The organism is Vicinamibacterales bacterium (assembly GCA_041659285.1).
In the GTDB taxonomy this organism is placed as follows: Bacteria; Acidobacteriota; Vicinamibacteria; order Vicinamibacterales; family UBA2999; genus 12-FULL-67-14b.
This window is the reverse complement of sequence record JBAZYO010000002.1, coordinates 115343-229440: the sequence shown is the minus strand read 5'-3', so window position 1 is coordinate 229440 and position 114098 is coordinate 115343. Positions and strand designations below refer to the sequence as shown.

General features: G+C 67.8%; 120 protein-coding genes (2 of these 120 running past the window's edge). 86 read left to right on the top strand and 34 right to left on the bottom strand.

The annotated features are described in order from the left end of the window. The 18 genes from WC815_03685 to WC815_03600 form a co-directional block, all read left to right on the top strand. On the top strand, positions 1 to 206 hold the final stretch of the coding sequence (locus WC815_03685; GenBank protein ID MFA5907860.1) for a TonB-dependent receptor. It extends 2686 nt beyond the left edge of the window; 206 of the gene's 2892 nt are visible here — the last part of the coding sequence; its start codon lies off the left edge, out of view; its stop codon occupies positions 204 to 206. A 10-nt stretch (positions 207 to 216) separates the two neighbouring features. Beyond that, complete coding sequence (locus WC815_03680) at positions 217 to 1149, top strand: tetratricopeptide repeat protein (protein ID MFA5907859.1); 933 nt, start codon at positions 217 to 219, stop codon at positions 1147 to 1149. Further along, a complete protein-coding gene (locus WC815_03675) occupies positions 1149 to 2285 on the top strand; it encodes a peptidyl-alpha-hydroxyglycine alpha-amidating lyase family protein (protein MFA5907858.1) in 1137 nt (378 codons plus the stop codon). Before WC815_03680 ends, WC815_03675 begins: the two co-directional genes overlap by 1 nt. Before the next feature lie 11 nt (positions 2286 to 2296). Further along, entirely contained in the window at positions 2297 to 3469 is a 1173-nt protein-coding gene (locus WC815_03670; GenBank protein MFA5907857.1) for a hypothetical protein, read from the top strand. Between the two features lie 10 nt (positions 3470 to 3479). Further along, entirely contained in the window at positions 3480 to 4691 is a 1212-nt protein-coding gene (locus WC815_03665) for a hypothetical protein (protein MFA5907856.1), read from the top strand. Positions 4692 to 4770: 79 nt separating this feature from the next. After that, complete coding sequence (locus WC815_03660; protein MFA5907855.1) at positions 4771 to 6456, top strand: HAMP domain-containing sensor histidine kinase; 1686 nt, start codon at positions 4771 to 4773, stop codon at positions 6454 to 6456. After that, positions 6453 to 7163 (top strand): response regulator transcription factor, encoded by a 711-nt coding sequence (locus WC815_03655; GenBank protein ID MFA5907854.1) that lies wholly within the window; start codon positions 6453 to 6455, stop codon positions 7161 to 7163. Before WC815_03660 ends, WC815_03655 begins: the two co-directional genes overlap by 4 nt. Positions 7164 to 7217: 54 nt before the next feature. After that, positions 7218 to 8114: a hypothetical protein gene (locus tag WC815_03650; GenBank protein ID MFA5907853.1), complete on the top strand. Its 897-nt coding sequence runs from the start codon at positions 7218 to 7220 to the stop codon at positions 8112 to 8114. Next, positions 8114 to 8794, top strand: coding sequence for a hypothetical protein (locus WC815_03645; protein MFA5907852.1), 681 nt, complete (start codon positions 8114 to 8116; stop codon positions 8792 to 8794). Before WC815_03650 ends, WC815_03645 begins: the two co-directional genes overlap by 1 nt. A gap of 13 nt (positions 8795 to 8807) precedes the next feature. Next, the gene (lpxD, locus tag WC815_03640) at positions 8808 to 9833 is read left to right on the top strand and encodes a UDP-3-O-(3-hydroxymyristoyl)glucosamine N-acyltransferase (protein MFA5907851.1); all 1026 of its coding nucleotides are present in this window, start codon (positions 8808 to 8810) and stop codon (positions 9831 to 9833) included. Then, positions 9830 to 11191 (top strand): pitrilysin family protein, encoded by a 1362-nt coding sequence (locus WC815_03635; GenBank protein MFA5907850.1) that lies wholly within the window; start codon positions 9830 to 9832, stop codon positions 11189 to 11191. The genes lpxD and WC815_03635 overlap by 4 nt, the downstream gene beginning before the upstream one ends. Continuing rightward, complete coding sequence (locus WC815_03630) at positions 11188 to 12708, top strand: pitrilysin family protein (GenBank protein MFA5907849.1); 1521 nt, start codon at positions 11188 to 11190, stop codon at positions 12706 to 12708. The genes WC815_03635 and WC815_03630 overlap by 4 nt, the downstream gene beginning before the upstream one ends. Continuing rightward, the gene (gene lpxB, locus WC815_03625) at positions 12705 to 13847 is read left to right on the top strand and encodes a lipid-A-disaccharide synthase (protein MFA5907848.1); all 1143 of its coding nucleotides are present in this window, start codon (positions 12705 to 12707) and stop codon (positions 13845 to 13847) included. The genes WC815_03630 and lpxB overlap by 4 nt, the downstream gene beginning before the upstream one ends. Further along, entirely contained in the window at positions 13837 to 14376 is a 540-nt protein-coding gene (locus WC815_03620) for a hypothetical protein (protein ID MFA5907847.1), read from the top strand. The genes lpxB and WC815_03620 overlap by 11 nt, the downstream gene beginning before the upstream one ends. Positions 14377 to 14393: 17 nt before the next feature. Continuing rightward, a complete protein-coding gene (locus tag WC815_03615) occupies positions 14394 to 15365 on the top strand; it encodes a carboxypeptidase-like regulatory domain-containing protein (protein MFA5907846.1) in 972 nt (323 codons plus the stop codon). A 95-nt stretch (positions 15366 to 15460) separates the two neighbouring features. Beyond that, positions 15461 to 16117, top strand: a complete 657-nt coding sequence (locus tag WC815_03610; GenBank protein MFA5907845.1) for a hypothetical protein — start codon at positions 15461 to 15463, stop codon at positions 16115 to 16117. A gap of 6 nt (positions 16118 to 16123) precedes the next feature. Next, the gene (locus tag WC815_03605) at positions 16124 to 16915 is read left to right on the top strand and encodes an ATP-binding cassette domain-containing protein (GenBank protein ID MFA5907844.1); all 792 of its coding nucleotides are present in this window, start codon (positions 16124 to 16126) and stop codon (positions 16913 to 16915) included. Next, positions 16912 to 18468, top strand: a complete 1557-nt coding sequence (locus WC815_03600) for an ABC transporter permease/substrate-binding protein (protein MFA5907843.1) — start codon at positions 16912 to 16914, stop codon at positions 18466 to 18468. The genes WC815_03605 and WC815_03600 overlap by 4 nt, the downstream gene beginning before the upstream one ends. Before the next feature lie 32 nt (positions 18469 to 18500). Here the strand turns inward: WC815_03600 and WC815_03595 are convergent, their stop codons facing one another. From WC815_03595 to WC815_03585, 3 genes are all read right to left on the bottom strand, one after another. After that, positions 18501 to 18878, bottom strand: coding sequence for a hypothetical protein (locus WC815_03595; protein ID MFA5907842.1), 378 nt, complete (start codon positions 18876 to 18878; stop codon positions 18501 to 18503). A 35-nt stretch (positions 18879 to 18913) separates the two neighbouring features. Beyond that, a complete protein-coding gene (locus WC815_03590) occupies positions 18914 to 20050 on the bottom strand; it encodes a fumarylacetoacetate hydrolase family protein (protein MFA5907841.1) in 1137 nt (378 codons plus the stop codon). Between the two features lie 92 nt (positions 20051 to 20142). Further along, positions 20143 to 21216, bottom strand: a complete 1074-nt coding sequence (locus WC815_03585; GenBank protein MFA5907840.1) for a hypothetical protein — start codon at positions 21214 to 21216, stop codon at positions 20143 to 20145. 272 nt (positions 21217 to 21488) lie between these two features. On the opposite strand from WC815_03585, the gene WC815_03580 reads away from it, so the two are divergent. The 8 genes from WC815_03580 (at position 21489) to WC815_03545 (ending at position 34130) form a co-directional block, all read left to right on the top strand. Continuing rightward, a complete protein-coding gene (locus WC815_03580) occupies positions 21489 to 24359 on the top strand; it encodes a carboxypeptidase regulatory-like domain-containing protein (GenBank protein ID MFA5907839.1) in 2871 nt (956 codons plus the stop codon). 138 nt (positions 24360 to 24497) lie between these two features. Further along, positions 24498 to 25826, top strand: a complete 1329-nt coding sequence (locus WC815_03575) for a cytochrome c (GenBank protein ID MFA5907838.1) — start codon at positions 24498 to 24500, stop codon at positions 25824 to 25826. A gap of 85 nt (positions 25827 to 25911) precedes the next feature. Next, a complete protein-coding gene (locus tag WC815_03570) occupies positions 25912 to 26865 on the top strand; it encodes a hypothetical protein (GenBank protein MFA5907837.1) in 954 nt (317 codons plus the stop codon). Between the two features lie 98 nt (positions 26866 to 26963). Continuing rightward, the gene (locus WC815_03565; protein ID MFA5907836.1) at positions 26964 to 27908 is read left to right on the top strand and encodes a hypothetical protein; all 945 of its coding nucleotides are present in this window, start codon (positions 26964 to 26966) and stop codon (positions 27906 to 27908) included. An 86-nt stretch (positions 27909 to 27994) separates the two neighbouring features. Further along, on the top strand, positions 27995 to 30706 hold the full coding sequence (gene acnA / locus WC815_03560) for an aconitate hydratase AcnA (GenBank protein MFA5907835.1): 2712 nt from the start codon (positions 27995 to 27997) through the stop codon (positions 30704 to 30706). A gap of 1 nt (position 30707) precedes the next feature. After that, a complete protein-coding gene (gene queG / locus WC815_03555) occupies positions 30708 to 31766 on the top strand; it encodes a tRNA epoxyqueuosine(34) reductase QueG (GenBank protein MFA5907834.1) in 1059 nt (352 codons plus the stop codon). A gap of 13 nt (positions 31767 to 31779) precedes the next feature. Continuing rightward, positions 31780 to 32331, top strand: coding sequence for a YqgE/AlgH family protein (locus tag WC815_03550; GenBank protein MFA5907833.1), 552 nt, complete (start codon positions 31780 to 31782; stop codon positions 32329 to 32331). A gap of 92 nt (positions 32332 to 32423) precedes the next feature. Next, entirely contained in the window at positions 32424 to 34130 is a 1707-nt protein-coding gene (locus WC815_03545; GenBank protein MFA5907832.1) for a hypothetical protein, read from the top strand. 38 nt (positions 34131 to 34168) lie between these two features. On the opposite strand, the gene WC815_03540 is transcribed toward WC815_03545, so the two are convergent. The 6 genes from WC815_03540 to WC815_03515 form a co-directional block, all read right to left on the bottom strand. Beyond that, a complete protein-coding gene (locus WC815_03540) occupies positions 34169 to 34519 on the bottom strand; it encodes a metal-sensitive transcriptional regulator (GenBank protein MFA5907831.1) in 351 nt (116 codons plus the stop codon). After that, a complete protein-coding gene (locus tag WC815_03535) occupies positions 34516 to 36843 on the bottom strand; it encodes a heavy metal translocating P-type ATPase (protein ID MFA5907830.1) in 2328 nt (775 codons plus the stop codon). The genes WC815_03540 and WC815_03535 overlap by 4 nt, the downstream gene beginning before the upstream one ends. Before the next feature lie 2 nt (positions 36844 to 36845). Continuing rightward, entirely contained in the window at positions 36846 to 37061 is a 216-nt protein-coding gene (locus WC815_03530) for a cation transporter (protein MFA5907829.1), read from the bottom strand. 160 nt (positions 37062 to 37221) lie between these two features. Beyond that, positions 37222 to 37881 carry a cytochrome c gene (locus WC815_03525; protein ID MFA5907828.1) on the bottom strand — a complete coding sequence of 220 codons (660 nt, stop codon included), beginning with the start codon at positions 37879 to 37881 and terminating at the stop codon, positions 37222 to 37224. Positions 37882 to 37894: 13 nt separating this feature from the next. After that, complete coding sequence (locus tag WC815_03520; GenBank protein ID MFA5907827.1) at positions 37895 to 39142, bottom strand: sialidase family protein; 1248 nt, start codon at positions 39140 to 39142, stop codon at positions 37895 to 37897. Positions 39143 to 39149: 7 nt separating this feature from the next. Further along, positions 39150 to 39377: a zinc ribbon domain-containing protein gene (locus WC815_03515; protein MFA5907826.1), complete on the bottom strand. Its 228-nt coding sequence runs from the start codon at positions 39375 to 39377 to the stop codon at positions 39150 to 39152. Positions 39378 to 39417: 40 nt separating this feature from the next. Between WC815_03515 and WC815_03510 the strand changes: the two genes are divergently transcribed. Further along, positions 39418 to 40188, top strand: coding sequence for an isoprenylcysteine carboxylmethyltransferase family protein (locus WC815_03510; protein ID MFA5907825.1), 771 nt, complete (start codon positions 39418 to 39420; stop codon positions 40186 to 40188). A 183-nt stretch (positions 40189 to 40371) separates the two neighbouring features. Then, on the top strand, positions 40372 to 42210 hold the full coding sequence (gene typA, locus WC815_03505) for a translational GTPase TypA (GenBank protein ID MFA5907824.1): 1839 nt from the start codon (positions 40372 to 40374) through the stop codon (positions 42208 to 42210). Positions 42211 to 42250: 40 nt separating this feature from the next. Here the strand turns inward: typA and WC815_03500 are convergent, their stop codons facing one another. Together WC815_03500 and WC815_03495 are read right to left on the bottom strand one after the other, a co-directional pair. Continuing rightward, the gene (locus WC815_03500; protein ID MFA5907823.1) at positions 42251 to 42736 is read right to left on the bottom strand and encodes a chemotaxis protein CheX; all 486 of its coding nucleotides are present in this window, start codon (positions 42734 to 42736) and stop codon (positions 42251 to 42253) included. A gap of 25 nt (positions 42737 to 42761) precedes the next feature. After that, a complete protein-coding gene (locus tag WC815_03495; GenBank protein ID MFA5907822.1) occupies positions 42762 to 43127 on the bottom strand; it encodes a response regulator in 366 nt (121 codons plus the stop codon). A gap of 111 nt (positions 43128 to 43238) precedes the next feature. Between WC815_03495 and WC815_03490 the strand changes: the two genes are divergently transcribed. Next, a complete protein-coding gene (locus tag WC815_03490; protein MFA5907821.1) occupies positions 43239 to 43955 on the top strand; it encodes a HAMP domain-containing sensor histidine kinase in 717 nt (238 codons plus the stop codon). Here WC815_03490 and WC815_03485 read toward each other — a convergent pair. Further along, on the bottom strand, positions 43944 to 45347 hold the full coding sequence (locus WC815_03485) for a sigma-54 dependent transcriptional regulator (protein ID MFA5907820.1): 1404 nt from the start codon (positions 45345 to 45347) through the stop codon (positions 43944 to 43946). The two genes, WC815_03490 and WC815_03485, sit on opposite strands and share 12 nt — an antisense overlap. A 127-nt stretch (positions 45348 to 45474) precedes the next feature. On the opposite strand from WC815_03485, the gene WC815_03480 reads away from it, so the two are divergent. The 41 genes from WC815_03480 to WC815_03280 all read left to right on the top strand — a co-directional run bounded on the left by WC815_03480 (position 45475) and on the right by WC815_03280 (position 77196). Further along, entirely contained in the window at positions 45475 to 46068 is a 594-nt protein-coding gene (locus WC815_03480) for a response regulator (GenBank protein ID MFA5907819.1), read from the top strand. Positions 46069 to 46162: 94 nt separating this feature from the next. Then, a complete protein-coding gene (gene flgB / locus WC815_03475) occupies positions 46163 to 46564 on the top strand; it encodes a flagellar basal body rod protein FlgB (protein MFA5907818.1) in 402 nt (133 codons plus the stop codon). Between the two features lie 2 nt (positions 46565 to 46566). After that, positions 46567 to 46995, top strand: coding sequence for a flagellar basal body rod protein FlgC (gene flgC / locus WC815_03470; GenBank protein ID MFA5907817.1), 429 nt, complete (start codon positions 46567 to 46569; stop codon positions 46993 to 46995). 4 nt (positions 46996 to 46999) lie between these two features. Further along, positions 47000 to 47323 carry a flagellar hook-basal body complex protein FliE gene (fliE, locus tag WC815_03465; protein ID MFA5907816.1) on the top strand — a complete coding sequence of 108 codons (324 nt, stop codon included), beginning with the start codon at positions 47000 to 47002 and terminating at the stop codon, positions 47321 to 47323. 12 nt (positions 47324 to 47335) lie between these two features. Beyond that, entirely contained in the window at positions 47336 to 48985 is a 1650-nt protein-coding gene (gene fliF / locus WC815_03460) for a flagellar basal-body MS-ring/collar protein FliF (GenBank protein ID MFA5907815.1), read from the top strand. A gap of 6 nt (positions 48986 to 48991) precedes the next feature. Further along, a complete protein-coding gene (fliG, locus tag WC815_03455) occupies positions 48992 to 50008 on the top strand; it encodes a flagellar motor switch protein FliG (protein ID MFA5907814.1) in 1017 nt (338 codons plus the stop codon). A gap of 10 nt (positions 50009 to 50018) precedes the next feature. Then, positions 50019 to 50675, top strand: coding sequence for a FliH/SctL family protein (locus tag WC815_03450; GenBank protein MFA5907813.1), 657 nt, complete (start codon positions 50019 to 50021; stop codon positions 50673 to 50675). Beyond that, positions 50665 to 51984 carry a FliI/YscN family ATPase gene (locus tag WC815_03445; GenBank protein MFA5907812.1) on the top strand — a complete coding sequence of 440 codons (1320 nt, stop codon included), beginning with the start codon at positions 50665 to 50667 and terminating at the stop codon, positions 51982 to 51984. The genes WC815_03450 and WC815_03445 overlap by 11 nt, the downstream gene beginning before the upstream one ends. Positions 51985 to 51989: 5 nt before the next feature. Next, positions 51990 to 52463, top strand: a complete 474-nt coding sequence (locus tag WC815_03440; protein MFA5907811.1) for a hypothetical protein — start codon at positions 51990 to 51992, stop codon at positions 52461 to 52463. Continuing rightward, positions 52453 to 52740: a flagellar hook capping FlgD N-terminal domain-containing protein gene (locus tag WC815_03435; GenBank protein ID MFA5907810.1), complete on the top strand. Its 288-nt coding sequence runs from the start codon at positions 52453 to 52455 to the stop codon at positions 52738 to 52740. Before WC815_03440 ends, WC815_03435 begins: the two co-directional genes overlap by 11 nt. Then, positions 52741 to 53997 (top strand): flagellar hook protein FlgE, encoded by a 1257-nt coding sequence (locus WC815_03430; GenBank protein ID MFA5907809.1) that lies wholly within the window; start codon positions 52741 to 52743, stop codon positions 53995 to 53997. An 11-nt stretch (positions 53998 to 54008) separates the two neighbouring features. Further along, positions 54009 to 55577, top strand: a complete 1569-nt coding sequence (locus WC815_03425) for a flagellar hook-length control protein FliK (GenBank protein ID MFA5907808.1) — start codon at positions 54009 to 54011, stop codon at positions 55575 to 55577. A 25-nt stretch (positions 55578 to 55602) separates the two neighbouring features. Further along, positions 55603 to 56106 carry a hypothetical protein gene (locus WC815_03420; protein ID MFA5907807.1) on the top strand — a complete coding sequence of 168 codons (504 nt, stop codon included), beginning with the start codon at positions 55603 to 55605 and terminating at the stop codon, positions 56104 to 56106. A 170-nt stretch (positions 56107 to 56276) separates the two neighbouring features. Next, entirely contained in the window at positions 56277 to 56780 is a 504-nt protein-coding gene (locus WC815_03415) for a flagellar basal body-associated FliL family protein (GenBank protein ID MFA5907806.1), read from the top strand. 13 nt (positions 56781 to 56793) lie between these two features. Then, positions 56794 to 57048 (top strand): FliM/FliN family flagellar motor switch protein, encoded by a 255-nt coding sequence (locus WC815_03410; protein MFA5907805.1) that lies wholly within the window; start codon positions 56794 to 56796, stop codon positions 57046 to 57048. Further along, positions 57045 to 57377, top strand: coding sequence for a flagellar biosynthetic protein FliO (locus WC815_03405; GenBank protein ID MFA5907804.1), 333 nt, complete (start codon positions 57045 to 57047; stop codon positions 57375 to 57377). Before WC815_03410 ends, WC815_03405 begins: the two co-directional genes overlap by 4 nt. Then, complete coding sequence (gene fliP, locus WC815_03400) at positions 57374 to 58111, top strand: flagellar type III secretion system pore protein FliP (GenBank protein ID MFA5907803.1); 738 nt, start codon at positions 57374 to 57376, stop codon at positions 58109 to 58111. The genes WC815_03405 and fliP overlap by 4 nt, the downstream gene beginning before the upstream one ends. Positions 58112 to 58139: 28 nt before the next feature. Beyond that, positions 58140 to 58409 carry a flagellar biosynthetic protein FliQ gene (locus tag WC815_03395; protein ID MFA5907802.1) on the top strand — a complete coding sequence of 90 codons (270 nt, stop codon included), beginning with the start codon at positions 58140 to 58142 and terminating at the stop codon, positions 58407 to 58409. Then, on the top strand, positions 58409 to 59164 hold the full coding sequence (locus WC815_03390) for a flagellar biosynthetic protein FliR (protein MFA5907801.1): 756 nt from the start codon (positions 58409 to 58411) through the stop codon (positions 59162 to 59164). The genes WC815_03395 and WC815_03390 overlap by 1 nt, the downstream gene beginning before the upstream one ends. A 7-nt stretch (positions 59165 to 59171) precedes the next feature. Continuing rightward, entirely contained in the window at positions 59172 to 60248 is a 1077-nt protein-coding gene (locus tag WC815_03385; GenBank protein ID MFA5907800.1) for an EscU/YscU/HrcU family type III secretion system export apparatus switch protein, read from the top strand. Between the two features lie 7 nt (positions 60249 to 60255). Continuing rightward, positions 60256 to 62295: a flagellar biosynthesis protein FlhA gene (flhA, locus tag WC815_03380; protein MFA5907799.1), complete on the top strand. Its 2040-nt coding sequence runs from the start codon at positions 60256 to 60258 to the stop codon at positions 62293 to 62295. A gap of 31 nt (positions 62296 to 62326) precedes the next feature. Next, positions 62327 to 63295: a hypothetical protein gene (locus WC815_03375; GenBank protein MFA5907798.1), complete on the top strand. Its 969-nt coding sequence runs from the start codon at positions 62327 to 62329 to the stop codon at positions 63293 to 63295. A gap of 55 nt (positions 63296 to 63350) precedes the next feature. Next, the gene (gene fliA / locus WC815_03370) at positions 63351 to 64085 is read left to right on the top strand and encodes an RNA polymerase sigma factor FliA (GenBank protein MFA5907797.1); all 735 of its coding nucleotides are present in this window, start codon (positions 63351 to 63353) and stop codon (positions 64083 to 64085) included. A 4-nt stretch (positions 64086 to 64089) separates the two neighbouring features. Further along, positions 64090 to 65067: a flagellar motor switch protein FliM gene (fliM, locus tag WC815_03365; GenBank protein MFA5907796.1), complete on the top strand. Its 978-nt coding sequence runs from the start codon at positions 64090 to 64092 to the stop codon at positions 65065 to 65067. A gap of 1 nt (position 65068) precedes the next feature. After that, complete coding sequence (locus tag WC815_03360; GenBank protein MFA5907795.1) at positions 65069 to 65845, top strand: FliM/FliN family flagellar motor switch protein; 777 nt, start codon at positions 65069 to 65071, stop codon at positions 65843 to 65845. A gap of 1 nt (position 65846) precedes the next feature. Next, complete coding sequence (locus WC815_03355) at positions 65847 to 66233, top strand: hypothetical protein (protein ID MFA5907794.1); 387 nt, start codon at positions 65847 to 65849, stop codon at positions 66231 to 66233. 84 nt (positions 66234 to 66317) lie between these two features. Further along, entirely contained in the window at positions 66318 to 67064 is a 747-nt protein-coding gene (locus WC815_03350) for a hypothetical protein (protein ID MFA5907793.1), read from the top strand. Beyond that, positions 67037 to 67759: a flagellar hook basal-body protein gene (locus tag WC815_03345; GenBank protein ID MFA5907792.1), complete on the top strand. Its 723-nt coding sequence runs from the start codon at positions 67037 to 67039 to the stop codon at positions 67757 to 67759. The genes WC815_03350 and WC815_03345 overlap by 28 nt, the downstream gene beginning before the upstream one ends. Positions 67760 to 67776: 17 nt before the next feature. Next, complete coding sequence (flgG, locus tag WC815_03340; GenBank protein MFA5907791.1) at positions 67777 to 68565, top strand: flagellar basal-body rod protein FlgG; 789 nt, start codon at positions 67777 to 67779, stop codon at positions 68563 to 68565. Further along, positions 68565 to 69254, top strand: a complete 690-nt coding sequence (flgA, locus tag WC815_03335) for a flagellar basal body P-ring formation chaperone FlgA (GenBank protein MFA5907790.1) — start codon at positions 68565 to 68567, stop codon at positions 69252 to 69254. Before flgG ends, flgA begins: the two co-directional genes overlap by 1 nt. Continuing rightward, on the top strand, positions 69247 to 69936 hold the full coding sequence (locus WC815_03330; protein ID MFA5907789.1) for a flagellar basal body L-ring protein FlgH: 690 nt from the start codon (positions 69247 to 69249) through the stop codon (positions 69934 to 69936). The genes flgA and WC815_03330 overlap by 8 nt, the downstream gene beginning before the upstream one ends. 11 nt (positions 69937 to 69947) lie before the next feature. Continuing rightward, positions 69948 to 71066 (top strand): flagellar basal body P-ring protein FlgI, encoded by a 1119-nt coding sequence (locus WC815_03325; GenBank protein ID MFA5907788.1) that lies wholly within the window; start codon positions 69948 to 69950, stop codon positions 71064 to 71066. Positions 71067 to 71069: 3 nt separating this feature from the next. Further along, positions 71070 to 71873 (top strand): peptidoglycan DD-metalloendopeptidase family protein, encoded by an 804-nt coding sequence (locus WC815_03320; protein ID MFA5907787.1) that lies wholly within the window; start codon positions 71070 to 71072, stop codon positions 71871 to 71873. An 82-nt stretch (positions 71874 to 71955) separates the two neighbouring features. Then, positions 71956 to 72258: a flagellar biosynthesis anti-sigma factor FlgM gene (flgM, locus tag WC815_03315; GenBank protein MFA5907786.1), complete on the top strand. Its 303-nt coding sequence runs from the start codon at positions 71956 to 71958 to the stop codon at positions 72256 to 72258. 12 nt (positions 72259 to 72270) lie between these two features. Continuing rightward, on the top strand, positions 72271 to 72630 hold the full coding sequence (locus WC815_03310) for a hypothetical protein (protein ID MFA5907785.1): 360 nt from the start codon (positions 72271 to 72273) through the stop codon (positions 72628 to 72630). A gap of 11 nt (positions 72631 to 72641) precedes the next feature. Continuing rightward, entirely contained in the window at positions 72642 to 73991 is a 1350-nt protein-coding gene (gene flgK, locus WC815_03305; protein MFA5907784.1) for a flagellar hook-associated protein FlgK, read from the top strand. Next, positions 73991 to 74878 (top strand): hypothetical protein, encoded by an 888-nt coding sequence (locus tag WC815_03300; GenBank protein MFA5907783.1) that lies wholly within the window; start codon positions 73991 to 73993, stop codon positions 74876 to 74878. The genes flgK and WC815_03300 overlap by 1 nt, the downstream gene beginning before the upstream one ends. Positions 74879 to 74881: 3 nt before the next feature. After that, positions 74882 to 75310: a flagellar assembly protein FliW gene (fliW, locus tag WC815_03295; protein MFA5907782.1), complete on the top strand. Its 429-nt coding sequence runs from the start codon at positions 74882 to 74884 to the stop codon at positions 75308 to 75310. A 4-nt stretch (positions 75311 to 75314) separates the two neighbouring features. Beyond that, positions 75315 to 75572: a carbon storage regulator gene (locus WC815_03290; protein ID MFA5907781.1), complete on the top strand. Its 258-nt coding sequence runs from the start codon at positions 75315 to 75317 to the stop codon at positions 75570 to 75572. Next, positions 75569 to 76489: a GNAT family N-acetyltransferase gene (locus tag WC815_03285; protein MFA5907780.1), complete on the top strand. Its 921-nt coding sequence runs from the start codon at positions 75569 to 75571 to the stop codon at positions 76487 to 76489. Before WC815_03290 ends, WC815_03285 begins: the two co-directional genes overlap by 4 nt. Before the next feature lie 17 nt (positions 76490 to 76506). Next, positions 76507 to 77196, top strand: coding sequence for a response regulator (locus tag WC815_03280; protein MFA5907779.1), 690 nt, complete (start codon positions 76507 to 76509; stop codon positions 77194 to 77196). Here the strand turns inward: WC815_03280 and WC815_03275 are convergent. Further along, a complete protein-coding gene (locus WC815_03275; GenBank protein ID MFA5907778.1) occupies positions 77190 to 77312 on the bottom strand; it encodes a hypothetical protein in 123 nt (40 codons plus the stop codon). The two genes, WC815_03280 and WC815_03275, sit on opposite strands and share 7 nt — an antisense overlap. 115 nt (positions 77313 to 77427) lie before the next feature. On the opposite strand from WC815_03275, the gene WC815_03270 reads away from it, so the two are divergent. Beyond that, entirely contained in the window at positions 77428 to 81357 is a 3930-nt protein-coding gene (locus WC815_03270; protein ID MFA5907777.1) for a response regulator, read from the top strand. Next, entirely contained in the window at positions 81354 to 81905 is a 552-nt protein-coding gene (locus tag WC815_03265; protein MFA5907776.1) for a response regulator, read from the top strand. The genes WC815_03270 and WC815_03265 overlap by 4 nt, the downstream gene beginning before the upstream one ends. 30 nt (positions 81906 to 81935) lie before the next feature. Here the strand turns inward: WC815_03265 and WC815_03260 are convergent, their stop codons facing one another. From WC815_03260 to WC815_03245, 4 genes are all read right to left on the bottom strand, one after another. Continuing rightward, a complete protein-coding gene (locus WC815_03260; protein ID MFA5907775.1) occupies positions 81936 to 82409 on the bottom strand; it encodes a hypothetical protein in 474 nt (157 codons plus the stop codon). Next, entirely contained in the window at positions 82406 to 82825 is a 420-nt protein-coding gene (gene fliS / locus WC815_03255; protein ID MFA5907774.1) for a flagellar export chaperone FliS, read from the bottom strand. The genes WC815_03260 and fliS overlap by 4 nt, the downstream gene beginning before the upstream one ends. A 25-nt stretch (positions 82826 to 82850) precedes the next feature. Continuing rightward, the gene (gene fliD, locus WC815_03250) at positions 82851 to 84218 is read right to left on the bottom strand and encodes a flagellar filament capping protein FliD (GenBank protein ID MFA5907773.1); all 1368 of its coding nucleotides are present in this window, start codon (positions 84216 to 84218) and stop codon (positions 82851 to 82853) included. A gap of 97 nt (positions 84219 to 84315) precedes the next feature. Next, on the bottom strand, positions 84316 to 85122 hold the full coding sequence (locus WC815_03245) for a flagellin (GenBank protein ID MFA5907772.1): 807 nt from the start codon (positions 85120 to 85122) through the stop codon (positions 84316 to 84318). A 249-nt stretch (positions 85123 to 85371) separates the two neighbouring features. Here WC815_03245 and WC815_03240 point away from each other — a divergent pair, with 249 nt between their 5' ends. Beyond that, positions 85372 to 86235 carry an HDOD domain-containing protein gene (locus WC815_03240; protein MFA5907771.1) on the top strand — a complete coding sequence of 288 codons (864 nt, stop codon included), beginning with the start codon at positions 85372 to 85374 and terminating at the stop codon, positions 86233 to 86235. Here the strand turns inward: WC815_03240 and WC815_03235 are convergent. The 11 genes from WC815_03235 to WC815_03185 are packed head-to-tail and all read right to left on the bottom strand — an operon-like array spanning position 86209 to position 96794. Continuing rightward, complete coding sequence (locus WC815_03235) at positions 86209 to 86598, bottom strand: YbaN family protein (GenBank protein ID MFA5907770.1); 390 nt, start codon at positions 86596 to 86598, stop codon at positions 86209 to 86211. The genes WC815_03240 and WC815_03235 overlap by 27 nt on opposite strands. A 19-nt stretch (positions 86599 to 86617) precedes the next feature. Next, the gene (locus WC815_03230; protein MFA5907769.1) at positions 86618 to 88168 is read right to left on the bottom strand and encodes an AarF/ABC1/UbiB kinase family protein; all 1551 of its coding nucleotides are present in this window, start codon (positions 88166 to 88168) and stop codon (positions 86618 to 86620) included. Positions 88169 to 88215: 47 nt separating this feature from the next. Continuing rightward, entirely contained in the window at positions 88216 to 88533 is a 318-nt protein-coding gene (locus tag WC815_03225; GenBank protein MFA5907768.1) for a hypothetical protein, read from the bottom strand. A 3-nt stretch (positions 88534 to 88536) separates the two neighbouring features. Beyond that, complete coding sequence (locus WC815_03220; protein ID MFA5907767.1) at positions 88537 to 89001, bottom strand: chemotaxis protein CheX; 465 nt, start codon at positions 88999 to 89001, stop codon at positions 88537 to 88539. Further along, entirely contained in the window at positions 89001 to 89855 is an 855-nt protein-coding gene (locus WC815_03215; GenBank protein MFA5907766.1) for a protein-glutamate O-methyltransferase CheR, read from the bottom strand. The genes WC815_03220 and WC815_03215 overlap by 1 nt, the downstream gene beginning before the upstream one ends. Beyond that, positions 89852 to 90979: a chemotaxis response regulator protein-glutamate methylesterase gene (locus WC815_03210; GenBank protein ID MFA5907765.1), complete on the bottom strand. Its 1128-nt coding sequence runs from the start codon at positions 90977 to 90979 to the stop codon at positions 89852 to 89854. Before WC815_03210 ends, WC815_03215 begins: the two co-directional genes overlap by 4 nt. After that, positions 90976 to 91362 (bottom strand): response regulator, encoded by a 387-nt coding sequence (locus tag WC815_03205; protein ID MFA5907764.1) that lies wholly within the window; start codon positions 91360 to 91362, stop codon positions 90976 to 90978. Before WC815_03205 ends, WC815_03210 begins: the two co-directional genes overlap by 4 nt. Before the next feature lie 60 nt (positions 91363 to 91422). Then, entirely contained in the window at positions 91423 to 93528 is a 2106-nt protein-coding gene (locus WC815_03200) for a methyl-accepting chemotaxis protein (GenBank protein ID MFA5907763.1), read from the bottom strand. A 5-nt stretch (positions 93529 to 93533) separates the two neighbouring features. Further along, positions 93534 to 93992 carry a hypothetical protein gene (locus tag WC815_03195; protein ID MFA5907762.1) on the bottom strand — a complete coding sequence of 153 codons (459 nt, stop codon included), beginning with the start codon at positions 93990 to 93992 and terminating at the stop codon, positions 93534 to 93536. 4 nt (positions 93993 to 93996) lie between these two features. Next, the gene (locus WC815_03190) at positions 93997 to 94506 is read right to left on the bottom strand and encodes a chemotaxis protein CheW (GenBank protein ID MFA5907761.1); all 510 of its coding nucleotides are present in this window, start codon (positions 94504 to 94506) and stop codon (positions 93997 to 93999) included. Between the two features lie 17 nt (positions 94507 to 94523). Continuing rightward, positions 94524 to 96794 (bottom strand): chemotaxis protein CheW, encoded by a 2271-nt coding sequence (locus WC815_03185; protein MFA5907760.1) that lies wholly within the window; start codon positions 96792 to 96794, stop codon positions 94524 to 94526. Between the two features lie 392 nt (positions 96795 to 97186). On the opposite strand from WC815_03185, the gene WC815_03180 reads away from it, so the two are divergent. The 11 genes from WC815_03180 to WC815_03130 are packed head-to-tail and all read left to right on the top strand — an operon-like array spanning position 97187 to position 106629. Beyond that, on the top strand, positions 97187 to 97801 hold the full coding sequence (locus WC815_03180) for a hypothetical protein (GenBank protein MFA5907759.1): 615 nt from the start codon (positions 97187 to 97189) through the stop codon (positions 97799 to 97801). Beyond that, positions 97798 to 98319 (top strand): hypothetical protein, encoded by a 522-nt coding sequence (locus tag WC815_03175; GenBank protein ID MFA5907758.1) that lies wholly within the window; start codon positions 97798 to 97800, stop codon positions 98317 to 98319. Before WC815_03180 ends, WC815_03175 begins: the two co-directional genes overlap by 4 nt. Continuing rightward, positions 98319 to 99491: a DegT/DnrJ/EryC1/StrS aminotransferase family protein gene (locus WC815_03170; GenBank protein ID MFA5907757.1), complete on the top strand. Its 1173-nt coding sequence runs from the start codon at positions 98319 to 98321 to the stop codon at positions 99489 to 99491. The genes WC815_03175 and WC815_03170 overlap by 1 nt, the downstream gene beginning before the upstream one ends. Next, positions 99488 to 100504, top strand: coding sequence for a hypothetical protein (locus WC815_03165; GenBank protein ID MFA5907756.1), 1017 nt, complete (start codon positions 99488 to 99490; stop codon positions 100502 to 100504). The genes WC815_03170 and WC815_03165 overlap by 4 nt, the downstream gene beginning before the upstream one ends. A gap of 10 nt (positions 100505 to 100514) precedes the next feature. Beyond that, positions 100515 to 101195, top strand: coding sequence for an HAD family hydrolase (locus WC815_03160; GenBank protein ID MFA5907755.1), 681 nt, complete (start codon positions 100515 to 100517; stop codon positions 101193 to 101195). After that, entirely contained in the window at positions 101185 to 102261 is a 1077-nt protein-coding gene (locus WC815_03155) for an N-acetylneuraminate synthase family protein (GenBank protein MFA5907754.1), read from the top strand. The genes WC815_03160 and WC815_03155 overlap by 11 nt, the downstream gene beginning before the upstream one ends. Next, the gene (locus WC815_03150; protein ID MFA5907753.1) at positions 102251 to 103261 is read left to right on the top strand and encodes an ATP-grasp domain-containing protein; all 1011 of its coding nucleotides are present in this window, start codon (positions 102251 to 102253) and stop codon (positions 103259 to 103261) included. Before WC815_03155 ends, WC815_03150 begins: the two co-directional genes overlap by 11 nt. Further along, on the top strand, positions 103258 to 103977 hold the full coding sequence (locus tag WC815_03145; protein ID MFA5907752.1) for an NTP transferase domain-containing protein: 720 nt from the start codon (positions 103258 to 103260) through the stop codon (positions 103975 to 103977). The genes WC815_03150 and WC815_03145 overlap by 4 nt, the downstream gene beginning before the upstream one ends. Continuing rightward, on the top strand, positions 103974 to 104768 hold the full coding sequence (locus tag WC815_03140; protein MFA5907751.1) for a MotA/TolQ/ExbB proton channel family protein: 795 nt from the start codon (positions 103974 to 103976) through the stop codon (positions 104766 to 104768). Before WC815_03145 ends, WC815_03140 begins: the two co-directional genes overlap by 4 nt. Then, a complete protein-coding gene (locus WC815_03135) occupies positions 104765 to 105493 on the top strand; it encodes an OmpA family protein (protein ID MFA5907750.1) in 729 nt (242 codons plus the stop codon). The genes WC815_03140 and WC815_03135 overlap by 4 nt, the downstream gene beginning before the upstream one ends. Next, positions 105490 to 106629 carry a polysaccharide biosynthesis protein gene (locus WC815_03130; protein ID MFA5907749.1) on the top strand — a complete coding sequence of 380 codons (1140 nt, stop codon included), beginning with the start codon at positions 105490 to 105492 and terminating at the stop codon, positions 106627 to 106629. Before WC815_03135 ends, WC815_03130 begins: the two co-directional genes overlap by 4 nt. A gap of 18 nt (positions 106630 to 106647) precedes the next feature. Here the strand turns inward: WC815_03130 and WC815_03125 are convergent, their stop codons facing one another. From WC815_03125 to asnB, 6 genes are read right to left on the bottom strand one after another with little or no spacing between them, the layout of a single operon-like run. After that, positions 106648 to 107817, bottom strand: a complete 1170-nt coding sequence (locus tag WC815_03125) for a glycosyltransferase family 4 protein (GenBank protein MFA5907748.1) — start codon at positions 107815 to 107817, stop codon at positions 106648 to 106650. Further along, the gene (locus WC815_03120; GenBank protein MFA5907747.1) at positions 107814 to 108785 is read right to left on the bottom strand and encodes a glycosyltransferase; all 972 of its coding nucleotides are present in this window, start codon (positions 108783 to 108785) and stop codon (positions 107814 to 107816) included. The genes WC815_03125 and WC815_03120 overlap by 4 nt, the downstream gene beginning before the upstream one ends. Continuing rightward, on the bottom strand, positions 108782 to 109951 hold the full coding sequence (locus WC815_03115; protein ID MFA5907746.1) for a hypothetical protein: 1170 nt from the start codon (positions 109949 to 109951) through the stop codon (positions 108782 to 108784). Before WC815_03115 ends, WC815_03120 begins: the two co-directional genes overlap by 4 nt. Further along, positions 109941 to 111005: a glycosyltransferase gene (locus WC815_03110; GenBank protein MFA5907745.1), complete on the bottom strand. Its 1065-nt coding sequence runs from the start codon at positions 111003 to 111005 to the stop codon at positions 109941 to 109943. Before WC815_03110 ends, WC815_03115 begins: the two co-directional genes overlap by 11 nt. Next, complete coding sequence (locus tag WC815_03105; protein MFA5907744.1) at positions 111005 to 111529, bottom strand: hypothetical protein; 525 nt, start codon at positions 111527 to 111529, stop codon at positions 111005 to 111007. The genes WC815_03110 and WC815_03105 overlap by 1 nt, the downstream gene beginning before the upstream one ends. Then, positions 111513 to 113432: an asparagine synthase (glutamine-hydrolyzing) gene (gene asnB, locus WC815_03100; GenBank protein ID MFA5907743.1), complete on the bottom strand. Its 1920-nt coding sequence runs from the start codon at positions 113430 to 113432 to the stop codon at positions 111513 to 111515. The genes WC815_03105 and asnB overlap by 17 nt, the downstream gene beginning before the upstream one ends. Positions 113433 to 113689: 257 nt before the next feature. Here asnB and WC815_03095 point away from each other — a divergent pair, with 257 nt between their 5' ends. Then, entirely contained in the window at positions 113690 to 114034 is a 345-nt protein-coding gene (locus tag WC815_03095; GenBank protein MFA5907742.1) for a hypothetical protein, read from the top strand. Then, positions 114034 to 114098: the start of a type II toxin-antitoxin system HipA family toxin gene (locus tag WC815_03090; GenBank protein MFA5907741.1), read on the top strand. 1186 nt of this gene lie beyond the right edge of the window; the window shows 65 of its 1251 coding nt (coding positions 1–65); it begins with the start codon at positions 114034 to 114036; its stop codon lies beyond the right edge, outside the window. Before WC815_03095 ends, WC815_03090 begins: the two co-directional genes overlap by 1 nt.

Here is a 114098-nt window from a genome sequence, read left to right as displayed (position 1 = left end):
GATCGTTCCTGATCGACCTCTCGCTTCGCTATCAGATTCCGCTCCGGGGCCTCCAGAGCCTGGACCTGTTTTACGACGTCTTCAACGTGATCAATCGGGAAAACCTGGTGCCGCCGACCGGCAACCGGGCCTCATCCCTGTTCATGGTCTCCACGGCCGCGCAGTTCCCGCGGCAGATGCAGTTCGGCGTCCGCGTTCGCTTCTGAGGACGTCGTGATGCATCGCGCCGCTGCCGTGGTCGCCGTCGTGCTGGCGTTTGCCGCCATCCCCGCCATCGCCCAGATGGAGTTGGGCGTGATGACCGGCACGGTGACCGACGAAGCGGGCAAGCCGCTGGACGGCGCGACGATCCGCCTGCGGGACCTCGAGCGCGGCCGCGAGACGGTGTTCAAGAGCGACAAGAACGGCCGCTTCTACCGGCGCGGGCTCCAGGCCGTCGACTACGAGATGGTGGTCGAGTTGGACGGGTACCAGCCGGTGAAAGACAAGGTCAAGCTGGTGGCCGGAACCGACCGCCGCCTGGACTTCAAACTGGCGAAGAGCGCGCCCGCGGGCGCGGAAGAATTCGCGGCCGGCATCGCTGCGTTCAACAAGGGTGACAACGCCGGGGCGGCGAAGGCGTTCGAGGCCGCGCTGGCCAAGGCGCCGGGGTTGCCAGAGGTCCGCGTCAACCTCGGGCTGGCCTACTTGCGGCAGGGCCGCACCGCCGACGCGGTGGCCCAGCTCGAACAGGCGGCTGCGCTCGCCGCCGGCACTGCCAGCGTGCAGTTCCAGCTTGGCGCCGCATACGTCGAGATGCAGGCGCTCGACAAGGCGGTCATCGCGTTCGAAGCGGGCCTCGCCAAACAGCCAGCGCTCACGGATCCGCTGGCCTACGAGGCGACGGTGACCTTGGGCGCGGTCTACTTCGCGAAGGGACAGAACGACAAAGCCGCGGCGCAGTTCGAAAAGGCGCTCGCGGTCCGGCCGGGCGCCGCGGCGCCGACACTGGGATTGGCGAAGGTCTATGCCAGCGCGGGCGCGGTCGACAAGGCGCTGGCGCTCTTCGATCGCCTGGTCGCGCAGCATCCGGGCACACCGGAGGCCGCGCAGGCCGCGAGCTTCATCAAGGAACTGCGCAAAGGCATCTTCGAGGAAAGGGGACTCTAGTGAACAAGAACCTCAGCGCCGCGGTGGCTTTCTTCGGATTGGTGCTGTCGGCCGGTGCCGGGACTCAGATGGCCCAGGAGAAGGGCGGCGGCGACGAAACGGGCCCCTACGACCTGGTCGCCGGCTGGCCGCAGAACTACTGCGGCGACGGCTACATCATCGGATCGACCGCGGGTGTCTGGGCCGAGAGCCCGGATCGCGTCTACATCTTCAATCGCGGGTGCCTGCCCGTGATCAAAGAATCGCGCGGCGCCGCCGACAGTTTCATTCCCGCCCGCAACGCCTCGGGCTATGACCTGTCGCAGAAAGACCCCGCCCGCCACCCTCGCTGGGACCATGTCTTCAACGTGGTCGATCGCAACGGCAAGTTGATCGAGTCGTGGGACCAGCACAACAAGCTGTTCGTGCGGCCGCACCGCATCCTGGTCAATCCGTACGATCCCGACCGCCACGTCTGGCTTGTGGACGACGGCGCGCATGCCATCTACAAGTTCACACGTGACGGCAAGACGCTGGTCATGACGATCGGGACCCCGATGCAGCCGGGCAACGACGCGACCCACTTCAACCGGCCGACCGATGTCGCCTGGCTGCCCGACGGCACCTTCTTCGTCAGCGACGGTTACGTCAACACGCGCGTGGTCAAGTTCGACAAGAACGGCAAGTTCATCATGACCTGGGGCGAGAAGGGCAACGAGCCGACCGAGACGAGGCCGTCGTACATGAACACCGTGCATGCGATCGTGATCGACAAGGCCAGGAAGATCTACATCAGCGACCGGGCCAATTCGCGCATCCAGGTGTTCGACGAGAACGGCAAGTTCCTCGATGCCTGGCCGAACGTCCGGCGGCCGTATTCGCTGCTGCTCTCGGAGGATCAGCATCTGTGGGTGGCCGACGGCATCACCCAGAAGTTCACGAAGTTCGACCTGACCGGCAAGCTGCTGTTCTCGTGGGGCACCTTTGGCGCGTTCCCGGGCGGGTTCTGGGGCGTGCACCAGTTCCATACCGACGCCGAAGGCAGCCTCTATACGGCCGACGTGCATGTGGGACGGCCCCAGAAGTTCAGTCCGAAAAAGGGCGCCAACCCGGCGCACATCATCGGCCGCTACTTCCCGCGCTCGAGCACGGACTGATGCGGGGCCGCATGCGGATCGTCCTTGTCGTGATCGCTCTTGCGCTGGCGCCCGGCGCCCTCGCCAGGCCGGGGGGGCTGGCCGCGCAACGGCCTGAGCCGGTGCCGACCTACGAGGTCGATCCGGCGTGGCCCAAGCCGCTGCCCGAACGCTGGCTGATCGGCGCGGTGGCCGGCGTGCACGTCGATGCGCGCGGCCACATCTGGATCGTTCATCGTCCAGGCACGCTGCAGCCCAACGAGACGCGATCGATCTGGCATGCGGCGCCGCCCGTCATCGAATTCGACCAGGCCGGCAACGTCGTGTCTTCATGGGGCGGCCCCGGTGCGGGATACGAATGGCCCGATCTCGAGCACGGCATCTACGTGGACGACACCGATCATGTCTGGCTGGGCGGTGGCGGCGAGAAGGACGCGCACCTCCTGAAGTTCACGCGCCAGGGGAAGTTCGTGATGCAGATCGGGCGCAAGGGGCAGGGCCGCGGCAGCAACGACCTCAATAACCTGGGCGGCGCCGCGAACGTGACGCTGGACCGCGAGGCCAACGAGCTCTACGTCGCCGACGGTTACGTGAACCACCGCGTCATCGTCTTTGATGCCACCAGCGGCGCCTACAAGAGGCACTGGGGCGCCTACGGCAAGAAGCCAGACGACGACTACTTCACGCGTGCGGGCGAGCGCCTGCCTTCGCCCTTCAGCGGCGCGGTGCAGCACGAGAACAAGCCGAGCAATTACGATCCGGACGGTCCGCCGCCGCCGCAATTCCGGATTGTGCACGTCGTGCGCATTTCCCGCGACGGGCTCGTGTATGTCTGCGATCGCACCAACGATCGCATCCAGGTGTTTCGCAAGGACGGCACGTTCGTCAAGGAAGCGTTCGTGGCGCGCAAGACCCTGGGCAGCGGCTCGGTGTGGGACATCGGCTTTTCGACCGATCCCGCGCAGACGTTCTTGATCGTTCCCGACGGCACCAACCAGCAGATCTGGATTCTGCGCCGCGACACGCTGCAGGTCGTCAGCGCTTTTGGACGTGCCGGCCACTGGGCCGGGCAGTTCTACGGCGCCCACAACCTGGCGATTGATGCCACGGGGAACCTCTTCATCACGGAAACCTACGAGGGAAAGCGGGTCCAGAAGTTCGTCTACCGCGGGCTGGGGCCCGCGTCCGTCCCCATCATTCAGTGAAAGGAGACCCATGATGCGCGCTCGACGGTGGTCGTTCACGCTCGCGTTGTTCATGTCGCTGGCGCTCGTCGGCGGCGCCGCTACGGTGCAAGAGAAGGGCGGTCAGGAAGAGTTCGGTCCCTACGAACCAGTGCCCAACTGGCCGCAGCCGTTGCCGGACGGCCCCGACGGCGTCAAGCACGACGGCTGGACCTGGGGATCGGTCGGCGCCGTGTACGCGGAGTCACCGGATCGCATCTGGATCGCGCAACGCGGTGAGCTGCCGTTGCCGGCAGGCGCCGCGCCGTGGACGCCGTACGCCATGCTGACGCCTTCGCGAGGAAGCGCCACCGGCAATGACGACGGGTTGGGCGCCACCTGCGAGCCGGCGGCCAAGCGCGGCTGGGAGCGACGCTATCACCACGTGATCTTCGTGGTCGATCGCGTGGGCAAGATGGTCCAGTGGTGGCCGCAGCACGACAAGCTGTTCGAGGCGCCGTGCGGCCGCGGACCGCACAAGATCAAGATCAGCCCGTACGATCCGCAGAAGCACGTGTGGGTCTTCGACGACCAGCTCCACGTGATTCACAAGTTCACCTACGACGGCAAGCTGGTGATGACCCTGGGCACGAAGGGGCAGCGTGGACGTGACGGCGGCCGGCTGTTCGATCGGCCCACCGACATCGCCTGGCTGCCCGACGGCACCTTCTTCATCAGCGACGGCTACGGCGGCACCCGGGTTGCCAAGTTCGACAAGGACGGCAAGTTCCTCATGGATTGGGGCGGGCCACCCAAGGATCCGAAGAATCCGGGTCCCAACGAGTTCAACACCGTGCACAGCATCGACATCAGCAAGGACGGCCGGCTGTTTGTCGTCGACCGCGGTCACCGGCGCTTCCAGGTGTTCGATCAGAACGGCAAGTTCCTGGACATGTTCACGACCGGCGTCCGATCGTCCCCGTACGCGCACTTCATTTCGACGGACCAGTTCCTCTGGGTGGCCGACGGCGGCACCATGCGGATGCTCAAGTACGACTTGAACGGGAAGTACCTGTACGGCTGGGGCGCTCCCGGCGGACAGCCCGGGCAGTTCAACGGCCCGCACTCGCTCACCGTCGATCAGGAAGGGAACATGTACACGGCCGAAGTCTTTGGCGGCCGCGTCCAGAAGTTCCGGCCCAAGCCCGGCGCCGACCCCGCCAAGGTGATGGGGCAGGAGTTGCGCTACCCGGTAGGCAAGTAACCGGCCTCGCCAGCGAGGGTGTCGGGCTTCCGGCTTGACACCCTCGCTGCACAGGCATACCGTGCGCGATCAACAGGCCATGACGCTGTCCCACCTGTCTTGGCGAGCGCACCCCATGGTGCTGGCCATCACGGCCACGATTGGCGCCGCGGGGCTGGTGCTGTTCCTCCAGCACCGCGCCATCACCACTCTCCAGTCACAAAACCAGGTGATAGTCCGCCACATCAGCGAGCAGACGGCGGTCGACATTGCCGTCGAGTTGCGCCGGACGCTGGACGGCCCGGTATTCGACACGCTGACCGCCGTCAATCATCCGGACTTGCGGGCGGGCCGGCTCGATCTGGTCGCCCAGCACTATCAAAAAGGTCTCGAGGCCTATCCTCACGTCGAGCGGTTCTTCGCCTGGAGCACGACGACCCAGGCGTCGGCGCCGGGTGAAGTCATGTTTTACGGCCGCGACCACCGATTTGGTCGTGATCCCGCGCTGGGACGCGCCATTTTCGACCTGGCCCGCCGGCATGCGCCGACCCAGCACATTTACGTGGCCGCCGATGACGTCGGCCCCGACCAACACCACCAGGTTTTCCTGCGGCTGTTCTGGACCGACGCGCAGCGGCTGGAGTACTTCGCCGTGCTTGGTTTCGTGGTCGAGCCGTCGACCATGCGCGAGCATTTGTTCGATGGACTGCGGCGGGCGCGGCTCGACGCGCTTCTGACCCGCCGCGCCGGCGATATCCCGCTCCGCATGCGCGTTACCGACGAGCATGGCGCCCTGGTGTACGGGAGCGCGGACAGCGGGACGGTCACCGGCCGCGTTGACTTCCCGATGTTGTTCTACCCGGCCGACGACATCCGGTCGCGCATGGCCACCGGCGTGGCGCCGCGGCCATGGGCGATCGAAGTGGGCGCGCCCGGGCCGGCCGGCGCCCTGGCCGGCATCAGCCAGGGTTACTGGCCCACCCTGCTCTCGGTGGCGCTGATGCTGGTCGCGCTCGGGCTGACCGTGCAGGCACATCGCCGTTCGACGGAGCTGACGCAGATGCAGACCGACTTCGTCGCCCACGTCTCGCACCAGTTGAAGACGCCGTTGTCGCTGCTGAGCGCCGCCACCGAGACGCTGCAGATGGATCGCATCCGATCGCCGGAGAAGCTTGCGGAATACCTCGACACGATCCGCGCCGAGGCGACCCGTTTGTCGACGCTCGTGCAGCGCGTGCTTGAGTTCTCGCGTGTGCAGCAGCAGCGGAGCTTCGAATTCGAGCAGGTGGACTTGGGCGCGCTCACCCGCGAAACCGTGGATGCCTTCGCCCATGGACTCACCGGCTGGCGTTTCACCTTCGAGGTCGATCCGGAGGGATCGCAGCCTCATGTGCTGGCGGATCCGGCGGCCCTCGAGCAGGTGATTGCCAACCTGCTCGACAACGCCGTGAAGTATTCGGGCCCAGTGAAGGAAATTACCGTCCGCCTGCGTGCCGAGCGCGCACGGGCGATCGTCGAGGTGACTGACCGCGGCGTGGGCATGTCGGCGGCCGACCAGGCCCGCATCTTCGAACGGTTCTATCGGGCGCCGAGCGCCGCACACCGCCCGGGGTTCGGCTTGGGCCTCCCCATCGTCCGTGAGCTCATGCACGCGCACGGCGGACGGGTGGATGTGACGAGCGCGCCAGGCGCCGGCAGCACCTTCCGCGTCTCGTTGCCGAGGGTGAATCCCTCGCCGGTCACCTCGCGTGCGCGGCCGGCTGGCGCACCGGAGGCGGCGTCATGAGCCGGGCGGTAGTGCGGCAGGAGGAGGCCCGTCACGTCCTCGTGATCGAGGACGAACCCCAACTGCGGTCGATGCTGACCGATAACCTCGAATTCGAGGGCTACCAGGTCACCGCGGTCGCCTCCGGGGAGGAGGGTCTGGCGGCGATGGCGCAACACGCCTTCGCGCTGCTGATCCTGGACGTCATGCTGCCGGGCATGGACGGCTTCGCGGTGTGCCAGACGCTGCGGGCGCGCGGCACGCGCGTCCCCATCATCGTGCTGACGGCGCGGTCGCACGAGCGCGATCGCGTGAAGGGCCTGGACCTGGGCGCGGACGACTACGTCAGCAAGCCGTTCAGCGTTCGCGAGCTGCTGGCGCGCGTGCGGGCGCAAGTGCGGCGGGACGACTGGCGCTCCATTTCCGGCGAGGAGTGTTCGTTCGGCGACGTCGTGATGAAGCCGCAGCAGCGGCTGGTGATGCGCAAGGGGCGGCGCGTCGCGTTGTCGGCCCGCGAGTTCGAACTGCTGCGCTACCTGTTCGCGCATCGCAATGAAGTGGTCAGCCGCGAACAGCTGTTGCGCGATGTGTGGGGATACAGCCAACTGTCCGTGACCCGAACCGTTGACAACTACGTCGCCAAGCTACGGACGCAACTCGAGGCGAAACCCCACGACCCCCGCCATATCGTCACGGTCCACGGCACCGGCTACCAGCTTCTGGTCTGACCCCAACGCTCCACTGCCTCGGCCGTGTCGGTCACGTAGAATGGTAGGCGGACCATGCGAATAGCCGCCTTCCTCCTCGCCATTGCCGTCGCGCTGCCGAACCCGGCAGCCGCGTGGGGCTTCGACGCCCACAAGTTCATCGCCGATCGCATGATTGAGCTGCTGCCGCCCGAGTTGAAGCCGCTGTTCGCGCCGCGCCGCGCCTTCATCATCGAGCGCTCGGTCGATCCCGACCTGTGGCGCAACGTCGGTTGGGAAGAAGAACCGCCCAATCATTTCCTCGACATGGACTACGCGCGGTTTGGGCCGTATCCGTTCGACGCCCTGCCGCGCGACTACGCCGCGGCCGTCCAGAAGTTCGGCAAGGACGTCGTCGACGTCCAGGGCCGGTTGCCGTGGAGGACGGCGGAGTTCTACGGCAAGCTGCAGCGGGAATTCGAGTCGCTCAAACGGCAGCCAATGCCTGGGTATGCGCTGGACAATATCGTGTTGTACGCCGCGGTGCTCTCGCATTACGTCTCGGACGGCCACGTGCCGCTGCACGCGGTGGTGAACTACAACGGCCAGCTCACCGGGCAGGACGGCGTCCATTCCCGGTGGGAATCCGAACTGTTCGCCCGAAACGTCGGCCGCCTGGCGATGGCGCCGGCGGCACCGAAGGGCGTGACCAATCCGCGCGACTTCATGTTCGACACGCTGCTCGCCAGCAATCGCGCCAGTGCCAACGTGCTCGAGTCGGACCTGAAGGCGGCCGCGGGCCGCGAGTTCTATGACGACGCCTACTTCGAGGCGTTCGGCAAGGGTGGGCTGAGCACGCTCGAGCGCCGCCTCAACGAGTCGATTACCGCCACGGCGTCGATGATCATCGGCGCCTGGGAACAGGCGGGCAAGCCGGCCATCCCGCTCGAGCCGGAGCGAACTCCGCGCCGCATTCGACGTCCTAAACAGTGATGGATGTCTATCTCGTGCCCATCTCCGCGGACCGCTTCGAGTCGTATTACGAGGCGCCCGAGGAGGATGAGCCGGTTGAGCCGGTGGAGGGCCACGGCTTCTTTGCCCGGATGCGCGTGCGCTTCCAGGCGCAATTGAACGAGGCCGAACGCGCCCGGCACCAGGTCGCGTCCGAAGAGCACAAGACCTTTCTCGGCCGCATGCAGAAGCGGTCGCTTCGCTGGATCGCCGAGCGCATTGCCGAACAGCGGCTGCTCTGGCACCTGCGCAAGGCCGAGTCGGCCACCCTCCACGCCGCCGCCGACATGGACCCCCAGGCCGCCGACGGCATCCTGCGCGCCGCCCTGAAGCGCGACGCCGATCGGCACCTGCGGCAGCTGATCCTGCATTCCGTGGGCTTGATTGCGTCGGCGCCGGTGGCCTTCGTGCCGGGCCCCAACGTGCTGGGCTACCTCTTCACGTTCACGGTGATCGGCCACTTCCTGGCTTGGCGCGGCGCCCGCCGCGGCCTGAACGAGGTGCGCTGGCGGGTGGTGCCCAACACCGCGCTCACCGACCTGCGTGGCGCCTTCGCGCTGGACACCGAGGCCCGCCATCGCGTGATCCACGACGTGGCCCATCGCCTCCACTTACCGAAGCTGGCCAAGTTCGTCGAGCGGATGGCCGCGACGAGCGCGTGATATTCTCGACGCTGTGACCCTCGGCGAGTTGGCTCGGCGATTGGAGTGCCCCCTGGAGGGCGATTCCGGCATCGAGATTCATCGCGTGGCCAAGATCGAAACCGCCGGCCCCGGTGACGTGACCTTTCTCGCCAATCCCAAGTATGCGGCGGCGCTGGCGTCCACCAAGGCGAGCGCCGTCATCGCCGGCCCCGGCGTCGAGGGCGCGCCGTGCGCCGTCATCCGCAGTGCCGCGCCCTACCTGACGTTTGCCCGGGCGGCGCAGGCGCTATCGCCCGAACGCCGGCCTGAGCCGGGCGTGCATGCCCAGGCCTCGGTCGCGCCGGACGCGGTGGTCGATCCCACCGCCTCGATTGGGCCGTTTGCGGTGATTGGCGCGGGCGCGCGCGTGGGCGCGCGTACCATCGTTCATCCCCACGTGGTGATCGGCGCGGACTCGGTGGTCGGCCCCGACTGTCTGTTGCACGCGCACGTCTCGATTCGGGAGCGATGCACGCTTGGCGCGCGGGTGATCCTGCAGAACGGGGCGGTGATTGGCAGCGACGGCTACGGATTCGCCCAAAGGCCCGACGGCTCGCACGAGAAGATTCCCCAGACGGCGCCGGTCGTGATCGAAGACGACGTCGAGATTGGCGCGAACACCACGGTCGATCGGCCGGCGGTGGGCGAGACGCGCATCAAGGCGGGGACCAAGATCGACAACCTCGTGCAGATTGGCCACGGCGTGGTGCTCGGCCGCAACGTGCTGCTGGCGGCGCAGGTCGGGATTGCGGGCAGCACGGTGATTGGCGACCAGGTCGTGTTTGGCGGCCAGGTCGGCGTGGGCGGTCACCTCACGATTGGCGATCGTGTGAAGGCGGTGGGGCAGTCGGGCATCACGAACTCAGTGGACGCCGATCAGTTCGTCTCCGGATACCCCGCCATCCAGAACAGCGAATGGCGCCGGTCGTCGGCGGTGTTCCGGAAGTTGCCGGAGATGCGGCGGCAGTTGCGGGATCTCGAGGCCCGGCTCCGGCAGCTCGAAGAGACGGACAAATGATGCGCAGACTCTCGATTGCTTTCCTGGCCCTCGTCGCCCTCGGCACCGTGCTCTGGCTGGTGCCCCTGCAGGCGGCGATTCGTCCACCGAAGCTGGAATACCAGCGTCTGGTGCTGCCCAACGGCATGGTCGTGGTGCTGCACCAGGACAAGTCCACGCCGATCGTGCACGTCGAGCTGTGGTACCACGTCGGCTCGAAGAACGAGAAACCGGGCCGCACCGGCTTCGCACACTTCTTCGAGCACATGATGTTCAAGGGCTCGAAGAACGTCGATCCCGAGCAGCACACCTCGATCATCGCCTCGGTGGGCGGCCAGGCCAATGCCTACACCAACGAAGACACCACGGTGTTCTGGCAGACCATCCCGGCGCAGTACCTGCCGCTGGCGCTGTGGATGGAAGCGGACCGGATGGCCACCCTGCGCATTGACGAGAAGCCGTTCGTGGCCGAGCGCGAAGTGGTGAAGGAAGAGCGGCGGATGCGCATCGAGAACCCACCCTTCGGCCTGTTGAACGAGCTCATCACCTTCCACGCCTTCGACGTGCACCCCTACAAGCACCCGGTGATCGGCAGCATGAACGACCTCAACGCCGCGACCATCGACGACGTGCGGGATTTCTACAATACCTACTACGTGCCCGACAACGCGACGCTGTTGATCGCCGGTGACTTCGAGACCGACAACGTCGTCAGCCTGGTGAACCAGTACTTCGCCCGCATTCCGAAGTCGTCCACGCCGGTGCCGCGCGACATTCCCAAGGAGCCGATGCACACCAAGGAGCGGCGGGTGAACCTCGAGCAGCCGTGGCCGCTCCCGGCGGTGGTGGTGGCCTACCAGGCGCCCTACAACGGGCACCCGGATTCGTACCCGATGTTCGTGATGTCGAAGACGCTGTCGGACGGCCAGACCTCGCGCATCTATCGCAAGCTGGTCTACGAGACCGGCCTGGCGCTCACCGCCTTCGGCAGCAGCAGCTTCCAGGAGGATCCCGGGATCTTCTATGCCGTGGCGTTGGTCAATCCCGGCAAGTCGCCTGACGAAGTGGAGAAGGCGCTGATTGCGGAGTTCGACAAGCTCAAGGCCGACGGCATCACCGACCGTGAGCTGCAGCGCGCCAAGAACCAGTTCTCGCGCGACTACATCCTGAGCCGCCTCTCGATCAAGGAGAAGGCCTCGCAGATGGGCCACGCCGAGGTGATCCAGAAGGACATGGCCACCGCCGACGGCGAGTTCGACACCTTTCTCAAGGTGACCACCGACGACGTCAAGCGTGCGGCGCGGCAGTACTTCATTCCCGAGCGGCGCATGGTGATGCGCATCATGCCGAAGGGCGGAGTTGAAGAGGTGGCGAAATGAGGCTCAAGGCCATCGCCACGCTCGGCGTCTTTTCCGCGCTCACCGCGCTGGTGGCGGCGCAGGCCGTGCCGGGCCTGGCGTTCCAGCAGGCGGCGCCGGGCGCCCGCGTCAGCAACTGGCCGCGCGAGAGTCCGCCGCGGCCGCTCCCGGCCCATTCGGTGACCTTTCCGCCCTACGAGATCCGCAAGCTGGCCAACGGCCTCCAGGTCGTGCTGGTGAACCACAACGAGCAGCCGTCGGTCAGCGTGCGGCTGATCGTGCGCGCCGGCGCGGCGCAGGATCCGAAAGACCAGTACGGCCTGGCGATGTTGACGGCGACACTGCTCGACCAGGGCGCCGGCAACCGCTCCGCCGGGCAGATCGCCGACACCATCGACTTCATCGGCGGAATGCTCGGCACCGGCGCCGGCAGCGACCTGAGCTTTGTCAACGCCGTGGTCATGAAAGACAGCTACGACGTGGCGCTCGAGTTGATGGCGGACGTGGTGCAAAGGCCGACGTTTGCGCAGGACGAGATCGAGCGGCAGCGCCAGCAGGCGCTGTCGGCGTTGAAAGTGTCCACCGACGATCCCGAAGCGGTGGCCGGGCAGGTGATCGACCGCCTGATTTACGGCTTCCACCCCTACGGCATGCCGGGCGCCGGCACCACCTCGTCGCTGGCCGCGCTGACCCGCGCCGACTTCGTGGACTTCCACAAGAAGTACTTCGTGCCCAACAACGCGTTGCTCGCCGTGGTCGGCGACATCGGCGCCGCGGAGGCGATGGCCGGGATCGAGAAGTTCTTCGGCGGCTGGAAGCCGGGCGACGTGCCGGCGCAGAGCGTGACCGAGGCGCCGCAGGCCACCAAGCGCGTGATCGTGATCGACAAGAAGGACGCGGTGCAAACCGAAATCCGCGTCGGCCACATCGCCATTCCCCGCAAGCACAACGACTACGAAGCCATCGATCAGGCCGTGAAAATCCTGGGCGGCGAAGGCGCCAACCGCCTCCAGCAGGTGCTGCGGTCGCAGCGGCAGCTGACCTACGGCGCCTCCGCCGACCTCGACACCTACAAGCTGGCGGGCGCGGTCATTGCCGAAACCGACACGCAGACGTCCAAGACGGCCGAAGCCCTGCGCGTGATCGTGGACGAGTTCTCGCGCCTTCAGCGCGAGCGCGTCTACGACGACGAGCTGGCCGGCGCGCAGGACTACATGGTGGGCCACTTCCCGCTGACCATCGAGGTGCCGGACGCCATCGCGACGCAGGTGCTCAACCAGTTGTTCTACGAGCTGCCGGTGGAAGACCTGCCGAAGTACCGCGAGCGCGTGCTGCGGGTGACCCCAGACGAGATCCAGCGCGTGGCGCGGTGGTTCATCCGCCCGGCCCAGTTGTCGGTGGTGCTGGTTGGCAATGCCGACGAGTTCGTGAACGACCTCAAGGGTGTGGGATTCGGCGACTACGAACGCATCCCGATTGAAAACGTCGACCTGCTGTCGGTGGACTTCCAGCGCCGGGCGCCCGCCAGGCCCGAGTGACCCGCCTCATGCTTTCGTGCGGCGAGCCCTCCGGCGATCTCTACGCCGGCGCGCTGGTCGCCGCCCTTCGCCGCCGCGAACCCGACATCGAGGTGTTCGGCCTCGGCGGTGAACGCTTCAAGGCCGCCGGTGGCGAGCTGATCGCCGACTTCCATGGCCTCTCGGTCACCGGGTTGACCGAGGCGCTGGCCGTGCTGCCGCGCTCGTGGCGGACGCTGCGCACGCTGGCTGAGGCGGCGCGGCAGCGGCAGCCACAGGCGCTGGTGGTGATTGACTATCCCGACTTCAACTTCCGCCTGATGCGGACCATCAAGCGGCTCGGCGTGCCCGTGATCTACTACGTCAGCCCGCAGCTCTGGGCTTGGCGGGCCGGCCGCATCAAGACGATGAAGCGGGTCGTCGATCGCGTGCTGCCGATCTTCCCGTTCGAAGAGGCGATCTATCGCAACGAGGGCATCGACGTCCGGTTCGTCGGCCATCCGCTGATCGACCTGGTCACGCCCGGCCAATCGCGCGAGCAGCTGTTGCAGCGGCTCAACCTCGATCCCGCCAGGCCGGTGATGGCGTTGCTGCCGGGCAGCCGCACCAACGAGCTCGAGCGGCTGGCGCCGGTGATGGCCGCCGCGGCGCCGATGATTGCCGCCAAGGTCCCTGGGCTCCAGTTCATCGTGGCGCGGGCGCCCAACCTGTCGGATCGCCTGTTCGACAGCTTCGGCATCCCCGGCGTGACGCTGCGGATCGTGGAGGGCCGGACCGACGACGTGTTGCAGGCCGCGGACGTGGTGGTGACGGCGTCGGGCACCGCGACCGTGCAAACCGCGCTGCACGGCAAGCCGATGGTGGTGCTCTACAAGCTGTCGCCCATGACCTATCGGCTCGGCCGGCGGATGGCGCTGGTTGACATGTATGCAATGGTCAACCTGATCGCCGGCGAGCGCGTCGTCCGGGAGTTGATCCAGGAAGATTGCACGGCGGAGGCCGTCGCCGGCGAGGCGATTCGCATCCTCACCGACGGCGAGTATCGCGGCCGGATGATCGATCACCTGGCCGAAGTCCGACGCCGCCTTGGTGGACCGGGTGCGAGCGAGCGCGCCGCGGAGGCCGTGCTCGATGTCGTACACTCCTCGAATGCGTCGTAGTCTTCTCGCAGCTCTGCTATTCGCGCTGGCGATCGTTCCGGCGCAGGCCGTCACCGTCGCCCCCCTCAGTTTCACCGAGCTCGTTCGCCAGTCGTCGAGCGTGGTCTACGCGCGCGTGATCGACGTCCGCGGCCAGTGGACCGACGATCGGCGGAGCATCGACAGCCTGGTCACGGTCGAAGTGATCAAGGGGCTGAAGGGCGCGCCCGCCGGCGAGCTGACCCTGACGGTGCCTGGCGGCCAGGTCGGCCGGTATCTCAACCTCCTGCCCGGCGCGCCCAGCTTCGCCCGTGGCGATCTGGCGGTGTTGTTTCTCACCGCGAGGGGACCGCGCCTGCCGGTCACCACCGGGTTCACGCAGGGCGTCTATCGCGTCGTGCGCGACGCGGCGTCGGGCAACGCGTTGGTGATGCCGCCAGTGGTGGAACCCGTCGGACAGCGAATCGTCCGCGGCGACGGGCGGCGCAAGCCGGTATCGCTGGCGGCGTTCGAGAGCGCCGTGCGCGCGATCGCGGAGGTGGCCCGATGAGTCGCAGGCTGTGCCTGGTGGCCGCCGTTCTCGTGGTGGCGGGGGCATCGTCGCCGGTCGGCGCCTACCTGAAGCTCGGCGCACCGGTGGACGGGCGCATTGTTGACGTCACCTGGCGCGCACCGGTCCGCTATTTCGTGTCGGAGGAGCATGCCGCCTCGGTGACCGCGGGGGACTTGCGCGGCGCGGTGGCGCGCGCCACCGCCACGTGGCAGAACGTCGCGTCCGCCACGGTGCGATTCGAGTTCCTGGGGATGACCACGGCGGAACCCGGGATGGTTGACGGGCGGACCACGCTGGGCTTTCGCGATCGCCCTGACCTCGACCGCGTGCTCGGCGCCACGAGTTTTCTCATCGACACCACCGACGGCGCCATTGTCGAGGCCGACGTGTTCTTCAACTCGCGCTTCGCCTGGTCGGTGGCGGCGCAAGGCGAGCCGGGGCGCGTGGATCTGGAATCCGTCGCCTTGCACGAACTCGGGCACTTGCTGGGCCTGAGTCACTCCGCGCTCGGGGAAACCGAGCTGACCGGATCCGGCGGGCGGCGGGTGATCGCGTCCGGCTCGATCATGTTCCCGATCGCGATGTCGGCCGGGACGATCGCGGATCGCGTGCTGGAAGCCGACGACATCGCCGGGATTTCCGACTTGTACCCGGCCGCCAACCAGGTTGCATCCACCGGCGGCATCACCGGCCGCGTGACGAAGAACGGCCAGGGGCTGCTCGGCGCGCACGTCGTCGCGCTCAATCCGGAAACCGGCGCGCTGGTCGCGAACTTCTCGCTGAATGCGAGCGGCGAGTTCGCCATTATCCGCCTCGAGCCGGGGCCGTACATCCTCAGGGTTGAGCCACTGGATGACGCGGAGGTGGACAGCTTCTTCTCGACGGCCATCGACGTGGACTTCCGCGTGACCTATGCCACCCGCATGGTGGTGGCGCCGCGCGGCGGCTCGTCGTCGCCGATTGAGATCAGGGTTCTCCCCAAATGAAGTGTCCGCCTTCGCGGCCGAAGGCCGCTACGGCGCGACCTCGCCGTAGCTCGCATTCGTGTTGTGCGCGAGCGAAGGCGGGCCTGGGGTGCCTGGTGCTGCTGGTGGGCGCCGGGACCGCGCACGCGCAGGACGCGCCGGCCCTGCGCGCCCATCGCGTCGTGCTCGATGGCGGGGTCGTCTGGTCCGGCGGTTATGCCATTGGCGACGTCAATGCCCACCTGCGCCGCAACGCCACCGGAAGCACGTCGACGCCGTTCACGTTGTTCTCGGCGAGCTCCGACGTGAGCCGGACCCCGAGTGTCACCGTGCGCGTCGGCTTCACCCTCACGCCGCACCTGGTGATCGAGGGTGGCGGTTCGTTCGGCCGGCCGCGGGTGGGCTTCGCGATTTCGCAGGATCCCGAGGCCGGGGCGCAACGCATTGACGGCGAGCAACTGCAGCAGTACGTCTTCGACGGCGCGCTGGTCTGGCACCTGCCCCTGCGACTGGGCTCGCGCGCGCGGCCGTTTGTAATCGGCGGCGCCGGCTACCTCAGGCAGCTCCACGAAGAGCGGACGCTGGTGGAGACCGGGCAGATCTACTACGCCGGCCTCGGGGCGCGCTACTGGATTCGCGGCGGCGACGGCTCGCGGCGTTCGCTGGGATTGCGCGCCGACCTTCGCGCCAACGCGCGCCGCGGCGGCATCGACTTCGAGAACAGGGTTCGCCTCTTTCCCACGCTGGCCGCCCACCTGTTCCTGTCCCTGTAGACACCCATGGCCGCCCCTGCCGTCCAGTTCGCGGATGTATCTGCGAGTCGCGGGGGACGGACCGTGCTGCGGAGCGTGTCGCTGTCGGTGCCCGCCGGACAGACGGTGGCGCTGGTCGGCCGGAGCGGGTCCGGCAAGACCACGCTGTTGCGGCTCGTTAACCGGCTGCTCGACCCCGATAGCGGCGACGTCGTGGTGGACGGGAAGAGCACGCGCGAATGGGATCCGATCGCGTTGCGCCGGCGCACCGGCTACGTGATCCAGGACGCCGGCCTGTTTCCGCACCTGACCGTGGCCGACAACATCGCGACCGTGCCGCGCCTGCTGGCGTGGCCGGCGGAGCGCGTGACCGCGCGCGTGGACGAGTTGCTGACGCTGGTGGGCCTGGCACCCGGCATGTTTCGCGGGCGATGGCCGGATGAACTGTCGGGCGGCCAGCGGCAACGCGCCGGCCTGGCGCGGGCCCTGGCCGCGGACCCGCCGCTGTTGCTGATGGACGAGCCGTTTGGCGCCCTCGATCCGATCACAAAAGGCGAACTGCACGCCGAGTTCCTGCGCGTGCAAAAGACCTTGCACCGGTCGGTGATCCTCGTCACGCATGACATGGCCGAGGCCTGTGCGTTGGCGGATCAGATTGCCGTGCTGCACGAGGGCGAGCTGATCGCGTGCGACACGCCGGAGCGGGTGAGGGCGTCGGATGATTTCCGGGTGACGTCGTTGTTCGGTGAGCTCCGGCTAACCACCTTCGCCAAGGCTTCGGCGGTCAAGAAGCCGGAGACTACATCTAGTCCCACATGAGCGAGCTCCTGGAGTTCATCGCGTCGCACCGCGCGGAGTTGATGACGCGGGTGGGCGAGCACGTCGTGCTGGTGGCGGCGTCCACTGCCATTGCCGCCGCGATCGGCATCCCGCTCGGCGTGCTGGCCGCCCGGCGGCCGTCCCTGTCCCGTCCCGTTGTCGGCCTCGCCAACCTGGCGCAGACCATTCCGAGCCTCGCGCTGTTCGGATTCCTGATCCCGCTGCCGTTCATTGGCGGCATCGGCACGCGGACGGCCCTTGTGGCGCTGACGGTGTATGCGGTGCTGCCCATTCTGCGGAGCACGATCACGGGACTCCAGGGCGTGCCGGCCGCAGTCGTGGAATGCGCGGTGGCGATGGGCCTGACGCCGCGGCAGGTGCTGCGCCAGGTGGAGTGGCCGCTGGCGCTGCCATCGATCGTGTCGGGGCTGCGCGTGGCGGTGGTGATCGGCGTCGGCACCGCGACCATCGCCTCGGCGATTGGCGCGGGTGGGTTGGGCGACTACATCTTTCGCGGCCTGGCCATGGTGGATCCCACCGTGATCCTCGCCGGCGCGCTCCCGGCCGCGCTGCTGGCTCTGGCCGCCGACGCCGCGCTGGCCGCCGCCGGGCAGCTGGCCGACCCTCGCCGGCGCTCGACGCGCCATGTCGTGGTGCTCGTGGCCGTGGCCGCGCTGGGCGTCGCGGGCGTCGTGGCGGGCAGCAACCGCGCGGGACGCGCCGACGTCGTGATTGGCTCGAAGAACTTCACGGAGCAGGTGGTGCTGGGCGAGTTGATGGCGCAAGCCATCGAGCGCGCGGGGCTGACCGTCGAGCGGCGGCTGAACCTGGGCGGCACGGCCATTGCCCACGAGGCGTTGCTCAGCGGCGGCATTGATGTCTATGTCGAGTACACGGGCACCTCGCTCACGGCGATCTTCAACGAGCCGCCCTCGGCCGATTCGGAGCAGGTGTATGCCCGGGTCCGCGATCGGTATGCGTCGCTCGGCCTGACCTTGCTGCCGCGGCTGGGTTTTAACAACACGTTCGCGATCCTGGTGCGCGGTGAGGATGCGAAGCGGTTGGGGTTGAAGACGGTCAGCGACTTGTCGCAGACGCTCCGGCTAAAGCCGGAGCCTACATGGAAGGCGGGGTTTGGCTACGAGTTCCTGGAACGGCCGGACGGGTTCAAGGGGCTGAGCGCGGCCTACGGCCTGGCGTTCGCGGCGGCGCCGCGCGTGATGGACCTCAACCTGATTTATCGTGCCGTGGCCGCCGGCGAGATTGACGTGACCGCCGGCGATGCGACCAGCGGCCTCATCGAAGCGTTGGGACTGGCCGTGCTCGAGGACGACCGGCGCTACTTTCCGGTCTACGATGCGGCGCCGGTGTCCCGCGCCGCCGTGCTGCTGCAATATCCGGCGGCTGCCGAGGCGCTGCGCCGGCTGGGCGGACGGGTGTCGGCGTCCGACATGCGGCGCATGAATTTCGCGGTGGACGGCGAGAAGCAGGACCCGGCCGTGGTCGTGCGCGCGTTCCTGGCTGGAATCGGAGTAGGCAAGGCAGGGGAGTAGTCAACGCGCGTAGGCCGCGCCGGTGGCGCGCCCTACCCCTTGCGCACGGCGACGCGCCAGGTCACCGCGGCCAGCACCACCGCGGCCGCCATCAGCATCTGCCGCATCGCTGAGGGCCGGAGCGGCTCACCGGCCACTTTGAGTTCCAACCGCCGCCGCGTCCAGCCCCCCTTGATGTAAATCTCATCGTAGTGGCGCACGACAGCGTCGTGCGCCTCGACGGCGTCGAAATCGTCGCCCTTCCCCAACGGCAGTTGCGGCGGCAGGACCGGCAGGCGGCCGGTTGGGTCCACGGCCCAGTTCACGAAAGTGACCGCCAGGCTCTTGCCGTCAACCGGGGGCCACATCGCGACAATGGCCAGGGCCGCGACGACGATCGACCACCACTGCCACGGTGTTGGTGCACGCATTCGGGCTCAGGTCCGAGGTGTCCGTGCCGCCGCGCCTATTGCGTGCCCTGCATGTCCGATTCGGCCACGACCTTGTGCACCTGCGTGCCGATGCCATCGATGGCGCACGTCGCCGTGTCGCCGGCGCGCATCCAGCGCGGCTCGGCCCGCTCAATGTTCGTGCCGGCCGGGCTGCCGCCCGAGATGAGGTCGCCCACGTTCAGGGTCAAGATGTTCGAGGCGTACGCGAGCAGTTCGTAGATGTTGTGGCTCATGCGGTTGGTGTTCGAGTCCTGCATGACTGTCTCGTTCAGCGTGAACACGTGCCGCGTGTTCATCGGATCCTTGACGAACTCCTTCGGCACGATGAACGGGCCGAGCGGACCGAACGTATCGTGGTTCTTCCCGATCAGCCAATCGGACCCGCCCATCTTGCGATCGCCACGGCCGCCGCGGTCCGAGACGTCGATCTGAATCGTGTAGCCGAAGATGAAGTCTGCCGCATTCGCCACCGGCACGTACTTCGCCCTCTTGCCGATGACCACATTGAACTCGCACTCGTAGTCGATGTTCGTGCGGCCGCGCGGCACGACGATGGGATCGGTTGGACCGCTGACGACGGTGGGCGACTTCTGAAACAGGTAGGGGTTATCGCGCGTATCGTCCGGCTTGCGCTCCCAAATCCCCGGGGCGCTCACGGCCTTCGCCGCGGCCTCAGGCGCGGCGCCGGTCCGCTGTTGCTGCGCGGCGATGCCGGCGGTGTGCTCGACGTAGTTGCCGCCGGCGTTCAGGATGAGGGACGGACGCAGCGGCGGGAGCACCTTGAGGGATCCAATGGCGTAGGCGTATGCGGGCGCCGCCTTCGCGGTCGACACGTCCTTGGCGATTGCCGCGAGTCGACCCTTCCAGTCGGTGTCGTAGCGCGCGATGATCTGTTTCATGTCGGCGGGCGCCGCCAGCTTTGGCGCCGACGCGTTCGCCGCTTCGAACGCGGTGTTGGCCTGCGCGATGTCCACGATCTGCGTATCTTTCAGCACCAGGCCGACAAACGGCGTCCCGCCGCGCTCGAAGGTGCCGAGTTTGAACGGCACGGCGGCACCGCCGCCCTGGGCGTCGGTGCCAACTCCGCAGCCGGCGATGGCACATGCCAGTGCGATCGCGACGGATCCCCCTGCGATTCTCGCTGTCGTCATCGTCTTGTCCTCCAGGATCGTGGCCGGTCGTCTCCCGTGCGAGCGCACAAGCGGAAGGGCGTCCGGTCGACACCGGACGCCCTTCTGAACAACTACTTCGTGCCGGCGGCCGCGCCTTTGATCGTCATCTTCGAAACCGTCCAGGTCGAACAGTCGCCCTTGTAGATCACGCTGTCGGACTCGCAGTGCAACTCGTGCACCAGGCAGCCGGTCTGGCCGTGGCCGAGGCCCGTTTGCGCCCAGCCCAACAGCTTGCCGTCAAGCGATGTCTTGTAAATCTTGCCGTTGCCGTCGCCGCTGAACAGATACTGGGTCGCTCCGGGTGACACGCACACGCTCCACGGCGCGCCCACGGTGTCGATGATGCGCTGGCGGTTCAGGTTGCTGTCATAGACCTGCACGCGACGGTTGCCGCGGTCGGCCACGTAGATGTTGCCCTTGGCATCCGCCGCGATGGCGTGCGGGGTGTTGAACTGATCGGGCGCGGAGCCACGCACACCCAAATCCTTCACCCACGTGCCGTCCTTGGCCACCTTCACCACCCGCGAATTGTTGTAGCCGTCGGAGATGAAGATGTTGCCCTCGGGATCGAATGCCACGTCGGTGGGCCGATTGAAGACGCCGGGCCGGGCCGGGGCCGTCTCGGTTTCCTTATGCCCCTCTTCCGTGAACCGCTCGAGGTAATCAAGGGCCTCCGGCTTGCGGCCGAGTACCATCGCCACTTGCCCCGCGGGGTTGAACTTGACGATCATGTTCGACCCTTCGTCGGTCATCCACACGTTGTCCTGCTTGTCGACGCGCACGGTGTGCGCGAACGACGCGGCGTAGTTGTCCGGCCCCCACATCTTCACGAACTTGAGCGTGGCGTCGAATTCGAAGAGCTGCGACGCCGTCGAGCCCTTGGCCGGGCCGGCGTTGCCGCTGCGCGTGAACACGAACAGGTGCCCCTTCGAGTTCTTGGCCACGCCGACGGCCTCACCGATCGTATGACCGGGAACCGAAAGGCTCAGGATCTCCTCGGTGACCTGCAACTTGGGTGTGACCTTCTCCAGTTCCGCCTGCTTGGCCATCGCGGCGCGCAGCTCAGGGCTTGGCCCGCCCTGTTGCGCCACGACGCCGACACTCAGCAGCAACACCCCGACGATTGCGACGATATTGCGTGTCACGATGCCCTCCCTTTCGTTGAATGTTGACGCCGCGTGCTCGAGTCCACATTGCAGTGCCCCGCCGTTCCCGGCGTCTCGCGTTGCGCATCTTATGGCGTCGGAACCGGATCCTGTGCATCGGTATAGCGCATGAGTGCGATGCGTGTAGCGAATCAGTGGGTTGTGCCGCGTCATATCCCGCCGGGCGTCGCTTGATCTTGGAGGGGGATTGTGAGAGCCTCCGTCGCCTACCAACTAAATACTCGCCGGGAACGCGGACACGAGGAGGTGCGATGTTAAGTCGGACTACCGTCGTCGTCGGTTTATTGTCGGTACTGTGGGCCAACGGCGCGGCTGCGCAGAGTGCCCTGGCCGGAGTCGTGAAAGACGGTTCAGGGGGCGCGATGCCCGGTGTCACCGTGGAGGCAAGGAGCCCCGCCTTGATCGAGGGCGTGCGGGTGGCCACGTCTGACGACCAGGGGCAGTATCGCATCGTCGACCTGAGACCCGGCCTGTACCAAGTGAAATTTACCATGCCTGGGTTCGCGGTCGTGACCCGCGAGGGGATCGAGTTGCGCGCGAACTTCACGGCGCCGATCAACGCGGAACTGCGTGTCGGCACGCTCGAGGAAACCGTGACGGTGTCCGGGGCCACCCCGGTCGTGGACATGCAGTCGGCGACCAACCAGCAGGTGATGACCAAGGAACTGCTGGAATCGGTGCCGACGGGACGCAGCATCTGGGCGGTCGGCTCGACGCTCAACGGCGTGACGCTGAGCGCGCCCGACGTCGGCGGCACCGCCGGCATGCAGCAGACCTACATGGCCACCCATGGCTCCGACCGGCGCGACAACGCCATCCAGGTCGACGGCATGAGCGTGAACGGCATCGAGGGTGATGGCGCCATCCAGAACTACTTCAATCAGGGCATGTTCGAGGAGTTGAGTTACCAGACCAGCGCGCTGACGGCCGATGTACCGTCGGCGGGCGTCCGCCTCAACATGATTCCCAAGGACGGCAGCAACGTCTTCAAGGGCAGCCTGTTCTACTCGCAGACGCCGAGCTCGTTTCAGAGCGACAACCTGACGCCGGATCTCATCGCGCGCGGCCTCAAGGCCCCCAATCGGGTCGAGAAGATCGTCGACGTCAATGCCGGCGTGGGCGGCCCGGTGAAGAAGGACAAGCTGTGGTTCTTCAGTTCGGCCCGCATTTGGGGCGTCGATCAGACCGTCACGGACTCGTTTCACAACAGCGATCCCACGAACAGGACGTTCCGGCCGGATTTCACCCAGCCAACGGTCGACGACAACCTGATCAAGAGCGGCATGATACGCCTGACCTACCAGATGTCGGCGCGGCACAAGTTCGCTGCCTATGCGGACGGCATCATCAAATTCCGCGGCCACGAGTGCGCCGCCAACACGTTCCCGACGGCGGAGGCGTGCGGCATCCGCAGCCCCAAGCGGTATTACACGGCGCAGGCCAAGTACACCGGCACGCTGACGAGCAGCCTGCTGGTCGAGGCGGGCTGGTCGGAGAACGACGAGACCTACTCCACCAATGAGACGCAGCCCGAGACCGCGCTCACCGCCATCGGCAGGCTGGACCGGATTACGACCGATCGTTGGGGTTCGGTGATTGGCCCGTACTACTTCCGCGAGCCCGATCGCCACACCTTCACGGGTTCGGCGTCCTACGTCACCGGCGCCCACGCGCTGAAGCTCGGATTCCAGTTGGGCAAGGGTTCCAACCATCATCAGCGGACGATGAACGGCGGCATCGACCTCTATCAGGAATACAACAACAAGGTGCCGGCGTCGGTGATGATCCACAACACGCCGCAGGACACCCGGGAAGTGATTAAGTACGATCTCGGGATCTACATTCAGGACTCCCTACGGTGGAACCGCCTGACGGTGAACCCGGGCCTGCGCGTCGAACTGTTCAACACCTACGTGCCGGAGCAATCGTCGCCCGCCGGCCGGTTCGTCCCCGCGCGGTCCTTTGGCAAGGTCGAAAACCTCCCGAGCTGGAAGGATCTGGCGCCGAGGCTGGGTGTGGTCTACGACGTGTTTGGTGACTCGAAGACGGCGATCAAGGTCCACGTCGGCAAGTACATGCGCGCGTTTTCGACCGTGGGATTCGCGCAGGTCTACAACCCGAATGTCCTGCAGACCGATCGCCGCACGTGGTCGGACCTGAATGGCGACGACATCGCGCAACCGAACGAGATTGGTCCGGTCAACACGCCGTTCAACATCAGCGGGGTCAGCAACCGGCGGCCCGATCCCGACATCAAGCGTCCCTACCAGTGGGAGTACACGGTCGGTCTGCAGCGCGAGCTGATGGGGGGCGTGCTGCTCTCGGCGAACTGGATCCGGCGCGACTACAAGCGGCTGTTCTGGAGCGACAACGTGCTCACGACGTTTGCCGACTACGCCATCATCAATATTCCGAACCCCATGAACACGGCTGAAATGCTGCCGATCTACAACCTCAACGTGGCCAAGCGTGGCCAGGTCGAGATCATCGACAAGAACTCCACCGAAAATCGCCGTTGGTACAATGGCTACGACGTTGGCTTTACGGCGCGGGCGAGGGGAGCCAGTTTGTACGGCGGCGTCACGGCCGGCCGGCAGACGACGGTCAACTGCCAGGTCGATGATCCAAACAGCCTGCGATTCTGCGACCAGCGAGACCTCAACCTGCCGTACCTCTATCAGTTGAAACTGGCCGGCACCTATCCGTTGCCCTACGGTATCCACCTGAGTGGCAGCTGGCAGGGCTTGCCCGGCGTGCCGGTGGGCACGGCTCGGCAGGACGCGGAGTATGTTACGGCCCAGAACCGGGTGCCCGACGCGTCGCTCAACGTGGACTACAACGTGACGCGGACGCAAATTCCGACGCTGACCGTCACCAGCATCACGGTGCCGCTGATCACGCCCGGAACCAAGTTCCTCGAGCGCCGGAACCAGATCGACGTGCGCCTGGCGAAGAGCGTGACCGTCGGCCGCACGAAGCTGCAAGCGCAGTTCGACATTTTCAACATGCTGAACTCGAGCACCATTCTGAGCCAGACCGAAACGTTCGGATCCGCCCTGGGCCGTCCCACGGCGATTCTTCAGGGGCGGTTGTTCGCTCTGGGTGTCCAGCTCAACTTCTAGAATGGGCAGTGCTGATTGGACCACACCGGCCCCCCGGCCGCCGGCCGAGGGGGCACGGACTTCGTTGTAGAATGCCGGCGAGAGGTGGCCTAAATGGTGAGGACCCGCATAGGTGTTGGATTCTGTCCAGGCTTGTCGATGGGTGCGGTCGTCGCTCTTCTCTTGCTGGTCTCGGCCCCGTCGGCCTCGGCCCAGCCGGTTCCTGCGGCTGGAGCGGCGGTGACCTTCGCCAAGGACGTCGCGCCCATACTGCAGAAGAACTGTCAGGAATGCCATCGATCCGGCGACGTGGGTCCGATGTCCCTCCGAACCTACGAGGAAGTGCGGCCTTGGGCCCGGTCGATCAAGGCGAAGGTTGTGGCGCGGGAAATGCCGCCCTACCGTTACGACAAGATCGGTATCCAGCATCTGAAGTACGACCTGCGCCTGAGCGAGAAGGACATCCAGACGATCGTGCGCTGGGTGGACGGCGGGGCGCCGCTGGGCAATGTCGCCGATCTTCCGGCGCCCAGGCAGTTTCCGGACGGCACCAGGTGGGCGTATCAGGATGCCTTCGGGCCGCCCGACCTCATCGTGCCGACCAAGCCGTATACCTTGCCGGCCCAGGGGCAGGACCGCTGGTGGCGGCCGATCGTGCCCATCGGTTCGACCGAAGACCGTTGTATCAAGGCCATGGCCGTCAAGCCGTCTCTCAAAGGCCGGCCCGGCGCGCACCACGCCAACAGCGACCTGATGGTCCCGGACGAGAAGAGCGGCTCCTACATCACTCTGGAACGCGTGTCCGAGTACGCCTCGGGCAAGACGGGAGAGATCGTTCCTCCGGACGGCTGCCGGACGCTGCCGGCCAACGCGATGATTCGGTGGGACGTCCACTACTGGCCGTTTGGCGAAGAGGTCAAGGATGACGTCGTCGAACTGGCCTTCTGGTTCTACCCCAAGGACCATAAGGCGAAGTACAAGCAGGACCTGAAGTTGTATACCTTGCTGATGAAAGGCGGCGAGCTCGAGATCGCGCCGCACAGCACGGCCATGACCCAGGGGTTCCATACTTTCAAGACCCCGGTGCGGATCGATAGCTTCCAACCGCACGGCCACGCGCGCCTTGTCGGGATGACCGCCGAAGTCTTTTACCCGGACACCGGCAAGCTGGAGATGGTGAGCTCGATCTCCAACTGGACCAACGCCTGGCATACCAGCCACGTGTACGAAGATGACGCCGCGCCGCTGCTGCCCGTTGGAGCGGTCCTGGTGCTTACCGGGTACTACGACAACACGGCGAAGAACAAGGGCAACCCCGATCCCGATCAGTGGGTGGGTGGTGGCAGCCGCACTTCGGACGAGATGTCCCATGCCTGGATCACGGTCACGCACCTGGACGACGACGGCTACAGGCAGATCCTTGCCGACCGCGAGGTCAAGGCCAAGGCGAAGACGACGACCAGCAGCCAGCAGGATCAGAGGCAGTAGATCGGCGTGAGTCAAGAGAGCCTCTCGGGCGCCGAGAGGCTCTTTTGCGTTTTAGCGGATTCGCGGTGAGTTGAGGAGGCATCAGGTGCTTGGACGATCGATCGGCGCCGGTCTTGCGGTGGCAATGTTCATCAGCTCGTCACAGCTGCAAGCGCAGCTTCCGCGGCCACTCATCCCGCTGCCCGGGGAGGGAAATCGGGTTGCTCCCTTCTTCGATGGCTGGTACGAGAATCCGGACGGCACAATCAGCTTTTCCTTCGGCTACTCCAATCTGAACAAGGACACGCAAGCAGAGATCCCCCTCGGTCCTGACAACTTCATCCTGCCGAAGGAGTACGACGGTCGGCAGCCGACGGCCTTCCCGGTTGTAGGGCCCGATGCTGCTGACGGCGGCGGTGGTCGAGCAGGAGCCCCCGCGGTATCCACAGCCACTGCTACCGCCAGAGTTCCTGGTGCGGGCGGCGGAACCGTCGGCCGCGAGCGGGACAGGGACCGAGGCGTCTTTACCGTGACGGTGCCTGCCGGCTTCAAGGGCGATGTCGTATGGACGTTGCGCTACGCAGGCCAGACTTTTTCTGTTCCTGCAAGATCCAAGTCCACGTCGTATCAGCTCAGCTGGCCGGCGGCGATGGGTTCAACGCCGCCCTTGCTCCGCTTCGAGGAGAAGGGCAAGGCGGGCCGTGGTCCCACGGGAATCCAGGCGCCTCCGTTGCAGGCCAAGGTTGGAACGCCCGTCACACTGACGATTTGGCTCACCGACGATGCCGTGCACGACAAGGAGCCGATCAAGTTCGGACGCGAGAGGCCCGGCATGAACGTGTCTTGGTACAAGTACACCGGACCCGGCCCTGTGGTCTTTGAGCCTCAAAAGGCGGGATTCCCGGCGCTGACCGGCCAGTCGTCGACGTTGGCAACCTTCAAGGAAGCGGGCGAGTATGTGGTCCGCGTCAAGGCAGACACGTTCGGCTATTCGGATGCCTCTGCCGGAAACCAGTGCTGCTGGACCAACGGCTACCAGAAGGTCACGGTGACACGATAACCGCCAAGTCCCTCCTCGCCGTCCTTTGCGCTCTCTGTGCCGTGTGGCCGAATGCGGGTCAGGCTCAGGAGGCGACTGAGCGCCGGGCCGCTTCATTCGTGCGCGAGTACCCGGAGCTGAACTCCCTCCTGATCGGGATGGAGCGTGCGCACGGCGTTCTCTACGGAGCCCTCGCGCGCGGACGAGGGAAGGTGAACGAGGCAGAGACCTACAGGCTCATGGCTCGCCGTATCTCGGCGGGTGCTCTGAACTCGCGCCCGGATCCCGAGGCCGACGCAGGGTACGCGGTGCTCGGTGCGTGGGGCGCCGAGGTCATCCGACGGACCCATGCCTTCCACCGGGAGGCCTTGGCCATCCTCGCCACGGTGGAAACGACTGACCGGACGCCGGCGCTCGACGACGCCGTCGACCGGTACCTGAGCCGTCCTGAGGCATCCCTTCCTGACGTGCCGAAGGACATGACCATCCTCTACGACCACCCGTACACGTCAATCGTGATCGGCCTGCCGGGCGCACCCCAGAAGAAGACCCCGAAGCTGAAGGGGTTCGTCTGGGCCTCGCATTGGTTCCAGCTCGCGGCGGAGGAGCCGTTGGAACTCTCCGCCGGCACCGCCGCCCGCCGCCGGGATCTGAAGATCGTGACGGACCGGTTCCACCAGAAGCTGTCCTCCGGGAAGCCACCGAGTGCCTTTCCCACGGAACTGCCTCTGGCGCCGTCGATCGCCCCGGAACTGGTCACAACCCATCTGCGAACGGCCGCCATCATCGACAACCTGAACATGATGCAGGCGGTGCTTGTGGATGTCCTTGTTCATCCCAAGGTCGGCGATGTCCGTGCGGCCCTCGACCAGGTGATCGCGCAGTTCACCGATCGTCGCTATCGCGTGGTCGAGGTGGACGACTGGATCATGATGGCGCTCCGCCACAGCATCTTCGAGCAGGGAGGCCCCGCGCTTGGCGTCATGACGGTCTCGGACCGGAACGGCTCTGGTCACTTCCAGCACCTCGGCGGCGGACGGGGGATCCGGCCCGGGATGAAGTAGGGAACGCTGGCTTCGACGTGCTCCCGGCGACCGCGCAGGTTCCTTGATAGAATCTGTAGGATCAGCCTAGGAGCTTAATCGCCATCATGTCCAGCCTCGATAGTTTCAAGACCCGCAGCTCATTGTCCGTCGGCGCCGATACGGTCAGCATCTTCAGCCTGCCCGCACTCGAGAAGGCCGGGTTCCCGAACGTGGCCCGGTTGCCGTATTCCCTGAAGATCCTGCTCGAGAACCTGCTGCGCCGCGAGGATAACGGCTTCGTCAAGACGGCCGACATCACCGCGCTGGCGTCGTGGGATCCGAAGACCATCGGCGAGAAGGAAATGTCGTTCATGCCGGCCCGCGTGCTGCTGCAGGACTTCACCGGGGTGCCGTGCGTGGTGGACCTGGCGGCGATGCGCGACGGCATCGTTGCGCTCGGCGGCGACCCGCAGAAGGTGAACCCGCTGCAGCCGGTGGAACTGGTCATCGATCACTCGGTGCAGGTCGATTACTTCGGGACCACGAACGCGAAGGAACTGAACGCGGACCTCGAGTACCACCGCAACCGCGAGCGCTACGTGTTCCTGCGCTGGGGCCAGACCGGCTTCCGCAACTTCCGCGTCGTTCCCCCGGAAACCGGCATCGTCCACCAGGTCAACATCGAGTATCTGGCCCGCGTGGTCTGCCGTGACGAAGACAACGGCACCGCGGTGGCGTATCCCGACACGGTGTTCGGCACCGACTCGCACACGACCATGGTCAACGGCCTCGGCGTGGTGGGATGGGGCGTGGGCGGCATCGAAGCCGAGGCGGCCATGCTGGGCCAGCCCAGCTCGATGCTGATTCCGCAGGTGCTCGGCTACCGCCTGTCGGGCCAGTTGCCCGAGGGCGCCACGGCCACCGACCTGGTGCTGACCATCACCGAGGCGCTGCGCAAGCGGGGTGTCGTCGGCAAGTTCGTGGAGTTCTACGGTCCCGGCCTCGCGCACCTCACCATTGCCGACCGCGTCACGCTCGGCAACATGTGCCCGGAGTACGGCGCGACGGTCGCGATCTTCCCGATCGACGACATGACGCTCGACTACCTCCGCCTGACGGGCCGCGACGCCGCGCAGGTGGCGCTGGTCGAGGCCTATGCGAAGGCGCAGGGCATCTTCCGCACCGCCGACTCGCCGGACGCGGTCTATACCGAGACGATGGAGATGGATTTGGCCAGCGTGGTGCCCAGCCTCGCCGGACCGCGGCGTCCGCAGGATCGCGTGTCGCTGTCGAACGCGAAGGGCTCGTTTGCCGGGTCGCTCGACGAACTGAAGAAAGGCGTGAAGCCTTCGACAGGCTCAGGCCAAGGGCCGGGCGGCGCAGCCGCTGCCGTGGCCACGCCGACCCAACTCGAACATGGCTCCGTGGTGATTGCCGCGATCACGAGCTGCACCAACACCTCGAACCCGAGCGTGATGATTGGCGCCGGCCTGCTGGCGAAGAAGGCGGTGGAGAAGGGCCTCACCCGCAAGCCGTGGGTGAAGACCAGCCTCGCGCCGGGCTCGAAGGTGGTGACCGACTACCTGAAGAGGGCCGGCCTCGACACCTACCTCGATCAGATTGGCTTCAACCTGGTGGGCTACGGCTGCACCACGTGCATCGGCAACAGCGGCCCGCTGCCCGAAGAGGTGTCGGCCGAGATCATCGAGCGCGGCCTGGTCGTGGCGTCGGTGCTGAGCGGCAACCGCAACTTCGAGGGCCGCATCCAGCAGGAAGTGCGCGCCAATTACCTGGCGTCGCCGCCGCTCGTCGTGGCCTACGCCCTGGCCGGGTCGATGAACATCGACATCACCACCGAACCGCTCGGGACCGGCACGGACGGCAAGCCGGTGTACCTGAAGGACCTGTGGCCGACCAGCGGCGAAATTCAACAGGCGATGCTGCACAGCGTGACCGCCGACGCCTATCGCCAGCAGTACGCGAACGTGTTCGAAGGGCAGGAGCGCTGGAAGAACCTGCCGGTGCCGACCGGCGATCGGTTCGCGTGGGAGGCGGATTCGACCTACATCCGCAAGCCGCCATTCCTCGAGAACCTGTCGATGACGCCGGCGCCGCCGTCCGACCTCACCGGCGCCCGCGCGCTGGCGGTGCTCGGCGACAGCATCACGACCGACCACATCTCGCCGGCCGGCAACATCAAGGCGAACAGCCCGGCAGGCAAGTACCTGATGGAGCATGGCGTCGATCCGAAGGACTTCAACTCCTACGGCGCCCGCCGCGGCAACCACGAGGTGATGATGCGCGGCACCTTCGCGAACACCCGCATCAAGAACCAGATGGTGCCGGGCATCGAGGGCGGCGTGACGGCGTACTTGCCCGGTGGCGAGGTGATGCCGATCTACGACGCCTCGATGAAGTACCAGGCGGCGGGCGTGCCGCTGGTGGTGATTGCCGGCAAGGAATACGGCTCCGGCTCGTCGCGCGACTGGGCGGCCAAGGGCACCATGCTGCTCGGCGTGAAGGCGGTGATTGCGGAGAGTTACGAGCGCATCCACCGCAGCAACCTCGTGAACATGGGCGTGCTGCCGCTGCAGTTCCAGGACGGTCAGAACGCGGCCGGCATCGGGCTCACCGGGCGCGAGACGTTCGCGTTGGCCGGGGCCGGCGCCGCGCTGAAGCCGCGCGCCGAAGTGACGGTCACCGCCACGGCCGAAGACGGCTCGACCAAGACGTTCACGGCGGTGGCCCGCATCGACACGCCCGAAGAGCTGATTGCCTTCTCGCACGGCGGCATCCTTCCGTACGTGCTGCGGCAGCTGGTGAAGAGCTCGAAATGATGTGCTGACCTCCGCATCGACCAAGCAGCAGGCGCTCACCCTCGGATTTGACCTCTGCGGGGTGGCGCCTGCCACGGCGCTGCCGGAGTTGTCGTTCCTGCCTGACTGGCTCGCCCGCGGCTACGCGGGCGACATGATCTATCTCCATAGGTCTGCCCACGCGCGGGCTGACATTCGGAATTTCCTTCCCTCAGCACGCTCGGTCATCGTCGCGGGAGCCATCTACAACACCGATCAGGGATCGGGGATCAGGGATCAGGAATCGGGGACGATCCAGGTCGCTCGCTACGCGCGCGGGCAGGACTATCACCTCGTGCTGGCCGAGCGGCTCGAGCGATTGGTGGAGTGGATGCGCGGCGAGCAGGCCGGACCGTTCGAGTCGGCGATCTTCGTGGACAAGCACCACGTGCAGGAACGCGTCTACGCGCAGCACGCGGGGCTGGGTTGGATCGGCAAGAACAGCTGCGTCATCAACCCGGAGCTCGGCTCGTTCATGTTCCTGTGCGGCGTGGCGACGAGCCTGGCCCTCGACGCCGATGCCCCGGCCACCGACCAGTGCGGCGGCTGCACGCTGTGCATCGACTCGTGCCCCACCGGCGCGATTGTCGATCCGCACGTGCTCGACGCCACGAAGTGCATCTCGTACCTCACCATCGAAGTGGACGGCGCCATTCCCGAGGCGCAGCGCCCGCACCTCGGCAACCACGCCTATGGCTGCGACATTTGCCAGGAGGTGTGCCCGTGGAACCTGGCGCCGGTGCTCACCGCCGACCCGGCCTGGTCGGCCACGCCGCGGCATGGCGCCGCCGCCGCCGAACTCTGGCAGCGCACCGACCGGGAATTGCACGAGTTCGTGAAGGGCAGCGCCATGACCCACCTGCCGCTGTCGGGCCTGCGCCGCAACCTCGCCACGGTGATTGGGAACAGCGGAGACGCCGGGCTGGCGCGGGTGCTCGACCGGCCCGGTCACGGCGTGAAGAACGCCGCGCACAGCGCGCACACCCCGGTGGTGGAAGGCGCGGTGGCCTGGGCGAAGGAGAGGCTCGGGGCCTCAGTCTGATCTACTATCGAGTATGGCGAACGCCTCCCTCGCCCCGGTCCTGCTGGTGTCGATGCCCCAGATGATCGACCCCAACTTCTCGAAGACGGTGGTCCTGCTCGCGGAGTTCGGCGCGCACGGCGCGTTCGGGCTGGTGCTGAACCGCCGCATGCCGGAGCCGGCCCAGGCGGTGGTGACGGCCGACGAGCCCCTCACCATCCACCCGAAGATGCATTTGTTCATGGGCGGCCCGGTGGAGCCCACCCGCGCGTGGATTCTCACGGCGCGGCCCGAGCTCGATCTGGAGGCCCTTGAGGTGATGTCGGGCGTCTACCTGTCGGCGTCGCCGGCGCTGGTGCGGCGCACGCTGGAGACCGCGCCGGACCCCGGCGTGCGCATGGTGGTCGGCTATGCCGGCTGGGGCGCCGGACAACTGGACGTGGAGCTGGCCGAGTCGTCTTGGCTCCTGTGCCCGGTCGAAGCGGATCTGATTTTCACGACCCCGGTCGATGCGATGTGGGAAACCGCCATTCGCCGTCTTGGGGCGGAGCCCTCGATGTTGCAGGGGTCGTCGGGCGTTCACTAGCGGCACCTGCCGGGATCGCACTGCTTGACGGGAAGACACATCTTGACGGGATGGCAACTCTTGACGGGAACGACTGTGACGGGGAGTGAATCATGGGGCGGGTCATCATGGCGGTAGCGGCGGCTTCATTAGTGTTGGCGTTGGCCGGGTGCCGCGCGCAGGCGTTTACCACGCCGGCCGGGGCCGCGGACCAGGCGGCTGACCAGGCGGTGACCGACCTGCAGCGGAAGACCGCCCGATTTGCGGTGACCGACCTGAGCGCCGACATCTCGGCGTTGCCGGCCAACGAACGTGAGGCGCTGGCTCACCTGGTCCGCGCCGCGCAGGTCATGGACTCGCTCTTTCTCGAGCAGGTGTGGTCCGGCAACGAGACCATGCTCTACACGCTCGTCAAGGACGAGTCGCCGATGGGCCGGGCGCGGCTGCACGCGTTCCTGGTCAACAAGGGCCCGTGGTCGCGGCTCGATCACAACGAGTCGTTCGTGCCCGGCGCCCCTGAGAAGCCGGCGTCGGCGAACTTCTATCCTGTCGGCGCCACCAAGGCCGAAGTGGAGAAGTGGATCGCGTCGCTGAGCCCCGCGGACCAGGCCGGCGCCACCGGGTTCTTCACGACCATCCGCCGCGGGCCGGACGGCAAGTTGATCGCCGTGCCCTACAGCACGGAGTATCAGGGCGCGCTGGCCCTGGCTGCGCAACACCTGCGCGCCGCCGCGGCCGCCACGGCGCAGCCCACCTTGAAGGCGTTCCTCGAATCGCGCGCCGCCGCGTTCGTCTCGAACGACTACTACGCCAGCGACGTCAAGTGGATGGAGCTGGACGCGACGATCGAGCCGACGATCGGGCCCTACGAGGTCTACGAAGACGAGTGGTTCAACTACAAGGCGGCGTTCGAGGCGTTCATCACGGTGAAGGACCGGAGCGAGTCCGACAAGCTCAAGAAGTTTGCGGGGTCACTGCAGGAGATCGAGAACAACCTGCCGATCGACCCGAAGTACCGCAACCAGCGGCTGGGCGCCCTGGCCCCCATCGCCGTGGTCAACACCGTGTTCTCCGCCGGCGACGCCAATCGCGGCGTGCAGACGGCGGCGTTCAACCTGCCCAACGACGAGCGCGTGATCCGCGAAAAGGGCAGCAAGCGGGTGATGCTGAAGAACAACCAGCAGGCCAAGTTCGACAAGGTGCTGACGCCGATTTCGAAGGTCGCCCTCGGCGCCGCCGACCGGGGCAGCATTGCCTTCGACGCCTTCTTCACGCACATCCTGATGCACGAGTTGATGCACGGCCTCGGTCCCCACGACATTGTCGTGGCCGGCCGCACCACTACCGTGCGCCAGGAGCTGAAGGAAACCTACAGCGCGATCGAGGAAGCGAAGGCCGACATCTCCGGCCTGTTCGCCCTGCAGTTCCTGATCGACAAGGGCCAGTTGGACAAGGGCCTCGAACAGTCGATGTACACGACCTTCCTGGCCTCGGCGTTCCGCTCGCTCCGCTTCGGCGTGAACGAGGCGCACGGCCGCGGCCAGGCCATCCAGCTGAATTACCTGCTGGACCAGGGCGGCTTCACCATCAACAGCGACGGCACCTTTGCCGTCAACACCGCCAAGATCCGCGACGGCGTGTCGGCGCTGACGCGCGACATCATGGTGCTGCAGGCCGAAGGCAGCTACGCCAAGGCCAAGTCGATGATCGACACCCTCGGCGTGATTCGGCCGCAGACCAAGGCGCTGTTGGACAAGCTGACGGCGATCCCGGTGGACATCGAGCCGCGCTTCGTGACCGCGCTCGACCTGCTCAAGTAGGCACCCCTTAAAGGGGTGCCCTACGAGAACGAGGTGCCCTACCGGAGATGACGGTAGACGAGCTCCAGGATCTCGTCATAGGTGGCATCCGCTTCCTTCGGCCCCTTCTTGATCGCCGACGTCACGCAGTGCTTCAGGTGATTGCGCAGCAACTGCCGGCCCACGCCGCGCAGCGCCTCTTGCGCCGACGCGATCTGCGTGATGATGTCGGGGCAATACCGATCCTCTTCCACCATCTTGTGGATGCCCCGGATCTGGCCTTCGATGCGGCGCAGGCGCTTCAGGTTCGCGTCTTTGATGTCCGGATCCACGCCCTCGGCGTGTTCGGGGTGCTCAGCTCCACAGTGCTCAGGTGCTGCGGTGCTCATGTGCTTAGGTGCGGACTTCACGACAGTTTCACTCCTCTGAGGCGCAGGCTGTTGGACACGACGCTCACCGAGCTGAACGCCATGGCGGCGCTGGCCAGGATCGGGCTGAGCAGGATGCCGAACACCGGATACAGCACGCCGGCCGCCACCGGAATGCCAATCACGTTGTAGACGAACGCCCAGAACAGGTTCTGCTTCATCGTCCGCATCGTCTTGCGGGCGAGGACGATGGCCTGGGTGACGCTGGCGAGATCGCTCCGCATCAAGGTCACGGAGGCGGCGTCTACCGCGATATCGGTGCCCGACGCCATGGCCATGCCGATGTCGGCCTGGGCGAGCGCCGGCGCGTCGTTGAGGCCGTCGCCGACCATCGCCACTACGTGGCCCGCGGCCTGCAGCGACTTGATGGCGCCGACCTTGCCGTCGGGCAACACCTCGGCGATTACCTCGGTGACGCCGGCCTGCGCGGCCACTGCGTCAGCCGTCGCCCGCCGGTCACCGGTCAGCATGACCGTGCGCAGCCCGTGCGCGGCCAGCGAGGTGATCACCTGCTTCGCGTTGGGGCGCATCGTGTCGGCAATGGCAAACGCGGCTGCGGCGCGGCCATCCACCGCGACATACACCACGGTCTTGGCGTGGGCCGCCCACTCGCGGGCATGGGCTTCGAGCGGCGTCACATCGACCGCCGACTCGCGCATCAAGGCTTCGGTTCCGGCGATCACGCGCACGCCGTCAACCGTGCCGGAGACGCCCTTGCCGGGGACCGCGAGCACGTTCTCGACGGCAGGTGAAGGCGACGTTACCGGTGCCGCGGCCACCACCGCCTTGGCCAGCGGATGTTCCGACCGGCCCTCGACGGCAGCCGCCAGGCGCAGCACCGCGTCGCGGTCGTGTCCGGGCGCCACGAAGGTGTCCACGACCTGGGGCGTCCCCTGGGTGAGCGTGCCGGTCTTGTCGAACACCACGGTGTCGACCGCCGCCAGCCGCTCGAGCGGTTCGCCGCCCTTGATCAGGATGCCGGCCGCGGCGCCGCGCCCGCTCGCCACCATCACCGCCGTGGGCACCGCCAGGCCCATCGCGCACGGGCACGCGATGATCAACACCGCCACCGCCGCGGTCAGCGCCGAGACGAACGACGGCGTCTCCGGCAGCACCATCCACGCCGCGAACGTCGCAATGGCCAGGGAAATCACCACCGGGACGAACACCGCCGAAATGCGATCCGCCAGCCTCTGGATGGGCGCCTGCGATCCCTGCGCCTCTTTCATCAGCGTGACGATGCGGGCGAGCACGCTGGCGGCGCCAATCGCGGTGGCGCGCACTTCGAGGGCCGCGGTGTTGTTGACCGTGGCGCCAATCACGCGGTCGCCAACCGCTTTTTCCACCGGCATCGATTCGCCGGTGAGCATCGACTCGTCCACGGCGCCGCTGCCGCTGGTGATCTCGCCATCAACGGGGAAGCGCTCGCCGGGACGGACCAGCACGAGGTCCCCGGCCCGCACGTCGGCAATGGGCAGATCCTGTTCGCGGCCGTCGCGCCGCACGCGGGCGGTTGACGGCTGCAGCTTCGCCAGCTGGCGCAGCGCGCGCGTGGTCTGGGTCTTGGCCCGTGCCTCCATCGCGTTACCGAGGAGCACCAGCGCAATGATGATGATCACCGCCTCGTAGTAGACGTCCGGCCTGGCGCCGTCGGCGGCGAACCACCCGGGCGCAAACGTCGCGGCCACCGAGTAGAGAAATGCCGCGCCGGTGCCGACCGCGATCAGTGTGTTCATGTCGGCCGAGCGATGGCGAATGCCGGCCCATGCGCGGGTGTAGAAATGATGCCCGGCCCACGCCATCACCACCACGGTGGCGGCCAGCAGCCCAAGCGTCAGCGAGTTGGGATCGATGGCATACAACCAGGGCAACGCCGCCCGCACTGGCGGATCGACGGCGGTCATCGCCCAACGCAACAGCGGGTCGCCGGTGTGCGCGGCATGCGGAGTGGCACCGCCCATCAGCGGCATCGAGGCCACCATCGCCGCCGCGCCCAGGACGAGGCTGACCAGCGACTTGGTCCGCAGCGACGCGTACTCGTGCCGTTGGGCGAGTTCTTTGGCGTCTTCGTCCGGCGGCGCCTCGCCCGCCACCGGCAGGCGCGAGACGTAACCGGTGTCGTTGATGGCGGCGACAATTCGCGCGGGATCCGTGGTGGCCGGGTCGTAGTTGACCGTGGCCTCCGCGGTCATCAGGTTGACCGCGGCCTTGCTCACGCCGGGCGCGGCGGTCAGCGTGCGCTGCACGTTGGCCTGGCACGCCGCACAGGTCATGCCTTCAACCGGCAGCGTGATCTTCACGTCCATGACTACTCCTGGCTGACCACCGAGAACCCGGCGCGACCGACCGCGGCTGCCAGGGCCTCCGGCGTGACCAGGTCGGCGTCCACCCGCAGGCGGGCCTTGCCGACCTCGATCTTGAGTGGTTCGATGCCCGGGACGGTGTTCAGCACCCGGGTCAGGCTGGCGACGCACCCGCCGCAGCTCATGCCGCCGATGACGACGGTCTTCTCGACAACGTTCATGTGATACCCCCTGCCCCTATTAGATACCGGAGGGGGGTATAGGTGTCAAGGTGTCCGCCTTCGCGGCCGAAGGCCGCTTCCGCCTGCGCTGAAGCTCCGGCGGACAGGTCGGCGGGACCTCGCCGAAGCTCGCTTGGGCAACGCGCGAGCGTAGGCGGGCCTAAGGGGAGGGCGGTTTGGGCGGGTCGGGGTGGACGTGCGCGGGCGCCGCTGGGGCCTCTGGGGCTGCGGGCGGCTCGGGGGTTTCGCCCTTCAGGAACTCTTCGACTTTCTGTTCCTCTTCCAGTTGCGCGCGGGAAGTGGGGTTGAAGCGCTCCATCTCCGCGATGTCGTCCGGCGTGAGCGTGGACAGCCGGCGGATGAAATGCACCAGCTCCCAACTGGCTTTCTCGCCCTCCAGCGTCCCGGTGCTCCACGCCGGCATGCCGGTCAAGCGCACGCCGTTCTCGATGAAGTAGAACAACTCGCCGTCGCTCAGGTCCTGCGTGCGCGGCAGGCGCATGTCGGGCGTCTTGGGATAGAACGACCGGCCCATTTCGGTGGCGCCGCTGCCGTCGTTGGCGTGGCAGCTCGCGCAGTGATCGGCGAAGTGCTGGCGCGCCGAGGCGAAGTTGGCGGGCGTCGCCGACACCGGGTTCCTCAATCCCTTGTAGGTGGGTGGCGTGAGCCAGCCGCGGAGGAACAGCGCCGTGCGCGCTTCGATCCACGACGGCTGCGGCCGCGCGCTGACGCCGCGTCCTTGCAGGAACAGCAGCGCACCGGCGACCACCAGGACCAACAGGAAGGCCAGCCAGGCCGCGACTCGCAGGGCGCGCTTCATGGGGTCGAACCGGCTAGGGCAGCCGCGCCGAGGCGGTCTTCACTTGCATCGCGCCGCCGGCGCCCGACTCGGTCCACGCGAACACCAGTTCGCGGTCGTTGAGAGCCATGCGCGGGTAGCCGCTGGCGCGCCCGGCGGCGAGGCCGGCAATGGTCACCGGCGCCGTGCGCGCACCGTTGCGGTCGATGCGGCGGGCGCGGAACTGCGAGCGCTGATCCGCGAACTCGATCCATGTCGCCACCGCGGCGCTGCCATCAGGCACCAGCGCCACATCCACGCGCCCAAGCGATCCGCCATCGTCGACGCGGATCGGCGCGCCGTAGGTGCGGCCGGCGTCGGCCGAGAAGGCGAGGTAGGCCTGGCCCTGGTCGGCCTTCACCGTGAACCACGAGGCCGCGACGTTGCGGCCAATTGCGCTGAGCGCGGGGCCGTTCACCGGACAGGCCGCGATGTTCCAGCCATCCGCATGCACTGCCGCCGGCTCCGACCAGTTGCCGTTGACGAGGCGCGAGGTATAGATGTCGCGAATCTCATTGGGGCTGCGGTCGCGGAATGCGGCGATGACGCCTTCGCTCGTCACGGTGACCGCGGTGGGGCAGCATTCGCAGACCCGGGCATCCACGGCCGACTCTTCCACCTGCTTCCAGTCGCGGTCGAAGCGCGCGAAGTGCACGGTCATGACTCCGCCGTCACCGCCGTGCTCGTCGTGTCCGGCCGCCGACTTCATATTTCGACCGTCCAACCACACGGCGCCCAGGCCGTCGCCGAGCGGAAACAGCGACGCGAAGCCGTGTTCGGTCCTGGTGCCGTCGTGGTGGGGAATGAACGACGCCGACCAGGTTTTGCCCTCGTCCTTGGAATACGACAGCCGCACGTCGTAGGCATAGGTGTCGGCGCCGCTCTTCTGGAGCCAATGGGCGACGAGCGTGCCCGACGGCAGGCGCATGACCGACGGCACGTCGGCCCAGTTGACGAACCAGTCGCGGCCCGACGCGACGGTGCGCGCCTCGGTCCAGCCCGAGGCCGTGCGCTCGGCAAACTTCAGCGTGGCGAGCTCGCCGGCGCGCTCAATCCAGCTCAGGAGGACGCCTCGCGACGACACCGACATCTGCGGCTGGGCGGAGTTGGCGGCCGCGGGAGAGCCGATTGCCTGTGGATTGATGGGCGCGGGGCCTTGCGTGGTGCTGGCGGCGCTCAGCCACGTGCCGAACGCGGCAATCGCCAGGGTGACGGCAACAACGAGAACTGGGAGGCGTCTCATGGGTCCCTCAGTTCCGGCAGCTGCCGGCGCCGCGCGGGTCGCCGCAGGCGCCGCACGCGGCCGGCCCGGCGCTTCGGCTGATGGCTCCGCCGCCGGGCGCACTGACGGCGAACACCGATAACTGTTTGTCGATTTCGACGCTCGCGCACTTCGGGCATTCCATGCGGGTCGCCTCGCGCACCAGCAGCTCGAAGTGGTGGCTGCAGTCGCGGCACTCGTATTCGTAGAGCGGCATGGGCACGATGATACGGCGGTTTGCTAGACTGTTACCAGCTATGAACCTCGCGGAACGATTGTCCTCACAGGGCCGCCGGCTGTTCGCCTCCCGAAGCGTGGTCCCGCTGGTCCTGCTGCCAGTCGTGCTCCTGGCGATGCCTGAGTCGTGGCGCGTCGAGGCCTGGCTCGGCCCGACCTGGACGCTGGTGGTCCAGTGGCTGGCCCTCTCCGTGGCGTTTGCCGGGGTCGCGGTTCGCTGCACGGCCGTCGGGTTTGCCCCGGATGGCACGTCCTCCAGGGATACGCACCGCCTGCGCGCCCCTGCGCTCAACTCCACGGGGATGTACTCGATCGTCCGGCACCCGCTGTATCTGGGCAGCGGGCTCATGTGGGTGGGCGCCGCGATGTCGCTGCGGGTGTGGTGGCTCGTCGTGATCGTCGCGCTGGTCTACTGGCTCTACATCGAGCGGGTCATGCTGGTGGAAGAGGCGTTCCTGCGCCAGACGTTCAGAGAGACGTTCGATGCGTGGGCGGCGCGCACTCCGGCCTTTGTGCCACGCCCGTCTCAGTGGAAGAGTCCCGCCGGCCCGTTCCTGTGGAAGCGCGTCTTGAGTGAGCACAATGGCTTGCTCGGCGTGGCCGTGGTCATCCCCTTGCTCGAATTCCTGGAGGATCAACAGCACGGCGGTGAGTCGCTGGCGATGTGGTCCCGCGACCATTTCGATCTGGTGATCTTGCTGGTGGCGGGTGTCGTGATTTCGAGTATCAGCACGATCGTGCGCCGCCGGCTCAGCGAACCGGCGCCCGCGGCGGCGACTTCCGCCGCTTGACCTGGCCACCGCCGTTGCCGCGGTCATGCCGGCCACATCCCATTCGGCGCGTTTGGCTCCAGAATCTACGGAGTTGACCAGCTCAACCAGGCACCCGCGGACGCCGCAGCGAGAGGCCGGCCCGAAAGCGCTGGCGGACCCGCGCCGGAGAGGCAGATCCCTGATCCCCTGTATACTGGTGAGATGCTTTCTACGCTGAAGACCGCTCCTGTAGCCAATCCTCTTCGTCGCAACGTCGCCATCATCGCGCACGTCGATCACGGCAAGACCACGCTTGTTGACGCCATGTTCCGCCAGGGCGGCGTCTTCCGGGCCAACGAACGCATTACCGAACGGGCGATGGACAGCAACGAGCTCGAACGCGAGCGCGGCATCACCATCCTGGCCAAGAACACCGCCGTCCACTACGGCGAGACGCTGATCAACATCATGGACACGCCCGGCCACGCCGACTTCGGCGGGGAAGTCGAGCGCGTGCTGTCGATGGCCGACGGCGTCGTGCTGCTGGTTGACGCGGCCGAAGGGCCGCTCCCGCAGACGCGCTTCGTGTTGCGCAAGGCCTTCGAACGCGGCCTGCCGCCGATTGTGGTCATCAACAAGATCGATCGCGCCGACGCGCGGTCGATGGAAGTCCTGAACGAGGTCTATGACCTGTTCATCGACCTCGACGCCACCGAAGAGCAGATCGAGTTCCCGGTGCTGTTCACGAGCGGTCGCGCCGGCACCGCCAGCACCAGCCTCGACGTGCCCGGGGAAGACCTGCGGCCGCTGTTCGAAGCCATCATTCACAACGTGCCGCCGCCGCGCGGCGACGTCAACGCGCCGCTCCAGATGCTGGTGTCGAACCTCGACTCCAGTGACTACCTGGGCCGCATCGCCATCGGGCGCATTTCCAACGGCAAGGTCCGCCTGAACAGCCCGGTGGTGATTTGCAAGCTCGATGGCAAATACAAGGAAACCAAGGTCACCAAGCTGTTTTCGTTCGAAGGCCTGAAGCGCGTCGAAATCGAAGAGGCGGCGGCCGGCGACATTGTCTGCCTGGCCGGCATCGACGACATCACCATCGGCGAGACCATCGCCGATCCGGACAATCCCAAGCCGATTCCGCCGGTGGCCGTGGACGAGCCGACGGTGTCGATGATCTTCGGCGTCAACACCTCGCCGATGGCGGGACGGGACGGCAACTACCTGACCTCGCGCCACCTCAAGGAGCGCCTCGAGAAGGAACTGCTCGGCAACGTCTCGATCAGGGTGGAGCCGACCGAGACGCCGGAGCAGTTCAAGGTGCTCGGCCGCGGCGAACTGCAACTGGCGATCCTGATCGAGATGATGCGCCGCGAAGGGTTCGAGATGCAGGTGTCGCGTCCCGAGATCGTCGTCAAGGAGATTGACGGCGTTCGCATGGAGCCGGTGGAGGAACTGGTCATCGACGTGGCCGAGGAGTTCCAGGGCGTGGTGATCGCCATGTGCGGCATCCGCAAGGGCACCATGACCAAGATGGTGAACAACGGCAGCGGCCGCGTGCGCCTCGAGTTCCGCATCCCGGCCCGCGGCCTGATCGGCTTCCGCTCGCAGTTCCTCACCGACACCAAGGGCACCGGCATCATCAATCACATCTTCGCCGGATGGGAGCCGTGGCACGGGCCGATCGCGGCGCGCGCCAACGGCACGCTGGTCTCCGACCGCACCGGCGTGGCCACCGCCTACGCGATTGCCAGCATGCAGGAGCGCGGCACCATCTTCATCGAGCCGACGACCCAGGTCTACGAAGGCATGCTGATCGGCGAGAACTCGCGCACCAACGACCTCGACGTCAACATCTGCCGCGAGAAGAAGCAGACCAACATGCGGTCGTCCGGCGCCGACGACGCCATTCGCCTGGTCCCGCCCCACCTGATGGGGCTGGAAGTCGCCGTCGAGTTCATCAACGACGACGAACTGGTGGAAGTGACGCCGAAGAGCATCCGCCTCCGCAAGCGCATCCTCCAGCAGAACCTGCGCCCGCGGAAGTCGGACGACTAGCCCGAACGGCAGTGGGAATCGGCCCGTCCGTGAGCCGGACTCAGGCGGGCCGCGTCCGGGCCGGTTCGTCACCGATCAGGATGAGGTCCACCGACACGCAGTGCCCTTCCATCTCGAACGCGCATTCAGCCCGGCGGACGGCGTGCGAGTACTTGGTCGTGAAATCCGAGCCGATCGTCACCATCGGCACGGCGATGTCCGAGGCCGGTTCCACGGCCGCCAGCTTGTTGCGGAACGTCCCGGCCACCATGTTGGCGACCTCGCCCATGGCGTCGGGCATTTCGCCGTTGACTGTCTCGCACGGCATCCCCAGCATCGCGCCGGTGATGTCGCGCGCGGCCGCCAGCGAGCTGTGAATCGACACCATGCCACGGCGGTGTCCCGCGAACGCGACCGAGGCGACGACGCCGGATTGCCGCGGGCCGGAGGCCGGCGGCACCCTGACGAGGGGCTTGAAAACCATGGTTTCGAACACTTCCTCGGTGGCGGTCACCAGGCTCGCAAGCAGTTGGGATGAGATTGTCATGACGGGTCTCTCGATGGGATGCGGATCACGCCCGGATGGCGCCTTCAATCTTGTCCCTGATGGTATCGGGCGTAAACGGCTTGACGACGTAGTTGTTGACGCCGGCCCGCAAGGCTTCTTTGATATCGTCTTCGGCGGCGTTGGTGGTCACCATCAGCACCGGCAGCTTCTTCGTGGCGTCGTTGGTGCGGATCGCCTTGACGAACTCAATGCCTCCCATCTCCGGCATGTTCCAGTCGGTGATGACGAGGTCGACCGGCGTGCTGGAGAGGCGGTCGATGCCTTCCCGGCCGTTTGCCGCCTCGTGACAGTCGGTGTGTCCCAGTTTGTTGAGCGTGTTGATGATGATGCGCCGCATCGTGCTCGAATCGTCGACAATCAAGAAACGCATGGTTACTCCGATAACTAGTTGAGAGGAACGTCCTCGCTGAATTGAATCGGCAGATGCATCGCCGGGTTGAATCCACGATTTCAGGGGCCAGCCGGCCGCCACGAGGCAACGATGTCGACAGCCCAACAACTCCCCTCGCCGCAGTGGCTTGAACGCGCGAATCGCCTGTCGCTGGTCGGGCGTGTCCTGACGGGAACCGTTCACGACGTCAACAACGCGCTCCAGGTCGTTGGCGGGAGCGCCGAGTTGTTGCAGGTGGGGTCGATCCAGTCCGAGGCGGCGGTGCGGCGGGTGGCCGCCATCGGTGTGCACAGCCAGCGCGCGACCGGATTACTCGCGGACCTGACCTCGTTCGTCAAGGAAGTCGAGAGCCCGGTGGCGGCCGTCGACCTCATCGACGTGGCGGAGTGTGCGCTCGTGCTGCGCCGCCACAGCCTCAACCGGCTGCAGCTGGCGCCGGTCATCGAAGGCGAACGTGTCAGGGTCGAGGCCTGTCGCCGGCGCGTCCTTCAGATTGTGCTGAACCTCATCATCAATGCCGAGCGGGCCTTGGCCGGCGTTCGCGGGGGCGCGCTGCGGTTGACCGTGGCGCACGACGACGGCTGTGGCTCGTTCACCGTCGCCGACAATGGTCCTGGGTTTCCCGCCGAGCAGGCCGAAGCCATCTTCGAAGCGCGGCTCTGGCGGGACGGGCCGGTCGACGATCTGGGCATCGGGCTGTGCGTGTCGCGATGGCTGGCTGGCCGCGATCACGGCACGCTGACGGCGGTCTCAACGCCGGCGGCCGGCGCCGCGTTCACGCTGAGACTGCCCGTGTCACGCTGCTGAGATACCGACCGTTCCGCCGAGCCGTTGCAGTTTGTCGATCAGCGTCGTCCGGCTCAGGTTGAGCAGCCGCGCCGCCTGGCGCTTGTTGCCGCCGGTCTTCTCGAGCCCGCGCAGGATGAGCTCGCGTTCGAGCTGGGTCATGATGGCGACGAAGTCGAGCCCCTCATCCGGAATGGTGACCGGCGTCAACATTGACGAACGGTCGGGGTTCCGCAGGTCCTCGGGCAGCATGGACGGAAGGAGCTCGCGTTCCGCTCCGCTCACCGCCACCGCGTGTTCGATCGCGTTTTCGAGTTGCCGAATGTTACCCGGCCACGGGTGGTCCATCAGCAGGCGGATGGCAGCCTGGCTGATCGAGCGTGCCGGAATGCCGTTGTGCTTGCATGACTTCGCCACGAAGTGTTGCGCCAGGAGCGCAATGTCCTCGCGTCGCGCCCGCAGCGGCGGCAACGTCACCGGCACCACATTGAGGCGGTAGAACAAGTCCTCGCGGAAGCTGCCGTCCTTGACCGCCTTGCGCAGGTCGACGTTGGCGGCCGCGATCAGCCGGATATCGAACTTGAACGGGCGCGACTCGCCAACCCGTTCGATCTCCCGTTCCTGCAGCGCCCGCAGCAGCTTGGCCTGCAGCGGCAGCGACATCGACGCGACCTCGTCGATGAAGAGGGTGCCCTTATGCGCCAGCTCGAAGCGTCCCACCCGGGAATTGACGGCGCCCGTGAACGCCCCTTTGACGTGGCCGAACAGTTCGGCCTCGACGAGACCCTCGGGAATGGCCGCGGCATTGAACGCGACGAAGTGCTGGTCGCGCCGCGGGCTGTTGTAGTGAATCGTCCGCGCGATGAGCTCCTTGCCAGTGCCGGTCTCACCCTGAATCAGGACCGTGCTGTTCATCGGCGCGATCAGTTCGAGCGATGCGAACACCTGCTGCATCGCCGCGCTTCGGCCGACGACATTGGCGAATCCGAAGCGGTCGTGCAGTTGCGCTCGCAATGCGGCGTTCTCGTGCTCGAGCCGCCGTTCGTTGATGCCCGTGTGGAGGACCTGAGCGAGCTGCACGAGTTGGAAGGGCTTGATCAAAAAGTCGATCGCGCCGCGCCTGATCGCCTTCACGGCCTCCTCCACGCCGCCCCATCCGGTGATGACCACCGCACGGAGTTCGGGGTAGCGGGCCAGGGCGGCGTCCAGGACGTCCATCCCGTCCGCGTCCGGCAGTCGCAGATCCACCACGAGCCCGTCGTAAGCAAAGCTCTCAAGGCGTGACGTCGCGTCGGCGGCATCAGTCGCCTGAGCGACGGCAAAACCTTTGGCCTCGAGCGACTCGGCGATTAATTGCCGGAGATCGGTTTCGTCTTCGACGACGAGAACGGTGGGCTGGAAGCGCTGTGACATAAGGTTTCGAGAGCCTCGAAGTTTACTTGTTCAGGCCACTGCACTTTTCTTGTGCAGCGCCGATTGTAGATCAGACACTGGATCGAGGCTGAGCTAGTCGCATGAGCAATCCGCATGAGCAACCCGTATGCCAACTGACGCCGCAAATCTGCCTTGGGAGGTCTTGGTCGTTGACGATGATGGCGGCATTATCGACCTTATCCTGTCGTATTTCAACGAGTTGCGGGTTCCGGTCACCGGGGCGAGCGACGGCCGGGCGGCGATTGCGACCTTACAACGGTCGAATGGGCGGTTCGGTCTCGTACTCACCGATCTGAGTTTGCCAGGCGCCGATGGCTTCGCTGTTCTTCAGGCGGCTCGCCACGCCAATCCGAACTGCTACGTGGTGATCATGACCGGTTACGCGTCCTTGGATTCCGCCGTGCAGGCGGTTCGCGTCGGCGCCTACGACTATCTGGCTAAACCATTCTCGATGGGTCAGTTAAGTGTCGTCCTCGGTCGCATCGCGGATCGAACGCAACTGGAAAGTGCGGCCCGAGATCAGCAGATCCCACCGGAGCCTAGGGCAAATGGCAGAAATAGAGACGCTGTCATCGTGGAGATGGCGCCAGCGGCGGTGACCACGCTGGATGAAATGAGAATGATTAGAATTGAGACCGCGCTGGCGAGGATCGAGACACGGCTCGATCAAGCGCTCCGATCACCGGTCCACCGTCTCTGACGTGTCGGCGCGCCGACACATCAGCTGGCTGCATTTCCCGCCCTGGTGAGCCGCGTCGGGTCCCTCGCAGATCAGGCATCAGTCTTGCTAGCTGATGGCCATCGTGAGCGACATTACTGACGGTGCCATCCTGACGGCTCTTCGCCGTCAAATGTCCGCGGCCGTTCAACGGCAGTCGGCCGCCGCGAGCAACCTCGCGAATCTTGAGACGCCTGGCTATCGAACGCGCGACGCGTCGTTCGCCGAAGCCTTGAACGCCGAGATCGGTTCCTTGTCCACAACGCATGCCGGCCACATGGGCGGCAGCACTGAGGCCGGCCGCGAGTCGACGCTGCAGGAAACGGAAGGCCTGGCGTCTCGACGCGACGGTAACAACGTCCAGTTGGATCGCGAACTGATCGCCCTGAACCGCGCGTCCGGCGATTTCAGTGCCGCCCAGACGGCCCTGGCCGCGAAGTTCCGACTGGTCCGCTACGCCATCAACGAGGGCCGGTAATCATGTCGACCCTCGGCAACGCCGTCGCGGCCGGTGCGTCCGCGCTCAACGCGCAGCGGGCTCGTATAGAAGTCGCGGTCTCGAACCTCGCCAACGCCGAGTCCACCCGCGGACCTGACGGGCAACCCTACCGCCGCCGCGAAGTCGTCCTGGCGGCCGCACCCGTGAATGCGTTCGAGGCCGCGCTCGGCGAGGCGGGGACGGCGGGCGTGGAGGTGGTCCAGGTGCTCGAAGACCAGGAACCCTTTCGCGTGCGCTACGAGCCGTCGCATCCGGATGCGGGCCCGGACGGGTATGTGTCGGTCCCGAACGTCGATGTGGCCGAGGAAATGGTTGACATGCTCGGCGCCGCGCGCGCCTATCAGGCCAATCTGATGGCGATCAACGTGATTCGCGACACCATTCAACGCTCGCTGGAACTCGGCCGATAACGCCATGGCGATAACCCCAATTGGCTCACGCCCGGCCGCGCTGTCGAGTGTCTCGCCCGCCGGTACTCCTGCGACGGGGGCGCCCGGGTCGTCCACCGGACCGGCGCCTTCGGGTGGGTTTGCCGATTCGCTGTCGGGTCTGCTCGCCGCGGTCGATGAATCGGCCGGGGCGGCCAATACCGCCATCGTCGACATGGTGCAGGGCAAGGGCGACGCCTACGAGGCGATGCTTTCCCTCCAGCGCGCGGAAACGACGCTCCAGCTCACCGTTCAGATTCGCAACAAGCTGGTGCAGGCGTATCAAGACGTCATGCGGATGCCCATCTAGCGCGCCACCACCGTGAATCCCGACCAGATACTCGCGCACCTCAAGCGCCTGTCCGGCACGCTGACCACCCGCCAGGTGACCACCCTGGCGGTGGTCTTCGTCGCCGTGGTCGCGTTGGTGGCCGGCTCGGCGTACTGGCTCAACGTGCCGACCTACACCCTGCTCTATTCGGGTCTCGATGCCGAATCAGCCGCCGCGGTCACCACCCGTCTGAAGGACGCCAAGGTGCCGTACCTGCTTGATGCCGGCGGCACGGCGGTCCGCGTGCCGGCCGAGCGAGCCGATGAACTGCGGCTCGACATGGCGTCGCAGGGACTCCCGACGACGGGTCGCATCGGGTTCGAGGTCTTCGATCGCACCGCGTTTGGCACCACGGAATTCCTCGAACAGGTGAATTTCCGCCGGGGGCTGGAGGGTGAGCTCGCCCGGACGATTTCCACGATCGCCGAGGTGGCGAGCGCGCGCGTCCACATCGCCCCCGCCAAAGATTCCCTGTTCACCGAGTCGGTCCAGCAGGCCAAGGCGTCGGTGGTGCTCAAGCTCCGCAGCAAGCGACCGCTGGCGCCGTCCACCGTCGCCGGCATCGCGGGCTTGGTGGCCAGCAGCGTCGAGTCGTTGCGGCCCGAGTCGGTGGTCATCATCGATACGTTTGGCCGGCCGTTGTCGCACACCGCCGAGCGCGACGAGGAGGCGGCCGCGGGCCTGCCGCTCGAGCGCCAGCAGCAATTGGAGCGCGACCTGTCGGCCAAGGTCGTCGCCCTGATCGAGCCGGTCGTTGGCGTCGGACACGTGCGGGCGAATGTGTCGGCGCGTTTGAACGGTAACAGCGAAGAGCAGACCGAAGAGCGGTGGGATCCAACCACGGTCGTCCGCAGCCGCCAGTCGAGTTCCGATACCGGAAGCACGCCTGGCGCGCTGGGCGTCTCGGGTGCCCGCGCCAATGCCGTGCCGGCGCTGAACCAGACGCCGCGCGGCGTGGCGGCGTCGCCGGTTCCGGTACTGGCCGGCCGGTCCACGGAAACGGTCAATTACGAAGTCAACAAACTGACACGGCACACCATCGCCCCCCGCGGACAGGTGGCGCGGCTGTCGGTGGCGGTCATCGTCGACGACGTGCGCCTGCCCGGCGACGGGCAGACGCCGGCGACCAGCAAACCGCGCAGCCCCCAGGACATCGAACGCATCCAGCGCCTGGTGGCCGCGGCCATCGGTCTGGACACGGAGCGCGGGGACCAGGTCACGGTGGAGAACATCGCGTTTGATGAAGCGCCGCTCGAGCTCGCTCCCGACGCCGGGGCGTGGTGGAAGGTGATTCCCCCGGCGGTCCTGGACAGCGGGCCGCAGATTCTGCGCCTGGTGGGCGTGCTGATGCTGGTGATCCTGGCCTTTACGATGGTGCTGCGGCCGATGGTGCGCGCGGCATTCCCGGCCGGCCGTGCCCACGCCAGCTTCGAGCTGGCTCCCGCGGCCCTGCAGGGGAGCCGCACCGTGGCAGACCTCGAAGGTGACATCGAAGCGCAACTCGACGCCGACCTCGCTCCCGCACGCGCCGAAACCCAGCGCCTGCCGGCGCTGACCAGACGCATTGCCAAGAAGGCCGACGAAGAACCCGAACTCATGGCCCGCCTGGTGCGGTCCCTGCTCGTGGATGAGGAGCGGTAGCCTCTCGTGACCGCCGCAGCCAAGCCGATCAGCGGCGCCCGCAAAGCCGCCATCGTAATGATGGCGCTGGGCGAGGAGACGTCATCGAAGCTGTTCAAGCACCTGCAGGAAGACGAAATCGAACGCATCGCCAAGGAAGTCGCGTCGCTCGGCAAGGTGGGGCCGGAGTTGGGGGAGCAGGTGCTCGGCGAGTTCCACCAGATGACCGCGGCGTCCGACTACATCTCGAGCGGCGGCGTGGAGCATGCCCGGCGTCTGTTGTCGAAGGCCATGGGGCCGGACATGTCGCGCCGCATTCTCGATCGCGTCATCCGCTCGGTGAACGTGTCGGCGGGGTTTCAGACGCTCGAGAAGGCCAATCCGCTGCAGCTGTCCAAATTCATTCTGGGCGAGCATCCGCAGACCATCGCGCTCATCCTGGCCCACCTCAACGCCACGTCCGCGGCCCAACTGGTGACGCAGCTCCCCGAGGAAATGCAGGCGGACGTGCTGATGCGAATGGCCAAGATCGAGGATATCCCGCCTGAGGTGATCAGCCGGATTTCCGGCGTGATCGATCAACGGCTCAAGTCGCTGGGCGGCCCGTCACGTGAGCAGCACGGCGGGGTGCGCGCCGTCGCCGAGTTGTTCAACCGGCTGGAGCGGGGCGTCAGCCAGCCCGCCCTCGAGCGAATCGAGGCGCATTCACAGGATCTGGCGGTCCAGATTCGGAACCTCATGTTCGTCTTCGAAGACCTCCTGGCCATCGAGGACGTGGGGATTCGTGAAATCGTCAATCGGGCCGACAAGAAGAGCCTGACGGTGGCCTTGAAAGGCGCCAGTGAGGACATTCGGCAGCGATTCTTCGGCAACATGTCGAAGCGGTCTGCCGATCTCCTGAAGGAGGAGATGGAAATCCTGGGCGCGGTTCGGCTGAGGGACGTGGAGAAAGCACAGCAGGACATTGTGGCCATCGCGCGCAAGCTCGAGGAGGAAGGCGTGATTACGACCGGCGCGGGAGCGGGCGAGCCCTATGTCGTCTAAGGCGCGACGGATGGCCCTTGGGGTCGAGACGCAGCCGTTTGACTGGTCCGACGGGCGGGCGGGCGGGCTGTCGACCCTGAGCGCGCCGCATGTCCTGACGACTGCGGCCATCACTCCGCCGACATCCGGGATCGACCTGGCCCTGGTCGAACGCGAAGCCTTTGCGCAGGGGTTTGCCCAGGGGGAACGGGCCGGCGTGGAAGCCGCGGCCGCGCGCACCGATCAGGTGCTGCGCCGGCTCGGGCAGACGATCGAGGAACTGACCGTTCTTCGCGTCGAGATTCTGCAGAAGACAGAACGCCAGGTCGTTCAGCTGGCGGTGGCCATGGCCAGGCGCATCGTCCATCGCGAGATCAGCCTCGATACCGACCTGGTTGCGGCCATGGCGCGGGTGGCGCTGGAGCGCATGGGTGAAGTCGCCAACGCCACGATCCGTCTGCATCCCGCTGACTACGCGGCGACGGCCGGTGCGAGCGGCCATGCCGCCACCGGCGCGGTGCAGGTGGTGGCCGATCCCGCCGTGCGCCGGGGTGGGTGTCTGGTGCGCTCGGACTTTGGCCTGATCGATGTCAGCGCGGACGCTCAGATTGCCGAGCTCGCGACGGCGCTCCTCGGTGCGCACCCGGAGGCGACGGCGTTGCAGCCGCAGGTGTCACTTGCCGGCTGATCCAGCCGCCATCAGTCTCGACGCTTACTTCGACCTGGTTCGGGACACCGAGCCCGCGCCCATGATGGGTCGGGTATCGCGCGTGGTCGGACTACTGGTGGAGTCGATCGGTCCGCAGGCCCGCATCGGCGAAGTGTGCGAGTTGCGCCGCAGGGGCGGCGCCGTCGTGCCGATGGAAATTGTCGGGTTTCGCGAGGGTCGCCTGCTCTCGGTGCCGCTGGGCGACACCGCCGGCATCTGTCCCGGCGACCGCATTGTCGCTCGCGGCGGCGTGCTCTCAATGCCGGCGGGCGAGGCGTTGCTCGGGCGCGTGATCGATGGTCTCGGCCAGCCGATCGACGGCAAGGGGCCGCTCCGCGCGCAGGCCCGGATGCCGCTGAAGCCGGCCGCGATGAATCCCCTGGCGCGCGATCCGATTTCGTCGCCGATCGGCACCGGCGTACGCGCCATCGACGGGTTGCTGACCTGTGGCCGCGGCCAGCGCGTCGGCCTGTTCGGCGGCAGCGGTGTCGGCAAGAGCACCCTGCTTGGCATGATGGCCCGTGGCACGCAAGCCGATGTCGTCGTTCTGGCGCTGGTCGGCGAGCGCGGACGCGAGGTGCGCAGTTTTCTCGAGCACGACCTGGGGCCGAGCGGGCTGTCGCGCGCGGTCGTCGTCGTGTCCACCTCGGACAGCCCGCCACTGGTGCGCCTCCGCGCCGCCTATGGCGCGACCGCCATCGCCGAACATTTTCGCGATCAGGGGAAGAACGTCCTCCTGATGATGGACTCGGTCACGCGGTTCGCCATGGCGCAGCGCGAAGTGGGTCTCGCCGCCGGCGAACCGCCGACCGCCAAGGGCTACCCGCCGTCGGTCTTCGCGTTGCTGCCGGGCCTGCTCGAACGCGCCGGCAACGTCCGCGGCAGCGGCAGCATCACCGCCATCTACTCCGTGCTCGTCGAAGGCGATGACACCAACGAGCCGATCGCCGATGCGGTCCGTGGCATCCTCGACGGTCACATCGTGCTCTCGCGCGATCTGGCCGCGCGCAACCACTATCCCGCCATCGACATCCTGGCGAGCATCAGCCGGACCATGCCCCAGGTGGCCGACGCCGAACACCGCGGCAAGGCGGGCCAGGTGCGCGAGTGGCTGGCGACGCTCCGCGATAGCGACGACCTGGTCAGTGTCGGCGCCTACGTGCGCGGCAGCAATGCGCGCATCGATACCGCGCTCGATCGACGCGAGGCCGTCTCGGCCTTCCTGTGTCAGCCCGCTGACACCAGCGACACGCTGCCCGACGCCATCGGCGCCCTGCGGTCGCTCTGACGGCGATGCGCCCCTTCCGGTTCCGCGCGTCCGTCGTGCTCGACCTTCGCCGGAAAGAAGAAGACGCCGCGCGCCAGCGCCTGGTTCAGGCGCAAAACGCGCTGGATCAGGCCGAGGCGCGGGCGCGGACGGCGCGGCAGGCCGCCGCCGACGCCGCCGGCGCCTCGGCCGCCGCGCAAAACGCGGGCGCCGAGGGTTGGCGGCTCGGATGGCACCAAAGTTGGATAAGGAGACAGCGACTTGAGGTGGACGCGTGCCGCACGGTCACGGCGGCATCGGCCGCGACCGTCGACCGCGCGACCGCCTCGGTCGGTGTCGCTCACCAGCGGCGTCGCGTGCTCGAACGGCTGCGCGACCGGGCCTGGCACCGGCATCAACTCGAGACGGTCCGGCACGAAAGCCGGGAGATGAACACGGCGGCGAACCTGCGGTATCTCACGCATGCCGCCGGCGGAGAGGCTACGAACGATGACGATTGATTCCACGACGAACACCAGCCAAGCCGGCGCGTCTTCCCCCGGTACGACGATGCAGGATGCGCTCGGCCGCGACGCGTTCATGCGGCTGCTGCTGACGCAGCTCCAGCATCAGGACCCGACCCAGCCGCAGGCCGACGGTGAATTCCTTGCGCAGTTGGCGCAGTTCTCCGCGCTCGAACAATTGCAGCAGGTAAACACGAAGCTCGAATCGATGTCGAAGTTCTTCAACCAGGTGGGGTCGGTCACCGACGCCACCCCGTCGCCGGAGGCCAAGTAAATGGGTTTCTCCTCGAGTCTGTCCGGGCTCAACGTCAACCAGCAGAAGCTGAATGTGATCGGCAACAACCTGGCCAACATCAACACGATTGGCTTCAAGGCCAGCACGGTCCAGTTCATGGATCTGGTGAGCCAGTCGGTGGGCGGATCGAGCGCCAATCCCATGCAGGTCGGCCTGGGCGTGATGACCGGCTCGATCTCCCCGAGCTTCAAGCAGGGGGGCATTGAGAACACCGGGGTGCCCACCAACGTCGCCATTCAAGGCAACGGCTTCTTCGTCGTCGGCGACGCCAACAACCGGTCGTACACACGGGCGGGGGATTTCTCGTTCGACGCCGACGGCATGCTGGTGACGCCCGATGGGCTGCCTGTCCAGGGGTATACCGCGATCAATCCGGTCACCGGGGACGTGATCACCACGGGCCAGCCGAGCAGCATCGTCGTGCCGCCGGGTGTGTTGCGCGCGCCCACGGCGACCACCAAGTTCGGCACGATCAGCAACCTCGATTCGGCCGCTGCCGTGGCATCGACCTTCTCCGCGTCGGTCGAGATCTACGACGCGCTCGGTGCACCCCACGTGGCCACGATCACCTATACCAACACCGCCGCCGGTGCCTGGAGTTATGCGATGACGGTGCCTGGTGAGGACGTGACCCCAGGCGTCCCGGGCACGCCCTTTCAGATTGCCGCCGGCACGCTCACCTTCACCGCCGCCGGCAAGTTGAACCTGGTCAATGGCGCGGCCGCGGCGGATGTGAACATCCCCGGACCCGTCTGGAAGAACGGCGCCACGGCCACGGCCATCTCTTGGGACTTGGTGGATGCGAACGGCGTGGGCTCCCTCACCGGATTTGCCAACCCGTCGGCCACCTCGTCGAAGACGCAGAACGGCGCGGCGGCCGGCACCGTCAACAGCATCAGCATCGATTCAGAGGGGCAGATCCTGGCGACCTTCGGGTCCGGCGGGAACGTGGCCATCGGTCAGATGGCGCTCGCCAACTTCAACAACCCACAGGGGCTCGTGAAGCTCGGATCGAACCGCTACGGCGAAAGCGCGTCGGCCGGCATCGCCAACATCGGCGTGGCCGGCGAGGGCGGCCGAGGCACGCTGATCGGCAGTTCGCTGGAGCAGTCGAACGTCGACATCGCGCAGGAGTTCACGCAGATGATCCTCGCGCAGCGCGGCTACCAGGCCAACTCCAAGAGCATCACCGTGGCCGACGAGCTGCTGCTCGAGACGCTGAACCTCAAGCGCTAGGTGACGTCATCGTGATTGCGTTAGGCGTACAGTTCCCGGCGGCCGTGGCGGCGGCGTTTCCCGCCGCCGCGGCTCCCGCCGACGACCCAGAGCTCTTCACCGACGCGGCCGCGTTTGTCGGCATGCTGCAGCAACTGACGGCGCACCTCGCCCCGGAAGGCGCCGCGACGGCCGCGGTTGGCGCCGGCGCAACCGCGGCGTCGTTCAACCTCTCGGATGAGTCCGGCGAGGCTGCCGACGTCAACCCCGGTGCGATCACCATCGTGGCCGACTGGGTGCGACCTCCCGATCTGGTTCTTTCGAACCCGGCGGCGGTGGCCGGTTCTCCGCACCGGGACACCGACGTCCCCATCTCTTCGGAATCCGCCCCGCGCGACAACGGCGACGATGCCGATCCCGGGAATGCCACCAGCGTGTTCCCGGTTGGGATGCTTCAACAAATAGCAGGCGTTGCCATACCGATCGTCCCGGGCCCGGGAGCGCCCTTTTCCGAACGTCGTCCGGTGGACGGCCCGGCGGGCGCTCCTGAGGCCTTCCCCATTAGCCTGCGTCGCGGGTCGAGCGTTGTCTCGACGGCCAGCGAATGGGAGGCGGCTGTCCTCGACGAGGCGCAGGCCGGTATTCCACCGCAGGCCAGCGGTCGCGCGATCCAGGATCAGGCGGCCAGAGTGTCGACAGCGGTGCCGACCCCGGTGCCGTCGGGAGTTCCGACCGCGGCATTTGTGGATGCAGCGCAGGTGACACCGGCCATGTCTCCCGAGCACACGATGGCGGGCAGCGTGGCGTCTGGCCTGATTGAGCCGGACCCGGCCGCGGCTCCGGCACGGGGCGCGGACGTCCTGGCCGCGGTGCCCACCGGAGAGACACTGGTTCTCGGTCGCACCAAGTCTGGCAACCGAGCCAGCCAGCCGGCGCAAGCCGAGAACCGTTCCGAGGACGAGCGGCGTCTTCCTGCGGATGGCCGTCCGGGGATCAACGCCGACCGCGTGGGTCCCGTGATGCCTGCGTCGAAACAAGACCCGGGGAGCGGCGAGTCGCCGCAGCGGTGGCCGTCAGGGACGCCGGCACGGGAGCACGCGAGCGCCCCGACGGTGCTGTCCGTCACCACGGAGAGCCGGTTGTCGATGCCGGCCGTGCCGCCGACGGCCGCGACATCGGCCGTCGCGGATCCGGTTGCGGAAACCGAACTGCCCCGGCAGATCGTGCACTCGATCCGGCTGCAGGCGATGGCTGGCGGTGGGGAGGCCCACGTCCGCCTGCGGCCCGAGTACCTCGGCGAGTTGACGGTCGCGGTCAAGGTGGAGCGCGGGGCGGTAACCGCGACGTTGCACGCCGAGACGCCGGCGGTTCGCCAGTGGATCGAGGCGAACGAGGCATCGTTGCGCCAGGGGCTCGCCGAACACGGTCTGCATCTCGACAAGCTGACGATTCTCGACGAGGCGCCTCAGCCGGAGTCGGCCCCGCAAGATCGTCGAGAGCGGGGTCGCGAAGAGCAGGCCCGCCAGGAACAGTCGCGGCGGCAGGCGCCGCGCCGGCCCCGTCCAGAGGCGGGAACGGCCACCTTCGAAGTCGTCGTGTAAGCGCACTGAAACCAGAGGACCCTTCATGTATACCAACTCCGCGAAATCCACTTCCGACAACATCAGCGACCTCATTGCCAAGGTCATGGACCGCTTCGATACCGACAAGGACGGACGACTGTCGGGTGGCGAGTTCGGAGACTTCCTCACCGGCGTGCTGGGCGGCGCAGCCGCGGCCGCGGCCTGGCCGGCGGGCACCGGCGCGCAGAACTCTCCGCAGCGGGCGGACCTGGGGAGCGGCGAATTCCGCGGCACGCTCGCCGGGTTCGACCACTCCAAGATCGACGACCCGACCCTGCACGGCGCCAGCACGAGCAAGTACAAGGCTGCCCGAATCTTCCAGGATTTCAAGCCGATGCCCGAGAGCCTGCCGGACGTGATCGAGCGTCTGCGCGCTGAAGGTGTGAACGCCACCCAAGTCAGTTCCGACAAGATTGACTTCGGCGACGGCTACGGGCCCATCGATGTCATCCAGGGCGCTTACCCGGGTGGCGGCGTGGCGTGGCAGTGGATGCCCCAGGGCGCGTAGTGCCTTCGGGCCAGTCGCCGGGCCGGGTGTCGCCGGGCCGTCACACCCGGTCCGGCGGCCCGACGATATCCCAGCCGCCGGCTACTCCGGTCAGGACAGGGCGCCCGTGAAATCCCGCCGTGCGCGCCGCGTCGCGGCTGGCACCGCCCTTGCTCATGGCCTGAGAGCATATGAGCGATACACCGCAATCGACGTCTCCGGCCGACGCCAAGCGCAGTCCGAACAAGAAGATTCTCTATCTGGCCTTGGCTGCCGGCGTCATTGGTGGCATCGGCGGTGGCGGCTATTGGTGGAGCCTTCGCGCCGCGCCGGCCGAGGAGAGTCACACGCCGCCGGCCGAAGCCGCGGAAGTCCCCGCACATAAGCGCGGCCTGATTACCTTCGAACCGTTCGTCGTGAACCTGGCTGATGCCGGCACGTCGAGGTTCTTGCGGGTGACTGTCCGCCTGGTCGTCGACTCACCGGAGCGAGCCAAGGAGATCGAGGAGTCGGCCGTCGTCCTGATGGCCGCGCGCGCGGCGATCCTCGAACTCCTGACGACACAGACGTCCGAGGCACTGGTGACTCCCGCGGGCAAGGCGGCCCTGAGGGCGGCCATTGCCGAACGAGTCGGTCACGACGGCGAGGTAAAGGTGCACGATGTCCTCTTTTCCGACTTCGTCGTCCAGTTCTAGTCCACTTGAGTCGGTGGCGGGGTTCGGCGATGTGCTCGACGTCCGGTGTGGTGTGGATTTCATCATCGGCACCGGCACTCTGTCGGTGCGCGACTGTCTCCACCTGGCCCTTCACAGCATCGTGCGTCTGAACCAGTCGGCCGGCGCCGATCTCGATCTTCTCGTCCACGGCGTGCCGATCGCGCACGGCGAAGTTGTGATCGTCGACGACAGTTCCATGTTCCGCGTGAGTCGCATCGTCGCGCCGGCGGGAGTCGAGGCGGCGTGAGGTTGCTGGCGCTTGGTCAGGCCGCGGCGTTCGGCGCGGATCCCGTCCTGATCAGCGGGCGGTCGCTGGCGGCGGCGGTGATCACGATTGGCGTGTTGGCGGCGCTGGCGTGGGCCCTGCGCCGCAGCAGCCTGCGCCGGACGGGCCAGCCGGTGACGGTGGAGACGGCGATTCCCCTTGGGGAACGGCGTTCGCTGTTGATTGTGGCGGTCGAAGGCCGGCGGTTGCTGCTCGGCGTTACGCCAGGCCAGATCACGCTGGTGACCGAATTGAACCGCCCGTTTCGCGACGCGCTCGACGACACCATCGGTCGCGAGGCCGCCTCGTGACGTGCCGTGCGCGGCTGATCGCGTCCATCGCCGTCGCAGTCATCCTGTCCGCGGCGACCGTTGCCGCGCAGCCGTCGCAGTTCGATCTGCGCGTCGATGGCGTCGGCGCCGTCTCGGCGCCGCTTCAGGTCGTGATCTTCCTGACGCTCCTGACGTTCGTGCCGGCCGCGCTGGTCATCATGACCTCCTTTACGAGAATCGCCATCGTCTTCCATTTCTTGAGGCAGGCGATGGGCACGCAGGAAATGCCGTCGAACCAGATGCTGGTCGGTCTCACGCTGTTTCTCACGGTGTTCATCATGGCGCCGGTCGGGGAGCGCATGAACGCGCTGGCGATCGCGCCGGCCATGGCCGGTCGCATCACCGTGACCGAGGCGCTGGAACTGGGGGCGCCACCGCTGCGGACGTTCATGCTGAAGCAGACGCGCGAGGCCGACCTGGCGTTGTTCGTTGAACTGGGCCGCGTGCCGCGGCCGAAGAACCCGGACGAGCTGCCGATGCGCGTGGTCATTCCCGCGTTTGCGATTTCCGAGCTGAAGACCGGCTTTCAGATGGGGTTCTTCCTGTTCGTGCCTTTCCTGCTCATCGACCTCATCGTCTCGACCACGCTGCTGTCGATGGGCATGTTGCAGCTGCCGCCGGCGATGATCTCGTTGCCATTCAAGATCCTGCTGTTCGTGCTGATCGACGGCTGGAACCTGCTGGTGGCTTCGCTGGTCCGGAGTTTTCTGTGACGCCCCGGCGGGCGCGGGAGGAGCGGGAATGTCCGAGGCCCTGATTGTCGGCGTCATTCGGCAGGCGTTGGAGACGGCCATCCTGGTGTCGCTGCCGATGTTGCTGGCGGGTGTCGTGGCCGGCGTGCTGGTCAGCATCTTTCAGACCGTGACGTCGATCCAGGACAGCGTGCTGGCGTTCATTCCCCGGGCGCTGGCGATCATCGTCGTGTTCGCGCTGACGTTTCCCTGGATGCTGCGTGTGGTCACCGGGTTTTCCGCCGGGCTGATCGGCCGCTTGCCCGAACTGGTCCGCTGATGGATCTGGAGACCCTGAGCCGCTCGATCCTGTTGCTGGCGCGGCCGGGCATGCTGATTGTGGCGGCGCCGGTGTTCGGCGGCGGGTTCGCGCCGCCGCATGTGCGCGTCGGTCTGGCGCTGCTGCTGGCGCTGCTGCTGCTCCCGGCCGTGCCGGTGCCCGCCGTGGCCAGTGCGGCCGGACTGGGGCTGGTGGTGGCGCGTGAGCTGGCGATCGGCTTCGCCTTGGCCATGGGGCTACGGGCGCTGCTGGCCGGTGCGGAGCTTGGCGGCCATCTCACGAGCAGCCAACTGATGCTCTCGTACGGGTCGGTGATCGATCCGCAAGGGGGCGTGCGCAACACGCTCATCGCCACGCTCTACGGCAATCTGGCCTTGCTGACCTTCTTCGCCGTCAACGGGCACCATGCGCTCGTGCGGGGCGTGGTCGCCTCCTACGTGGCCGAACCGATCGGCTTGGGCGGTGTTGACGCCTCCCTGGTGGCCGCGGTGATGCGGCTGCTCGGCGTGGTGTTCGTGTTCGGACTGCGGCTGGCGGCTCCCCTGATTGTCGTGATGCTCGTGCTCGAACTGGCCGTGGGGTTGATCTCCCGGGCGGCACCCGCCATGAACCTGATGGTGGTCGCCACGCCGGTGAAGGTCGTGATCGGCCTGGTTGTGGTGTCGGCGGTCGTGCCTCTGGTCCCCGGCGCGACGACCCGGTTGGTCTCGCTCGCCGGCGAGATCGGGCTGCAACTGGCGCGGGCGTTCCGCTGAGCACGCGATGGCCGACAGTTCCACCGGAGAAAAAACCGAAGCCCCGTCGCTCAAGCGCCGGAAGGACGCGCGGGAAAAGGGCCAGGTCGCGCGCAGCCAGGACATGGTCGCGGCGGCCGCCCTGTTGGCGGTGACCGGCGCCCTGGTGCAGACCGGCCCCCAGGGCATGGCGCGGCTGGGAGCCCGCCTCGCCGACGGGTTGGCGCGACTGGACGAGCATGCGCGCGGATCGGCCACGCCCAACGACGTGACCCTGCTCATGACCGGGGATCTGGCCGTGATTGCCGTGGTCGTGGGCCCCTTCCTGCTGACCGCGGCCGTCGTTGGCCTGGCGGGTCACTTCGCGCAGGCCGGCTGGGTGTTTGCGCCGCAGCGCCTGGCCCCCGACTGGTCCCGCCTGAGCCCGGCGCAGGGTCTGTCTCGTCTCAAGCCATCGCAATCGGGGCTGGACCTGGTGAAGACCCTGGTGACGGCAACGGTGATTGGGGTGCTGGCTTACAACGTGGTCGCGGCGGCGTTGGCCGAGAGCCCCCGACTGGCGTGGATGGCGCCGGCGGCCGCTGCCGCCGAGGGGTGGGCGCTGATGCAGCGCCTGCTCTGGCAGGTGGGCTTCGCGCTGGTGGCGTTCGCGGGCGCCGACTACGGCCTGCAGGCGTGGCGGCAGTTCCAGTCGCTGAAGATGACGAAGCAGGAAGTGGCCGACGAGGCCCGTTCGAGCGAGGGCAATCCGGAGCTCAAGGCCCGCGTGCGCCGCGTGCAGCGCGAGATGACGCGGGGCCGGATGCTGACGGCGGTGAAGACCGCCACCGTCGTCATTACCAACCCGACCCACTTCGCGGTGGCGCTCGAGTACCGGCGGTCGATGACCAGCGCCCCCGTGGTGGTGGCCAAGGGGCAGGACGTGCTGGCCCAGAAGATCAAGGCGATCGCGCGCGAGCAGGGCGTGCCGATGGTCGAAAACGTCTCGCTGGCCCAGGCCCTCTATCGCGGTGCCGACGTGGGCGAGGCGATTCCCGGCGACTTGTTTGGCGCGGTGGCCGAGGTGCTGGCGTACCTGGTCCGGATCAAGCAGCTGACTTTGTAGGAGATCGATGACAACCCAACAGACCTCCCCCATAGGCCGCGCTTCGCACATGCTGGTGCCGGCCGGCCTGCTCGCGGTGGTGCTGCTCATGATCGTGCCGCTGCCGCCGCTCATGCTGGATCTGCTGCTGTCGGTTGACATCGGGCTGGCGGTGGTCCTGATGCTGACCGTCGTCTACATCAAGCAGACGGTCGAGTTCTCGGTGTTTCCAACGTTGCTGCTGCTGCTGACGTTGTTGCGCCTGTCGCTGAACGTGGCGTCGACGCGGTTGATCCTGATGCACGGTCACGACGGGGTCGACGCGGCGGGGCACGTGATCATGGCGTTCGGCCAGTTCGTGGTCGGCGGCAATTTCGTGGTCGGCATCGTGGTGTTCCTGGTGCTGATCGCCATTCAGTTCCTGGTCATCAATCACGGCGCGGTGCGCATCTCCGAAGTCACCGCCCGGTTCACGCTCGACGCGATGCCGGGGCGGCAGATGGCGATCGACGCCGACCTGAACGCCGGCATCATCGACGACACCCAGGCGCGCACCAGGCGCGAGCGGGTGCGGAAAGAGGCCGACTTCTACGGCGCGATGGACGGCGCGATCCGCTTCACGCAGCGCGACGCCCTGGCGGCGGTACTCATTACCGGCGTCAACATCGTCGCCGGCCTGATCATCGGCGTGTTTCAGCACGACCTCGACCTGGCGACGGCGGCACGCACCTATACCATCCTGACGGTGGGAGAGGGCCTGGTGACGGCCATCCCCGCGCTGCTCGTGTCGATGTCGGGCGGTCTCATCACCACGCGGGCGGCGTCGGATTCCCACCTGGGTGAAGAGGTGGCGGATCAGCTGCTCGCCCGGTCGAAGCCGCTGGCGATCGCTGCCGGCACCCTCGTGCTGCTGGCCCTGATTCCCGGCCTGCCCAAGGTGGCGTTCATCACCGTGGCGGCCTGTCTGGGAGCGGCGGCCTATGCGAACCGGGCCGTGTCCGAGCGGACCGGAGCTTCGGCCGAGACGCCGGCGCCGGCGCCGGACGCGTTGGACACGGCGGTGGCCGTCGATCCCCTGAGCGTGGAAGTGGGCTACGCGCTGGTGGCCCTGGTCGACGAACAACAGGGCGGCACGCTGCTCAATCGCGTGCGCGCCATCCGCCGACAGATTGCGACCGAGACCGGCGTGATCGTGCCGCCGGTGCACGTGGCCGACAACCTGCAGCTGGCGCCGCGCAGCTACGCCATCCAGGTCAAGGGGGTCGAAGTCTCGCGGGGCGAACTGTTCGCCGATCGGCTGCTGGCGATCAACCCGGGCACGGCGGACATCACGCTCGACGGCACGCCCACGCGCGAGCCGGCCTTTGGTCTGCCCGCGGTGTGGATCAGTCCGGACCAGCGGGAGCGGGCCTCGGCGGCGGGGTTCACCGTGGTCGACCCGACCACGGCCCTGTCGACGCACTTGTCCGAAACCATCCGCACGTTCCTGCCCGACTTGTTGACCAGGCAGCACACCAAGGAACTCGTCGACCGGGTGGCGCAGTCATCCCCGAAACTCGTGGAGGAACTGGTGCCGAAGCTCGCCTCGATCGGCGACATCCAGAAGGTGCTCCGGCAACTGCTGCGCGAGCGGGTGCCGATTCGCGACCTGACCAGCATTCTCGAAGCGATCGCCGACGCGCTGCCGGCGACGAAGGATCCGGATGCCGTCTCGGAGGCGGTGCGGGCGGCGATCGGCCGCGCCATCTGCCGACCGTACCAGACCGAGCAGGGCGACCTGCCCACCATATCCATTGCCCCGGCGCTCGAGGAGCGGCTGGTGTCCTCCCTCGTGCGCACCGAGCAGGGCGCCATGCTGGCCCTCGACCCGGCACAGGCCCAGCGACTGGCCAGCCGGATCGCCGAAATCATCGGCGCTGCGGTGGCACAGCCTGTGCTTCTCTGCACACCGACGCTACGGCCGCATGTGTGGCGGCTGTTCGCCAGGGTGCTTCCGCATCTGGGCGTGCTGTCACACAACGAGATTCCGCCACAGATTCGCGTGGCGTCCATTGCAACGCTGGACTGAGATGCAGGCAAAACAGTTTCGCCAACCCACGGTGCGACAGGCACTTCGAGCGATCCGGGAGGAGTTGGGCCCCACCGCGCTGGTGCTATCGAGCGAAATGGTTCCGGCGCGCGGCTGGCGCGGGTGGCTCGGCATGCGCGAAGTGCAGCTGACCGCGGGCATGCCGGGTGGCGACCGCGAGAGTCGACCGGCCGCCGCCAGCAGCCGGCCCACCGACACCTCTGGCCCCAGTGACGGGATTGTGGCGCGGCTCATGGCCAGCGGCCTGACCAGGTCCCTGGCCGAAGCCGTCGCTGAGGGGCTGTCGCCATCGGAACGCCGTGGGGCGTCACTCCGCGCGTTGCAGCGGGCCCTGGCCACGCAGATGGAGGCGATTACCGCAGGCGAGGAAGCGTTTGCCCGGGTCGAGGTGTTCATCGGGCCCCCGGGCGTCGGCAAGACGACCACGATCGCGAAGATCGCGGCGCAACAGCGCGCGCTGCACGGCCGGCCGCTCGGGCTGGTCGGCGCCGACGCGTTCAGGGCCGGCGCGGTGGAGCAACTCCGTGCTTACGCTCACATCATCGGCGCCCCATTTCGCATTGCCCGGACCATTGAGGATCTCGACGAGGCGCTGACGCGGGGCCGCACACCGCTGCTGGTGGACACGGCCGGCCGCTCGCCCCGCGATGGTGGCTTGCGCGATCTGCGGCGGCTGCTTGGCAGCCGGCGCGGGGTGCGGACGCATCTGGTGATGGCGGCAGACACCAGCGCGACGTCGGCTCGCCGCATCCTGGACGCCTATTACGACGTCCACCCGAACCGGTTGGTGATCACGAAAGTCGATGAAGCCGAGTCGCTGGCGCCGCTCCTGGGTGTGCTCGCCGAGCGGCAGATTCCCGTGTCGTACATGACGGCGGGCCAGCGCGTTCCGGAGGATCTGGCGCGCGCCACGTCGGAGGGGCTCGCGGCCGCGGTGCTGCGAGACGAAGCGGGCGCCTGGGCGGCGGCCACATGTTGAGCCGGCGATTGAGTTCACCCGCGATGGACAAGACAACGGGGACGCGGAGGTAGGCATGACGGGACAGTCTGATGATCTGGAAATCCGCGACAAGCTCGTAATGGAACACGTCGGTCTGGTCAAGACGATGGCCAGCCGGCTGGCCCACCGCCTGCCCTCGCAGGTCGAGGTCTCGGAGCTCGTCAGCGTTGGCGTGCTCGGGCTGATTGACGCGGCGGGCCGCTTCAAGCCTGCGCTGGGCGTGCCCTTCGACGCCTTCGCACGGCGCCGGATCCACGGTGCCATGCTCGACTCGTTACGCGGGCTCGATTGGGCGCCGAGGGCGGTCCGCAAGCTGCGCCGGGACGTTGACAGTGCCATCGGGCGCCTGCGCGGCGAACTCCGACGCGAACCCGACGCCGCCGAGATCGCCGCCGCGCTGAATGTTTCGGAGCCCGAGTACGACCGGATGCTCGATCAACTGCGGAGTGTGGACCTGGCGTCGATCCGTCAGGCCGCGGCCAGTGGTGAGGGCCAGTCGGCCCTGGAACTGGCCATCGAGCCGGCGGAAGGGCCCCACGCCCGCCTCGAGCGGGAAGAGCTGCGCGGGCATCTGGCTCGCGCCGTGGCACAACTGCCCGACCGCGAACGGCAGATCCTCGCCCTCTATTACGAAGAAGAGTTGACGCTGGCGGAAATCGGCGAAGTGATTGGCGTCGGTGAGTCGCGGGTGTCGCAGTTGCGCACGCAGGCCGTGGCGCGGCTGCGGTCGTTCCTGGGCGATGTCATCCAGCGGAAGGGGACGCACTAGTCGCATGGGCAAGATCCTCACCCAGGACGAAATCGACGCCCTGCTGTCGGCGCCCGTCGAGTCCGCCCCGGAACGGCACGACGAGCCCGAGCCGTCGGCGGTCCGCCGCTACAACTTCCGGCGCCCCGACCGCGTGTCGAAGGAGCAGTTGCATTCGCTGCGGTTCCTGCACGACCGCTTCGCCCGCAATGTCTCGACCTCGATGTCGGCGTACCTGCGCACGATCTCCGACGTGTCGGTGGTGTCGGTCGAGCAGTTCTCGTATTCCGAGTTCCTGATGTCGCTGGCCGACCCGACCGCATTCTATGCGCTGGCCATCCCGCCCTTCGACGAGTTGGGCGCGCTCGAGATCAATCCGGCGGTAGCCTTCGCCATCATCGACCGGATGCTGGGCGGTGTTGGCAAGACCGCGACGCTGACCCGTGCGCTGACCGACATCGAACAGCACGTCATTGACGCGATCGTGAAGCTCTTTCTGGACGCCTTGACCGAGACCTGGCGCCCCTTGGTCGAGTTGGCCTTTGGCATTCGCGGCCGCGAGACACGGCCGCAGATGCTGCAGGTGGCCGCGCCGAACGAGACCGTGATCATGATCGTGTTCGACATGAAGGTCGGCGACTCGCGGGCGATGGCCAACCTCTGTCTGCCCGTCAGCCTCGTCGAAACCACCGGCAGCCATTTCGCGCAAGCCTGGCATCGTCAGCGCCGGGAGCCGACGGCCAGCGAGCGGCAGTGGGTGCACGAGAGCCTCTCGCGGGTTCCGGTGGCGATCAGCGCGCTGCTCGCATCGCAACTGCCGGCCCGCGAACTGCTGGCCCTCGCGCCCGGCGACGTCGTATCGCTCGGCGTCGCCGCGCACCGGCCCATCGACGTCCTGGTCGGGAGCACCGCGAAGTTCAAGGGCCGCCTGTCGGTCGAGGCGGGCCGCATCGGTGTGCGTCTCGATCAGCGCTGCGGCGGTCGCGCCCGGACCGCAGCCTGACATGGAGACACCGCTGACTCCCCGATCGTTTGCGGAATCGCTGATCGCCGAACTCGTCGCGGCCATTGACGCCGTGGTGGGCGGCGTCACCGCCTCACCGGCGGCCGAGGGCGCGCACGGGCCGGGATGGTGCATCACGGCCACCGCCAAGGGCGCGCTCACCGGAACCGCGTTGTTGTGGGTCGATCAATCAGGCGCCGAGGCCCTGGCGCGGCGCGTCATGGGCATGGACGAGACCCCCGATGCGGCCACGGTGGCGGACATGCTCGGGGAAATGTGGTCGCAGGCCGCCGGAGCGCAGGCGACCAAGCCGCCGTTCACCGCTGTTGAGATTGCCCTCGCGGGCGCCGCGGCCGGGGAGTCGCCGGCCCCGGCGGTGTGGGCGGACCTCCACGTGGGCGACGCCGTCGCCCGCGTCGCGGTTGGCGGGGCCACCATCGTGGCCGAGGCCGCCGTCGCCACGACGGCCATGGTCGCAACGGCCAGAGTCGCCGGCGCGGCGGACCACGGGGCTGCGAACAAGCTCGACGCGGTGCTCGACATCGAGTTGCCGCTGGTCGTCCGGTTCGCCCGAACGGTGATGCCCCTCAAGACCCTCCTGACACTGGGACCGGGATCGATCATCGACATGGAGCGTTCGCCCGACGAGCCGGTGCAGATGCTGGTTGGGGATCGGTTGATCGCCCGCGGCGAGGTGGTCGTGGTCGGCGGCAACTACGGCGTCAGGATTACCGACGTGGTGAGCCCGACCGAGCGAATCCGGGCATTGGAGGCATAGGGTGGAAATCTACGTGATTGGCGGACTCGCGCTGGTGGCGCTGGCCGAGGCGGTGGTGATCGTGCGCGTGTCGGCGGCGCTCAAGACCTTGAGCCGTTTTGGCGATCGGCTGGCCCACCTCGCGGCCGCCCTGGAGTTGCTGACCGACACTACCGAGATCGGCCTTGCCAACGTCGCCACCGAACTTGACCGGACCGCGCCTCAGCGTGCCGCCCGGTCGTCCCGCGGCGCCACGGCGCGGCGGATCACCAGCGCGGCGCGGCACGGGCAGTCGATTGACGACATTGCCGCCGCCGAGGCCCTTTCCCATGGCGAAGTGCGGCTCCACCTGGAACTGGCATCGACCATCGCAGAGTCTGGAGACAATCATGGCGCGATGCGCGGCTGAAGCGTGTGGTCGGTGGCGTCCGGAGCTGCTCGTGCGGCACGGCCTGGGCGCCAACGTCGACGGCTTGTGGTTCTGTTCGAAGGCGTGTGTCGAGCGCATGGCGCGCCGGCGGCTCATCGAAGCGCGCCCGGTAGCCGCGGGGATTCCCGCCGTGCCGCCGATGCGGCTGGGCGCGCTCCTGCGACACACGGCATCTGCGGCGCCGACGCCATCGAGCGCGCGCTGACGGCGCAGCAGGGGAGCCGGCTGAAGCTCGGCGAACAACTGTGTGCGATGGGCGCGGCGGAGCGCGAGGGCGTCCTCCGCGTGCTGGCGGCGCAGGCCGGTGTCGGTTATCTCGCCGCCGTGGACGTCTCGGCGGTGCGGGACGCGCCATGCGGTCTGTCTCCTCACGCGGTCCGGGCGCTTGGCCTGGTGCCAATCAGCGGCGTTGAAGAGGGCCGCCTGCGCGTGGCCTGTTCCGCGCCCGTGCCGCGACGCGCGCTGGGCGCGCTTCGGCGGCTGACGGGGTGGGTGCCCGAACCTTACCTGGTCACGGATGACGACTGGCGGGCTCTGCTCGCCAACTATGGCGCCGATGTGGACGCCAGTGCCAGCGGCACCTCCGCGACTGACTTCGTGCAAACCGCCAGCCTCTCGGACGCCGCCGCGCACATTGCCGCCGCCGCGACCCGCGGCGGCGACACCACCGTGACCGAAGCCCGATGGGAGCCGTATACCTGGGTCCGGGTGCAAGGCGGCGGCCTCGTCGAGGACGTGCTGCTGGCCCGTGCGGTCAATGTGACGTCACCAGAGGAGGTGCCATGTCAGGCGGCTATTACATCGCACTGAGCGGCATGCGGGCCCGGCTCGACCAGCTCGATCGCCTGTCGGAGGACCTGGCCAACACCGGCACCGCCGGCTTCAAGGGCGAACGCGTGAGCAACGCGAACGCGCCGCGTCCAGCGTTTGGCGACGCCCTCGAAACCGCCATCGACGTCTCCGTTGGCCGGCGCCGCCTCGACATGCGGCAGGGGACGGTGACACCGACCGGCCGGCAACTCGACATCGCTATCCAGGGGGACGGATTTCTCTTGGTGCAAACTCCGAACGGCCCCCGCTACACCCGGAATGGCAACTTGCTGCAGGCGGCGGACGGGTCGTTGAAGACTTCCGACGGCAGCGTGGTGCTGGGCGAGGACGGTCCCATCAAGCTCGGTACCGGCGTGGCGACAATCGCCGACGACGGCACCGTGATGAGCGGGAACAAAGCCGCCGGCAAACTGCAGGTCGTCAGGTTCAACGAGCCGCGCGAGCTGGTCCGCGAGGGTGGCGCCATTCTGCGGGCCGGGCCGTCGCAGGTTCCGCAGCCCGTCGACGGAGCGGTCGTGAAGTCCGGCGTGTTCGAGGAATCGAACGTGTCGGTGTCGGAGCGCATCGGCGAGCTGACCGGCGTGTCGCGCAGTTTTCAGGCGTTGCAGAAGGCCGTCTCGGTGCTCATGAATGATGTCGACGGGCGAGCCATTGACTCGCTTGGACGCCGGTAACCGCTTAGGAGTAGACCATGATTCGCGCCTTGTATACGGCCGCCAGCGGCATGAACGCTCAGCAGGCCAACATCGACAACGTCGCCCACAACCTGGCGAACGTCAACACGCCAGGGTTCAAGAAGAGCCACGTTCAGTTCGAAGATCTGGTCTATCAGGAAACCACGGCGCCGGGTTCGCCGACGCCCGGCGCCGGCGAATCGCCCACCGGCATGCAGACCGGTCTCGGCACCCGTCCGGTCGCGACCTCGCGCGACTTCAGTTCGGGCAACCTGCGCGCCACCAATTCACCGATGGACGTGGCGATTCAGGGCGACGGCTTCCTGCAGGTGTCATTGCCCGACGGCAGCACCGGATACACACGGGCAGGCGCGCTGCAGCGCAACGCGCAAGGGCAGGTCGTGACGTCAGAAGGCTATACCGTCGAGCCTGCCATCTCGCTTCCGCTGGCCACCACCTCGGTCACCATCTCGAAGGACGGGATCGTGTCGGCGATGGTGGCCGGGCAGACCGCCGCCCAGCAGGTGGGCACCCTCGAGATGGCGTCCTTCCAGAACCCGGCCGGGTTGAAGCCCATGGGGGGCAACATCTACACCGCGACGACCGCATCCGGCGAGCCCCAGGTGGGCGCGCCGGGCACCGACGGTCGCGGCACCCTCCAGCAGGGATTCCTCGAAGACTCCAACGTCAGCGTGGTGGAGGAGATGATCAACATGATCCTCGGCCAGCGCGCCTACGAGGCCAACTCGAAGGTCATCAAGGCGGCCGACGAGATGCTGGCGCAAGTCAACAACCTGGCCAGGTGATGTTGAGCCTGCTGACGACCGCACTCCTGCTCTCGGCCCCGGGGCCCACCGCCGCCGGCGATCCGGGCGGCCGGGTCGCCGCCGCGATTGTGGCCGCCATCCGCGAACGCATGGGCGCGGACGCGACGGTGCTGGTCGAGGACCTGCGCGTGCTGTCTCCCGTCGCGGCGCAACGGATGCGAGCCATTCCCGATCCGGCGGCGCGGCTGGATCGCCCGATGCGCTTCACCCTCGAGTCCACGGAGCCCGCCGAATCGCGCCGCTCGGCGCGCCGCGGACGAGCGCTGGCCAGCGTGCGCGTCATCCTCGATCACGCGCACGCGCGACGGGCGATCGGGCGCGGCCATGACCTGCGGACGGACGATCTCGCGCCCGCTCGTCACGCGATCGAGACCGGCGTGCTGCGTCCCGTTCCAACCCTGGCCGAGGCCCACCGCAGCCGCGCCGTCCGGGACCTGGCGGCCGGCGCCTGTCTCGGGCGCTCGGTGCTGGCGCTCGCCCCCACCGTTCGCGTCGGCGATGAGGTCGTGGCCACCGCCGTCGTGTCCGGCGCCGACGTCTCGGCGACGATGGTGGCGGCTCAGAACGGCGGCACCGGGTCGGTGATTCGCGTCATCAACGCGCACAGCCGTCGCGCCCTCAAGGCCCGCGTGGTGTCTGCGGGCACCGTGGAGATCGTTCATGACTAGAGCCGTACTGTTCGCCTGGGTGATGACGGTGACGGCGATGCCCGCCCTGGCGCAGGGCAAGAAGGGCAACGCCAAAGCCGCCGACACCTACAACGAGTTGATCGCCCGCTATCTCGAGACCGCGCGGACCCAGGCCGCAGGACCCGCGGCGGAGCCGTACGGCTGGATGAACGGCCTCATGGCCGACCTGCGCGCGCGGCGGGTCAACGATCTGGTGACCATCAACATCGCGGAGAACCTGTCGGCGTCGGGGACTGCCGACTCGACGCTGTCGAAATCGAGCGGCGCCGACATCGGCGTGCCGTCGCTGTTCGGCCTCGAGAAGAAACTGCCTGGCATCGTGACGCCCGCGAGCCTGGCGGCGGCCAAGGCGGAGACCGGGTTCACGGGCGCCGGCGCGACCACGCGCGCGGGCTCGCTGTCGGCGATCGTCACCGCGCGTGTCGCCGAGGTGCTGCCGAACGGCGACCTGCTGCTCGAGGGGGTGCGCGAGATCGAGATCAACGGCGACCGTCAGATCGTGGTGCTGACGGGCGTGGCGCGGGTGGCCGATGTCGGCCCCGGAAACGTCGTCTCGTCAGCCGCACTCGGCCAGTTGCGCATTCGCTACTTCGGCCGCGGTCTGATCAAGGACAGCCTGTCGCCAGGCTGGCTGGTGCGGTTTCTCAACAAGATCTTCTAGAGGTGCGTCCCATGCGGCAGTATCTTCGCGTTCCGATTGTGGTCTTCCTGCTGGTCAGCGCCAGCGCCGCTTCCGCCCGAGTGGATCCGGCGGCGCGCCTGAAGGATGTGGCGTCGTTGCAGGGGCTGGCCGCGATGCCGCTCCTCGGTTACGGCCTGGTGGTCGGTCTCAACAAGACCGGCGACCGCCGGCAGACGCTGTTCTCGATCCAGTCGCTGACCAACATGCTCGAGAAGTTCGGCCTGTCGGTGCCGGCCGGCCAGGTGAAGGTGGAGAACGTGGCGGCCGTGCTGGTGACCGCCGAACTTCCCAACTTCGCGCGAGCCGGCGCCCGCGTCGATATCACGGCCTCTTCCGTCGGTGACGCGCGCAGCCTGCAGGGCGGCACGCTCCTCGCCACCCCGCTGCGCGGCCCCAACGGCCAGATTTACGCGCTGGCGCAGGGGCCGTTATCGATCGGCGGCTTCGGCGGCGGCGGCGGCGACAACTCGGTGGCCGTCAACCATCTCACCGTGGGCCGCGTGCCCAGCGGGGCGACCGTGCAGCTCGGCAACGGCGCGACCCTGCCGGCGACGGAGACTGTCACGCTGGCGCTCCGCGAACCGGATTTCGTGAGCGCGTCGCGCGTGGCGCAGGCCGTCAACCTCGAGCTCGGGGTGGGCACCGCGCACGTGGTCGATCCCGGCACCGTGGCGATCCGCGTGCCGGAAAATTACCGGGCGTCGATCTCCGAGATGATGGCGCGGCTCGAGGTCATCCCGGTGGAATCCGATGTGCCGGCACGGGTCGTCATCAACGAACGATCTGGAACCGTGGTGATCGGCGGGGCCGTCCGTCTCGGTGCGGCCGCCGTGGCCCATGGCAATCTATCGGTGACGATTCGCACGCGTTACGACGTCTCCCAGCCCGCGGCGCCGTTCTCCAACGCCGGTGACACGGTGGTCGTGCCCCAAACCGACGTCACCGTGCAGGACCAGCCGTCTCGGCTGGTGGCCCTCGAAGAGGGGACGACGCTCGAGGCCGTGGTGCGCGCCCTGAACGCGCTTGGCGCCACGCCCCGCGACATCATCGCCATCATGCAGGCCTTGAAGGCCGCCGGTGCGCTGCGCGCCGACATCGTGATCCTCTAAGTCATGGACGCCATCAACACAATCGACCGTCGCGATCGTTCGCTTGAATCGGCCGGCGGCGAATCCTCCGGACCGGACCTGACCGCGGTTCGCGCACTGGCGCAGCAGTTCGAGTCGCTGTTGCTGGCGCAGATGTTGCGAGAGATGCGGGAATCGCTGGACGCGGAAAGCGAGGGCGACGACCTGGGCGGGTCGATGCTGACCGACGCCTTCACTAGTGAACTGGGCTTGTCGCTCAGCCGTTCGGGCGGCGTCGGACTGTCGGAGTTCCTGGTGCAGAGTCTGGCGCGGCGCGCGCCGAGCGGCGCCGGGGCATTCCCGATCGCAGGATTCGAGGCCTTGTCGGCACCCGCCCCGGCCCCGGCGGACGTGGTGCCCGACGGAGCGACGATGTCACGGGCGCCGGGTCCGATCGTCAACTCGGACTTCGGCTGGCGCGCCGATCCGATTCTCGGTGAGACGCGGTTTCACGCCGGCCAGGACCTGCGAACCGCGTACGGCGAAGACGTGCGCGCCGCCGCCGGCGGCGTGGTCTCGTTTGCCGGCGAGCGGGGCAGCTACGGCCTCATGGTCGTGGTCGACCACGGTGGCGGAACTGAGACGCGCTACGCGCACCTGTCGGCCAGCGAGGTGCGGGCCGGAATGACGGTGGCCGCCGGACAGGCGATTGCCCGCTCGGGCAGCAGCGGACGTGCCACCGGGCCGCATCTCCACTTCGAAGTGCGGCAGAACGGGCAACCGGTGGATCCCGAATCGGTTGCCGGGCTCGCCCGGGTCACCGGCGCCGCCGGCCTGGACGGCCATTAAAGGATTCATGGCCTTGGCCGATTCTGGAATCATGGCGGTCTCGTGCGCCAGCGCCTTGGCGCGAGATCGGGAGAGACACAATATGAAGATCGACAACACCCGCGCCAATCTTGAAACCGCCGCCGCGCAGCAGGCATACGCCGCGGAGACCCGGGACAGCAAGGGCGCCGGGCGGGTCCGGCCGTCCGCAACCGCGGATCAGGTCAGCCTCTCGACCGGCGTCCAGCTGGCCCAGTCCGCCGCGGCGGCAGCCGGCCAGACGCCGGACGTGCGGCCCGAGGTGGTGGCGCGAGCGAAGGCCCTCCTCGCCAGCGGTGAGCTCGGCAACGACCCCGGCCGGCTGGCCGATGTGTTGATCGACCGCGCGCTGGGCCAGGACGAGTAACGGATTCTGACGATGGTTCGCTCACCTGCGGTGGCTCTGGCCACCCGATTGGCCGCCGCCCTCGAGGCGGTGGCGAGCGCGTTGTCCACACCGGACAATTCGGCGCTGATGGCCGCCGAGCAGAAGCTGGCGGCGGCGCTGGCCGATCTGGGCCACGTGACCGCCGTGGCCTCGGCTGATCGGGCCGCCCTCGCCGCCGAGTTGACGCGTGCCCGCGCGGCCCTCGCACGGTGCCGCATCCTGGGCACGGCGGCGGCCGACGTCGTGCAGGCGGCGCTGGCGGCACAGGGCCGCTCGGGCGGGTACGACCACCGGGCGGCCATGCCGGTTGGTCCGGGTCTGCGCGGTACGGGCATGAAAGGACGGCTCTGATGTCCGGACTCATGAGCAGCCTCGCGATGGCCGCCCGCGCGCTCGACGCGCAGCGCGCCGGTTTGGACGTGGCCGGTCAGAACATCGCCAATCTCAACACGGATGGGTACACGCGTCGCACGGTTGAATTGGCGCAAAGCGGTTCGGGGCAGACCGGTGTGGAAGTGCTGGGCATTCGGGCCCGTCGCGACGCGATGCTCGAGGCGCGGGTGCGCCAGGAGTTGCCGGCGGAAGCCAGGGAGGGAGCCGTCGCCGATTCGCTGGCGGTGGTGGAAGCGTCACTGGGCGCGCCGGGCGCCTCGCTCGACGCCCAACTGACCGCGTTCTTCGACGCCTTTGCTGACCTGGCCAACGACCCCACGTCCACCGTCTTACGTGACAGCGTGGTCCTGCAGGGCGGGCTGATCGGCAGGGCATTCGGCGACCTCTCAACACGGTTGAGCGATGCGCAGCGGATGGCCGATGCGCAGGTGCGCGGCGGTCTCGACCGCATCAACGCGCTCGGTTCGCAGGCGGCTGGATTGAACGCCGCCATCGCCGGCGCCAACGGCGCCGATACGGAAGGACTGAAGGACCAGATGGGACTGGTCCTGAAGGAACTGTCGGAACTGGCCGGCGTCTCCGTGGTCCCGCGGGCAGACGGCGGCGCGGATGTGTCGGTGGGGAATGGGCGTGCGATCGTGATCGGCGGCAACGCCTATGCGCTGTCCGCCACCAGTGTCGCCCCTGCCGGACTGGCCGCGGTCACGCTCGGCGGCGTCGACATCACCGCCGGCATCACCAAGGGACGGCTGTCAGGCTGGCTGGATGTACGCGACACGAACATCCCGGCGTACCGGGATCGCCTCGACACCATTGCCTTCGCGCTGACGCAGCAGGTGAATACGCTGCATCGTGGCGGCATCGACCTTCTCGGAGGGACCAACCGGAACTTCTTCGCCCCCCTCGCCGTCGCCGCGGGCGCGGCCGCGGCGGTGACGATGGATCCGGGCGTGGCGGCCGACTCGAGACTGGTGGCGGCGTCGCAGTCCGGCGCGGCGGGGGACAACCAGGTGGCCAAGGCCATCGCCGGCGTGCGCGAGGCCCGGATCGTCGGCGCCACGGCCACGCTCGCCGAAGGCTGGGGGCAGCTCGTCTACCAGGTGGGCTCCGACGCCCAGACGGCGCAGACGCAGCAAATGAGCCGCCGGGAGATCGTCGACCAGGTTGCCAAGCTGCGCGATCAGATATCCGGCGTCTCGCTCGACGAAGAGGCGGCCATGATGATGCGGTTTCAGCGCGCATACGAAGCCAATGCGAAGTATTTTTCGGCCGTCGACCAGATGCTGGCGACGTTGATGCGGATCGTGGGAGGCGGGTGATGCGCGTGACTTTCCGGGCGATCGACGAGAGCCTCGACGCCATCAATACCGCCGCCCAGCAGTTCGCGCGGGCGCAGGAGCAGGTCGCCACCGGGCGCCGCCTGCGTTCGGCGAGCGACGATCCTGTGGCGGCGCAGCGGGCGATTGACGGCCACACCGAAATTGGCACCCTCGACGCCTACACGCGCTCCGCCGACACCGCGCGCGCCCGCTTGTCAGTGCTCGACGGCGTGCTCACGGCGCTGGTCGATACGCTGTCCGAAGCGCAAGCCACCGCCGCCACGGCGCGCGGTAACACCGCGGATCAGGCGACTCGGGACGCCCTCGTCGCGAAGCTGCAGGGGCAGCGCGACCGGACCGCGAGTTTTCTCAACTCCACGTTTCGCGGCACGTATCTCTTCAGCGGCAGCGCCGCGCTGACGCCGCCGTACGTCTTTGCCGCCGGTGTGTGGACCTATCAAGGAGACGGCGCGCCGGTGACCGTGGACATCGGACGCAGCCGCAGCGCGACCATCGCCATGGACGGCCGCGCCATCGCACAGGGTGCCGACGCGACCGACGTGCTCTCGGCCTTCGATGTCATGATCGCGGCCGCCCAGGTCAGCGACGAGCCCGGCATGGAAACCGGCATGGCGGCCCTCGCCCGGACCTTCGACCGCACGCTGCGGGCGCAAAGCCAGGTCGGCGCCGATCAGTACGGGATCGACGAGGAGCAAGAGACGCTCGTCCGGTTCCGCCTGGCCGCCGAGAGGCGTGTGTCTCAGGATCAAGACGTTGACATGGCGAAGGCGATCAGCCAGATGACCCAGGCGCGGACGGCGTACGAGGCGGCCCTCGGCGCCGTCGGTAACGGGTCGAAAGCGTCGCTCCTCGACTACTTGAGGTGACCAGTGTCCGGCAAGTCGATCATTGAAACCCGGTTCGGGTCGTTTGACGTGCAGTCCGCCGCCGTCGTGGCATTCCCTGAGGGGGTGCCGGGCTTCGAGGGCTGCCAGCGTTTTGTGATCATCACGGCGTCTGCGCTCGATCCGCTGACGTGCCTGCAGAGCCTGGACGACCCGCATCCATCGTTTCTCGCCGTCGACCAGCGTCTGGTGCTGCCGGCCTACCACTTCGAGCTTCCTCCGGCGTCCCGCCATCGCCTAGAGGCGCGCGACGACGACCGCCTGGTCTGGCTGGCCCTGGTGCGCCTCGATGCCGACACCGCCCTCGTCAACTTGCGGGCGCCGGTGGTCGTCAACCCGCGCCGGATGATCGGGGTCCAGGTGATTCCTGGTGATAGTCCGTATCCGGTCGACCATCGCCTCTCTCTGGCCTGACGCCATGCTGGTGTTCACCCGCAAGCGCGACGAAGCGAACATCATTGGCGACGGCATCGAAGTGCGCGTGCTGCGCGTCGGCAAGGACGGCGTCCGGCTGGGCGTCACCGCCCCGCGCGAGGTCGCCGTGCACCGGCAGGAAGTCTACGAACTGGTGAGCGCCGCCAATGCGTCGGCGGCGACCGCAGGCCAGACCATGGACGCGGCGAACCGGTTGCGCCGCCGGCTGGCAGGCGCGCTGGTGACCGATGCCCCGCCATGACGGTGAGTGACTGGCGGGCCGGTGACGCGGCGCTACTGGCGCCTCTCTATGCGGCGGAGGCGGCGCGGTGGCGCCACGACTTGCTCTGGGAGACCTCGCCGACCTGGGCCTGCATCGAAGACGCGCGGCGGACCGGCGCGCTGCCCGGTTTCATCGCGACCGGGGCCGACGGCCGGGTACGGGGCTGGTCATATCACCTTCGTCACGGCGACCAAGTGCAGGTCGGTGGGCTCGTGTCCTCGTCGCGGGAAGTCACGGCGAAACTCCTCGACGCGGTGTGGACTTCGCCGGAAGCCCAATCGGCCAGCGGCGCCCTGCTGTTCGGACCCTTTGATGCGCCGGGGCTGGCCGGCGAACTGGCCGTCAGGGGCGTGGCCGTGGAACGCTACCGCTACCTCGTTCGCGCGTTGTCCTGCGAAGCGAACCCGGACCCGACGCGCCCGGCCGGGCCCCGTGGGTGGCGGCCGGCCGATCTGTCGAAGCTCGCGTCGTTATTGGCGCAGACCTACGGCCCCGACCGCTCGCGCCCTTTTGCGCCCGGGGGCAGGGTGGCCGACTGGATCGAATACCTCGCGCAACTGCTCGGCACGACCGCGTGCGGGGCATTCGCGCCGGCACTCAGCGCGGTCACGCCAGACCCCTCCGGCAACCTTGACGGCGTCGCGCTGGTCACCCGGCTCGCCGCGACGACCGCGCATCTGGCGCAACTCGCCGTGCGCCCGGACGCGCAGGCGGGTGGCCTCGGGTCGTCGTTGCTGGCCGAAGTGATGGCGCGCAGCGCCAGCGCGGGCTATCGCACGCTGACACTCCTGGTGAGTGAATCCAACACCCGGGGCGGCCGATTATACGAGCGGTGCGGGTTCACCGAGATCGCGGCGTTCTTGTCGGGGTCGATCCAACATCCTGTGAGCGAATGAGGTAGCTGATGCAGTCCATGGAGACGGCCCGGGTGGCGAGACTGGAACGCCGGGTTCACGAGCTCGAGACGTTGTGCGCCGAAGTGTATGTGGCGGGCATCGAGCTCGGGCTGCCGCAGGCTCTGATCGACAGGCTCTGGAGCATTGGCGCCGAAGGCAACCTGCCGGTCGCGTTTCGTCTGGAACCGGCTCCCGACCGGGAGCGCTTCCAGGCGGGCCGCACGCCCGCCACCGCGTCGCTCCCGGTGCCGGACCTGGCGCAGCTGGATCGCCTGCTGGGGGAGGCGCCGGCGGGCCAGCGCCGCGACACCGACGGTCACCTCAGGCCGCTTCCACGCAAGCGGGTGATGGTCGTCGACGACGATCCGTTGATGGTCGAAGTGCTGCTCCGGATCCTCAGTCATGAAAACTTCGAGCTCCTGTCGGCAAACAGTGGGATGGAAGCACTGGAGCGATCGTCCGGCCAGGACCTCGACCTGCTGATCACCGACTTCCACATGCCGGGGATGACGGGGCCGGTGGTCGCCGACCGGTTTCGCCAGCGGCTGCCCAATCTCCGCGTGCTCTACCAGACCGGTTTTTCCGACCAACTCTTCGAAGGCCGCGACGAACTGGCTGAGGGGGAGGCGTTCCTGGAGAAGCCGTTTTCCGCAACGGGCCTGCGCGAAGCGGCGCGGCTCGTGCTCTTCGATCGGCTGAATCAGTAGCTCCAAACGGGGAACCACGCCCGCCCGTGTCGAAATCCCGACATCACCGTCGGTCCGCCAGCCATCGCGTTGAACATCACGTCGCGCGGATCGTGGCCACCCGCCGGTTCGGCCATTGGTGCCGTTCTTGCTAGGAAGAACGCCTGGCGGCCCCACTCGCAGGCCGGCCGGAAAACAGGACCGATGATCGCTCGACTCGCAACCCGTTCGTATACGGCATGGAAACGCACGATGGCACTGGGCATCACGTCACGGATTGTCGTAATCTTCCTGCTCTTTGCCGCCACGCTGCTGACCGTCGTTGGCGTGCTTTCGTATCGCAGTGGGAGCGCCAGCCTCGAGTCGGCCGCCGTCGGCGAAGTGCTCTCGCTCGCCATCGAAAAAGAAGCGGCGCTCGATGCGGCCATCAACGAGCGCCTGAATGATCTGGGGCAGCTGGCTGCGGGCGGCGATCTGGTGACACGCGTCGCCAGCCTGGCGGCGGCGATGCCGCTTTCCGGCGAGGCGCGGTCCATTCACGGGCTGCTCCTTCAGGAGCTGGCGCCATTCACGAGCGGCCCGCACGCCGCCTTCCTCGACGTGTCGGTCATCGAGCCGCAGGGCGGCATCGTCGTGGCGTCGACCGCGCCTGCGGAAGAAGGCACCTCGAAACTGGCCCGCCCCTATTTCATCAGCGGCAAGGTCGCCGTTCACTTGCAGGGGCCGTACTACTCCACCACTCTCAAGGGGCCGGCGATGGTCGTCTCGGCCCCGGTGCGCTCGGCCGAGGGTCGCCTGCTGGCGGTGCTGACCGGCCGCATGGATCTGGCCGCGCTGAATGCGATCGCTCAACGGCGAACGGGCCGGCACCAGTCGGAGGACTCCTTCCTCTTCAACGGCGACCGCTTGCTGATTACGCAGCCGCGATTCATCAAGGAAGCGGCGGTGCTGCGGCGCGAGATCGACACCCTGACCGTCCGCCGCTGCATCGAGAGTGGCAGCGGCGTGTCGCGGGCGCACGATTACCGGGGCGTTCCGGTGGTCGAAGCGTGTCACTGGGTCGATCGGTATCAGCTCGGACTCGTCGTCAAGATCGATCAGGCCGAGGCCTTCGCCTCGGTTCGCGCGTTTGAGTGGGCGCTGGTCCAAATTGGTGCCCTGGCGCTGTTGGGCTCGGCGGCGCTCGCGTTTTTGGTGGCGCGCCGGATTGTCCGGCCGCTGCGGGCGTTGCGTCGCAGCGTGGCGAGCGTCGCCGCCGGACGATTCAACGAGCCCATCCCGGATTCATCCAACGACGACATCGGGCTGGTGGCGCGCGAGTTCAATGGCATGGCGCGGGCGATCGGCGCCAAGGAAGACGAGCTTCGCCAGGTCGCGGTCGAACTGGACGAACGGGTCCGGCAGCGCACCGCGGAGCTGGCGCGGGCACAGGCGGTCGCTCAGGTCGGCAGCTGGGAATGGGACGTGGTCGCCAATGCGATGACCTGGTCGGACCAGACCTTCCTGATCTTTGGCGTCGACCGCGAGCACTGCATCCCCAGCTACGAGCAGTATCTGGCCTGCCTGCATCCGGACGACAGGCGGCGGATGGTTGAATGGGTCAACTCCGTGCTGGCGACGAAGACCCACGCCAGTCTGGATAACCGGATCGTGCGGCCTGATGGCGAGGTGCGCTTCGTGCACGGCAGCGTGGAAGCGTTGCTCGACGGCGCCGGCAACGTCACCCGCCTGGCCGGCACGATCCAGGACGTCACCACGCGGAAAAATTCCGACGAGCAGTTCAAGCGGCTGCTGGAAGCCGCGCCCGATGCCATGGTCATCGTCGATCGCGACGGCCAGATCGTGCTGGTCAATTCGCAGACGGAACAACTCTTCGGCTATTCGCGCGCGGAACTCCTCGGGCGGAGCGTCGAGGTCCTGATTCCAGCCCGCTTCACGGGCCATATCGCCCGGAGGAACTCGTTCGCGGCCTCTTCCAGCGCGCGACGGATGGGCGCCAAGCGCTCGCTCTTCGCGTCGCGCAAGGATGGCTCGGAAATCCCGGTCGAGATCAGCCTGAGCCCGTTGGAGACGACGGATGGCGCGGTCGTGATTAGCGCGATTCGGGACGTCACGGAGGCCAAGCGGGCCGAGGCGGAACTGCTGCAGGCCAAGGCCGAGGCCGAAGCCGCCAACCGCGCCAAGAGCGAGTTCCTGGCGACGATGAGCCACGAGATCCGCACGCCGATGAACGGCGTGATTGGCGCGGTCGGCCTCCTCATGGACGGCGACTTGACCGCTCGGCAGCGCGAGCTGGCCACGATCGCGCGATCGAGCGCGCACTCGCTGCTCACGCTGATCAATGACATCCTCGACATCTCGAAGATCGAGGCCGGCCGGATGCCCATCGAGGAGGCCCCGTTCGATTTGCTGACGACAGTGGAGGAAGTGGGCGGGATGTTCGCCGAGCGCGCGCAGCAGAAAGGGCTCGAGCTGGTCCTGCGCTACGCGCCGGACGCCCGGCGCCGGTTCCACGGCGATGCCAGCCGGATTCGACAAGTGCTCGTGAACCTGGTCGGCAATGCGATCAAGTTCTCCGAGCACGGGCATGTCCTGGTCAGCGTTGAGGAGGAGCCGCAGGCGGCGCGGCAGGCTCGGGCCGGGCTGCGTGTCTCGATCGAGGACAGTGGCATCGGCATCACACCCGAGGCGGTGAGCCGCCTGTTCGAGCGCTTCTCGCAGGCCGACGCCTCCACCACCAGGCGCTTCGGCGGGACGGGCCTGGGCCTGGCGATCTGCAAGCGCCTGGTCGAGTTGATGGGCGGCCAGATCGGTGTCGATAGCCGCATCGGCGAAGGGTCGAAATTCTGGTTCACCTTGCCGTTACCCGTCGAGGCCAGTCCAGTGCCGGCGCCGTTGGGCGTGGACATCACGGCGGCGCGCGTACTGTTGGTCGACGACAACGCGATCAGCCGTCGCGTCGTCTACGAACAGTTGTGTGGCTGGCGCATTCCCAGCAGCGCCGCGGCCTCCGTCGAGCAGGCGCTGGCCGAGCTGCACGCCGCCGCCGCGGCCGGCGATTCGTATCAAATCGTGCTCATCGACCATCACCTGCCAGGCATGGACGGCATCGGCCTGGCCAGGACCATCAAGGCCGATCCCCTGTTGCGCGAAGCCGCGTTGATCTTGTTGACGACCACGATCGAAAAGAACGCGGCGGAACTGACACGGGTGGGCGGGTTCGCCGGATCCCTGGTCAAGCCGATGCGGCCGTCCGCGCTGTTCGATGTGCTGATCGCGGTCCGAGCCGGGCAAGTGGGCGCCGGCCAGGCGCCTGGCGCCGCGCGGCCCGCCGCCAACGCAGTGCCGGGCCGGCCGCGCTTCCACGGCCGCGTACTCGTGGCGGACGACAACACCACGAACCAGCGCGTCGCGCAACTCGCGCTCGAAGGCCTCGGCTGCCAGGTGGAGCTGGCCGGCAACGGCGCCGAAGCCGTGAAGCTGCTTCAGCAACAGCCGTACGATCTCGTGTTCATGGACGGCGAAATGCCGGTCATGGATGGCTTCGAGGCCACGCGTGCATTCCGGGCTCTCGAAGCGCGACTCGGCGAATCGGCCCGGCCTCGGCCCCGCGTTCCGATCATCGCCATGACGGCCAAGGTGCTGGCCGGCGACCGCGAGAAATGCCTGGCGGCCGGTATGGACGACTACATGAGCAAGCCTGTGCAACTGCAGGCTCTGGTCGAAACACTCGATCGTTGGCTGAGCAGCGGACCGCGGCCAGGCAGCGGGTCGCCGGCGGCGATGTCACAGGAGGCGGAACGCCCGGCCCCGCCGCCGCGTGACGCGCTCGACCCGGCCGTGATCGAGCAGCTCAGGACGCTGGCGCAGCAGACGACGCCCTCGCTGTTCGGACGGGTGATGCAGGCGTTTCTGGAGGATGCCCCGAAGTACTTGACCGACCTGCGGGCGTCGGCCGGCCGGCAGGATCCGGTTGCCCTCGGACGGGCCGCGCATGCGCTCAAGGGCGCGAGCCTGAACGTCGGCGCGGCGACCATGGCTCCCATCTGCGGCCGGCTCGAAGCAGCCGGGTGCGCGGAGGACCTGGCGGACGTCACCCCGCTGTTGGTGCGGTTGGACTCGGAATTCCAGCGCGTGCAAACCGAGATCGCTCGGGAACTGAACCAGGATTCACATCAATGAAGATACTTATCGCTGAAGATGATGCCACCTCGCGCTTGATTCTGCAGGCCACCCTTCAGAAGGCCGGCCACGAGGTCGTCGCCGCCGAGAACGGCCTGCACGCGTGGACCGCGTGGCGTGAGGCGCCTTGTCCCGTCCTGATTTCCGACTGGCAGATGCCAGATCTCGATGGCCTGGAATTGTGTCGTGCCATTCGCCAGACAGGCAACGCAAATTACACCTACATCATCCTGCTGACCGCCCACGGCGGGAAGACGAACTACCTGGAAGCGATGACCGCGGGCGCCGATGACTTTCTGACCAAGCCTCTGGATATCGAACAACTGCTGGCCAAGCTGCACGTCGCGGAGCGCATCCTCGGCCTGCGCCAGCACGTGAAGCGCCTCGAAGGCATCCTGTCGATCTGTTCGTACTGCAAGAAGATTCGGGACGACAGTCGATGGCGTCAGATGGAAAGTTACGTAACGCAGCATTCCGAGGCCCAGTTCAGCCACGGCATTTGTCCCGATTGCTTCACCAAGGTGAAGATGGAAGCTGGGCTGTCGTAGCTGCGCTGAACAGCGGCCCAAGAACGGACGCTAGCCACGCCTGTCGAGCAGTGAGGCGCCGGTGATGGGGGGGCTGAGGACGCGCCGGTAGGCTGCCAGCGTGGTCTCGCCGCACTCGAGGCTCGCGACGGCGGCCCGCCGCGCCAGTTCGGCGTCGGCCAGCGCTTTCATCGACTCGCGGTCGGTGTCCAGGATGCCGGCCACCAGTTCAGCGGCCGTCAGGCGGAGGGCCAGCACTTCCGCAAACCCCGCAATCGTAGTGAGGTCAACCCGCACCGCCGCCAGGCGCGCGCGCACGGCGCGCAGGCCCGGCTCGACCGCCACGAGTGCACGCGTGAGCCGGTCGCGCGCGTCACTGTCGGCCGCCAGGCGTTCGTAGTCGCGTTGTTCGGTGCCTTCGCGTTGCCGGCTGGCAATGTTCCGCAGCTGCCTGAGCAGCGTCACGCCGGTTTCGAGACCCGCCCGGTACTCTTCGACCGCGTCCGCGAGCTCGTGCGGGTTCACCTGGTTCCCGCGCGGAGCCCGGCCGCCGCGTCGGCCGCCGCGGCCGGCGACACGGCAATCGTCTGCCAGGCATCACGAAGGGTTTCGAGCAGCCGGCGCGCGTCGTCGAGCGGCGCCGTGTCGTTCTTGGCGGCCGCCTCCATCACGCGCTTCGTGATGTAGGCATACAAGTTATCGAGGTCGGCGGCGACGACGCCGCCGCGTTCGAGGTCGAGCGTGCTCTGCAGTTCGGAGATGATCGCGAGCGCACGGGAGATCGCGTCGCGCCTGGCCGGGATGTCGCGGCGCTGCACGGCGTCGTGCGCCACGGCCAGAAACCGCAGCGCGCCGTCGTAGAGCATCACCACCAGCTCGAGGGGCGTGCGGGATTGGGCTTCGGTCTGGCGGTAAGCGTTCAGGCCTTTGTTCTGCATCATGATGGGTGGTTTCGGTTCGGAGACATCACAGGGATTGGCCAAACGACGAGAGCGATCCGCTTTGGCTCTTGAGGCGCGACATCGCCGCATCCGCGGCGCTGTATTCCTGCTGCAGGCCCGCCCGCCGGATGGCGAGGCGATCCTGCATGCTGATGATTTGGCTGCCAAGGCGTGAGATCTGCGAGGTCAACTGTTCCTGAACGCCTTTGAGGATGCCGGACGTCTGCGTGTACTGGGTCAGGAGGGTCTTGATCGACGCGAGCGCCCCTGGCGTCACATCGGTGCCCGCCAGCAGCTTGCCGGCGTCGGCGCCCCCGTTCTTGGTGGCCTCGGCGAAGGTGGTGGCGTTCAGTTCCAGCGTACCCGCCCGTGTTGCCTGCACGCCGACCTGCGCGAGATACGAATAGGGCCCGCCGGTGGCGTACGGCGCGCCGAGGGCGCCGCGCAGCGAGTTGCGCAACTGGCGCAGCAGCGGGTCGCGGCCGATGCTGCCCTGGTCGCCGCGGCCGGCCGAAAGGCCCTGGTCGGTCGTGAACTTCACCAGATCGTTGAAGGTCGAGACGAACGTTTGCAGCTTGGCCTTGAGCGCCGACGGATCTTCGGTAACGTCGACCACGATGGTGGCCGCCGGGTCTTTCTTGTACAGCGTGATGGTGGTCCCAGGCACCGCGGCGTCGAGCGTATTACTGGCGCTCGAGACGACGATGTTGTTGATCAGGGCCTGGGCGTCGGTGGCTTGCACGGCGTTGTCGGCCGCCGAATCGCCCGAGACCAGGTCGGCGTCGGTATCGGTGAAGCCCAGGCCCGCCCCGCCGGTGAGACCGTTGGCAATCGTGAAGGCGTTGGCCGCCCCGGTACTCTTGGACGTCAGGACCAGCTTGAAACTGGCGGCGCCGGATTGCACGACCGATGCTCGCGCCGGAGCGTTGGCGTTGGCGTTGATGGCGTCGCTTAATTGCTTGAGCGTGACGGAACTGCTGACGGTGATGATCTCGGCGCCGATCGTGATCGTCCCGCCGGTGGCGATCGCCGTGGTGTCGGCGTCGGGCGCCGTGCTCGCGGACGCCGTGACCTGTGCGCGTGCCAGTTCGTTGACGACGATGTCGTAGCGCCCGGCGACGGCCGAGGAACCGGCCGACACGCCGACCGCCAGCGGATCGCTGCTGGTCGCCTTGAAGGCCGTGGCGGTCCCGGCCGTCGACAGGGCTTTGGCGGCGCTTTCCAGTGCCGACACGCGCGTCTGCAGCGTTGTGAAGCTGGTCACCCGCGACTGGAGCGCGCTTTGCCGGCTCTGCAGCGACGTCAGCGGGCGGCTCTCCTGCTGCATGACGGCGTTGAGGACGACGTTGAAGTCGATGCTGTTGAAACCGCTGAACGTGATTCCTGAACCCACGCTCACGCTCCTGCAAATGCCAAGCCACTGGGGGCCACGACTGACGAAAAAATAACGGGCGGGGCCGTATACCGGCCCCGCCCGCTACGAGCGTCCCTTACCGGAGGAGGGACAGAACTGACGAACTGGACTGGTTGGCCTGCGACAGGGCGGCGATGCCGCTCTGCGTCAGGATGTTGTAGCGGGTCATGTTCGCCGACTCCTCCGCCACGTTGGCGTCGCGAATGCGGCTTTCGGCGGCCTTGTTGCTGACGACCTGGTTCTGCGCCAGGCTGGTGGCGAATTCCAGGCGGTTCTGCAAGGTGCCGATGGTGCTCTGCGCGGTGCCGAGCTTGGTCACCGCCACCGCGATCGCCGCCAGTGCCGTTTCCGCGTTGGCCGCGGAGGTGACGGTCGTGGCGTTAATGGTCAGGGTGGTCAGGTCGGCCGCGCCGATGGTGCCCGTGACCTTGCCGTTCGACGCCGTCGCTTCGGCGCTGACAAACACCGAAAAGCCCGCCGAAGCCGTGAGGCCGGCGACGTTGGCTTCACGAGTGATTTCGGTCAGCACGTCCGCATACTCGGCATTCAGCGAGGTGCGGTCGACGGTGCTGGCGGCCGAGGCCGACTGCGTGGCGAGCGTGGAGAGGCGGTCGAGCAGCGTGCCGATGTTGTTGAGCGCGCCGTCCTTGATCTGCAGGGTCGACAGGCCGTCGTTGGCGTTGCGGATACCCTGGTTGAGCACCGCCTGCGTGTTGCGGTACTTGTTCGATACGGCGAGGCCCGCCGCGTCGTCGCCGGCCGAGTTGATGCGGAAGCCGCTCGACAGGCGGGTAAGGGCCTTCTGCAGCCCAAGGCCGGTGGCCTGCAGGTTGGCCTGTGCGTTCGACGCCGAGATGTTGCTGACTACTGAAAACGATGCCATCTGAACTCTCCTCCGTGAAGTGGGGCCGGCGTCCCTGCCGGCGTGGGGTGGCGCTTACCGCCTCCCCTGTCTGAGGAGTAATCGGGCACCCGGTCGGGTTCTTGAATGAACCGGTGTGGCCGACGTGCCACAAGCAGCGCTGCGACCTCATCGACGCTATCCCGGCGCGGCGGCCGGTGGCCCGACACCGCCCTCGCGGACACCCTCAACCTCCGCCCACGGGCGCCGATGTGTTTTATAGAGGGAACAATGCCCGGACTGACAATGACGGCGTTGCCGGCGGCGATCGTGAAGGGGCTCGCGCACCTGGAACCGCTGCCGATCACGGCGCAGCGTCTGATCGACATGGTGCGCGGCAACGACGTGGCGCTGGCCCAGGTCGCCGAGCTCATCGAGCTGGATCCGGTGGTGACCGCTTCCGTCTTGCGTCACGCGTCCTCGGTTCGTCTGGCGCCTGCGGGCGCGCCCACGGTGCGCGAGGCCGTGCTCCGCATGGGCGCGGTCGCGTTGCTGGACCTGGTGCTCGAGGGCTACCTCGCCAAACTTCGCGTGACGACGCCGGTCTACCACCTCAACGAACGCGACCTCTGGGTCCATGGTGCCGCGTCAAAGCTCGCGGTTCGCGCATTGGCCGCGGCCGCTCCGCGCGCGTCGATTCCGCCGATGGCCGAGACCGCGGCGCTGTTGCACGACGTCGGCAAACTGCTCATCTCGCGGTGCCTGAATACCGGCGTGCACGACCTGGCCACGCATGCGCGCACGCGCGGCCTGACCTTCGTGGAGGCGGAACGCGACCTGCTCGGCACCGATCACGCCGCGGTCGGCGCCGCGATGGCTGACGCGTGGCGGTTCCCACCGGAAGTCACCGACGCCGTTCGGCGGCATCACTCGCCCCCGTTCGTCAATGCCACCGCCACGCTCGACGCTGTCTGCGTCGCCAATGTGGTGGCGAAGACGATCGAGGCCGGCTCTGGCGCGGAAGGGCTCAACGTAGCGGTCGACCCCCTGAGCTATCGTCGGCTCGGGCTCGACTTCGTGACCTTCGGGCGCGTGTGCCTGCTCACGGACGCGGCGTTGTGCGAGGTCTCACGGGCGCACGGCGTCGCGGCTTGACGAGTCGCCTGCCGAACCCCGTCTGACGAGGTAGATGCTGACCGCCGTCGCCACGCCGATTAGTGCGGCCCGGCCCGCCGCATGGGGCATCGCGAGCACGATGGAGGCGGCGATCGATACCCAGAGCACCGCTAACGCCAGCGCGAGGTCGCGCGGGGACAGCCGCCGACCCGGTTGGTAGCGCGCGAGATAAGGGCCGAGATGGCGGTTGGTCACCAGCCAACCATGCAGCGTCGGCGAGCTCTTGCTGAAGCAGTACGCGCTCAACAGGAGAAACGGCGTGGTTGGGAGCAACGGGACAAAGATTCCCAGGGCACCCAGGCACGCCGATGCGGTGCCGGTCGCCGCGAGCAGGCCCCGCATCACCGGGCGCCGGGCCTTGTCAGTCGAGCCATACCCGCACCTTGCTGGCGCCGTCGTCCAGTCGAAAGAGATCCCCGGGCGGGTATCCGGCGGCCACCGTCGACTCGGCCAGCTGCGCCAGAGAAATGCCGCGAGCGTGCAGCCGTTCGCCGAGGTCCACAGGTACCAGGTCCGGCAGATGCGCGGCGGCGCTGGCCGGGAACGCCAGCCGGACAACGGTCTCACCGTTGCGTTCGACCTGCAGTCGCAGGTTGGATGCGAGCATTTCCATCGAGTCTCCTGCTGAAGCGCGCGCGGCCGCACGATCGGCGCGCGGCTGTGGGTGGCCGCTATCCAGGTGGCGTGGAATCGCGAGCAGTTCGCGCCGCCAGTCAATCGTGGCTTCAAACGCGCGGAGATACTGCACGAGGCCTTGAAAGGCACGAATCAAGAAGAGGAGCGACGCTGGTCCCGCGAACCGGAAATTCCACCGGTCGTCGCCGAGGGCCTCGGCGAGCCGGGCCGAGACGTCCCAGTGCCGGGAGTCGAATGGCCCGCGGGCATGAAACGGTTCGAACAGCACCGCCGTGACGGCGTGCAGGCGGCCGGCCATCGGCGCGAGCAGGCGCGGGTCGAACCCCAGCTCAACGTAGGTGTCGAACAGTTCGTTGCCCGTCATGTCCGGGCCGTCCTGGGCGAGCCGCCGGAGGGCGTCGCTTTCGGCGGCGCTCAGGGTCTTGACGCAGCCGAAGTCGATGACCCCCACGCGCACGCCGTCGTGCTGACGCGCGAAGCGGATGTTGCCGGCATGCGGGTCGGCGTGTACCTCCCGCCAGACGAAGCTGCCGCGGAGGAACAGGCGGAGGAGCACGAGTGCGGCCTCATGCCGCGCGGTATCGGGCCAGTTTGTCGTGGCCTGCAGGCGGTCGCCAGGAACCCAGGACATGGTAATCAGGCGCGGCGTGCAGAACTGGTCAATCGGGATGGGCGTGACGAGGCCCGGCACCTGGTCCGCTCTCGCGGCAAAGCGGCGCAGCGTGGCCGCCTCGAGATCGTAGTCGAGCTCTCGCAGCAAACTGCGGCGCATCTCCGCCCGGTACTCCTCGAGGTCGAAGCCCGAGCGCCTGGCCGAGAGCGGCGCGGCCAGCCAGCCCAGGGCCGACAGATCGGTGTCGAGGGATTCGCGAACGCCGGGGAACTGCACCTTGACGGCGACGGCCCGCGCGTCGTGCAGCTCACCCCGATGCACTTGCCCGAGCGATGCCGCCGCTCCGCGTTGGTCCAGATGCCGGAAGACGCGTTCGATGGGGGCGCCGAGCTCGCGCGCGATCCAAGCGAAGCTCTCCGCTGCCGGCGCGGGCTCGGCGGCATCGGTCAGTTCCGAGAAGAGGGACGTGCCGGTGTCGAGCTCGCCGAGGCTGAGGATCTGGCCGATCTTCTGGGGCAGGCCCCGCATGCGGCCCATCCGGAGCGCGACCATTCGGCGGGCGGCGTCGCGGCCGGGCCCATCGTCCTGCCGTTGGGCGCGCAGGACATCGACGCCAAGGCGTCCCAGTTCAAACGATCGTCTGGCGGTGGCGCCGAGCGACACGCGATCAGCCTGCTACCGTTGAGTGCGCCGGGCGAACCGCCGGGCGATCACAGCCGCGTCCTGGTGAAGTCGATCCAGTCGGCGAGAACCTGATGGACGTCGACGTTCTCGCAGGCCAGGTCGCGATGCGACAGCTCGCAGGAGCACGCCCGCTTTCGCAGCGTGAGTAGAAGGGTGGAGGCGACCTCGAGTGCGTACCGCGCGCGATCGAGATCCGACGGCTGTTGCGCGAAGCGCTGCTGCAGCTCGTGTTGGGCCGCGGCGATGCGCGCCGAGGCGCCGGCGGCTGCCGCGGGCGTGCGGTAGAGGCTCAGCGGACCGAGTGATTCAAAAACCGTCAGCGGCTCGACCATTGGTGTCTCCATCGATCAACCTTGAGACGTGCCGGCCGTCATCAGGCTGACCAGGGCGGGGAAGCCAGCGCACTCGAAGGCGACCTTGGTGACCACGTGAGAACTGGGTACGCGAATGGTGTAGGCCCGTCCCTCGATGACGGCCGGGAGTGACAGCACGCACTGGCCCGGGAGCAGTGCCTTGATGTTGCCGCCGGTCATGTTGGTGATTTCGCCGAGGGCGTCTTGCATGTCCTCGATCGTCGGTTGCTGGTCACCCAGGCGGAACATCCGCGCGGCGATCACCGCGGCGAGCGCCCTGGGAACCTGCACCGCCACCGTGCCCTGCCAGTCGCCGGCGATGTTGATGATGCCGTCGAGTGTGGGGTGGGCCGCAGACGGGCCGTCGGCATCCGGCGCGGCGGGCCGGGTCGGGAGGCCCAGCGTGGCCATCCAGATGTCGTCAATCAGGCCCGCGATTTCTTGTGCGTCAATCTGCATCACGCCGCTCCTCGCGTCATCGACAGGTCCCGCGCGGCTTCACTGGTCCGGTAGCATCCGGCCCGGTCGAGCTGCACGCGCTGGAACGCTTCTGTCAGTCCCATGGTGGTTTCCGCGCCGCCCAGAAACAGGTAGCCATCGGGCTTGAGCTGGCGGCGGATCTTACCCAGAATCTGCTTCTTCGCTTCGACATCGAAATAGATCATCACGTTGCGCAGCATGACGATGTCGAAGACCGGCAGCGTTGGCCACGCCTTCACCAGGTTCATTTGCTCGAACCGCACTTTGTCGCGCACCGCCGGCTTGAGCTGCCACTCGAGCCCGCACTTCTGGAAGTACTTGACCAGGTAGGTCACGGGCAGGCCCCGGTTCATCTCGATCTGGTTGTACTTCCCCTGCCGGGCCCGTTCGAGCACCTCGAGGTTGATGTCGGTGGCAAAGTGCGTGACGTTCCACGTTGCGAGCTGGGGAAAGTGCTCGAGCAACATCATGACGAGCGAGTACGGTTCCTGGCCGGTGGACGACGCGCCGTACCAGATGTTCAACTCTCTCGAGGCGCTTCGCGCGGCCAGCAACTCCGGGACCACGTGCTTGCGCAGCGCTTCGAACGGTTCGATGTCGCGGAAGAACGTCGTCTCGTTGGTGGTCATCGCTTCGACGACGGTCCGGCGCAACGTGGCATCGGTGCGGCGGAGGGCCACGACCAGCGACTCGAGTGAGTCGAAGCCGGACCGCTTGGCGAGAGGCCCGAGGCGCGACTCGACGAGGTATTCCTTCCCGTTCTCGAGCACGATGCCCGCCTGGTCGCAGACGAGCGTGCGGACGAAGTCGAAGTCTGGTGCCGAAATGCTCATGTGGTCCTCGCAACAGCCATGCCGCCAAACGCGCTCACCGGAACGGCGGGCCGGGCACTAGCGGAGGCGGTTCTGCGGACAAGCTCGCCCGCAATCGTGTTCAACGGCAGCACGCGGTGGGCCAGCCCGGCGCGCGCCACGAAGCCTGGCATGCCCCAGACGACGCTGGACGCTTCATCCTGGACGACCACCTGGCCGCCGGTCTCGCGAATCAACTCGCAGCCACGCAGGCCGTCCTGCCCCATCCCGGTGAGGATGACGCCCAAGGTGCCGCTCCCGAACTGTGCGACGACGGACCGGAACAGCACATCAACGGCCGGCCGGCAGGAGTTTTCGGGAGGCTCTTGGTTGACGGCCACTTCCACGGCCGTGCCGCGCCTCTGGAGCGTCATATGGAAGTCGCCCGGCGCGATGTAGGCATGGCCCGGTTCGAGGGTCATGCCGGCGCGCCCCTCGGCCACCTTGATGGCCGACTGTGCGTCCAGGCGTTCGGCGAGCAGGCGGGTGAACATCGGTGGCATGTGTTGCACGATGACAATCGGCACCGGCAGCGTGGCCGGCAGCGCCGGCAGGAGCTCCGCGAGCGCGTTGGGGCCACCGGTCGACACGCCAATGGCAATGATGTTGATCTGGCCCGTCAGGCTGGCGGGCGAGCAAGCGGTCGCCAGCGTCGCGATTTGCCGCGCGGCCGGTGCCACGGTTGCGGGCACCGCGGTTCGTCCGGCGAGCGCCTTGATCTTGGGGATGAGATCCCGGCGGACGGCCTCGAGGCCGGCCGTGACACTGCCGACGTTGGCGGGCTTGGTCACGTAGTCGGAGGCGCCCGCCTGGAGCGCGTCCAGCGTCGCCGCGGCTCCCCGCTCCGTGAGCGTGCTGAACATGATGACCGGGAGCTTCAGCCACGTCTTGCGGATTTCCTTGAGGGTCTCGATGCCGTTCATGTCGGGCATCTCGACGTCCATCGTGACGACGTCGGGGTTGCACTGCGTGATCTTCTGCAGGCCGATCCGGCCGTTGGCGGCCGTGCCCACGACCTCGATCTCCGGGTCGGCGCTGAGGACGTCGCCGACCAGGCGGCGGATGACGACCGCGTCATCGACAATCAGTACACGGATCCGACTCACGCCGCGGCCCCTTGCGCGCCTGGCAGGCCGAGCAGCTGCAGCTTGCCCTCGATCACGGACTTGGTGAACGGCTTCATGACGTACTCGTGGGCGCCGGCTTCGATGGCGCGGGCCATCTGCGCCATCTCGGTTTCGGTGGTGACCATCATCAGGCGGATGTCGGCCAGCTGTGGGTCGGCGTGTACGGCCTGCACGAGTTCCAGGCCGTTCATCTCGGGCATGTTCCAGTCGATCAGCGCGAGTGCGGTATCGGTGTGGGCCTGAAGATGAATGAGAGCCTCGCGCCCGTGCCGTGCTTCGGCAACCTCGTAGCCGAGGTCCGACAGCATCTGGCCCAGAATCACGCGAATTGCACGAGAGTCGTCGACAACGAGAGCCTTCATGGAGTCTCCAAAAACGAAGCCATCGCGGCCGGCTCGGGCGCCGGCCGCGACGGGCAATGACTATTTGGTCCGGTTGACCAGATCCTGGAGACCGGCGGCCAGCTCCGAGAGCTGGTTCGAGGCCTTCTGCGTCTCCTGGGCGCCGTCGCTCGTGCTCTTCGCGGCCTGGGCGACGGCGGTGATGTTCTGCGCGATTTCGGCGGTGCCCTTGGCGGCTTCAGCCACGTTGCGCGTGATCTCGTTGGTGGTCGCCGTCTGTTCTTCCACGGCGCTGGCAATCGTGTTCGAGATGTCGTTGATCTGGTTGATCACCTCGCCGATTTGCGCGATGGCCGCGACCGCGCCCTTGGTGTTGAGCTGAATCGCCTCGATCTTCTGGCCGATGTCCTCGGTGGCCTTCGCGGTTTCCTTGGCCAACTCCTTGACCTCGTTGGCGACGACGGCGAAGCCCTTGCCGGCCTCGCCGGCCCGGGCGGCCTCGATGGTGGCGTTGAGGGCCAGCAGGTTGGTCTGCTGGGCGATCGACGTGATGACCTTGATGACCTTGCCGATCTCGGCGCTGCTCTCGCCGAGCAGGTTGATCGTGGCGTTGGTCGTCTCGGCCACTTTCACCGCATTGGTCGCGACTTTGGCGGCCTCGTTGGCGTTCTTGGCGATTTCGCGAATGCTGGCGCTCATCTCCTCCGTGCCGGTGGCAACGGTCTGCACGTTCCTGCTGACCTCCTCCGACGCGGCCGAGACGATATTGGCTTGCGCGGCCGTTTCGGTGGCGCCGCTGCCCATCTGCTGGCTGAGCGCCGTCAGCTCTTCCGACGACGAGGCCAGCGTCTGGGCCGTCTGCGCGATCTCGTTCTGCAGTTCCTTGGCCTTGCGCTCGGTGGCGAGCTTCTCGGTCACCACCGACCAGGTGACCATCGCGCCCACGTAGGTCTTGTTGTTGTCGTAGATCGGGCTGACCAGCAGATCGAGCGTTTCCGGCCCGACCTGAATGTGGGCCTGCCGCGGCAGGTTCTTCGGGTCGCCGAGCAGGCTGCGCTGATGGGCCGGGTTCTTGTGGAAGACGTCGATGACCTGGCCGATCAGCTGGTCGACGCGGACCGGCAGATACTGCTCGAGCGTCTTGAGGGTCCGGGTCGACGCCGGGTTCAGGTACTGAATCTTCAGATCGCGATCGGCGAACATGACGTTGATCGGCATGTTCTCCATCATCGAACTCACACGACCCATCTCGGCGTCAAGCCGCATGCGCTCGCTGACGTCGTCCCAGTTGACGACATAGCCGATCACGTCGCCGTGCGGGCCGTGCGCGGCGTTGACCGACGCCTTCAGCGTGATGCCGCCGAAGGTGAACTGGGCCTCATGAGGCAGGGAGGCGGGGTTTCGCAGGATGGCCTCGATGCGGCGGGGATCCTTGTGGAAGCGGTGAATCGAGCCGCCGACGATGTCGTTGAGGGAGAGGCCGAACGACGACTTGATGTCGCCGGCGATGCCCTTCAGCGTTTCGACGCTCCGTTCGTTGACGTAAACGATCTCGAGATCGCTGTTCGCGATCATGACATTGGCGCGGAGCGCATCCAGGCTCGCGCGCAGTCCCTCGGTCGATTCCATCAATTCCGTGATGCCCGCCCCCGCCTCGTCGCGCGAAGCCACGGCGTTGGCGCCCTTCGTGTGTCCGTTAGCCATACCGAATCGCTCTTTCTGTGCGGGGCGCGCAAGCGCCAGTTGGGGCCTGCGCGCACCCGCGCCGGCCGATGACGCCGCGCCGCCCACTGGCTGCGACGGCGAATTGACAATTTGCGCCGCCAGCGGCGCCACCGCCGCCACCACTTCGTCGACCAGGGCCTTCGGCACGCCGACCGCCGTCAGGGCCGCCACCAGGTGCCCCGCGACCTGGCCGAAGTGCTCCGGCGTGATCGCCAGCTTCGCGTGCGCGGCCGCCATGTCCTTGCCTTTGTAGACCTGTGGCCCGCCGAGCGCCTGGATGAAGAAGGCGTTCTGGCGCCCCTTGAGCCAGCGCATGTTGACGCCGGTGAAGAACGGCTTCAGGTCGGTGTCGGCCAGCACGCGCTCGTAGAAGGCGTCGACGGCGGCCTTGATCGCCGGTACGCCGCCCAGACGTTCGAACAGCGTGGTGGTGGCCAGAGGGGTGGTTGTGGCGGTTCGCATCAGATCTACTCTCTCTCGGGAAGGGGGGTGAGTGTCGTGGTCGCAAGATCGGTGTCCGCGGGATGCGAATCCGCTGCCTGTTGCAGCACGGCGGCCGGGGCGGCGCTCGACACCATGAACGCCGTGACGTAATTGGTCCCGCGCAGCACGCAGAACGTGAGGCCGAGCGCGATGTGCGCCCGGCGGGAGGTCGCGCGGCCGGCCAGCATCCGGCGGCCGAGCGTAATTTGGCCCAGGTAGGCCAGGAGCACGAGCGTCGAGATCGACGCATGAAACCAGATCAGCGGCCCAGCCGGACCGACAACACGCTCGACCGCGTGGCGGGTGACTTCGATATAGAGCACCAGGCTCAGGTCGATCACGAATGCCATGACCATCAGCGGCAGGTGAATGGCGGGCCGCTTGCGGGCCATCACGCCCGCGAAGACGATCATCACGACTAACGTCGACAGTGCGTGCAGCATGGTGTCAGATCCTCCGCTCGGCGGCCGACTCGAGGTCGAGCGCGGTGGTCTGCTCGACGTCGAGGGCGAGCAGCAGGCGATGCTTCAGCTTGTAGACGCCGGTTACCAGCGCGCGCGCCGCGCCGCTAATCGTGTCCGGTGGACGCTCGAAGCTGGCATCGTCGACCTCGACGACGTCGCCGATCTCGTCGACCAGCAAACTGACGACGCCGTCAGAGGTGCGGACCACCACGTTCATGGGCCGCGCGTCGTCGCTACGTTCGGGCAGCTCGAGGCGGCGCCGCAGATCGATCGCGGTCACGATTTGCCCGCGCAGGTTGATCAAGCCCTGGACCACCCCGGGCGCCAGCGGCACGCGAGTCATGTCCTGATAGCGGATCACTTCCTGGACCTTGAGCACCTCGACGCCGAAGTACAAATCGTCGAGCACGAAGGTGCAGAACTGTCGCGCGGTGCCGGTCGGCGCCGAGGCGCCAGCGAGAGAGGATGCAGCGTTGGCTGTGAGTGTGCTCATGGGTTGTTGCTCGCTGGCTACGCGGCCACCGGCTCGGACACGGACTCGGGGAGCGCATGCCGGACGATGGCGGCGACGTCGAGCAGGTCGGTGACCCGTTGCTGGATGACGGCCGCCCCGAGAATGCCGGATCGGGCCTGGGACCGCGTCGGAGTAATGGTCTCGGTGACGATGTCGAGAATCCGGTCGACCACGAGGCCAACGCTCCGGCCATGGTCGGAGAAGACGATCACCTGGCGGGGGTCGGACTCGCTGTTGGCGGTGCCACCAAAGAAACGGGTGAGGCTCACCAGCGGCAGAATCTCGCCGCGGTACTGCACGACCTCCTGTCCGCCCGAACGCTCGATGTCGGCGGTCGCGAATTCCTCGAGGCGGGCCACCAGGTGGAGCGGCATCGCCATGCGCTCGGTGCCGTTGACCTGGAACAACATCCACGTCTGCGCGTCGGCGGTCTCGTGCGCGAGCGGGCCACCCTGCCGGTCGCTCGGCTTCCGGTCGCGATCCGCGCTCAGCACGTGGGCCTGTTGCGCCAGCCGGGTGGCGTCGAGGATGAGGGCGACGTGGCCGTCGCCCATGATCGTGGCGCCGGCAAACACCTGGACGCTCTTGAGCTGCCGTCCGAGCGGCTTGACCACGATTTCCTCGGTGTCGTTTACGCTGTCGACGACCAGGCCGAACTGGCGGTCGTCCGCCTTCAGCACGACGATGTTGACAATGCCGGGATCGCCCTGCGACGCCAGGTTGAGTTCGCTATGCAGTTGGACCAGCGGCAGCAGGTTGCCGCGGAGTCGATAGAACGTCGCGGCGCCGATGCGCTCGATGCCGGCCCGGGCGTGCTCGCCTTCGAGCCGGACCAGCTCGAGCAGGCTCACCTGCGGAATGGCGAACACTTCGCCGCCGGTCGACACCATCAGCGCCGGGATGATGGCCAGGGTGAGCGGAATGCGGATCTTGAGCGTCGTGCCCTGGCCGAGCGTGCTCTGGATGTCGACCGTGCCCCCGATCTTCTCGATGTTGGTCTTGACGACGTCCATGCCGACGCCGCGGCCGGACACGTTGGTGATCTTCTCCGCCGTTGAGAACCCGGGCAGGAAGATCAACCGCAGCGCTTCGTGGTCGCTCATCCGGGCGGCCTGTTCGGCCGAGACCATCGACCGGTCGACCGCCTTGCGGCGGACTTTTTCCGGGTCGATGCCGGCGCCGTCGTCGCTAATCTCGATGTTGATCTGGCCGCCCTCATGGAAGGCCCTGAGCCTGACGACTCCTTCCGGCGGCTTGCCGCAGGCGATCCGGGCGCTCGGCGTCTCGATCCCATGGTCAGCCGAATTGCGGACGACGTGAGTGAGGGGATCCTTGATCGCCTCGATGATCGTCTTGTCGAGCTCGGTGTCCTTGCCCACCATCTCGATGCGCACCTGCTTCCCGCAGGCGATTGCGAGATCCCGCACGACGCGTGGGAACTTGCTCCACACGTTGTCGATCGGCTGCATGCGTGTCTTCATCACGCCTTCCTGCAGCTCGGAGGCCACCAGGTTCAGCCGCTGCGTGGCGCCGATGAATGCCGAGTCGCTCAGCGAGGTGGTGAACTGCAGAATCTGGTTGCGAGCCAGGACCAGTTCCCCGACCAGGTTCATCAACTTGTCGAGCAGGCCCACGTCCACCCGCAGGGACGTGTCGACGATGGCGGGACGGCGCTCGCCGCCGGTGGGCCGCTCGTCCGAACTGCGCGCGTCGACGATCTCGATCTCCATAGGGATCTCCTCGGTCGCGCGCGCCGGAGCGTGTTCCGGGCGCGGCGCTGTCGTGTCTGTGGCCGTCCCAACCGGGGACGACGCGGGGCCGGGGGCCGCGACGGCCTCGGCCATCACGACGGTCGCCGCCGGCGCGGCCGCCGGCTTCTGGCCGGGCGCGTTCAAGCGGTTCAGCATGGCGATCAGTTCGCCGTAGTCCTCATTGGGTTCACCTCCGGTGGCCTCGACGACCGCCAGGATGCGTCGAATGGCGTCGACCATGGCCAGCAGGCCCGTTGTGATCGCGGCATTGAGCACCAGTTCGCCGTCACGCATGCGGCTCAGAAGACTCTCGCCGACGTGCGACACCGACTCGAGCTTGCCGAACCCGAGGAATCCACAAGTGCCCTTGATGGTGTGGATCGTGCGAAAGATGCTCGCCAGATTCTCGCGGTCGTGCGGGTCCTGCTCCAGGTCGACCAGCGAGCGGTCAAGCCTGTCGAGGTTCTCCAGACTTTCAACCAGAAATTCCTTGACCACGTCGTCGAGAGGCTGCATGCCTGTTTTCCAATACCCTTCCGAATCGATTCCGGTCGACCCGCGTCCCAGCGGATGCAAGACCGTGCCATCTCGCCTGATGAGATGTCCCGCCGCAAGAAAGACCGCCTATTTCGCGATTTGCGCGTGACAGCCAACGCGGCGGGTGTCGTTGGTCCGGCGGCCCGGTGTCGCCTGCCCGACAATTTGGCCGCCTAACGGCGCCACTGACATATCAAGGAGGCGCGATCCCATCCAAAGCGACTGCTTGAGTTCAATCGGCGACCAGCGCGTTTGCTTGACGACTGCGGCGGTGCGTTGGTGCGTGGGCGAGGCGTCCGGATGCGGCCGGCGCGAAACGCGATCGGTTGGCAAGCTTCTCGCTCTGCGGGACGGCAAGAGGAGAGATGCAAATGGTGGAGTGCCTGGTCAACGACTCGCCCAGACCGCTCGATTCCGGCCAGAAAACGTGGGGAGACCTGCTGAACGGGTTGGATCAGGAGTGCGCCGGGCGCCGGCAGGCGGTGACGGCGGTCCGGTTCGATGGTGTCGACCAGCCGTCATTTCGCGCGCCCGACGTGATCTCCCAGCCGTTGGCCGGCATCCGCACGATCGACATCGACATGCTCGATCGCGCCCGCGTGCTGCGCGGCACGCTGGGCACCGCGGGGCAGAGCCTCCCGGTGCTGGCGGCCGCGTCCTGCCGGGTCGGGCAGGCGTTTCGCGGCCATGACCTCCAGGACGCCCACGGGCAACTGACGTCGCTGGTCGAGGCCATCCGCACGCTCACCATGCTGACCGCGGCCTCGGCAACGGCCGCCGGGACCGAACTGGATTACCTGCCGTGCGGCCGCGGCAGTGCCGCCGACGTGCTCGGCGCCGTCGGTGTCGTGCTCGATGTCATGGCGCAGGGGCAGCACGGGCAAGACTGGGTGGCAGTGGCCGATGCGCTGGAATTCGACCTGGCGCCGGCGCTGCTCGAGTGGGGCGCGGTGTTCGACGCGCTGCACGACCGGTGCGCGGCATGACGACTCATATCGAGCATCTCGTGACCGGCGTCGCCAAGGTGAGCCTGGGCGGACACGGCCGCCGCCTCACCTATCGCTGCGATCCCCTTCGACACCGGGTGACGATCTCGGATGAGTTCGAGCGGCTGTTGCACGTGTTCGGCGAACGGGGCCGGGGCCCGGGACAGTTCAACACGCCACTGGACCTGGCCTTCGTGCGGCCTGAATTCAGTGGTGAGTGGCTGCCCGCGTCCGGCCCCGACGCGCTTTGGCTGGCCGTCGCGGACTACGGGAACCAGCGCATTCAGATCCTCGAACTGGATGGTGTGTTCGTGGGCGACGTGAATCCCCAGCAGGAAGTGGCGATCGGGCCACCGTGCGCGCTCGGGTGGCGCGCGCCGTTCCTCGAGGTGGAAGGCGTCGAGGGCGCCCGGACCCGGATCCACTTGACCTCAGCCCTTCTGGGCGATGGCCCCCGCACCCGGTCGGCGCCGCGGCCGCCCCGGGAATGGCTGCCGACCCGGATGTGGGTGAATTGATGGCCGTCAGCACCACGGTGGCCGACGGCGTCGTGAACTTCGCCCCGCCCTCGATCGGTCATCTGGAGATCGACGAGGTCGTGGCCACCATGCGTTCGGGGTGGCTCTCGACGGGGCCCCGCGTGCGCGAGTTCGAGCGGGCGTTTGCCGAGTACATTGGCGTCGAGCACGCGGTCGCCGTCAACTCGTGCACGGCGGCCCTGCACCTGGCGCTGCTGGCGTCGGAAATCGGTCCCGGCGACGAGGTCATCACCACGCCGTTGACCTTCTGCGCGACCGCCAACGTCGTGGTGCACACCGGCGCGACGCCGGTGTTTGCCGACATCGACCCGGTCACCTGGAACCTGTCACCGGCTGCCGCCGCCGCCGCGGTGACGCCGCGGTCGCGCGCCATCATTCCCGTGCACTACGCCGGGCGTCCGGTGGATGTCGCCGGCATGCGGGCGGTGGCGGCGCGCGCCGGCCTGATCCTGATCGAAGACGCCGCGCACGCCGTCGAGGCGGTCGCGGCAGGCCGCAAGATCGGCACGACCGGCGATTTTTCGTGCTTCAGCTTCTACGCGACCAAGAACCTGACGACCGGCGAAGGCGGGATGTTGACGACCTCCTCCCGCGAGGGCGCGGAGTACGCCCGCGTCGCGGCCCTGCACGGCATGAGCCGCGATGCGTGGGCGCGCTACGGGCCGAACGGGTCGCCCCACTACGACGTGGTGATGCCCGGCTACAAGTACAACATGATGGACCTGCAGGCGGCGATCGGCCTGCACCAGCTGGCGCGCCTGGGTCCGCACCTCGTGCGACGCGAGGCCATCTGGCGCATGTACGACGAGGCGCTCGCCGGGCTGCCCCTCACGCGGCCGGCCCCGGTGGCCAAGGGCGATCGCCATGCGCGCCATCTCTATACGGTGCTCGTCGCGCCCGAGTCCGGCTGGACCCGCGACGCGCTCGCGGCGGCCATGGCCAAAGAGGGCATCGCGACGAGTGTCCACTTCCGCGCGCTGCACCTGCACCCTTACTACGCGCAACGGTTTGGGTTGACGCGCGGAATGTTCCCGCATGCCGAATTGGTCTCGGATCGTGTGTTGTCGCTGCCGCTGTCCGGAGGCATGAGCCACGCCGACGCCGGCCGCGTGATTGAGGTCCTGCGCCGCCTCATGCTGGGACGGGCATGACGGTCATCGACAGCGCCGCGCCGGCCACGGTCGTGTTTCGCGTCGCGGCCGGACCTCGTCTTGGGTTCGGCCACCTGGTGCGCTGCCGATCGCTGGCCAGCGCTCTGGGAGTGCCCGCCGTGGTCTCGCTGCGGGGCTCGGGCCAGACCCGCGCTATTGCCGCGTCGCTTGGCTGGCGCGTGCTCGGCGGTGGGCGTGACGAGGGCGTGTCGACAGGGAGACCGTCACTGATCGTCGTGGACGATCCCTCGCCCGTCGAAGAAACGCGCTGGGTCCGTCGGGCGCGCCGCCTCCGTGTGCCCGTGGCGACGATTCGGGACCTCGAGGGCCGCGACTCAGAGTCCGATCTGTCGATCGACGGGAGCGTCACGGCGCGGCCGGCGCGTGGCGCCGACGTGCTGCGAGGTCCGCGTTACGCCATCCTCGACCCGGCCGTGAACGAGGCGCGACAGGCTGGCCGGTCGGCGCGGGCCGGCCGCGTGTTGATTGCGCTCGGTGGCGGCGCGCATGTTTACGCCATGGCCGCGTGCCTGGTGGATGCGATCGCGGATCGCATACCCGGCGCCGACATCCGCGTGGCACGCGGATTCTCTCGGCGGCGTCAGGCGCCGGCGCTGGCCGGGGCATCGTGGGTCACGGCGCCCGGTGGGCTGGTGGCGGAGTTGTCCGGGGCGGCGGTGGCCGTGGTGGCCGGCGGGATCACGCTCTACGAGGCGTGCGCGCTTGGCGTGCCGACGGTGGCCCTCGCCGTCACCGCCGCTCAGCGGCCGGCGATCCGCGCGATGGCCCGCCACGGCGCGGTCGTGGACGGCGGCGGTCCGTCCTGTGACCAGACCACCGCCGCGCGTGTCGCTTCGGCGGTGCAAGACTTGATGGCTCCCGCCACCGCCCGGCGTCAGGCGCGGGCGGCGATGCGACTGGTCGACGGCTGCGGCGTCTTTCGGGTGGCCGGCCGCCTGCGGCCGTGGCTCGACGCGCCACTGGTCGAAGGGAGGCCACCGCTTGGGGCCTGAGACACGCGCTGTGATCTTCGACCTGGATGACACGCTGTACCCCCTCGACGGCTTCGTCGAGAGCGGGTTCGACGCCGTGTCCCGCTATCTCGATCGGACCTGGGGCGTGCCGCGGCGTGCCTCGCGCGCCGCCTTGCTCCACGCCTCTCGGAACGGGGAGCGGGGGCGTGAACTGCAGCGCTGCCTCTCCAGGTTTGCGCTGCCGCTCTCGCTGGTGCCCTCACTGGTCGACATGATTCGCGCGCATCGGCCGCGCCTGCGGCTGCCGCGCGCGTCCTTCGACACACTGGTCGGCCTGCGCGCACGCTGGCGGCTGGCGGTCGTGACCAACGGCCTTCCCGAGATGCAAGCGCGCAAGGTCGCCGCTCTCGGACTGTCACCGCTGGTCGACACCATCGTCTATGCCCACGCGGTGGGCACGCGCGCGGGCAAGCCCGATGCCGGGCCCTTTCTCGAGGCCGCGGCGCGTCTCGGCGTGCCCGCCGGCCGATCGGTCTTCGTCGGTGACGATCCCGTCGCCGACATGCTCGGCGCGTCGCGCGCGGGCATGCGAACCATTCAGGTGGCCACCTACCGGCTGCCGTTCATTCAACCAACGCACGCCGCCGATGCGACCGTGCGCTCATTGACCGAGGTGCCACATGTCGCGGAACGGCTCATGGAAAGGCATGGGGGAGTTCATGGCCTTTGATCGGGCGGAGTGTGAGGTCGGCGGTCGCCTGATCGCCAGCTCGGAGCCGGTGTTTGTCATCGCCGAGATCGGCTTGAATCACGGCGGCTCGCTCGACCGCGCGCTGGCGCTGGTCGATGCGGCCGCGGCGGCCGGCGCCTCGGCGATCAAGTTGCAGACCCTCGAGGCCACCGCGCTGGTCGCGCCGAATGCGCCCGCGCCGTCGCACGTGACGGCGACGTCGATGCGCGAATTCTTCGCGCGGTTCGAACTGGACGAAGCGGCCCACCGTCGCATCATCGCGCGCGCGCGCGAACACCGCCTGGCGGTCCTCGCGACGCCGCTGTCCGAAGCGGCCGTCGACCTGCTCGACGGTCTGGGCGTCGACGGGTTCAAGATTGCCAGCGGCGACGTGACGTGGGCCGAACTGATCGTTCGGTGCGCCCGGACGCGACGCCCCCTGGTGATTTCGACCGGCATGTCGGCCCTGAGCGAGGTCCGGCGAGCGCTGGGCTGGGCGCAGGCCGCGGGGGCCGATCAGGTGGCCCTATTGCACTGCGTCTCCGCGTATCCCGTGCCCGCGGGCAGTGAGAACCTCCGCGTCATCGCCTCCCTGGCGGACGAATTCGGCGTCCCGGTGGGCCTCTCGGATCATAGCGCCGACACCGCCGGGCTGCCGCTGGCCGTCGCGCTCGGCGCGTCGATCTACGAACGGCATCTCATCCTCGAACGCGGCGACGGCTCGATCGACGCCGACGTGTCCAGCACGCCGGCGGAGCTGGCCGCGGCCGTGCGGACCGCGGCGCAGGCCCAGGCCGCGCTCGGCTCCGGCCACAAGACGTGCGTCCCGGCGGAGACGCCGAACAAGGCGGCCAGCCGCCGCGGACTGTATGCGGCTCGCCGGTTGCCGGCGGGCCACGTCCTCGCGCCCGGCGACCTGGTCGCGTTGCGGCCCGCCACCGGCGTTCCGGTGGAACGTCAGGGCGCCGTGATCGGCTGCCGGTTGGCGCATGACGTCGAGGCGGGCTTGCCGCTGTTCGACCTCGACCTGGCGGGATCGTCACGCGAGGCCAGCCGTGTCGCATAACGTGCTCGTGACCGCCGCCTCGCGGCGGGTTCCGCTGGTCCAGGCCTTTCAGCGGGCGCTGCTTGACACCGGGCTTGGCGGCAGGGTCGTGGTGACGGACGTCAATGCGCTGTCACCTGCGGTGTACGCGGCCGACCGGGCGTTCCGGGTGCCGTTGGCCAGTGAGCCCGGCTACGTGGACGCGGTACTCGAGATCGCGGTCGCCGAGGGAGTGTCGCTCGTCGTGCCGACCATTGACGACGAATTACCCCTGTTCGGGCAGGCCCGCGCGCGTTTCGCCAACCACGGGGTGTGGGTCGCGGTGTCGGCCCCGGAGACCTCGGTGCTCTGCGACGACAAGCACGCGACCTGCGTGGCGCTGGCCGCCCGCGGCATCGCCGCGGCCCAATCGTGGCTGCCGCACGAACTGCCGGCCGCGCCGCGGTATCCGTTGTTCATCAAGCCGAGGCACGGCCGCGGCGGTGTAGGCGCCCACGTCGTCCGCAATGCCCGTGAGCTTGCGTTCTTTCTCGATTACGTGGCCAATCCGGTCGTCCAGGGCTACCTCGAAGGTGCCGAGTTCACCATCGACATGCTGTGCGACTTCACGGGCCGTCCCCTGTCAATCGTGCCGCGGCGCCGCGACCACATTCGCGCCGGCGTCATCGATCGGGGCTGCACCGTGAACGATCCCTCGCTCATTCAGTTGGCCGAGGCATGCGCGAAGGCCATCCCGTTCGCCGGCGCCATCAACATCCAGTGCCGGGTCGTCGGCGGACGGCCCGTCGTGTTTGAAATCAACCCGCGCTTCTCTGGCGGTATTCCCCTCACGATTGAGGCGGGGGCGGATTTTCCGCGGATGCTGGTCGATCTGGCCGCGGGCCGTGCCGTGCCGCCCGCCATCGGCCAGTTTCGCGATCGGTTGTGGATCACCAGTTACGAGGCATCCGTGTTTCTCGAAGACTCACAGGTCAGGCTGTCAATGCATCAACCCGAAGTCGCCATCGGAGCGGTCGCATGAGCGGGCGTGCCGCCATTCTCCTGCAGTCACGCATGGGCTCGACGCGCCTGCCCGGCAAGTCACTGGCCCCAATTGAAGGCCGGTCGCTGTTTGCGCACTGCGTCGAACGGTTGCGGGCCCGCTCCGGGCTGCCGGTCGTGCTGGTGACGACGGCCCAACCCGAAGACGATGTCCTGGTTGCCGAGGCCGGTCGTCTCGACGTTCCGGTCGTGCGAGGGCCCGCCGACGACGTGCTGGGCCGTTACGTGCTGGCGGCCACCACGCTCGATCTCGTCGAGTGCATCCGCGCCACCGCCGACAACCCGGCCGTCGACATGGACGCGCCGCGGCGCATGCTCGAACTGCTGCGGCGCACCGGGGCCGGCTATGTGCTGGAACACGGGCTCCCATACGGCGCGGGCGTCGAGGCCGTGTCGTGTGCGGCCTTGCGCTATGCCGACCTGCTGGCGACCGAGCCATACGATCGCGAGCACGTGACTCCGCTGATCCGGCGCGACCGCCGGTTCGTGGCTCTTGACGCGCTGGCGCCCGGGGCCCTGCGGCGGCCCGAGGTGCGGCTGACCGTGGATACCGCTGAGGACCTCGAAGCCATGCGACGGTTGTATGCCGCCGCCGGCGGCGCCGCCGCGGCGCCGGTGCCCTTGTCCGCGTTCATCGCGGCGGCGGACGCACTGCGTGACGAACGCCAGCCCGAGTCGGAGACCAAGGCGAGATGAGCCTGCGCCCGCGGCCCCGTCGCGATCGGGTCGCAATCCTGAGCCTCGGATTGACGGCCGCCGTGATTGGCGTGGCGCAGTGGGCCGATGGCGGGCGCTGGTACGCGCTCGTGCAGCCGACCGCCGCCCTCGTGGTGTTTGGCGGCACGGCGGCGGCGCTGATGTTGAGCTTTCCGTGGTCGCGCCTGGTCCGGACGGGAGCGGCGTTATCGAAGGTCTTCCGCGTGATGCCTGACGCCCAATCGGCGCTGATCACCCGATTCGAGCACTACGCGGCCCGGGTGGTCCGCCGCGGGCCGGCGTCGCTCGAGTCCGACCTCGCCGCCGCGGACGATCCCTTTCTCGCGCGCGCCCTCGGCCTGGTCGTCGACGGCCAGCCGGTGGAGGAGATCAGGCAGGCCCTCACTACTTTCAGCCATGCCCGTGAAGACGCCGACGAAGAGTGCGCCCTCGTGCTGGAGACAGCGGCCGGTTACGCCCCGACCCTGGGCATTCTGGGCGCGGTGCTCGGGTTGATCCGTGTCATGGAAAATCTTGCGACCCCGGCCGGTGTCGGCGGGGGAATCGCGGTGGCCTTCGTGGCCACCGTCTACGGCGTCGGGTCAGCCAACCTCGTCCTGCTGCCCCTGGCGTCGCGATTGCGCGTGATGAGCCGGACTGCCGCGCTTCACCGTGAGCTGATCATCGAGGGCGCGGTGGTGCTTCGCCGGGCCGCCCATCCCCGCATGGTCGAAGAGTACCTGGCCGGCTTTCTGCGGTCGCGACACGAACCGTCACGGGGGGCGGCGTGAGACGACGGGCGCGGCATCCAGTCGGCGCCGGCGCCCCATCCCGAGACCGGTGGATGGTGCCGTATGCGGATCTGGTCACGTTGTTGTTCGCGCTCTTCACCGCGCTGTACGCCGTCGCGGCGGCGGACGCGGGGCGGCTGCCGGAACTGGCCCAGGGCCTGCGCCAGGCCGTGGGCGCCCCACTGCCGCCGCCTCCGAGCGACGGGTTGCTGGGGCAGGGGCCGGCGCTGGTCGGCCCGGCGTTGCCGGCGCAGCCCGACCCGGACGTGCGGATGGCCATCGAACACGCGCTTGCCGCCGACCTGACGTCGGGGCGCCTCGAACTCATCGAAGACCGCCGGGGACTCGTGCTGGCCATTCCCGAGGCGTTCTCATTCGCGACCGGCCGTGCCGACCTCGCGCCGGATGCCGAGACGCTGCTGGCCCGCGTGGCCACGGTCATGGCACAACTGCCCAGCGCCATTCGCATTGAAGGGCACACCGACAACACACCCATCCGCACGGAGCGGTTCACGTCGAACTTCGAGTTGTCCACCGCCCGCGCCACGCAAGTCATCGCGTTCTTCATTGGGCAAGGCGGCATTGCACCGGACCGCTTGTCGGCGGCGGGCTATTCGGAGTTTCACCCCCGCGCCTCCAACGAAGCCGCCGAGGGCCGTGCCCGCAACCGGCGGGTCGATATCGTGATCTTGAACCCCGCCACTGAAACGTCGGACGAACCATGACCATTCCCTTCACCGAGACCGAACTGGAAACACTGATGGACCGTCCGGTCTGCCGCCTGCTGACCGCCGCCGACCGGGGCGCGTTCGAGGGGCGCCGCGTGTTGATCACCGGCGCCGGTGGTTCGATTGGCGCTGAACTGGCGCGGCAAGTCGCGCGCTGCCAGCCGGCGGGGTTGACGCTCGTCGATCAGTCCGAGTTCAACCTGTTCCAGATCGAACGTGAGATCACACACGCCGAGCCGGGTGTGCCGCTCGAAGTCGTGCTGGGCGACGTGACGCGCCGCCGCCTGCGCGCGGTCTGCCGGGAGGCGCGGCCCGACGTGGTCTTTCACGCCGCGGCCTACAAGCACGTGACCATGGCGGAGCGCGCGGTGTGCGCCGCGGTTGAGACCAACGTGCTCGGCGCGCTGCAGATGGCTGAAGCGGCCCGGGAGGCCGGTGCGCGGTTCGTGCTGATCTCGTCGGACAAGGCGGCCACGCCTCGCAGTGTGATGGGGGCCACCAAGCGACTGGCTGAGCTCGCGGTGACCACAGGCGCCGACCGCAGCTTTCAGCCGATCGTGGTCCGCTTCGGGAACGTGCTGGGCAGCAGTGGCAGCGTGCTGGCAGTCATGCGCCAGAGCATCCGAGCCGGGCAGCCCGTGCCGGTGACCGATCCGGCCGCCACCCGCTACTTCATGACGGCCGGCGAGGCCGTGTCGCTGGTCATCAAGGCCGAGCGGCTGTCGCAGCGGGCCGAAACCTATTGGCTCGACATGGGGCAGCCGGTCGCCATTGGCGATCTGGCCGCGCGCCTGATGCGGATCGAGGCGGCGGCCGGCCATGCGCCCGTGCCGCTGCAGGTGATCGGCTTGCGACCGGGCGAGAAGCGGCACGAGGAGCTCACCACACAGGGCATCCGGATGTGCCGCACCAGCGACCCGCGAATATGGGTGGCCCGCCAGGTGACCGGCGACGCGGCGGCCATCGCCGCGGCCGTGCGTCGCCTCCAGTACCGCGTGGCTCGCGGTGACGCGGCGGGAACGCTGACCGAGCTGGCGGCGGCCGTGCCGGATTACCGCGTGAGTCCGGAGGCCATGCAGCTGGCGCGCCCGCGACCGCTCGGGCGAGTGGAGCGTCAGGCGCGGCGCGCGTAGTGGTGGACTCGTCGCCGGCTAGTCCGCTGCCGGGTCCGCATTGGCCGCGGCACCCCGCGCCACATGGGCCTGTTCGAACGCCTGCGCGTAGCCATCGACCATTCGGCGTTCCGTGAAGAGGTCGTCGAAGCGCCGCCGGGCCCGCGCGGTCATGTCCGCAACTTCGGACTGCGGTGCGCGAAGGCCGCGATCGAGCGTTCGAACCAGGTCATCGGCATCGTCGCCGTCGAACATCCAGCCGTACGCGCCGCCGGCCAGCAACTCGGCCAGCGCCGGAATGTTGTTGGCCACCACCGGCACCCCAGCGCGGAAGGCTTCGGCCACGGCGATTCCGAAGCTTTCGGTCAGTGACGGCTGGACGAGTACATCGGCGATCGCCAGCACGCTGGAGGCCTCGGCCACATAGCCCGCGAAGTGCACGCGGTCGCTGACACCCAGATCGACGGTGCGCGCGCGAAGCTCCGGCAACTCGGGACCCTCTCCCACCAGCAGCGCGATCACGTCGTGCCGCTCGACGAGCGGGGGCAGTGCGTCGATGACCACGGCGTGGTTCTTCTGGCGCGTCAGGCTGCCGATGGTCACCAGCACGCGGGCGCCCTGGGCCCGGCGACGCTGAAGGTGCTCGAGGCCGGCCGGAAGCGGCGCCGCGGGCGCCCCGACCGGAATGCCGCACGGGACGATGGCAGTAGCGCGGAACGATCCGCCTGCGGCGCGCAGTTCCTCGGCCGCGGCCGCCGACGGAAAGACCACGAGATCGACCTCGCGCATGATGTCGAGGTCCTGCGCGACCTGGTCAGGCGTCTTGTGCCGGCTCCATCCGTGCATCGTCTGCACCACCGGGCAACCTCGTGACGCCAGGCGGAGGCCGATGCGCGCGGGCACGGCCGCATGCGCGTGCACGAGCTGCGGTCGCTGCCCTTGCAGCGCCGCACGTGTACTGTCGAGCGCCGCCCGGTTGAGGCCGTCATCCCGTTTGAACAGCGAGTCGACCTGAACGAGCCGGCAGCCGGCCGCGGCAATGGTGTCGAGGTATTCCTGATAGTTTTCGTAGCCTGGCGCCGGCGTGCGGCTGGTGACGACCACCACGTCATGCCCCGCGCGCCGCTGCGCACACGCCAGCAGCGTCACGGCGCGTCCGGCGCCGCCCTGCAGAAACGTCGTCAGGTGGACGATTGGCCCCGTCCTCACGAGACCACCCCGATCGAATCCCCGGCGACCAGGAAGTTGGCGATGCGCCGCAGGGGGCGCGCCTCGTGAGCGGCGGCGTCATGCATGTCGGCGTCGAGCCGGTTGAAGTCGGTGAAGACGGCGACATCCCATCGCTCGCGCGGCCCGGCAAGCGCCCACCGGGATGCGGCCAACGCGCGGCGATAGATGTCGGCACCGGTGCCAGCTCCGAAGATGCGGACGCGAGCGGCGGCCGGCACCGGCGCGACTCGCTCGAGGTAACGGAGCTTTGCGGTCACGGCATGTTCGGCCTGCACGGAACCGTGACTGGCACTGATCTGTTTCGAATGGATGCGAAAGCTGTACAGACATTCGTCCAGTTTCGCGAAACGGTGCTCCGGCAGCAGGCGCAGCCAGAGGTCGTAATCCTGCGCCACTGGCAACCGCTCGTCATACCCGCCGCGGGCCATCAGGACCGAGCGGCGAGCCATCACGCTGCCGTGCACGAGGCAGCAGGTCAACGGCATCAGCGTGCCGATCTCCTCTGGCGTCCGGGCGCGATCCCATTGCGCTGCGACGGCCCGCGTCCACGGCGTGTGAACCGGGCGCCCCGCGTCGTCAATGAAGTCGACCTGCGACGCCACGACGGCCACCTCTGGGTGGTCGTCGAGGTAGCGGGCCAGCCGGGCGAACCGATCAGGAGCGGAGAGGTCGTCGGCATCCTGCCGCGCAATGAACTCGCCCGTGGCCGCGGCCAGCCCGAGGTTAAGCGCGTGGGCGATGCCGAGGCCCCCGCCCGGGATGACCCGCACCCGCGCATCACCACTGTCGAGGCCAACACGGCCGGAACCGTCCACACTCCCATCGTCGATGAGGATCACCTCGATGGCAGTGAACGACTGGGCCAGGACGCTGCGCAGTGCCGCACGCAAGTGGGGCAGGCCGTTGCGAACCGGTAATAGTACCGACACCCGAGTCGGAGGCGTCATGCGGACATCGCCTTGCGCGGCGCGGACACGCACCACCGCGCGCGGTCCGCCTGACGGACAATCTCGTCGGTGGCCAGCAGCAGCGGACGCCACAGCGGGCCGGCTACCGATGGTGCAGCCTGACGCCAGAACCGGGGCAGGAAGCTGACGCTGAGGTCCTCTTGAAACGCCGCCCGCATGGCTGGCGTGTGGCGCCAACCCAGCACGACATTCCAGGCGTCGGCCAGGCGTCCTTCCGCTTGTCCCCGCGGCCGAGAGGCGCGCGCTTCAATCGCGAGCGCGCGAAATGCTGTCGCGCTGTCCAGGGCCTCGCGCAGGTATTCGAGTCCCGCGGCGAGCGCCTCGATGCGAGCCTCGGGCTCCGGCCACGGCGCGCGCTCCAGGAGGACGGTACGCGCGCCGGTCGCGCTGGTCAGCGGGGTGATCGGCGCGCGGGCCCAGCCCGGTTTGTCGGCGCCGCCGGCATCGACGGTCACGGCGGTGGTGGTAGTGGCGAGCAGGCCGAGGAGCGCCCGCAGGGCCTCATGCGCGGGGTCCGGCGCGTCAGCAGTCCCCAAGTCGATGCCGGCCAGGGCGATGGCGTCGGCGCCGGCGGCCGCGGCCAGCCAGGCCAGGCTGGCGGGCCACAACCCCCAGCCGCAGGCGCCGTTGAAGGCCGCCAGCCGGGCAGAAGGAACGCGCGCAATCAAGGCCGCCGGTGTTCTTGCTTCGGCCAGCACGACCGGGGCGTGATTCGCCGGGGTGGCGCCGTTCCGATCGTCCAGGTGACGGACGCTGAGATACGCGTCGAGGTCGCTTTGGTGCTGGACGAGCAGGAGATCGGGCGCCAATCCGTAGGTCGCGAGAGCCTCGGCTCCGCGCAGGGAGGTCCAGATCGACAGGCGGTCGCGCGCGTGCGCCAACTCGGGGGCCACGTGCTCCAGCGACGGGCCGGCGCCGGCGATGATGACGGCCGTGCCGGGATGGACCCGCGGTATGCCGGCGTGTGTGGCCGGATGCGTCAGCCTGGCAAACTGCGGGTCGAGACAGGCGCCGGCAAACCCGTCAAACTGCGTGCGGTAGGTCTTCCACGTGACCGCTGCATCGTGGCTGAATGCCCCCGAGCCCAGATCGTCGGCCGTCAGGTAGCGATCGGTGCCGATCGACGCAATCAGATCACGCGGCATGGCGGACCGCCTGCGCGGCAAGCACGGTGGACAGCCGCGCCGCGATGGCTTCGACGGCGTGATGGCGGGCGCGGGCGCGGCCGCGGCGTCCCAGTTGTCGCGCGAGAGCCGGGTCCTGAAGCAGGCGGATCAAGCGATCGGCGATGGCATCGACATCGCCGATGGGCACGACGAATCCCTCCACGCCATCGCTCACGATCGATCGCACGTGGCCGGCGTCGGTAGCGACCACGGGGCGCCCCGCGGCCATGGCTTCGAGCAGAGCCGTGGGCACGCCTTCGCTGCCCGAGCATAAGGCGACGACGCGCGCTTGACGCAGTTCGGCAGCCACGTCGCGCGAGACCCCGGCCAGGTCGAACGCGCCGGCGGTCCCGCGCTGGTGCGCGAGCGCGCGCAGGCGGGCTTCCTCGGGCGGATCACCTTGTCCCAGCACGCGGATCTCGGCTTCCGGTACGGTCTGCCTGACGATCGCGAGCGCCGCCACGAGGTCGCCGAGCCGTTTGCGTGGCGTCGGGTTGGCGATCACCAAGACTCGCTGGCGGGCGTCGGCAGCGGGGGGCTCGATCGACAGCAGGGGTGTCACGTCGGCGCCCTTCCCGAGCACACACCCGCGCGCCGTCTCTTCCGGAGCGTAGCCGGCAGCCAGCGCCGGCGTGGTGAAGGTCACGCCGTCGCACGCGGCCATCATCGCGTCGTCCGGGGTCCAGTGGAATCCTTCGGTGGTGCGCCATTGGCCGCTGAAGTCGTAGTTCTTGCCGTAGACAACCGCGGTGGCGGTACGCGTGACCAGCAGCGGCAACAGCCGCTCCGCGCAGCGCTCGAAGAGGATATGGGCGACGTCATAGGCGCCGTCAGCCAACAACGCTTCGAGATCGCGGGTGCGTCGCGCGATTGTCACGCGATTGGCGATGGCTCGATACTCGGATTCGAGCGCGCCGCCGGCGAACGCCAGCACGTCGTGCGTCATGGCGGTGGACAGGTGCCGCAGGACATTCAGGAACGTGGTTTCAACGCCGCCGGCCGCGAGGGTCTCGAGCACATGGAGCACGCGCATCAGCGTGACCTGGTGGCGGCGGCGCGCGACGGGCGCCTGAAGAGGCGCGCCAGGTGAGCCGGCAGATACAGGCCAAGGGCCATCACCGTCAGGGCGGCCATCGACCGAAGCGCGGTACGCAGTTCGCGGGTGACCAGCGACGCGGTGTCACGCTGGATGAGCGTACCGTCAGGCGTGATGGCTTCGAACCCTCGCGGCGACAGCAGCAGGGCCGCGCGGTCGACATTGGCGCGGTCGGCCCCTGACGGATCCTGCCACAGCACGGCCACCCGATCGTAGCCGCGGAGCCATAACCGCAGGGGCACCCCGCTCCGCAGGAACGGCCACGCGTCGAACTGGGGCCGGGTCCGGTAGATCAATAATTCCGACTCCAGCACACCGGCCTGCCGCAACGAGGCTTCGGCGGCGGGGGTGGTGACGATGGTCACCTGACAGCCACGGTAGGCCGTCCGCAGCGCGGCGATTGCCACGCCAACATGGCGGCCAGACCGGATCAGCACGACGCGTTCAGGCGGCGACGTCATCGCGCACCTCCGCCCGGGCATCCAGCACCGCGGTCGCCCAGCCCTCGAAGGCGAACAGCGTCCACACTTGTCGCCAAATCGCGTCGTCTCCAGCGTAGAAGCGATCGACGAGGGCCTGCGCGGCCACGGCATCGAAGACGCCTCGACGGCGGATGCGATCCGGGCTGAGCAGGTCGCGCACCATCGGGGCCAGCGACCGCCGCATCCAGACGTTGTACGGAAGCCCGAAGCCCATCTTCGGACGGAAGAGCACGGCGTCCGGGAGCACGTCTCGCAGCGCCTGTTTGAGCACCCACTTGCCGATGCCGTCGCGTACTTTCATCTCCACCGGAATGCGCGCCATGGCTTCGGTGTAGCGCGGGTCGAGAAACGGCACGCGGACCTCGAGCGAGTGGGCCATCGACATGGCATCGATATCGCGCAGCAGGACGTACGACAGGTAGGCGCGCTGTTCCAATCGGGAGATCCACTCCCCTGGCCGGGCCGGGTCCGGAGGCACGTCGGCGCGCAGGAAGGCCGTGGGATGCATGAACGCGCCGTGGCGCGCCTTGAGCGCGGCGGCCATCATCCGATCGCGCGCCGCCTCCTCGAAGATGCCGATGACACGCGGGCTGACGAACTCGGCATCGAGCAGCGCGAAGGTTCGCGCCGCGTGCTTCAGCCGGGCGGCGCCGGGCCAGAGGCCGGTGTCCGGCATTCGGTCGAGCCAGCGCGCGACGCGCCGGACGTAGCCGGCCGGCAGGGTGGCCAACGGTGAGGCCAGCGTCGAGGCCTCGAGCAACGCGCGGTCGCGATCGTAGCCGAGGAACAGCTCATCGCCGCCGGTGCCCGAGAGGGCCACGGTCACGTGCCGAGCGGCGGCATACGACACCCAGTATGAGTTGATCCCATCCGAGGTCGGTTGATCCATGGCCGCGAACGTGTGGGGCAGCGCGTCCCGGAACATCGACTCCGACAGCACGACTTGGTGGTGGTCGGTGCCGTAGCGTTCGGCGACCAGGCGCGCCCACGGCCATTCGGTGAGGATGGCTTCGTCTTTCCCCTCGAATCCCACCGAGAACGTCTTGAGCGGATGGGTCACGTGCTCGGAGGCGAGCGCGACGAGCGCGCTCGAATCGACCCCTCCAGAGAGAAAGACGCCGAGCGGCCGTTCCGACATCATCTGCCGGCGCACGGCGTCGCGCAGACCGCCAAGCGCCAGGGCCTTCGCTTCGTCGACCGATTGCACCGGATCGTCCTGGTGGGTCGGCGGCCGCCAGTAGATCCGAATCGTCGGGCTGTCGCCCTCGTGGATCAGGACGCGGCCCGGTGGCAGCATCTTGACCTGCTGCAGGATCGACAACGGCGGCGGCACCGCTTGGTACACGAGGTACTGGCCGGCCGCCTCGGGATCGATGTCGCGCGACACCAGGCCGCTGGCGAGCACCGACTTCAGTTCCGAGGCGAACAGGAACGAGGTCGCGGTCTGGCTCCAGTAGAGCGGCTTCACGCCGTGATGGTCGCGCGCCAGCACCAGGCGCCGCGCGTGGCTGTCCCACAACCCGAACGCGAAGATCCCGTTCAGGCGGTCGACGAACGTCGTCCCCTGCTCTTCGTAGAGGTGCAGGATGACTTCGCCGTCACTCTTCGTCCGGAAGCGGTGGCCGCGCGCTTCGAGCTCCGCCCGCAGTTCGAGGTGGTTGTAGATCTCGCCGTTGAAGACGAGGCGCAGCGAGCCGTCTTCGTTGGTCAGGGGTTGATGGCCGCCGGCGACGTCGATGATCGACAGGCGGCGGAACCCGAGGGCCACGTGCTCGTCGACATGGAAGCCGTCGTCATCGGGGCCGCGATGCACCATGGCGGCGGCCATCCGGCCGACCACCGCCCGATCCGGGCGTCCAAACATTCCGCAGATGCCGCACATGGATGGCTGCCCGAGGGCATTGCAAGCCGTATGCCCGCAAATGACCGTCGCAGGCATCGTTGCTGTCTCCGGGAGCGCCGACGGAAGGGGCGTGCGATGTCGGCAGGACGACACTGGTGTCGGCTGGCGGTTCGACTGACTGGAGACAGGAAGGCGGCAGCCATCAGGGCAATGCGGTGCTGAGTCTGCTGCTTTGTGAAACGTTCATAATAATATACAATAAGCTATATAGAGAGCATTAAAATGGACGTTACAGCATGAGAACGAGTCGAGCGTCAGTCGTCGTCCCGATCCCCGTCAGACGCGCTTTACGCAAGCTGGGGCACGACATCCGCGATGCCCGTCGGCGCCGCCGTATTCCTGCGGCCATCGCGGCCGAGCGCGCTTCGATCAGCCGCACGACCCTTCTGAAGCTTGAAAAGGGCGATCCCGGTGTGGCGCTTGGCATCTGCGCCACCGTCCTTTTCGTGATGGGCATGGTCGAGCGCCTGGCCGACATTGCCGATCCCAAGCACGACTCACTCGGCCGTGAGCTTGAAGAAGAGCATTTGCCGAAGCGTATTAGGGGACCGCGCACACCGAAAGGCATCGAGGGCGCGTGATGGATCGGGAAATCCTCGTCCACGCCGACCTGGCAGGTGTCCCGCATCTCGTCGGACGTCTTTG

Bases quoted from the DNA above. Each gene is read 5' to 3' on its own strand.
- WC815_03680 (MFA5907859.1), top strand. From the start codon at position 217: ATGCATCGCGCCGCTGCCGTGGTCGCCGTCGTGCTGGCGTTTGCCGCC.
- WC815_03670 (MFA5907857.1), top strand. From the start codon at position 2,297: ATGCGGATCGTCCTTGTCGTGATCGCTCTTGCGCTGGCGCCCGGCGCC.
- WC815_03665 (MFA5907856.1), top strand. From the start codon at position 3,480: ATGATGCGCGCTCGACGGTGGTCGTTCACGCTCGCGTTGTTCATGTCG.
- WC815_03660 (MFA5907855.1), top strand. From the start codon at position 4,771: ATGACGCTGTCCCACCTGTCTTGGCGAGCGCACCCCATGGTGCTGGCC.
- WC815_03655 (MFA5907854.1), top strand. From the start codon at position 6,453: ATGAGCCGGGCGGTAGTGCGGCAGGAGGAGGCCCGTCACGTCCTCGTG.
- WC815_03650 (MFA5907853.1), top strand. From the start codon at position 7,218: ATGCGAATAGCCGCCTTCCTCCTCGCCATTGCCGTCGCGCTGCCGAAC.
- WC815_03645 (MFA5907852.1), top strand. From the start codon at position 8,114: ATGGATGTCTATCTCGTGCCCATCTCCGCGGACCGCTTCGAGTCGTAT.
- WC815_03635 (MFA5907850.1), top strand. From the start codon at position 9,830: ATGATGCGCAGACTCTCGATTGCTTTCCTGGCCCTCGTCGCCCTCGGC.
- WC815_03630 (MFA5907849.1), top strand. From the start codon at position 11,188: ATGAGGCTCAAGGCCATCGCCACGCTCGGCGTCTTTTCCGCGCTCACC.
- WC815_03620 (MFA5907847.1), top strand. From the start codon at position 13,837: ATGCGTCGTAGTCTTCTCGCAGCTCTGCTATTCGCGCTGGCGATCGTT.
- WC815_03605 (MFA5907844.1), top strand. From the start codon at position 16,124: ATGGCCGCCCCTGCCGTCCAGTTCGCGGATGTATCTGCGAGTCGCGGG.
- WC815_03600 (MFA5907843.1), top strand. From the start codon at position 16,912: ATGAGCGAGCTCCTGGAGTTCATCGCGTCGCACCGCGCGGAGTTGATG.
- WC815_03595 (MFA5907842.1), bottom strand. From the start codon at position 18,878: ATGCGTGCACCAACACCGTGGCAGTGGTGGTCGATCGTCGTCGCGGCC.
- WC815_03590 (MFA5907841.1), bottom strand. From the start codon at position 20,050: ATGACGACAGCGAGAATCGCAGGGGGATCCGTCGCGATCGCACTGGCA.
- WC815_03580 (MFA5907839.1), top strand. From the start codon at position 21,489: ATGTTAAGTCGGACTACCGTCGTCGTCGGTTTATTGTCGGTACTGTGG.
- WC815_03575 (MFA5907838.1), top strand. From the start codon at position 24,498: ATGGGTGCGGTCGTCGCTCTTCTCTTGCTGGTCTCGGCCCCGTCGGCC.
- acnA (MFA5907835.1), top strand. From the start codon at position 27,995: ATGTCCAGCCTCGATAGTTTCAAGACCCGCAGCTCATTGTCCGTCGGC.
- WC815_03550 (MFA5907833.1), top strand. From the start codon at position 31,780: ATGGCGAACGCCTCCCTCGCCCCGGTCCTGCTGGTGTCGATGCCCCAG.
- WC815_03545 (MFA5907832.1), top strand. From the start codon at position 32,424: ATGGGGCGGGTCATCATGGCGGTAGCGGCGGCTTCATTAGTGTTGGCG.
- WC815_03535 (MFA5907830.1), bottom strand. From the start codon at position 36,843: ATGGACGTGAAGATCACGCTGCCGGTTGAAGGCATGACCTGTGCGGCG.
- WC815_03530 (MFA5907829.1), bottom strand. From the start codon at position 37,061: ATGAACGTTGTCGAGAAGACCGTCGTCATCGGCGGCATGAGCTGCGGC.
- WC815_03525 (MFA5907828.1), bottom strand. From the start codon at position 37,881: ATGAAGCGCGCCCTGCGAGTCGCGGCCTGGCTGGCCTTCCTGTTGGTC.
- WC815_03520 (MFA5907827.1), bottom strand. From the start codon at position 39,142: ATGAGACGCCTCCCAGTTCTCGTTGTTGCCGTCACCCTGGCGATTGCC.
- WC815_03515 (MFA5907826.1), bottom strand. From the start codon at position 39,377: ATGCCGCTCTACGAATACGAGTGCCGCGACTGCAGCCACCACTTCGAG.
- WC815_03510 (MFA5907825.1), top strand. From the start codon at position 39,418: ATGAACCTCGCGGAACGATTGTCCTCACAGGGCCGCCGGCTGTTCGCC.
- typA (MFA5907824.1), top strand. From the start codon at position 40,372: ATGCTTTCTACGCTGAAGACCGCTCCTGTAGCCAATCCTCTTCGTCGC.
- WC815_03500 (MFA5907823.1), bottom strand. From the start codon at position 42,736: ATGACAATCTCATCCCAACTGCTTGCGAGCCTGGTGACCGCCACCGAG.
- WC815_03495 (MFA5907822.1), bottom strand. From the start codon at position 43,127: ATGCGTTTCTTGATTGTCGACGATTCGAGCACGATGCGGCGCATCATC.
- WC815_03490 (MFA5907821.1), top strand. From the start codon at position 43,239: ATGTCGACAGCCCAACAACTCCCCTCGCCGCAGTGGCTTGAACGCGCG.
- WC815_03485 (MFA5907820.1), bottom strand. From the start codon at position 45,347: ATGTCACAGCGCTTCCAGCCCACCGTTCTCGTCGTCGAAGACGAAACC.
- WC815_03480 (MFA5907819.1), top strand. From the start codon at position 45,475: ATGCCAACTGACGCCGCAAATCTGCCTTGGGAGGTCTTGGTCGTTGAC.
- flgB (MFA5907818.1), top strand. From the start codon at position 46,163: ATGGCCATCGTGAGCGACATTACTGACGGTGCCATCCTGACGGCTCTT.
- flgC (MFA5907817.1), top strand. From the start codon at position 46,567: ATGTCGACCCTCGGCAACGCCGTCGCGGCCGGTGCGTCCGCGCTCAAC.
- fliE (MFA5907816.1), top strand. From the start codon at position 47,000: ATGGCGATAACCCCAATTGGCTCACGCCCGGCCGCGCTGTCGAGTGTC.
- WC815_03450 (MFA5907813.1), top strand. From the start codon at position 50,019: ATGGCCCTTGGGGTCGAGACGCAGCCGTTTGACTGGTCCGACGGGCGG.
- WC815_03440 (MFA5907811.1), top strand. From the start codon at position 51,990: ATGCGCCCCTTCCGGTTCCGCGCGTCCGTCGTGCTCGACCTTCGCCGG.
- WC815_03435 (MFA5907810.1), top strand. From the start codon at position 52,453: ATGACGATTGATTCCACGACGAACACCAGCCAAGCCGGCGCGTCTTCC.
- WC815_03430 (MFA5907809.1), top strand. From the start codon at position 52,741: ATGGGTTTCTCCTCGAGTCTGTCCGGGCTCAACGTCAACCAGCAGAAG.
- WC815_03420 (MFA5907807.1), top strand. From the start codon at position 55,603: ATGTATACCAACTCCGCGAAATCCACTTCCGACAACATCAGCGACCTC.
- WC815_03415 (MFA5907806.1), top strand. From the start codon at position 56,277: ATGAGCGATACACCGCAATCGACGTCTCCGGCCGACGCCAAGCGCAGT.
- WC815_03395 (MFA5907802.1), top strand. From the start codon at position 58,140: ATGTCCGAGGCCCTGATTGTCGGCGTCATTCGGCAGGCGTTGGAGACG.
- WC815_03390 (MFA5907801.1), top strand. From the start codon at position 58,409: ATGGATCTGGAGACCCTGAGCCGCTCGATCCTGTTGCTGGCGCGGCCG.
- WC815_03385 (MFA5907800.1), top strand. From the start codon at position 59,172: ATGGCCGACAGTTCCACCGGAGAAAAAACCGAAGCCCCGTCGCTCAAG.
- flhA (MFA5907799.1), top strand. From the start codon at position 60,256: ATGACAACCCAACAGACCTCCCCCATAGGCCGCGCTTCGCACATGCTG.
- fliA (MFA5907797.1), top strand. From the start codon at position 63,351: ATGACGGGACAGTCTGATGATCTGGAAATCCGCGACAAGCTCGTAATG.
- fliM (MFA5907796.1), top strand. From the start codon at position 64,090: ATGGGCAAGATCCTCACCCAGGACGAAATCGACGCCCTGCTGTCGGCG.
- WC815_03360 (MFA5907795.1), top strand. From the start codon at position 65,069: ATGGAGACACCGCTGACTCCCCGATCGTTTGCGGAATCGCTGATCGCC.
- WC815_03345 (MFA5907792.1), top strand. From the start codon at position 67,037: ATGTCAGGCGGCTATTACATCGCACTGAGCGGCATGCGGGCCCGGCTC.
- flgG (MFA5907791.1), top strand. From the start codon at position 67,777: ATGATTCGCGCCTTGTATACGGCCGCCAGCGGCATGAACGCTCAGCAG.
- flgA (MFA5907790.1), top strand. From the start codon at position 68,565: ATGTTGAGCCTGCTGACGACCGCACTCCTGCTCTCGGCCCCGGGGCCC.
- WC815_03330 (MFA5907789.1), top strand. From the start codon at position 69,247: ATGACTAGAGCCGTACTGTTCGCCTGGGTGATGACGGTGACGGCGATG.
- WC815_03325 (MFA5907788.1), top strand. From the start codon at position 69,948: ATGCGGCAGTATCTTCGCGTTCCGATTGTGGTCTTCCTGCTGGTCAGC.
- WC815_03320 (MFA5907787.1), top strand. From the start codon at position 71,070: ATGGACGCCATCAACACAATCGACCGTCGCGATCGTTCGCTTGAATCG.
- flgM (MFA5907786.1), top strand. From the start codon at position 71,956: ATGAAGATCGACAACACCCGCGCCAATCTTGAAACCGCCGCCGCGCAG.
- WC815_03310 (MFA5907785.1), top strand. From the start codon at position 72,271: ATGGTTCGCTCACCTGCGGTGGCTCTGGCCACCCGATTGGCCGCCGCC.
- flgK (MFA5907784.1), top strand. From the start codon at position 72,642: ATGAGCAGCCTCGCGATGGCCGCCCGCGCGCTCGACGCGCAGCGCGCC.
- WC815_03300 (MFA5907783.1), top strand. From the start codon at position 73,991: ATGCGCGTGACTTTCCGGGCGATCGACGAGAGCCTCGACGCCATCAAT.
- WC815_03290 (MFA5907781.1), top strand. From the start codon at position 75,315: ATGCTGGTGTTCACCCGCAAGCGCGACGAAGCGAACATCATTGGCGAC.
- WC815_03285 (MFA5907780.1), top strand. From the start codon at position 75,569: ATGACGGTGAGTGACTGGCGGGCCGGTGACGCGGCGCTACTGGCGCCT.
- WC815_03280 (MFA5907779.1), top strand. From the start codon at position 76,507: ATGGAGACGGCCCGGGTGGCGAGACTGGAACGCCGGGTTCACGAGCTC.
- WC815_03275 (MFA5907778.1), bottom strand. From the start codon at position 77,312: ATGGCCGAACCGGCGGGTGGCCACGATCCGCGCGACGTGATGTTCAAC.
- WC815_03270 (MFA5907777.1), top strand. From the start codon at position 77,428: ATGGCACTGGGCATCACGTCACGGATTGTCGTAATCTTCCTGCTCTTT.
- WC815_03265 (MFA5907776.1), top strand. From the start codon at position 81,354: ATGAAGATACTTATCGCTGAAGATGATGCCACCTCGCGCTTGATTCTG.
- fliS (MFA5907774.1), bottom strand. From the start codon at position 82,825: ATGATGCAGAACAAAGGCCTGAACGCTTACCGCCAGACCGAAGCCCAA.
- WC815_03245 (MFA5907772.1), bottom strand. From the start codon at position 85,122: ATGGCATCGTTTTCAGTAGTCAGCAACATCTCGGCGTCGAACGCACAG.
- WC815_03240 (MFA5907771.1), top strand. From the start codon at position 85,372: ATGCCCGGACTGACAATGACGGCGTTGCCGGCGGCGATCGTGAAGGGG.
- WC815_03235 (MFA5907770.1), bottom strand. From the start codon at position 86,598: ATGCGGGGCCTGCTCGCGGCGACCGGCACCGCATCGGCGTGCCTGGGT.
- WC815_03225 (MFA5907768.1), bottom strand. From the start codon at position 88,533: ATGGAGACACCAATGGTCGAGCCGCTGACGGTTTTTGAATCACTCGGT.
- WC815_03220 (MFA5907767.1), bottom strand. From the start codon at position 89,001: ATGCAGATTGACGCACAAGAAATCGCGGGCCTGATTGACGACATCTGG.
- WC815_03215 (MFA5907766.1), bottom strand. From the start codon at position 89,855: ATGAGCATTTCGGCACCAGACTTCGACTTCGTCCGCACGCTCGTCTGC.
- WC815_03205 (MFA5907764.1), bottom strand. From the start codon at position 91,362: ATGAAGGCTCTCGTTGTCGACGACTCTCGTGCAATTCGCGTGATTCTG.
- WC815_03200 (MFA5907763.1), bottom strand. From the start codon at position 93,528: ATGCGAACCGCCACAACCACCCCTCTGGCCACCACCACGCTGTTCGAA.
- WC815_03195 (MFA5907762.1), bottom strand. From the start codon at position 93,992: ATGCTGCACGCACTGTCGACGTTAGTCGTGATGATCGTCTTCGCGGGC.
- WC815_03190 (MFA5907761.1), bottom strand. From the start codon at position 94,506: ATGAGCACACTCACAGCCAACGCTGCATCCTCTCTCGCTGGCGCCTCG.
- WC815_03185 (MFA5907760.1), bottom strand. From the start codon at position 96,794: ATGCAGCCTCTCGACGACGTGGTCAAGGAATTTCTGGTTGAAAGTCTG.
- WC815_03180 (MFA5907759.1), top strand. From the start codon at position 97,187: ATGGTGGAGTGCCTGGTCAACGACTCGCCCAGACCGCTCGATTCCGGC.
- WC815_03175 (MFA5907758.1), top strand. From the start codon at position 97,798: ATGACGACTCATATCGAGCATCTCGTGACCGGCGTCGCCAAGGTGAGC.
- WC815_03170 (MFA5907757.1), top strand. From the start codon at position 98,319: ATGGCCGTCAGCACCACGGTGGCCGACGGCGTCGTGAACTTCGCCCCG.
- WC815_03165 (MFA5907756.1), top strand. From the start codon at position 99,488: ATGACGGTCATCGACAGCGCCGCGCCGGCCACGGTCGTGTTTCGCGTC.
- WC815_03155 (MFA5907754.1), top strand. From the start codon at position 101,185: ATGGCCTTTGATCGGGCGGAGTGTGAGGTCGGCGGTCGCCTGATCGCC.
- WC815_03145 (MFA5907752.1), top strand. From the start codon at position 103,258: ATGAGCGGGCGTGCCGCCATTCTCCTGCAGTCACGCATGGGCTCGACG.
- WC815_03140 (MFA5907751.1), top strand. From the start codon at position 103,974: ATGAGCCTGCGCCCGCGGCCCCGTCGCGATCGGGTCGCAATCCTGAGC.
- WC815_03130 (MFA5907749.1), top strand. From the start codon at position 105,490: ATGACCATTCCCTTCACCGAGACCGAACTGGAAACACTGATGGACCGT.
- WC815_03120 (MFA5907747.1), bottom strand. From the start codon at position 108,785: ATGACGCCTCCGACTCGGGTGTCGGTACTATTACCGGTTCGCAACGGC.
- WC815_03115 (MFA5907746.1), bottom strand. From the start codon at position 109,951: ATGCCGCGTGATCTGATTGCGTCGATCGGCACCGATCGCTACCTGACG.
- WC815_03110 (MFA5907745.1), bottom strand. From the start codon at position 111,005: ATGCGCGTGCTCCATGTGCTCGAGACCCTCGCGGCCGGCGGCGTTGAA.
- WC815_03105 (MFA5907744.1), bottom strand. From the start codon at position 111,529: ATGACGTCGCCGCCTGAACGCGTCGTGCTGATCCGGTCTGGCCGCCAT.
- asnB (MFA5907743.1), bottom strand. From the start codon at position 113,432: ATGTGCGGCATCTGCGGAATGTTTGGACGCCCGGATCGGGCGGTGGTC.
- WC815_03095 (MFA5907742.1), top strand. From the start codon at position 113,690: ATGAGAACGAGTCGAGCGTCAGTCGTCGTCCCGATCCCCGTCAGACGC.